We start from the raw sequence: 93,319 nt of genomic DNA on the forward strand, positions 1-93,319 counted from the left end.
TATATAATGCCTTTCGCAGTCGGACGTTTCCGGTACAAGATAAGCGTGTTTTGCCTTTAACCGAAGTCCCAGAAGTACGTTCATGCTTGTGTTAAACCAGCATAAGCTGCTAATTGACGAGCATTGTCGTAATCAGAAACATCACCAATTTCAGCTAATAATATAGAAGCTGTTAAATCGCCAATGCCAGGAATTGAGGTTAACAGCTCGCGCTGTTGTTTTAAATGTGGGTGTTGGTCAAAATGGTCACTAATCAGTTTTTTGATGAGTTGTTGTTGCTGCTGAAGATACTCCCAGTGTTCCAGGGTAAGTGCAGCAACTGTTGGCGTAGCTGTCTCCAAACGGTTGTGTTCACAAGTCATCATTTCTGTGACTGATTCGAGTCGCCGCAGGAGGGCTTGTAATTCTTTGACTTCGGGCGCGGTTGGTGTCCACAGAGACGGTTTCATCGCCGCACAAAAACGAGCAATCAATGCCGCATCTACGGAGTCAGTTTTAGTTCGTAGGAGTTCGCTTTTGGCAAACCCTTTAATACGAGCCGGATTGACGATACTAACCTGAAAGCCAGCCCCATAGATAAATTCGGCTAAAGCTTCACGCCAAAATGCTAGTAGCTTCCATGTGCTCCCATGGAGTTCGACTACACTTTGTTGTTTGAGCCAGTTATGCAAACTCTCAAACCCTTGAATATTGTTAGTAAACTTTTTGGGTTTAGTCGCACGACTTTCCTTCAGTAAGGAGACATGAAAATCTCTTTTACTGATGTCTATACCGTATACTGTTGATGTCATTTTTGGCTCCCGATGTACTTCGATTTATCAAAGAACGTGACAGGCAATTATTAACTAACCTTGTGAATGCAGGCTTTCCCGACAATGCCGAGAGCCGTATATACTGTCCAGCTTGGTGCGCCTGTCATCAGTAATGTCCGCTTATCTACACAACAGACTTGCGAAAGTCTAAGGGGCGGGCCAACTTCACCGATTTCTGATGTTCTTAAGGATCACTTTCGGCTGTTACAGAACCATATGTACGAAACTTTCCTTGTTTCTTTAGATTCACTTTGCTAGCTGTACGATCGTGAAAGTCGGTACGATCGACTGAAAGTCGGTACGATCGCCTGAAAGTCGGTACGATCGCCTGAAAGTCGGTACGATCGACTGAAAGTCGGTACGATCGACTGATTGATGTGGCGATCGCCTGATTGATGTGGCGATCGCCTGATTGATGTGGCGATCGACCGTCCTCACTCTTTTAAGATACAAGGGGCGGGTTCACAGATGAATTTAGTCCCCCACCGATAATCTCGATCAACCCGCCCCCGCCCAACCGATCGCCCCGATCGCCTTTCCTCACCCAACCGTAAAATTAAATAAAATTAAATTATCATTAAAATATGTCAACCCTCATCCTAACGCGCATTTTCATAGCAGCCGCAGCCGTATTCGGAGGTTTGTCAGTTGCGGGCGGGGCTTTTGCCTCCCACGCTTTGAAAAATCAATTGAGCGATCGAGCTTTAGCAATTTTTGAGACCGGCGCCCGCTATCAAATGTACCACGCTCTGGCTTTATTGCTCGTCGCTTTATTCTTAAGCCGCGCCCCAGAGGATCAAACCTTTTTTGCAGTGGCTGGATGGGCTTTTATTGCGGGTACAATCGTCTTTTCAGGTAGTTTGTACGCCCTGAGTTTGACTGACATCAAAGGGCTGGGTGCAATTACGCCGCTGGGCGGAGTTGCTTTTATTGTCGGTTGGGGCTGTTTGGCTGTTGCAGCTTGGAGTTTTAAATAGAGATTGGCAATTACCAATGCCAAATCCCTCCGCGAGAGCTCTGCTTTTCTACCCCATGCCCCATGCCCCATGCCCTATGCCCAATTCCCAATTCCCTAATTTTCAAACACATCGCTGGAAAACATCTCTGTCACGGTACGCAAGTAAGGTAAAAATACCATAACATCGGCCGCCGGCAGGCGATCGGATATTTCCCAAAACAAAATCAGCAGCATATCCTGCACTAACTCCCAACTTACATGAAGTTTTGGGTACAGCATCACGCAAATTGGAAACAATTCTTGCTGTACCGGGCGAATGCTTTGTTCCAAAACGCACCAGCACAAATAACTTTGAAAAATCTCGACATCCCGAATACCAGAAATTTTTACCTGCGGATCTGTCAAATAACCGCTACTGCTGCGGTATCCTTGATGCTGGGAACTAGCTCGTTGGTACACTGCATTAGCAATCTGAGTTGTCTGCTGCAACAAATGCTGAACAGCTAACAGAGGTTTTGAATTCGGCGCATGATCTGCTGCGGCTTCATTAATTTCTCCGTGGGGAATGTGCAGGTAGTCGTCTACAACTTTTAAGTAGGGTGCAAATTCCGATCGCTCTGACTCCGAAAGACATCCTAACAAGATTTTGCTAGTGTATTGAAACTCCAACGTCACAAATCCCAGCACTAACGGATCTGTGTCTGAGTATTTCCGCCTCACCTGGACAATATCTTTTCCCACCAGCACTGACAAGCGGAAAACAGGTTCTCTATCGCCGTAAGCGTCTATTGCTTTCCGATATAAGGTGCAAGTGTCGCGGGCAATTTCTTCTTGATTAATTAAGCTAGGATCGATCGCGTGTCGCTCTATTTGTTCCCCTAAAAGAGCCTCTACTTTACTCCAAGCTATCTCGCTGGCTACTTTCAGAGTATCTGTCAATTTGTCAACTACTTTAGCTCGATTTCCATCAAAATTGCTTGACTCTGGGCTTTCGGAGATTTGCTGATGCGCTTGGTTTTCTCGTGCCGCTACTGTACTGTAATATTTTTTTGCCCAGCTAACTGCTAAGGAAGAAACGCTAACTCCTTTAGCCTCTGGGATGTTGTGAGTGTCCGATTCAGTAATAGCCTGTGACGCAAAACTGTCGCCCTGTTGCAGTTCGTCGGCCATCGATAAAAACTTTGAAGATAGTTGTGAAATACCAGCCATGAGAAACCTCGTTGTTTTATAAAGCCGTACCCGATAGATTCCCCTAATTTTTAAAGTTATTAAATATAATCTTCTGCATTTATACCCTGAGAGTCATCCGCCATTGTGCTTAAAACTATGAGCCATTTGGCTGCACTGCCTCAATCTTATATAACTTGCACGTTAATAACGCTATTTATTGTGCGCTCGATCACAGTCACCCTGTGATAGTCACCGATTTTTTTTCTTTACCTGTAAAGATGGCAAAAATAAATTCAATTTCTCTTAAAAGCTCAGAATTAAAGTCTAGTCTGCCTTGAAAAAATTGCTCCTTGAGATATTTTATCTTTTTTTTGTCGTTTGTGTCGATCGCCCTACGTTCTCAAAGAATCTAGGCTACATCACGATCGGTGACTTTGATTAATTTATTTCCCTAGGTGAAACAATAAATTTATTGTCAGCCCTGCAGTTGTTAGGAAACCTTAACACATTCAACCATCGGCTTTTATAAATAAATAATTAAATTTGAGATGAGACTCAGATTTATTTGATTTTCGTTAATGCCATTGTCAGCGCGGTTTTTGGCGCTCAGTTTTTTTAGATTCCAGATCGCCCGATCGCGCTTCAAAACCGGAATTTCGATCGACTCGTCCGATCGTTCCGGCATGATACCAAATCTGGCTGCTGCGAGTCCTCTGCCGGAGGTGATAGCCTGTGGCAACAACGATAGGATTAGGTTTAAGGGCAAGCGCGCGCGATCGATCCTGAAAAACAGCACGGCCAGTACGTCTTTAAGGATATGGCTTCGGGTAGGATTAGTAGGACGAGAGGAAGTGGATAAAATGAGCGCCAGCAATTCAACAGAAGAAATCAAGTTCGGAACCGATGGGTGGCGGGGACTGATTGCCCATGACTTTACTTTTGCCAACGTGCGAAAAGTCACCCGGGCGATCGCCAGCTACCTCGAAACCGCTTACACGAAAGACCGCCCAGTGCTAGTATCCTACGATACCCGCTTTCTGGCAGACGAATTCGCCCGCACCTCGGCGGAAGTATTGGCAGATTTGGGATGGACGGTGATGGTGGTCGATCGAGATTGTCCGACACCAGTCATCGCCTACAGCGCCAAGCATCTCAACTCCGCAGGAGCTCTGATGTTTACGGCTTCACACAATCCCGCACCTTATTGCGGCATCAAATACATCCCCGACTACGCGGGCCCGGCTACCCCGGAAATTACTGATACGATTGTAGCAAATATTGCTGGTGCTTCTGATGCCCCAGCCATAGGCAGCCACAACGATAAAATCTCCACTTTTGACCCGAAACCCGAATATCTGAAGTTTCTTTATACTTTGATCGATGTGGAGCGGATTCGCTCTGCTAAGTTGAAGGTGAAGTACGACGCTCTTTATTCGACTTCTCGCGGCTATCTCGACGGCGTTTTGGAACACTGCGGCTGCGATGTGGAAAGTTTTCACACTTACCGCGACGTGCTGTTTGGGGGCGGAATGCCTGAACCCAAGGGCGAACAGTTAGTCGAGTTGGTGGAAGCTGTTACAAAGGATGCGGCTGATTTGGGTTTGGCTACGGATGGCGACAGCGATCGCTTTGGTATTGTTGATGAGTTGGGAAATGTCTTGACTCCGAATACCGTGTTGTTGCTGTTGGCGCGTCACTTGGTTAAGAATAAAGGCCTGACTGGGGCGATCGTCCGTACCGTCGCAACTACCCACTTGCTAGATAACATGGCCGCCAAATACGGTTTAACAATCTACGAAACCGCAGTCGGCTTTAAATACATCGGCGAAAAGATGCGGGAAACAGCCGTGCTCATCGGTGGAGAAGAGTCTGGCGGTTTGAGCGTTTTGGGTCACATCCCCGAAAAAGACGGGATTTTGGCTGATATGCTAGTTGCTGAGGCGATCGCCTATGAAGGCAAACCGCTTTCTCAGCTAGTAGAAGAAGCCATCAAAGAAGCCGACGGCCCCCTGTACAACAAACGCTTGGACTTGCACTTAGAAGACGCGCACAAAGCAGCCGTTTTGGACTCTTTCACCAAGAATCCCCCGACAGAAATAGCGGGTATTGGTGTTAAGGAATTGGGGCGCAAAGACGGGATTAAACTGTATCTTGAAGACGGCGGTTGGGTATTGCTGCGGCCTTCGGGAACCGAGCCTTTGATGCGCGTTTACATGGAAACCAACTCTGTGGAAAAGGAAACCAAAGTTGCCGAGTACATGGAAAAGGTAATTGCCAAGTTAGAACCTGCTTAATTTTCAATTTATCGTAATGCGGAGTTTTTCTCCTAAGCGTTGAGATTGTAGGGTGCGCAGTGCGCACCTTACGTATTTTTGATAAATTTAGCAAAGCTTCTGAACATTATATCTCTGGTATTAATTCGTTTTCAATTACTTAAATTATCTGCGTTTATCTGTGTTTATCAGTCTGATATCTGCGGTTTTTGTACCAATCAAAGACTTATGCAATCGCTCTATTAATCATCAATACTTGTCAGCCACCATTGACAAACAAATCAAAATTATCAGTATTCGATCGCACTTTAAAATCTTTCCATCAAATCTTTTTCTTGGGCATAAACATCCCGTAGCTGTTGCAGCCCAGAAGCAGAAATTGCCGATTTAAGTTTAGCTACCAACATTCCCCACTCCAGCAAACTGTCAACTGAAACAGCCTCTTTGAACTTGTGCGTGTAGAATTTAGTCCAAAATCCGGGTGCTTGCTTGCCTTTCCAGCGTTTGTACCATCTGCCAAAATCTTGAGGGGAAGGCGGATTTACTTCTAAGATTGGGGGGAAATCGGCGTAGCTGACAAACCGGCTGATGCCTTTGGCGTGCACATACACCATGTAGCGACAGCATTCGATGCGATAAATCTCGTCTACTGAGATATTGAACAGCAGTGCGACTGTTTCTTCAGTGACGAATCGCGCCAGCGGATGCAGGATGGGAGATTTGTGAATTATTTTGGATTCTGCGATCGTCCGCGATTTTGACTGATTTTCTGATATCATGGCTGGTAGACCTCTGGATATGGTAAATGCACCTGTCGATCGAGAGTAAATCTCTTGAGATTTAGGTAAATCCCTTGATGGTCGGTCTGTAGGACAGAAAAAATCTGTCTAAATTACGTTTTACAGACGATCGCCCTTTAGTTTTCGAGGCCGGGGGGCGATCGGCTTTTTAGATAAAATAATTATAAGGTGTTACAGCACCCATTGTCAAGCATGGGTTTAGTTAGAATTAAAGTCAGAGAACTAGCCGCCGAGAAAGGTTGGACATTCAAGGAAGTTTCAGAACGTTCTGGCGTGGTGTACAACACTGTCAAGCATTATGCTCGTTGTCCAGGGCTGACAACGGTGGACTTTACTTTGTTGCGGAAATTAGCTCGGACTTTTGACGTGATGATTGAAGACTTGGTTGAGGTTTTGGAAGAGTAGGGCGATCGACCTTTAGTTTTCTAGACGGGGGCGATCGCTTTTTCAGATATCTAATATTAAACGACAGCAGATTGTCATTTGTCAAGTAAGTATGAGTAAAGGCTTAGTGAGGTTGCGGATTCGGGAGTTTGCAGACCAGAATGGCTGGACACTTAAGGAAGTTTCAGATCGATCGGGCGTTGGTTACAGTACCATTAGGAACTACGCCCAATGTCAAGGCATGACAACCGTTAACTTTGCCTACCTGCACAGGTTGGCTCGGACTTTTGATGTGATGATTGAGGATTTGGTAGAGATTTTGGAGGAATAGGGCGATCGACCTTGAGTTATTCAAACCGAGAAGCGCTCGCCTTGTTATATGCAATCATAAAACGCAGTTGCATTATTTGTCAAGTATGGGTTTAGTCAGAATCAAAGTTAGAGAACTGGCGGCAGAGAAAGGCTGGACGTTCAAGGAAGTCTCAGAGCGTTCTGGTGTGGTTTACAGTACGATCACAACTTATGCTCGGCGATCGTCGATATCAATGGTTGATTTTACTGCCCTGTACAAGTTAGCGCGGGCGTTTGACGTGATGATTGAGGATTTGGTTGAGATTATTGAGGAATAGGTCGATCGCCGCTAAGTTGTCAAGACCGGGGGCGATCGCCTTTTTGTATTTTTTACACTATAGCATGATTAACTATGATTAGTCAAACATTATCATACTTAATCTGAATTAGGATGCTAACATCAAGAAAAGTTATTAATAGTTGATTATTCTTTGTGGCAAAAACTAATACGGCGATCGCGGTCAGTTCCGTGATTAAGGAAGTCATTCAAAAACAAGCCCAAGCGACCAGACTCACCCAGAAGGAAGTCGTGTATTTGGGAATGCTGGCAATTGATGCACTCGACAAGGAAAGCCGCCAAGAGTTGGCGGATAAGGTGCATCAGATGCAGGTGAATGGGGAGATTTGAGGGGTTGAGGGCGATCGGGCTTTTGGTGAAAAGAGGGGAATGCGATTCAGTCCGCTCCTACAGAATAGTTGTGTCGCTGTCAAGGATTGTAGTCCATTAAGCTCAAATATTTCAAGCCAATCCAATCACCGCGTGCGGTACAGCCAAACTTGTATCCGCATCCTACATCCCAGAAGCAAAACATATATTGTTTTTGGTCTTGCAGGTATTCATGGACTAACTGATTAGTAGGTTCCTCCTCAGAAAAGTCAAGATAATTTATATTGAAATAGTAAATGTCATCCTCCAAAAACTTTCCCACCTTCAGAGCTTTTTTAATTGCTGTAGCTTCCTCAGAAGCTGCTGTGCAAAAAATCTGATGATGGTGGCTGTATTCGTTGTAGTAACCAGTCACTTGAATAGGTTTAAATTTAGCAAGAATTTTACGAATTTTATCATGTAAATCTCGCGTTACAAAGTTTCGTGAGTCACAGCAAGTTAGTGACGCGAAGGCTGGATGATACGAATTAGAGTATCGATTCCAAACGGCATCGGGAACGGTAGGAGCAAGACAAATCCAGTCCGAATCTGGAGTTTGACCCACAATTATATAAATCTTAAATTCGCCCGACCCCCGACGATAGTTGAGGCTACGTTCAATGCTACTCAAACTGTAAACTTTAAGGTTCTGCAAACTCTTTTTTAAGAAGTAGGCTAAGGCATTGTAATACTGGAAATGCTGTGATTGTAAATATGGATTCCAGGATTTATCTTTACGTTTTCGTCGAGGTGGTGCGTATTCATAGCCAGGATATTCCTTGGGGTCAATGGGCAATCCACGTCGCTCTATGAGTTTCCATGCTGTAATGGCTCGATCTATATCTGCAAGCTGAACAAAGCCTTCGGAGACTAACAGATTCCAGGCATTCAGGCTTCCTCTACGCTCTGTATCCCACCAAAATGGGTTCAAACGTTTCGCATAGTTTTTGAACTTGTTGATTAGTTCCTCTGTCTCAGGGTGCATATGACTATGTGAACTACCTAAATCCTCATGTTAAAGATAGAGAATGCGATCGCACTTTTATTCCTGCTTGACAGACTCAGCCAACCGCTTCGCATTCTCCCGCCGATGAACATTAATCGGACTATTGCGAATATCAGCTTCTACCATTGCAATTAGTTCATCTAGTGTTTGAGTCCAAGCTTCCAGCATTCGATTGCTGTCTCGAAGCATGGCGACAGTTTGCTTAACTTTCTCTGGATCGGGAATTTGTCTTTGCTCGTTCATAGTATGTTCCAATCCCTTTTAGCTTCTTGAACACTTGCTGCTGACGCATCAAGCGCAGCTTGTCCTTGCTCAATGCTCCGATATAGTAAATCTAGCATAGCAGAGGAGGCGGGCTGAGCCTCAGCAATCCGCAGTAACAATGTGTAGAGACGAGAGTAAGGCTCTCTTAGCCGTTCAGCAGAATTTTGAAGTTGGTCTAAAACTGTAGCTGTTGCATCTGTCTCCCCAGATTGTTCAAAAATGGCAGATTCTGCTGCTTTGGCTGCATCAATTCCTTCCAACAGCCTCCGCTGTAAATTCAATGCACTTGTGATAGTTTTATCTGGCAACTTAGCCATACAAACTTGCTCCTCTCCTTTACATTAACCAACATATACCAAAAAATCCCCGGCCCGAAGGCAGGGGATTTCATTTAATTACCTAGAAACCAGAGTTCAGAATTACCCGAATTTCCCGGCCGTCGAGGCAATTACAAAGGCCGCGTAAGTGAGGACGTTGCCCACAGTAAAGTGAACTAAGCCAACCAAACGACCTTGGACGATAGACAAAGCAACAGGCTTGTCTTTCCAGCGAACCAAGTTAGCCAAAGGAGTGCGCTCGTGAGCCCAAACCAAAGTCTCGATCAGCTCTTGCCAGTAACCTCTCCAAGAGATCAGGAACATGAAACCAGTTGCCCAAACGAGGTGTCCGAATAAGAACATCCAGGCCCAGACTGACAAGTTGTTAGTACCGTAGGGGTTGTAACCGTTGATCAACTGAGAAGAATACAGCCAGAGGTAATCGCGGAACCAGCCCATCAGGTAGGTAGAAGACTCATTGAACTGAGCCACGTTACCTTGCCAGATGCCTAGGTGCTTCCAGTGCCAGTAGAACGTTACCCAAGCTAGGGTGTTCAACATCCAGAAAACAGACAGGTACATGGCATCCCAAGCAGAGATATCGCAGGTACCGCCGCGGCCGGGGCCGTCGCAAGGGAAAGCATAACCGAAGTCTTTTTTGTCCGGCATCAGCTTAGAACCGCGTGCATCCAGAGCGCCCTTGACCAAGATCAAGGTGGTGGTGTGCAAGCCGAGTGCGATCGCGTGGTGAACCAAGAAATCGCCAGGTCCGATCGCCAAGAACAGAGAATTTGTACTACTGTTGATTCCTTCCAACCAGCCTGGGAGCCATGCGTTGCCGTAGTTTGGCCAAGCAGTCGCCGCAATGCTGTCAGGGTTGGAAAGTAACACGTCCATGCCGTACAGAGCCTTCCCGTGAGCAGCTTGGATGAACTGTGCGAACACTGGTTCAATCAAGATTTGCTTTTCAGGAGTTCCGAAAGCGACTACAACGTCGTTGTGAACATACAAGCCGAGAGTGTGGAAGCCCAAGAACAGCGACACCCAGCTCAAGTGAGAGATAATCGCTTCTTTGTGCTGCAACACGCGATCGAGCACGTTGCCTTTATTAGCTTCAGGATCGTAGTCCCGCACCAAGAAGATAGCTCCGTGGGCGAAAGCACCGACCATGATGAAACCAGCAATGTACTGGTGGTGCGTGTACAACGCAGCCATTGTCGTATGATCCTGCGCTATGAAAGCGTAAGGAGGCATCGCGTACATATGCTGAGCGACCAAGGAGGTGATTACACCTAAAGCAGCGAGGTGAAATGCCAGTTGGAAGTGCAGCGAGTTGTTGTAGGTTTCGTAAAGGCCTTGGTGAGGCAGGTTGAACTGACCTTCACTCTTACCGCCTACCAAACCAGCTTTTGAATCCAACATCTCTTTGATGCTGTGACCGATACCGAAGTTAGTCCGGTACATATGACCGGCAACGATAAACAGAACTGCGATCGCCAAATGGTGATGAGCAATGTCTGTGAGCCACAGGGATTCTGTTTGAGGGTGGAAGCCGCCCAAGAAAGTCAGAATTGCAGTTCCAGCGCCTTCGGCAGTACCGAATACGTGGCTTGCTGCATCTGGGTTCTCGGCGTATACGCCCCAGTTACCAGTGAAGAACGGAGCCAAACCAGCCGGGTGAGGAGGGGTAGACAGGAAGTTTTCCCAACCTACGTGCTGTCCGCGAGATTCGGGGATAGCAACGTGAACCATGTGACCAGTCCAAGCCAAAGAGCTGACACCGAACAAACCAGCCAAGTGGTGGTTGAGGCGAGATTCAGCATTCTTGAACCAAGACAAGCTCGGGCGGTACTTCGGCTGGAGGTGCAACCAACCTGCGAACAGCATGACAGAAGCCAACAGTAGCAAGAAGATAGCTCCTTGATACAAGTCGCCATTTGTCCGAACCCCTTGGGTGTACCACCAGTGGTAAACACCAGAGTAGGAGATGTCCACTGGGTTAGAAGCGCCCGCTTGAGTGAAAGCTTCTACTGCTGGAGCACCGAATTGAGGGTCCCAAATCGCGTGAGCGATCGGGCGGACGTTTAGAGGGTCTTTAATCCACTGTTCAAAGTTACCTTGCCATGCTACGTGGAACAGGCTGCCCGAAGTCCACAAGAAAATGATTGCTAGGTGGCCGAAGTGAGAAGCAAAAATCTTTTGGTAAAGATTTTCTTCGGTCATGCCATCGTGGCTTTCAAAGTCGTGCGCTGTGGCAATCCCGTACCAGATCCGCCGTGTGGTCGGGTCTTGGGCAAGGTCTTGGCTAAATTTTGGAAATTTCGTTGCCATAAGCCTTGATTAATCCTGAATCCTGAACGTTGAAGAGGTTCGGTTCCGAGGTTTGGATTCTGGGTTTGAGATTGCTCCCAAATCCTGAATCCAAAACCTAAAGGTAGTTTACCCTACCGAGATGATTCGCGCTAGGAAAAATGCCCACGTAGTGACAATTCCTCCCAGGAGGTAGTGAGCTACACCCACTGCCCGACCTTGAGTAATGCTCAGAGCGCGAGGCTGAATCGAAGGAGCTACCTTGAGCTTGTTGTGAGCCCAAACAATGGACTCAATCAGTTCTTGCCAGTAGCCGCGGCCGCTGAACAGGAACATCAAGCTAAAGGCGAACACGAAGTGTCCTGCTAGGAACATCAGACCGTAGGCCGACAGTGCCGAACCGTAGGACTGAATTACTTGAGAAGCTTGCGCCCACAAGAAGTCCCGCAGCCAGCCGTTAATCGTGATCGCACTTTGTGCGAAGTTGCCGCCGGTGATGTGAGAAATTGTGCCGTCTGGCGATACTGTTCCCCACACGTCCGACTGCATTTTCCAGCTAAAGTGGAAAATCACGATCGAGATGCAGTTGTACATCCAGAACAAGCCGAGGAACACGTGATCCCAACCGGAGACTTGGCAGGTACCGCCACGGCCTGGGCCGTCGCAAGGGAACCGGAAGCCTAAGCTGCCTTTGTCAGGAACCAAGCGAGAACTGCGTGCGAACAACACGCCTTTCAAAAGAATCAGAACTGTAACGTGAATGGTGAAAGCGTGGATGTGGTGGATCATGAAATCCGCCGTACCCAACTCGATCGGCATCATCGCTACTTTGCCGCCGACTGCTACTGCACCGCCACCAAAAGCGTGGCTGACGATTTCCATAGCATTAGGCGCTGTTGTGCCCGGAGCCAAGGCGTGGATGTTTTGCACCCATTGGGCAAATATCGGACGCAATTGGATCCCGGTATCTGAGAACAAATCTTGAGGACGACCGAAAGCTCGCATTGTATCGTTGTGAACGTACAAACCGAAGCTGTGGAAGCCTAAGAATATGCAAACCCAGTTAAGGTGAGAGATGATTGCATCTCTATGGCGGAGTACGCGGTCGAGCAAGTTATTAACGTGCTGAGCCGGATTGTAATCCCGCACCATGAAAATTGCTGCGTGAGCTGCTGCTCCAACAATCAGGAATCCGCCAATCCACATGTGGTGGGTGAACAGGGATAGCTGAGTTGGGTAGTCAGTCGCGATGTACGGATACGGAGGCATCGCGTACATATGGTGAGCCACGAGGATGCTGATAGAGCCCATCCAGGCCAAGTTCCACGACAGTTGGGCGTGCCAAGACTGCGTGAAGATTTCGTACATCCCCTTGTGGCCTTCGCCAGTGAAGGGGCCTTTGTGAGCTTCCAAAACTTCTTTGAAGCTGTGGCCAATGCCCCAGTTAGTACGGTAGAAGTGTCCGGCGATGATGAACAACACTGCCAACGCTAAGTGATGGTGTGCTGTATCGCTCAGCCACAAACCGCCTGTGGTGGGGTTCAGACCACCTTTGAAAGTCAGGAAGTCGCTGTAGGCGCCCCAGTTGAGGGTGAAGAAGGGCGTTAAACCTTGAGCAAAGCTGGGGTAGATGTCAGCCATCAAGGCTGAGTTGAAAAGCCACTCGTGTGGCAGTGGGATATCGGCAACTGTTTTAATCAGTTTGCCACCTACTGTCAACGGTGAGCCTGCATCGATCGCGTCCATGCAAGCGTTGATCGGCAGAGCAACGTGAATTTGTTGTCCTGCAAAGCCCAAGCATCCGCAGCCTAGCAAACCTGCCAAGTGGTGGTTCATCATCGATTCTACGTTCTGAAACCATTCCAGTTTCGGAGCGCGGACGTGATAGTGGAACCAACCGGCAAATAGCATCAGGGCTGCCATTACCAAGGCGCCGATCGCAGTGCAATATAGCTGGTATGAGTTAGTGATGCCGTTGGCGCGCCACAGTTGGAACAAACCAGAGGTGATCTGAATCCCGTGAAAGCCGCCGCCTACATCTGCATTTAAAATTTCTTGACCAAAAATCGGCCAAACCACTTGAGCGCTGGGCTTGATGGCTGTAGGATCTGTCAGCCAAGCTTCGTAGTTGGAGAATTTAGCGCCGTGGAAATATGCGCCGCTCAACCATACGAAAATTACTGCCAAGTGGCCGAAGTGAGCGCTAAAGATTTTGCGCGAAACGTCTTCTAAATCACTTGTATGACTGTCGAAGTCGTGAGCGTTAGCGTGGAGGTTCCAAATCCAAGTGGTGGTTTTTGGCCCCTTAGCTAGAGTGCGATCGAAATGACCTGGTTTTGACCACTTCTCGAAGGAAGTTGGAACCGGATCTTTATCGACTACTACTCTAACTTTTACCTCTCGCTCTGGAGGACTAATGGTCATGAAGACTCTCCTCTCGATAAGACAAGGAACGAGAACTGAATACTGTATCTGACACTCCCCACGCTTAATTAGGCGGGGGATTCTCGGTTCCCCGAAACAGCTTGCACTTCGCTCTTTCCAGAGTTACACGCAGGTCGATCGTCTCCCCAAGCATTTTGCTTCTTTGTAAAGAAGCCAGTTCCCCAGTGTCGCTAACAATGTCCCTGGGTACTGCCAACTCTTCTCGCCAGAGCTGCCGATCGCCTCCTTGATTCAGGTTTGATGCGGCTGCTCCTTTTGAGGGAGTTTTATGAATTATAAGCCTGCTAGAGAAGTATTAATCGCTTGTTAACAATACTTAAAAAAGCCTCAATTCTTGATGCAATTACCCCCTTTAATTTCCACAGCCCCTCAAAAAAGTCAAGGGGTATTGCCATTAAGTTTACAAAACTCAAAGATAAAGCAATTGAGGAATACTCATTTATAGAGAGATGTTTAAGAAAATGGCTGGGGCAGTTATTAGTGGGATCGGATTGGTTGCCGGCACAGCCTGAATCCGCGACACAGGGGGCCCCCAATTGCCGATCGGCAATTCGGCAATACTAAATTCAGTTTTGGGCTATAGTTCCCTATGAGAAGGCTTCTAGGAGTATAGTTGCGTGATTGGCATCAATTGGCAGAGAACGGTTGCAGGCTGGCTGCTGGCATTGTTTGCAGCAGCAGTATTGATTTTGGGTGTAGCAAGTTGTGGCGCGGGCCATCCCTCCATGCCCAAATCAGGAAACAAGAGCGGCTCAGCTACCGCCGAGGTAAACAGAATCTCAGAGGTTTCTCCCCCAGAAGCCATTCAACAACTGCGTCAGGCTCTAGAAATTTACCAGCCTCAAATAAGTATTTTGAATCCAAAACCTGACGAAGTGCTTCAGGATATAAATGTGTCCGTTAAGTTCCAAGTCAAGGACTTCCCCATTTTCAAAGAAGCAAACTTGGGTTTGGGCCCCCACCTGCAAGTTTTATTAGACAACCAACCTTATGCAGCAGTTTACGACATCAACCAGACTTTAACGCTCTCCGACTTAGAACCCGGAACCCATACCCTGCGTGTATTTGCCGCTCGTCCTTGGGAAGAAAGCTTTAAAAACGAAGGTGCTTTCGCCCAAACCACCTTTCACGTTTTTACCAAAACAGAGAACAACAAGCCCGATCGCACATTGCCCCTACTAACATACAACAGCCCGCAAGGCAGCTACGGGGCAGAACCAATCCTGCTCGATTTTTACTTGACAAATGCGCCTTTGCACCAAGTGGCTCAAGCAAATTCCCAAGATGAAATACTCGATTGGAAAATTCGAGCTACAGTCAACGGGGAAAGTTTCGCGATCGACCAGTGGCAACCTATATATCTTAAAGGATTCAAACCGGGGAAAAACTGGGTGCAGCTAGAATTAATCGACGAAGGGGGAAATACCGTCAAAAACGCCTTTAATAATACAGTTAGACTGATTGATTACGAACCCCAGGCCCAAGACACTCTTTCAAAATTAGTGCGAGGTGAGCTAACAGTAGCAGATACTCGCGGTATAGTCGATCGCACCTACCAAGTACCCAAGCCCGAACCAACACCAACCCCAACCCCAACCCCAACACCCGAACCGACACCGACACCGACACCTACACCCGCATTAGAAAAAACACCAGTAGCCGAACCCTCACCAGCGGCTCCAGAAACCCCAGCTACCGAACCAAGCTTAGAGCCAAAAGTTGCTCCCGTTCAAACAATAGAACCGACACCGACAGCAACCCCCCAACTCGAAGCACCGAAACTTGTAGAACCAGTTAAAGTCATAGAACCGACACCGACAGCAACTCCAGAATTAGAAACCCCCAAAGTTGTGGAACCAGTTCAAGTCATAGAACCAAAACCGACAGCAACTCCAGAGTTAGAAACCCCCAAACTTGTTGTACCAGTTAAAATAATAGAACCGAAACCAACACCATCTCCCCAAACACAGAAACAGGAATATAAAGGATACTACAATCGGTTCCGCAACTTTTTGCGTCAAGAACCCGAACCTGCTACTCCTTCAGAACCCCCTACCCTGCCAGAAATAACAGACAAAGCACCAGTACCAAAAGTAGTCGCTCCTGCCATACCAGAAGCATCTCCCAATCTGGTAGCACCCGCGCCCTCAGTTGCCGCTCCCAAAAGCGCCGAATTAGCCGTTCCCGAAACAACAGTTTCAGAACCCGAAAACCCACCAAAATCAGAACAAAAAGTCGAATTTGAAACCTAGAAAACATTTCTGAATTCATCTGCGTACATCAGCGTAAATCCGCCGACATCTGCGGTCAAAAAACTCAGGAAAATAGAAAATGACCTATCTCGAAACAGCAGCCAAATTCTACAGCGACGTTGCCGAAACCCCCCAAATCGGACTTTGCTGCGTCCAAAGCAGCCCCTTGCAACTGCCAGGATTAAAAATTCCCGAACAAATGCAAGAAATGAACTACGGCTGCGGCACCACCGTTCACGCCGCCGAACTTGTCGGCAATCCAGTCGTGCTTTATGTCGGCGTCGGCGGCGGATTGGAAGCACTGCAATTTGCTTATTTTTCTAGGCACAATGGCTCGGTTATTGCCGTCGATCCGGTTCCAGCAATGCGAGAAGCGGCTGCGCGCAACTTGCAAATTGCAGCCCACGAAAATGAATGGTTTGATGCCAGTTTTGTGGAAATTATAGAAGGCGATGCTTTTGCGTTGCCGGTGCCGGATGCTTCTGTCGATGTTGTCGCACAAAATTGCTTGTTTAATATCTTTGAACCTGCGGATTTAGCTAAGGCATTAAAAGAGACTTATAGGGTTTTGAAGCCAGGGGGCAGGTTGTTGATGAGCGATCCGATCGCAACTCGCCCCATTCCCCAACATTTGAAGGAAGACGAACGCTTGCGGGCCTTGTGTTTGTCGGGGGCTCTAACCTACGCAGAATACGTTCAACACCTTGTAGATGTGGGTTTTGGGCAAGTAGAAGTCCGGGCGCGCCGTCCTTACCGGCTGCTGGACAAACACAATTACAAATTGGATGCGGATTTGCTGTTAGAAAGCCTCGATACAGTGTCTTTTAAAGTGGACATACCCAGCGATGGCGCTTGCATTTTCACTGGCAAGACGGCAATTTATGCCGGGTCTGAAGAGCTGTTTGATGACGGGGCGGGTCACGTTTTGCAGCGGGGAGTTCCGGCGGCGGTGTGCGATAAAACGGCTGGGAAGTTGGGGGGATTGATGCCGGATAAGGTGTTGATTACTGATTCGACTTGGCACTATAACGGCGGCGGTTGCTGTTAGGTGAAAAAACGGCGGTTGAAACTGCCGTTTTCACAAACAAATCTGGGCGGAATATTTGCAAATCGTTAGTATACAAAAGTTTTCAATCACATTAGGTACAATCAGTAAAAATAATCTACTAACTCGTAGTCTTGTAGTTTGTAGTCAAATACGCTAAACTACCTTGTTGGGTCAGATATCCTAACAAGAGGGAGTGAATGAGTAGAAGCATCTCTACAGTAGATTTATTTTGTGGTGCTGGAGGACTAACGCATGGGTTTGAACAAGCAGGTCTTCCAGTCAAAGCTGGATATGATATCGATCCTGCGTGTGAATTTCCATACGAACACAACAACAAAGCAAAATTTATATTACAAGATGTCGCAAATATCAGCAGTTCTGATTTGGCAGAACATTTTTCTAAAGGTAGTATAAATATTTTAGCAGGATGCGCTCCCTGTCAACCATTTTCAAGTTATTCAAGACGCTACAACGATGAACAATTGAAGTGGACACTATGCCGCGATTTTGCTCGTCTCATTGAAGAATGCCAACCGGATATTATTTCAATGGAAAATGTACTTCAGTTAAAACATCATGCGGTTTTTGAAGAATTTATCACCGAGTTAAAAAAGTTAAACTATTACTTTGAATCCTATGAAGTTAACTGTCTAGATTATGGAATTCCTCAATCTCGAAAGCGATTAGTCTTACTTGCTTCAAAATTTGGCAAAATTAATTTAATTCCAGCGACACATCAGCCAGAAGTATACAAAACAGTACGACAAACTATTGAACACCTTGAACCTCTTTCAGCAGGTCAATCTTCTAAAATAGATCAACTACATAGATGTAGTAAACTTTCGGATCTAAATGTGCGCCGTATTCGTGTTTCCAAACCTGGAGGAACTTGGCGAGATTGGCCTCAAGACTTAATTGCAAAATGCCACCTAAAAAAGAGTGGTAAAACCTATCCTGGAGTATATGGTCGAATGGAGTGGGATAAACCTAGCCCAACTATTACTACACAGTGTTTTGGTTTTGGTAATGGTCGATTTGGTCATCCCGAACAAGATAGGGCTATTTCTCTCAGAGAAGCAGCTTTATTACAAACTTTTCCACCAGCATATCAGTTTGTAGCTCACGATCAACCAGTGGGGGTAGATCTAGTAGGGCGATTAATTGGGAATGCTGTGCCTGTTAAGCTAGGGATAGCAATAGCTCGAAGTATTTTAGAACATATCCACCAGGTAAATTAAGGAGATTGTATAGATTTATCTAAATATTCTTGCTTTTCTAAATAGTCTTGAATATTTTGCAATATTTGCTGGAGGTATTCTATTACCTCTTCCTTGACCTTGAGCAAATCCTCAATACTGACCTTTTGTCCAACTTCTGCAAATGATTTATTGCCGTGTGCTAAATCGTTCCGATGATCCATGATATCCTCTAAGTGTTCACCGTGTTTAGTTTTGGAGTAGTCAGTATCAAAAGAAAATCCATAATTTCTAGCTGTTTCTGTAATCACCTTCCGAGTAACATTACCTGAAAATAATTCTCTACTATTGAAGCCAGCAGTAATAATATCAAGAGAAATATCTTTTATCTTAGAATGAACCTTATCGGGTGAGCGGTTCTTGAAGTTATAAATAACTATTTTTTTGATCTCCGTTCTCAAAGAGTTAAAAGAAATTTTTTTACTACTTATTTCAGCAAATATCGCTTCTATGGCATTACGCATAGTTGATTCAACAAGATTGTAGAGGAGTAAAAAAGCATTCGCTTTGAGTATTTTTGCCAGTCTGGAATCGATAGCTGTAATTTTTTGTTCACCATTATCTGCTGACATGGGTGATTTTGTTGTTTCTTGGATAAGCATCTCCATAAATTCAAAATATTGATTAACTTCTTGGACACGGGTGTGAAAATCTAAAAGAACTGTTTGCATAGTTAACTTAAAAGTCGATCGCGAACGTATTGAATACGCTTAATTACTTTAGGCTTAGAATTGCTGGCATCTGATGTAGTATATTCTTTGAATTCTGGTGAGTCAAGCCATGTCATTGACTGTGGAACAAGATCGCTCTTTTCTCTTAAGGCTAGTGCAACACCTACAGAAATTGCCTCAAATCGAATTCTTGGTGTTTTGACATGACCTTTTGATTTGCTAAATCCATTGGAAAAGTATTTTTCAACAAAGTCTAACATTTTGTCAAATTCAGAGCGCATACCATCTTGATTTATTACATAATTGTTATAGTTTTCTAGGTATTCATTAAGAAATTGATTAACTCGTTTGTCAAAGTTTTCATAATTATTTAAGTAGGCAAAAAAACGAAGGACAAATTCTTCTGGTTCCCGTTTGCGGACAAGTGCCTCCGACAAAGGGCATAGTTTAATAAATTTGGGAGTTTTGGCGAGTTCTTCAAGAAGATTGACAAATGGGCCAGGAGATATGCCTCTACGTTTCTCCATATCATTAAGTTGGACGCTACCAGTATTGATGCGTTCAAACATATCGCGTCGGGTTTCTTCATCAGCTTTCTCAGTCAGCACAATCATGCGAATGGTAGCTCGGTTAAATCGTCTCTGTCTTGCCAGGGGTAAATCGTTGAATTTGAAGTTGTTAAGATTTTTTAGTTTTTCTAGTTCAGATAGCTTTAGCTCGTTACTTAGAAATCTGTCTAAAGTACGGATACGTTGGGTTCCATCAACAATTTCTAACCGAGCTAAATCATCTTCATCATCTTCTTGCTTTGGTCGTAAATCGGCAACAAAAATATAGGGTATGGGTAGTCCTAGAAAGATAGATTCAATAAACTTTGACTGCCGAGTTTCTTCCCAAATCAGCTCTCGTTGATAATCTGGTATATACAATTCGCTGATGTCTTCATCTAGCCCATCTCTATATTTCTGGACAAGCACTTCCACTGGATATTCTTTTGTGTCATAGTCAACAGTTTTTTGCTTTTCCCGAATTTCTGCTTCTGCGGCTTCTCTTTGTTCATGTGTAATCTCTGTTTCCAGTGGTATTTTTGGGGATTTTGCCATTTTGCTCTCCTGTTCTGGCAGAATGTGTGTATCAGAAGTACATAAAAATTTAGCATACAACATCAAGTATACATTGATAGCCATCGACTTTGAGTGACTGAGGATGAATCGAATATGAGATATTTTAGGCCTTTCCTGACAGAGCATGAAAGTGGACGAGTTCGCTATCGGGCCTCACCCCCCCTTCCTATGCCACAGCCACCTTCCCTGCCTCCAAAAGCCCAAATTTAACCAGCTTTCCCCCATCCGGCGAAACTTCCCGCTAAATTAAAGAAGTAAAAAAAATATTCAGGCCCTACCAAGGAGATCCCATGCCTCGCGTCAGAGCACCAGAATTCCCCGTAAAGTACCCCTGGCTGAACACCGAAAAACCTTTATCCATTGCATCCTTAAAAGGGCGCGTCGTCATCCTCGACTTCTGGACTTACTGCTGCATCAACTGCTTGCACGTCCTCCCAGACTTAAAATATCTGGAACAAAAATATAAAGATTCCCTGACTGTCATCGGAGTTCACTCGGCTAAGTTTGAAAACGAAAAAGATGTAGAAAATATCCGCCAAGCTATCCTCCGCTACGATATCGAACATCCCGTAATCGTAGACAGCGGAATGAAAGTTTGGCAAAGCTACGCTGTTCGCGCTTGGCCGACTTTAATGGTGATCGATCCAGAAAGTTATGTCGTCGGCTTTGTTTCTGGCGAAGGCCATAGAGAAGCACTAGATCAGTTAGTTGGCAAGTTAATTGCTGAATACAAAGATAAAAATGCGATCGCCTTTAGGGAACTTCGTTTCAGTTTAGAAAAACAGCGCAAACCTGTATCAACCCCGCTGGCTTTTCCTGGTAAAGTGCTGGGATTTGCGATCGCGCCAACGGAGGCAAAAGTGCTTCACCAACATGAGGCGCTGTTGGGCGAAATGACTGAGGACAATGAATCTGTAGATGAAACTGTACTGCCGGGGCCTGCTAATTCAGTTATCCAAAACTTGGTCGGTTCTTGCTTGTTTGTTGCCGATTCGGGACACAATCGAATTGTTGTCAGCAGTACCGAAGGTGAGGTGCTGCACGTCATTGGTACGGGGAAAGCGGGTTTGACTGATGGGAACTTTGAAGAAGCTGAGTTTTTTGACCCTCAAGGTATGGCTTTTGATGCAGAAACTCAAATTCTCTATGTTGCTGATACGGAAAATCACGCTATCAGAACGATCGACTTTACGACTCAACGGGTGAAAACTGTTGCCGGTACTGGCGAACAAAGTCAGGAAATTGGCCCCTGCAGCGGCAAGGGTTTAGAAACGCCATTGAATTCGCCTTGGGATTTAGAAAGGGTGGGAAATAGACTTTTTATCGCCATGGCGGGCTCGCACCAAATTTGGGAGATGCAGTTAGATACTGGTACGATCGCCACTTATGCGGGTATTGGTCGAGAATCCTGTGTGGATGGGAGTCTTGCAGAATCTGCTTTTTCTCAGCCTAGCGGCTTGGCTACGGATCGATCGGAGTTGTTTGTGGCTGACAGCGAAATAAGTTCGATTCGGGCTGTAGGAATCGAAGAATACTCGAATGTTCGCACTGTCTGCGGTAGCGGTGAATTGTTTGGTTTTGGCGATAAAGATGGTCGCGGTGATGAGGTGAGGTTGCAGCACTGTTTGGGTGTTGAATACGCTCAAAATTACCTCTGGGTGGCTGATACTTACAATCACAAAATTAAGCGGATCGACCACCGCAGCGGTTCGTGCATGACGATGATTGGAGATGGTAAAGCTGGTTTGGTTGATGCTAAAGGTATCAATGCTCGATTTTTTGAACCTTCTGGGTTGAGCGCGATCGGGTCTCATTTGTTTGTTGCTGATACGAACAATCACGTGATTCGGCGAGTTGAGTTGGATACTTTGGAAGTTACAACTTTGGATTTTCACGGTTTGTGCGCGCCGGATGTTTGTCTTCCCGATTGATCCAAAAGGTTGGTAGTGAGGACTTCAGTCCTCTTGATTTTTAGAGGACTGAAGTCCTCACTAGGAACTAATTATCAGGTGCTCTACTACTTACGGTGCCTAGGAAATAATTAGGGTTTCCCTCACTCCACATCTAGTCACTCTCAGCAATCAACTTTTGTGCGTATCCATTGTGTTCCCAAGCACCTGTCACAAAACCAACTATTCCTACAACCAAAACACCCAGGACAGGGATTTTTTGTGATTTCTTGAATTCGGTAATTTGATGGCAGCAACAATTCCCGGTCGTTACCAGTCTTGCCCAATGTTCGCAATTGAATCGATAGAGTTCATATTGCCAGCATTCGTGAAATTCTGCCACAGAAATATGCAATGCTTTGTTGATGCGTTCCTTTTGCCGATATGATATCCATTTAGCAGTTTGAAATCTATGCCAATCAATTTGCCAAATTGCTAATCGTCCTGTATCTCTTTGGCGATTGCTATGAATTGGTTCCCATGCGATAGATTCGCAATCGTTGAGTTGTACTGAATAATGCAAGATATTGGACTGGTGAATGTCGCGATGATGGAGTAATTTTCCGTAATCTGGATGATGGAAATTATTGTTAATTAAATCGTGAAAATTAGACATAATTTCATTGAGTGCAGTGTCTCAGGAGCAATTGCTAGAGCTTGTTAATTCGATGGTGAGTCAACCTGCGATCGCCAGTATTCAATAATAATCGCCCAAATCTAAAATTCCGAATTGCTCAGCAGCCGCACTATTTTTTGGGCATCGTTCAATTCGCCGACTATTCGCCGCACGGGTTTGGGCCAGATTTTAATTAAGGTGGGAGTTGCTGAAATCTGATCGGCTTCTGCTTGTTCGGGATGTTTCAACACATCGATTACTTTCAAAGTGTAGGGGCGATCGAGACATTGCTCTAGGAATTGGTATAAAGTTTCGAGGGTGCGTTGGGTGCTGGGGTTGCTACCGGAAACAAACAGCCGCAAAACGTACCCTTGTGTTGGTGGCGGTGGGGTGATTGCTGTTGGTTTGGTTCGCGGCAACAGCGGGGATTGGGGGAAGTGGGAGGGAGGCGCGATCGCAGAATAGTGAGAGTCCGATCGCCCAAGGTCGATCGGGTATCGTACAACTAAGTCGTGATTTTCCCAAAGTTCGGGGAATTGTTCGTGATAAGTGGCGATCGCCATTGGTTCGCAGATTTCGTCGCTGCGGGATTCCCAAACCAAGTCGCCCGTGCCAAAAATCGCATTCAGCAGCGTTTGATGTCGCAGCACCGGGGGGTATGCCTCGGCTGCCACCCGCAACTGTCCATCGGTGCGATCGCGCCAGCAGTCAACAGTTGCCGTGTAGCAGGGTATCAGAAAATGTGGCGGTTCTGACAAACCGAGTATCTGCTGTAGGGCTACGCACAACTGCAAGTGCCACTGAGTTTGCTTGCGGGAGTCTATGCAATAGATTAAGTCTCCCCCTGGTGTAAACAGTGCAATGCCTTTAAAAAATTCTGGTAAAATCGGGCGATCGACTTTCAATTAAGTACACCCATTAAAGTTAACAGTTGACTGTTGACTGTTGACTGTTGACTGTTGACTGTTAACTGTTGACTCAACCTCGGAGCATCTGAGCCATTTCGTTTAAGTACACCCATTAAAGTTAACAGTTGACTGTTGACTGTTGACTGTTGACTGTTAACTGTTGACTCAACCTCGGAGCATCTGAGCCATTTCGTTGGGAGCCGGCGAGTTCTCTACACAAAGTTAACAGTTAACGGTTAACTGTTCACCGTTAACTGTTAACACTCGACCTTTAGACTCGACCTCGGAGCATCTGAGCCATTTCGTTGGGGAACGGCGAGTTTGCTACAGCAAGTTCTTCAGTAATCCGACCTTCTTGATAAAGGCCGTAGAGCGACTTATTCATCGTCGTCATGCCTTCATAAGTATCTTTGATCATAATTTGATTGATTTCCTCATTCTGCCCCTTCAGAATGTATTCCTTAATCACGTCGGTATTGATCAAAACGTCGTGGAAAGCAGCCCGCTTGCCATCAGTGGTTTTGCACAGCAGTTGAGCAATAATCGCGACTAGGGATTCGGAAATAGAAACCCGTATGGCTTCTTGTTCTTCCGCCCCGAACATATCCAGAATCCGGTTCAGGGTTTTAACTGCACTGTTGGTGTGCAGGGTTCCTGCAACTAAGTGACCTGTCTGAGAGGCTTTGAGGGCAATTTCCACGGTTTCTCTGTCCCGAATTTCTCCTACTAGCAGCATATCCGGGTCTTGCCGCAGAGCGCCTTTGAGAGCGCTCATAAACTTGAGGGTGTGTCTGCCGACTTCCCGGTGCTTGATCAAGGATTTTTTGCTTTCGTGTACGAATTCTACCGGGTCTTCGATCGTGATGATGTTGTAGGCTTTATTTTTGTTGATGTAGTCGATCATCGCGGCCAAGGTGGTAGATTTGCCCGAACCTGTGGGGCCCGTCACCAAAATCAGACCTTTGTGGTAGCCGCATATTTTCTTAAAGACTGCTGGTAGGTTTAATTCCTCCAGGGTCATTATTTTGGCAGGAATTAGCCGGAGTACCATCGCCGGGCCTGCCAAGGAGTCCATGCAGCTGATCCGAATGCGGACAAAGCCGAAGTCGAAAGCGCCGTCAAAATCTAGGGTTTTTTGGAAAATTTCAATTTCTTCATCGCTCATGCACTCGCGCAGCCAGCCAAAAAACGTATCTAAATCCGACGGTGGATAGCCGATATCGGCTATCTCGCCCCGGTTTCGGAAGCGCGGGAATTCGTTGACTCCGAGATGAAGATCGGATACTCCTTCTTCTTTGGCTCGCATTACCAGCTCTTTCAAAGTCGGAATTTTGTTGTTGCTGGAATTTTTAGGTGTGGCGAAGGATTGGGGCGCGGGTGCCGGTGGCTGTGTGGCGGCGGGTGGTGGGGGTGCTGGTGCTGGTGGCGGTGCTGGTGGCATTCCTGCTGCTCTGGGAATGCCTGGAGCTGGAGGGCGGGGCAGGCCGGGGGGTGGGGGCGCTCCGGGTAGGGGCGGGCGAGGAGCTGGCGGATGCTGTTGTGTCATATGCGCTACTTTGAATTTGGTGAGAAGGCTGACTCGAACAGTTGACACTCAAGGCGCGTAAACGCACTGAGATTCTTTAGAAGGAGATATCCACCGTTGGACATTGCTCGAACCGCTACTCGTAGAGCCGCTTACTCGAACTCTACCGCAGCGCGACAGGGGGGTGCCAATTCCCACTATTCTCTCCGCTATTTCTAGCATTGAGGCTACTTTGATTTGTTGTGAGTGATTCACTCGCCTCAGAGTCTTTACTTGCAAAGGCTAGAGGTAGGGTATTCTTGGATACCAGTTTAACCATTTCGGTTAAACGTCTTTTAACTACAACGTCCAATTGCTAGGAGTTTCACCTTACTTTAGAGGTCAACGTCTGTGTGTCTATTTTAACACACTTCCCACATATAAAGCCGTTCTGTAAGGCTTGCGCTGAGCTTGCCGAAGGAACGGGGTTTCCACCCACATTTTCTGATGATTTGTGGAAGTTAGACAATGCCGATCGCCCGAAGTGCGTTTCTTGCACAAGAGCTTAACTGTTCAGATCAGTTTATCTCAAGAGGGGGGCGCAGCAAGGAAATATTCTGTTGTTTGCACGCGGGCGATCGCTCTGGGCCTACAATCGAATATGGATTTTCGACATTTTTGAATATTTTTTTAAAGGGAAAGACTTTTTCTCAAAAAACAGTATAAATATATACTTTGCCGAACCATTCAGGACTTACACCTATGAATTCTGTCGATCGGGCTTTTAGTTCAGCCCTGGATTTGGCGAAGTCGATCCGCGATCGGGAAATTTCGCCGCTAGAAATTACCAATGTGTACTTGGAACGGATCGATCGATTAAACCATCAACTTGGTAGTTATTTTACAGTAACTGCCGATCGGGCGATCGAGCTAGCTACAGCGCAAACCGAACACCTAGCAGGCTTAAACAAGTCACAGGAATTGCCGCCTTTTTTCGGAGTGCCAATTGCTATCAAAGACTTGACACCAGTTGCCGGGGTTCCGTGTACCTACGGAGTTCAGGCTTTGCACAGTAACATATCTCCCTACAACGAGTCAGTAGTCTGGCGGATCGAAGCAGCCGGATTTAACATTCTGGGCAAAACAGCAACCTCTCAAATAGGCTCATTGCCTTACACCGAGCCCCCAGGTTTCCGGCCCGCGCGCAATCCCTGGAATTTAGAATACACGCCCGGAGGTTCCAGCGGCGGCTCAGCGGCGGCCGTAGCGGCGGGTTTGTGCGCGATCGCCCAAGGTTCAGACGGCGGCGGTTCGATCCGAGGCCCAGCTTCCGCCTGCGGTTTAGTGGGCATTAAACCCTCGCGCGGGCGAGTTTCCTGGGCACCAGTCGGAGACTACCTCAGCGGCATTTCTGCCAACGGCCCCCTCGCCCGCACTGTGGCTGACGCGGCCGCACTTTTGGACGTGATGTCAGGCTACACAACCGGCGATCCGTACTGGCTACCAGACCCAAATCCCACATTTCTAGAGGCTTCCGGCGAAAAGTTAGGCAAACTGCGAATTGCTTTTTCTACCAGTATTGCCCCCGTGGGCGAGGCAGCGCCTGTGTGTCAGCAAGCGGTACTCGAAACCGTAAAATTACTGACAGATTTGGGTCACGATATCGAACCGGGATGCCCGGATTTTACGGGTTTAATCGAACCGTTTACGACAATTTGGCAGTCTGGGGCGGCTGCAAGCGGCATTCCAGGGAAGGTTTTGGAACCGATGAATCGCTGGTTGTTGGAAAGAACAGTTTCGGCTGGGGAATATTTGCGGGCGGTGAATCAAATGCAGGTGATTTCACGGCGGATTGTGGGATTCTTTGAAAATTTTGATGTGTTAGTTTTGCCGACTTATATGCACTCGCCCATTGGCATCGGCGAGTGGGCAGATTTGAGTTGTGAGGAAACTTTGCAGCGGATTATTAATTGGGTTGCTCCTTGTCCGCCATTTAATGCTAGCGGTTTACCTGCGATCGCACTTCCAGCAATTTTAGATGATAACGGTTTACCCGTGGGAATTCAAATTATCGGGCGGCCGGCGGCGGAAGCAACTTTAATTGCTTTAGCAGCGCAGATAGAAGCGGCGAAACCTTTCCCAGTTTTGGATTTTAAATAGGAAGAAGCAGAATTTTAGGTACGTTGTTGCGCTTTAGCGCTAAAGCGCAACAACGTACCTTTTTTAAGGTGCTAGTTGCGTGCAGGATTACCTAATTCAACGGAATTGTTATGACAAATTCCGCACCTTTTCCCGGTTCCGAAATACACTCGATCGCACCGCCGTGTTTTTCGACTACAATCTGATAGCTAATCGACAATCCCAATCCCGTCCCTTTCCCCTCCGGCTTAGTAGTAAAAAACGGATCGAACAATTTACACCGCGTTGATTCAGGCATCCCCCGCCCATTATCCTTAATCCGAATCACCGCAAAACTCTCACTTTTTTCCCCTCTTACTTCTTCCTTATTCCCAACATCCGTTAAATCCGCTACATCCGTTAAATCCGCTACAAAATCCGCTGCCGAACCTTCCGTTACATCCGTTACATCCGTTACACAATCCGCTGCCGAACCTTCCTTGACTTCGGTGCAAACTGTGATAATATTCGGATGCTTTTCAATTTCAGCGTAAGTGCGTGAAGCGCAGCTATCCCGTAGGGAATCGCAATTCGACTCATCCAAAGCATCGATCGCATTCCCGATCAAATTCATAAACACCTGATTGAGTTGTCCGCTGTAACACTCAACCGCAGGCAAATCGCCGTATTCCTTAATCACTTGAATTGCCGGACGTTCCGCATTAGCTTTCAAACGGTGCTGCAAAATCATCAACGTGCTCTCAATCCCTGCGTGAATGTCGGCCGGTTTTTTCTCGGTACCGTCAACGCGGGAGAAGTTCCGCAACGATTGCATGATATCACGGATGCGATCGGTTCCTAGCTGCATAGAACCCAACATTTTCGGCAAGTCTTCCATCAGATAATCGAGTTCAATATCTTCTGCCACTTCTACAATTTCCGGCACAGGATTTGGATAGTGCTGCTGGTAAAGATTGACAATGCAAATCAAATCTCGTACATAATCATTAGCGTGGTGGAGATTGCCAGAAATAAAGCCAACGGGGTTATTGACTTCGTGAGCAACTCCTGCTACCAACTGCCCCAAACTTGAGATTTTTTCCGTTTGCACCAGTTGAGCTTGAGTTTGCTGCAACTTGTGCAAAGATTGTTCTAGTTGCTGCGACTTTTCTTGTGCTTGTGCGTAGAGTTTAGCATTTTCTAGGGCGATGGCGACTTGAGAAGTCAAGACTTTTAAAACTTGCAATCTTTCGGGAGAAAATGCACCCGCTGCTAAGTTGTTCTCCAGGTACAGAATCCCTGTGAGTTGGCCCTGATAGATGACGGGATTGCAAAGAATTGACTTAGGCTGACTGCTGACAATATACGGATCGGTAGTAAACAAGCCATCTGAACCTGCATTGTTTAAAACCAAGTCTTTTTGAGTTCGAGCAACATAGTTAACAATAGAAACTGGCAAATCTTGACTAATTTCAACGGGAAGGGATTGCAAGACAACGGCTTGATTTTGCTCTGACGTACAAGCTGCTTGGATCAAAAGATTGTCATCTTTGTAGAGCATCAGCACTGCTTTTTGAGCCGCGGCATTTTCTAACAAAATTTTGATTAAACGGGCGAGCAATTTATCCAGCACAATTTCGCTGGTAATAGCTTGAGATGCTTTGACGAATGTGCCGATATCTAAGGATTGGCTAAAATCGCTGTTGGTGGTTGTTGTCGTGGCGGTGACAGTTAAATCGCGGGTTTTGGTTTCTCGGTTGAGGGTTTGGGCGACTAATTGGGGATATCGGGCTTCTAAATCTTTGACTTTTGCGATCGCTCCCCAGTGGATGTAACCGTAGTAAGATTCTGTGAGATAGACTAAAGCGATTTTGTCCTTGTTGCGAGAGAAATAAAACTCCGCTGCAAGTTCGTTAGCGAGGGCTGCTTCTTGGATGTATCCCTGCTCTTTTGCTCCTTGAATAGCTTTGTCATAATAATCTGCTGCTTCCCAATTTTTACCGAATACTCGCGCTTTTTCGGCTTCTACCAAGTCGTACTTGTGCTGATAGTTCATGGGGGCGTGGTGCGCCCAATTGTGCATTTTTTCCTGATTTGCAGCTACTTGCATCAAGTGTTTTTCTTTTTCTGCACCGTCAGCAGTTGGATACACAGCGAGGAGTGCCAGGGAATAGTAAAAATTGTTAGCAGCAATTGACGACCAACCGCCTACCGATTGCACGTATTTTATAGATAATGCAGCGCTGTTAACTGCACTATTAAAGTCTTTAAACAAATAGAAAAGCATGGATTTAATTAGATGGATGCTAAACAGTACCCAGCCATCATTAATCGCTTCCCATTCCGGCAGCATAGTGGATTCATCAAAAGCCTTACCAATCAAACGACACTTATCTGCTGCCAAACCCCGTAAATTTAAACTCATTTGTCTCCATATACTGATGTTAAAAGCAACATAATCATTTTTTACCTCGCGCATCAAGCAAATGTATTCCGCTTGCTTCTGTTCTACAACATCAAGATTTTCTCCTGTAAAAAACATAGAGTTGCAGTAGTTCAAAGCGCAATATCCACCAAAAATCAAATTGCCAGCTTCCAGACCACTTTGAAACCCTTCCTGTAAATCAGCAAAACCTTCTCGCAAGTGTTCTTTCCAGGGTTGAATGCAACCATTAAACATATTGTAAATTTCACATTTCATGGCATTGACGCCGTATTTTTCCAACAACTTCACAGACAGTTGTCCGGCATGATATCCTTTCTCGATTTCTCCCAGGCCACCGCACAAAACTATGCCATAAGAACTGTATGAAAAAGCAGTCAGCGGTGAATAACCTTCTTCCATACACAGCTTAATTTGAGCCAAGATAATAGGCAATAAAATTTCAGGCTTTTGTAACAATGCCGGCGGAATAATTGATACGAGAAGCCGCAGAGTTGCCAGTCGTTTGGGGTCTGTCATTTGTGGCAAATTATTCACTTCTTCCAGCAGTGGCATTTGTACTTCCAGACTGCCGCAATCCAGAATGTCTGATAGAGAGACGCCCATAATTTCCAAAGCTTGCAGTCCCGTATCTATAGCTTTTAAGGACTGACTTTGAGTCATATACATCTGGATTTTCAAGTCGTATGCTTTCACTTGGTCGAGCAGATTTTTAGCTTGTTGTAAGATAATTTCAATTAACTTTTCTGCTCGATCGAAGTTAGTATTCAGAAATTCTGCTTCTGCTGCTTCTGTGTGCAGGTTGAGTGTAAATTCGTAATGCTTCTGCCAGCTATCTGCTCCCAGCAATCCGAAACCGACATTCAAATACCCGACTGCCGAGTGATATGCCATTGCGGACTTTGCTTTTTTACCGGCTATAAAATTGAGTTCGGTTAACTCGTATTTTTCAGTCTCAGATGTTAATAAGTCTATGCCGAAATTCAGTTGGTTTACTAAAGCAAAAATGTTATCTTTACGCTCTTGGGGAGCCATGTTTTGCAGCAGCAATTGACCGATTTTGACGTGAGTCTCTTTTTTATCGCCGCCGGGAATCAGAGAATAAGCTGCTTGCTGCACTCTGTCGTGCAGGAATTTGTAGGCAATCTTGGATTCCCCGTAGGGGCAGTGCCCCCGTGCCTGCCCTTCCCGTGCCCGCCCCAGCAAATTGTCCGCTTCCCAGCCTCCAACCAGGGGAATTTTGTAAGCATTACTCAATGGGAGAACCAATCCAGTTTGCAGGGCAGCCCAGAGTTCGGTAGCTGCTTGCGCCTGGGATTGTTCGTTGACAATTGACAAAACGTCGAGGGTAAATGTGTCGCCAATACAAGCCGCCAATTTTAAGACTCGCTGCGTAGTTTCCGGAAGTTTTTCGATGCGGCTGGCTACCAATTCGACGACGCTTTTGTCCGTAATGCCGATCGCCTGAATCTGCTCTAAACTCCACAGCCAACTACCGCTACTAAATTCAAAGTGTAACAGATTTTCTTGATACAGCGCTTGCAAAAGCTGCGTGATAAAGAAAGGATTGCCGCTCGTTTTGTGGAAAATCAACTCAGCCAGCAATTTCACCTTGTCGTTACCGGTGAGGGTATCGGCGATTAATTCGCGGACATTGCCGAAATCGAGCGGTTGCAATACGATATTATTAACTGGAGTGCCCGTTTTTTCAATTTGCTCGATCGCCTGCCTCAGCGGATGAGTCGGATTAACTTCATTATCCCGATAAGCACCGATCAAAAGCAGATATTGACTTTCCGAATTGCCAACCAACAACTGCATTAAATTCAGCGATGCCGAATCAGCCCACTGCAAATCGTCTAAAAAGATTACCAGCGGATGTTCTGCACGAGTAAAGACGCTGATAAACTCTTGAAAGACTCGATTAAACCGATTTTGAGATTCGGCAGGCCCCAGTTGCGGCACTTCCGGCTGTTTGCCAATAATTAGCTCAATTTCCGGAATCACATCAACAATTACAGCACCGTTTGCACCCAAAGCCGCCACTAATTTCTCTCTCCAAGCTTGCAATTTTTCGGTTTTTTCAGTCAGCAACTGTCCGATTAATGACTGGAAAGCTTGAATCAAAGCTGCATAGGGAATGTTGCGCTTAAATTGGTCAAATTTGCCGTTGATAAAATAGCCGCGCTGTCGCACAATTGGCTTGTGAACTTCATTAACAATGGCGGTTTTGCCAATGCCAGAATAACCGGAAACTAGGATTATTTCGCTTTGTGCGCGACCAACTATATTTTCCGAGTTTTCTGGCGGTTGTGCGCCTGCAAGCCCGCTAACTCGTTCAAAAGCAGCCAGCAGGCGATCGACTTCGGCTTCTCGCCCGTAGAGTTTCTGAGGGATTGACAGTTGTGGCGAGCGATCGAACTTTCCCGGTACAAAATAAGTTATTTCTCCAGTTGTCTGCCAAGAATTCAAACATTTTTCTAAATCTGCTTGAATTCCCTCCGCAGTTTGATACCTATCTTCAGCATTTTTCGCCAACAGCTTCATCACAATATCCGAAACAACTTGCGGAATCTCATCGCTACTTTCTGCATTTTTTCTGCATTCACAAGGCGGTACGGGCTGTTTGGCAATGTGACAGTGTACGAGTTCCAAAATATCGCTGCTTTTAAACGGCAATTCCCCTGTCAGCATTTCGTAAAATGTGACGCCGAGGGAATAGAAATCGCTGCGATAATCTAAGGTGCGGTTCATTCTCCCGGTTTGTTCGGGAGACATATAGGCGACTGTACCTTCAACCAAGTTAGCGCTGTTAATTTGGGGGTTTTCTTTGCTCAGCCGGGAAGCGACGCTGAAGTCGGTGAGTTTGACAGTTCCTGTTTCAATGTTGATGATAATATTGGATGGTTTGATGTCTTTGTGGATGATACAGTTTTTGTGGAGCGAGTTGAGTGCTGATGCTAGTTGAATGCCAATGTTTAAAAAGGCCGTCAAGTCAAGTTTTTTCGAGATAATTTGGCTGAGGGAGCGGCCGCCAAAATCTTCTGAAATCAGGGCGAGACGGTTTTGATAGGTTTCGAGGCTGTAATATTTGACGATGCTGTCTGCGTGTAAATGCTGAGTAATTTTATATTCGTTTTTTAGGCGGGTAATTTGTTCGAGGGTGGGAAATTCTGCCTTGAGGATTTTGATGATGACTGGTTGTTCGTCTGACTCTCTAATGCCGCGGTAAACGCTGGTATTGAAGCCGTCGGAGATGGAGGTGCTGATTTGGTAGCCTGGAAGTGTCAACGTATTCATTGATATCATCCTTATAGCTGAGGTAAATTGATTTTTTTAAAGGTTTGCCCAGACGGTATGATGCGAGCGGGACGATCGCACTGCACTCGAAAAATTATCATTCTGGTGCAAATATCAGGGAGATCGCAGGGTTTTATTTATCATGGTAGTAAACACAAAATATTATGTCAACCGCAATTTTGCTTAGTGTTTTAACCCAAAGGGCCCTGTTTGATTGGCAATTATACTTGGGATCGCGAATTAAATAACTTACAATTTTAATTGTTATTGTGGGATGGGCGTCCCGCCCGTTTTTTTTGGACGGGCGGGACGCCCATCCCACTATCCCACTTTCAAGAGTGGAAGTTATTTAATTCTCATTTCTTAATAATACGATCGCGATTACAGACAAAATCAATATATCCTGAGGCTTGGCCGATCGCATTCCCAGACAATTTATCGACACTTGAGCACAATTTCTCAGTATCTGGGACAATTTTAAGAATATAGTGATATCCCTCTAGTTGAATCAGGTAAAAATGAGCATTAGACCAAATTTCAGATGGTTTTCATCAGTGGCGAGTGTTTGTAGCGCGATCGCGATCGGCACTTTCAGCAGCGTGACATCCCCTGCAAAAGCAGCAGAAACAGTTGTTGTCCGCAAAGGCCCTTTAGAATCGTCTATTTCGGTTGCGGATTTGCGCGAACTCGCAGCAACCGGAAAAGTCCCTGAAAAACTGCAAGCTTACGCCAATCTGCTGTCTGACGCACAGCGCCGTCAAATTTTGGGAGCACTTCAAGCGAAAATCCCTCTCAATGTAGTCGGCTTGAGCAACTTGCTAAATACGCGCATCGGGACTGCGATTTTGACGGATTTGACTACAGTCGTACCCAGGCGCGACGGTGCCGGTGTGGAAGCGCTGCGATCGGCTTTGGTGCTGGGGGCGAACGCGCCGGAAGGCTTATCGGTATTGAGTTTTATTGAATCTTACCCAAGTTCGCGGGTAGTCGTGGATCTCGATCGAGCTTTCGCAGTTTTAAGCAATTTAAACGCAGGTTTTTGGCAAACTCAGAGGTTTATGGCAGCGATCGCACCTCAGTTAGCAGCCGCTAAACCCGCATTTAACCCGCCTTTCGACCCCACACAGCCCGGGCCGAATTCGGTGCGGGTAATGAAGCTAGATTTAAACGATAGCGCCCGCAATCGGCGCATTCCGGTGGATGTCTACTGGTCGAGAGCAGTGACGGCGGACAAACCGACGATCGTCTTTTCTCACGGTTTGGGATCGGTACGCACGGATTTGCGTTATTTAGCAGAGCATTTGGCGTCCTACGGCTATGTGGTAGCTGCTGTAGAACATCCGGGAAGCAACGAAACAAATACCAATGCTGCGATCGCGGGTAAGTCTCGGTTGTTAGCTTCTCAAGAATTTTTAGACCGTCCCAAAGATATCAGTTTTGTGCTGGATGAACTGGCAAAATTGAACCAAACTGATGATAACTTGCAGGGGAAAATTGCGATCGAGCGATCGATGATAATTGGCTATTCCTTCGGCGGCGCCACAGCCTTGTCCGTAGCGGGTGCGGAACTGCAATTGACCGGGCTCAAACAGCGCTGTCAGGGCGATTTAATCGGGTTTAGCTTGGGCGAAGGCATTCAGTGCGCGGCGGCCGGATTGCCCCAAGAACGGTATCAATTGCGGGATGTGAGGATAAAAAGGGCGATCGTCATGAATCCCACAACATCATTACTATTCGGAGAAACTGGCCTAAGTAAAATTAAGATTCCCACATTAATAGTAGCATCTTCAGCCGACAAAACAACACCAGCCTTAGTCGAACAAATTGCCGGCTTCCAAAAGATTACCGCTCCCAAATGGCTAGTCGGCTTTGTAGGAGGAACCCACTTAAGCGTCAAAGATCCGAGTACAACCTTAGACCAAGCTAACAGACCGAGCACAGTAATTACTGGCGACGAAGTTGTCGGCGACCAAGCTGCGAGCATACGCAATTATATTAAAGCTATCAGTCTAGCCACCGCAGCTCAACTAACGGCAGAAGCTGACAAATATGCAGTATTTCTCACCCCAGAATACGCACAATTCGCTTCGACAAATGCAATTCCGGTGCGCCTAGTGACAGAAATTTCCCCAGAAACTAATGCAGTCGTGCAAACTTTTATTCAGCAGAGTCATTAGTCATCAGTCATTAGTCATCAGTCATTAGTTATTAGTCAGCAGCGCGAGCTTAAGAGCTCGCGAACGTCATTAGTCATTCTGCTTGAGGAGGAAGAAAGCTCGAAATCTTGTCCCCCCCTTATTAAGGGGGGTTAGGGGGGATCAAAATATGTGCATCCTCACCAAAAATAATCGTGTTTGTAGTAAGGACTTTAGTCCTCTTCCAAGTCTGAGGACTAAAGTCCTCACTACAAACCTATTTTATAGCTGTAGTTCGAGCAGACACCATATTGTGACTTAGCAGCATTTCCTGTTGTATGGGCGCCCGCTTCGCCCAGCGGTTTATTTTTCTTGAGCGCTGATATTTTTGGTTCGCGCCAGGGCAAAATATAGAAAAGGACTTTTATAAACTCAACTCCCAAACTGCCATGCCAAAAAAAAATATTATCCCGATAGTGCTGCTATTTGTAGCGCTGTTTACCCTTTACGGTGACAGTTTAACTTTTCTCCCCAAACCTGTCAGAGATACCAGCTTGGCTAGTAGAAAGTTCTTCGTCAGTTTGTGGCCCTCATGGGTAAAGCCAAAAGAGGTAAACAAGCAAAGAGAGAAAGATATTGAGGACTTGCAAAAAAAACCTAGTCGATAGTTTTGACAGTTGACAGTTGATGGTTGACAGAAGTCTGATGGAAGTTGGAAGAAAAAGGAAGAACCAATTGACCGATTTTTGTCTGTTCAGTGTTGGTTTTATTTCTGCTGCTTGTCAGGTGCGTCGCTGTGAGATTTTCTGTCTTATTTAGGGATTTATCGCAGGCGACACACCCCACGACTATGGGTAAGGTGCGCACTGCGCACCCTACATAATTCGATTCTGCATCCAGGTCTGTTTTAGATTGGTTTTTCCATCTAAAATCTCAGATATAAAATCGATTATGCCTGCTTTTTCAACCAGCTAAACATAGCGCGCAAATCTTTACCAACTTCTTCAATCGGATGTTCTGCTTCCTGACGGCGCATGGAAGTAAAGCCCGGTTTGCCGGCTTGGTTTTCCAGCACGAATTCGCGCGCAAATTGACCGGATTGAATTTCGCTAAGAATTTTACGCATTTCGGCGCGGGTATCATCGGTGACGATGCGGGGGCCGCGAGTTAAGTCGCCGTATTCTGCGGTATTGGAGATGCTGTCGCGCATTTTGGCGAGGCCTCCTTCTACTACTAAGTCAACGATAAGTTTAACTTCGTGCAAACATTCAAAATAAGCTAATTCCGGTTGATATCCAGCGTTAACTAAGGTTTCAAATCCAGCTTTAATTAAGGCGCTCAAACCGCCGCACAAAACTACTTGTTCGCCAAAAAGGTCGGTTTCTGTTTCTTCGCGGAAAGTGGTTTCAAGGATGCCGGCTCTGGTGCCGCCGATACCTTTAGCATAGGCCATTGCCCGATCGCGCGCTTGGCCCGAAGCATCCTGATATACTGCAAACAAACTCGGAACACCTTCGCCTTGTTCGTAAGTCCGGCGCACCAAGTGTCCGGGGCCTTTGGGGGCTACCATTACTACGTCTACGTCGGCTGGAGGGACAACTTGGCCGAAGTGAATGTTAAAACCGTGAGCAAATGCTAAAACATTTCCTGCTGAAAGGTTAGGTTCGATTTGTTCTTTGTAAATAGTTTTTTGAACTTCATCGGGTAATAAAATCATGATGAAGTCAGCGGCTGCGGCTGCTTTGTCTACCGGGTGAACAGTTAAACCCGCATCGGTTGCTTTGGCGGCAGATTTACTACCGGGATACAAACCGACAATGACATTCATGCCGCTGTCTTTGAGGTTGAGGGCGTGGGCGTGTCCTTGGGAACCGTAGCCAATGATAGCAACTGTTTTGTTGGCTAAGAGGTCTAGGTTGGCGTCTTCGTTGTAATACATACGGGCCATGGTGCTTGTCTCCTGAGATGCAAATGGGGTGAGTGACTGCAAAACTCTCATTTTATCAAAGTGGGGTGCTTTTTTTGCAGAAATTTAGAGATTAAGATTTTATGGTGGGAAAATAAAGGGCGATTCCAGCCGACGATAGCTGCGCCGCGCGTACTGAATTTAGCAGGTTTTGCTGCAAGTCAAATATAATTGTCAATAGCGTGCTGTGCTTTTGAAAAAAACCTCACATCTTGTATCATTCTGAAGAACATGCTCTCCGGCTTGTTCCACAAAGAGTGAATTTTCTTGTGGAACAGGCTCTCCGGCCTGTTCCATAAAACCCAACAGACTAACTTTTTTTAAATGAAAATAAAAGCAATACATCATTTAGCGATTATTTGCTCGGATTACGAAAAGTCAAAGAAATTTTATGTAGAAGTCTTGGGATTTTCCATTATCAAAGAAACTTTCCGAAGCGAGAGGAATTCTTACAAACTAGATTTGCAAGTCGGAAACGGCAGCACAATGATTGAACTGTTCTCATTTCCCCATCCTCCCAAAAGAGTTAACAATCCTGAAGCTTGCGGCTTGAGACATTTAGCTTTTGCAGTTGAGGACATAGAAGCATCCGTTGCTTACTTAAAATCCCAACAAGTAGAAGTAGAAGAAATTCGCCTTGACGAAATTACAGAAAAACGGTTTACATTTTTCAGAGATCCAGATAATTTACCCTTAGAAATTTATGAAATTTAGTTAACAGGACTTACAGCATATTCGGGTTTGGTACGGACACGGAATTGCCCAAGGAGTGTCAACTTAACGTCAAACCCTGAGTCCGGCAGTCCGGCAGGGGTTAAAACCCTAGTGGGCTTTCGGGTTAAGTTGACACTAATGGGATCTTGGAGTGTCCCTACGGAGGATATAGCTGGCCGGAAAGCCTGTTATTGATGATTTGACAGTGCCATGAAAGTAATCTAAAATCATCTGATTTTTATTCGATCTAATTCTGCTGCTAAATTTTCCACTAAATTATTTACTAACTGTAACTGGTACTGTTGAACATTCATATTTAGCGGCTCTTTGCTATCTTGAAAACAGATAACTTTGGCGGCGATTTCCTTGTAGTGTTGCAGCATTAAAAAAGTATCGATGCTGAAACCAATCAGATAGTTTTTAGCAGCCTCGCTGCAAATTTCCGTTACTTGATTGAGATAAGCTTCTGACGATTCAGGCGGCTTTTCATAGCCAGTTCTTTTCTTCAAAATGTAGCTGGCACCGCCGACTACTGCTGCTCCCATCGGGCCGCCCAACAGCCAACCTAAGCCAGTCGCGATCGCCACTGGAGTCACTTCGCTGTCGATCGATTTTTTGGCCGGAGCTGGCGGCGGCTCTGGTAAAGCGATTTGCGGGGATGGGGGAAAGGAGGTCAAAAGGGCGATCGGCTGTTCTCGATCGAAGAACTCGCAAGCTTTATTTACCCATTCTGCGATGGTTTCCTGCTGCTTCAGCACATCTCGCTCAAATTTTGTCTTCCACGCATCAAAAGTTCCTTGCTGAAGCGACAGCGCCATTTCCGATTGATAGAGCCGCAAAAGTGTGGGCTGGTAAAGCCAAATTTCAAAATCGGAAACGCTGGCTTGAAAGCCTTTTAAAATTAGTTTTTCAGCTTTTTGTTTAATTTCAATTCGGTCTTTTTGCTTTTGTTGAGCTGCCGCTATTTCGGCGGCGACAGTTTCCGATTTGGCTCGCAGAGATTGGCAAATCTTAGTAGCTATGGCTTCAATTCTGGGCAACTTTACTGCTAGTTGTTCCTGTTGACTTGCGACAATACTTTGCAAAGCCGATTCAAACGCGGCAATTCCAGTAGTTTGTGCCGCAGCCACATCTCCTTTCAGCCTCGCCCGCAAAGCGGGTAAAGCATCGACGCGGTAGATATTGCTGATGTTGTTCGGCAAGTTGGAGCGAAAACTTTCGGCAACAAACAACAACCGATTGTATACTTGTTTTTGGTCGTCTGGTTCGAGTAGATTGAGAAAGTTGGCAACAAAGACAACTGTGTTAATTTGGCGATCGCTCAACCAATCTCTCAGGTGCTCCCGTTCGCCCAGAGTCATCAATTTGCGAGCGTCTAAAACCTGCACCACTAAATCAGCCGAGAGCAATTTATCCCGAACTAAGTTATCCTGTTCTTGGCGATCGTTAGTTCCGGGCAAATCCAGCAATTCCACGCCGGTTTTCAGGAATGGGTGAGGACAGTAAACATTCACGGCTGCGACATCATCGCGCATCTGTCGGTTGTCGTCGAGGATGGCGTAGCGTTTCAACACGTCAGTCCCGGCTTCGCTGACTTCTGTGCCGTCTTTGAGGGTGATTTTTGCGTGCAATTCGTCGCCGTAGTTGACATAAATGGCAGCACCTGTAGTGGGCACAAGGTCGATCGGCAAAGCACGATTTCCAAGCAAAGCATTCAACAAAGTTGACTTACCGTAATTAAACGGGCCGAAGACAGCGATTTGAAAAGTTGGTTTCGCAAGATAGTCGCAAATTGAAGTTGTATCTCGGTAAAGTTGGGAGTTTTTATCTAGTTCGAGGATGCCCAGTGCTGATTTGAGATGGTTAGTTAGATTTTGATAAGTTTCGGGTTGTTGCATATTTAAGATTATCTCATTGTTGGGAAGTAGGGTGCGCAATGCGCACCGGTGCGCAATGCGCACCCTACATAATTAGGTTTTGCATCCAGGATTTAAGTGCTTGAGATTATCTATCAGGTTTTGATAAGTTTCTGTTTGTTGCATATTTAAAATTACCTCATTCTTGAGAAGTAGGGTGCGCAATGCACACCCTACATAATTAGGTTTTGCATCCAGGATTTAAGTGCTTGAGATTATCTATCAGTTGAGAAGTAGAGAAGTAGGGTGCGCAATGCGCACTTTTCCAAATCCTAGGTACGTAGTTGCGCTTCAGCGCTCTTTGTTATATATATAAAGAGCGCTGAAGCGCAACTACGTACCTTAGAGCTTCATTTAGCGGATGCTAAGAAACCTTGATATACTGATTCTATACTCTGCGCCTGAGCAGAAACATCAGCCTCCAACTTTTCCAAGCGCTGCGATTCAGCCTGACAATTGATCTCCCGAGATTGCTTTTGTTCCAACAAATTATCCAACTCAGCTTTCCGAGACTTAATATCATCATTCATGCGATCGCCCACTTCGCGCCCGTAAACATCAAAACACTCTTTCACAGCATCGTGAATCGGCTGCCACTGCTCCTGAGCCACCTGCGGCAGATACTTCACCAACTCTTTTTTCGCCGCTTTCACCAACTGTTTGTGAGCTCCGTCTGCTTGCAAAACCCCAACACCCATCCCCAACAAAGCCAAGTACAGCGGCCCCAAAACAATCCCCGTAAAACTCGCAAAAATCGTACTGACGCCCAATACAGTAATTAAATTGAGCAGGATATTTTTCCAGTCAAAACCCGCTCCCGCCATTGCTACACCTGCCAGGTTTCCTGTTGTTAGCGAAAACAATCCCATCGCCCATTTTGCCCAAGCAGGCGAGTTATCTTCGTTTGAGTTGCTGACTGCGTGCGGGATTGTTTTCCCGGTCAATTTTTCAGTAATTTTTTCCGTCACTTTTGTGTAAGATGCTCCGTAATTGGCTGCACTTTGCGACAACTGCGAAAATGCTGAATTCATCTCTTGTTCGGCCGTGAGAGTCCAAGCTGCTAGTTTGTCGTTGATGTACTGCTCGAAGGCTCGTCTGAGCGATGCTTCAAAGGCTTCTCGCTTGTCTTGGCTGAAGAAATCCAGAAATCTCAGTTCGGGTTGATACCGCAAAAAGTCTGTTTCAAAGGTATTTTCTAAGTTGAGAACGTAGGCGCGGAACGAATCTGCGATCGCCCGCGATTTACTATCTCTAACTCGGGTAATTTCTCGTTGAAATTCATCGCGAATCTGACTCAGTTTATTAAACTCCGGCTCAACTGAATTAATCTTGTCCTTCAACTCATTGACATCGCGATCGAGCAATGGTAGACGGCGGCCGACAGCTTCGCGGACGCGAGCAGAAATTTGACGCGCCAAAGTCCTCGCCGGACGCAATTGGGAAATCGCTCTTTCCTGGGTCAAAAACGTATTCAGTGACGCCATAAACTCAGGAAAACCAGTTCCGGCTAAATCTGCATCGGGGTTTTTTACCCGCAATCTGAGTGCCTTAATTGAGGTAATTGCAAATACCCGCTCGTCGTAAATGTCGTGTCCTTCTGTTAAACAATATTCAGCCAAATTAGCTTTGAAAACCCGCCCCAATTTCTCTTCTGCTTCTGCCATTTCTTCAGGATCGTCCGGGTCAATCAAACTTTCCCGCACTTGATCCCAAGCATTGATCAGAAAGAAAATGCTTAATCCGCGACCTTTGATATAATTTTCTAGATAACGTCTTTCACCCATTGTACAAGGCTGAGTTGCCCTGAGTACAAACAAAATAGCGTGACAGTTGTTGATGTAACCGAGAGATAATTCGTTGCGCGATTCTGTATCGTTGAGTCCGGGACTGTCTACTATTTCTATGCCTTTTTCTAGCAAAGGTAAGGGATATTCTACTACGGCGCAGTCGATATCTGGAAATGCTGGTTTCTGTTCTGATTCTAGGCGTTTTGCTTCAGCGGGGTCGATTGTGTAGTCTTGTTTGAAACTTTTAAAATCGAGTTGTTTGGGGCTTTTGCCGTCGTTGAAATATACGGTGACTTTTTTTTCGGGGCCGTAGCGCAAAATTGTCAGCAAAGCAGTACAGGGATTGACATCGCTGGGAAGCAAGTTTTCGCCGATTAAGGCATTTAGAAAAGTGCTTTTGCCACGTTTCATGTCGCCTAATACGAGGAGCCGAAATACTCCTTGGCGCAAGTTTTTGCTGGCGAGATTGATGTCGGCGCTGTCTGTTTCTAAACCGAGTTTTCCTGATGCTTCGATTCCGGCTAATTCCGATCGCTCTATGGCTGTGACGATGTTGCTCAGGCGATCGGCAATTTCTCGGCGCACGGCGGATACTCGCTCTAAATCGTTGAGAAAGCTGCTAGTTTCTACTTTGAGGTTCATGGTTGTTTTCTGATTGTTTACTACTGGGGTATTTCAAAACAAAATAATTTCGTCATGGTGTTTGTGCAAAAAGTTATTTATTCGCTATTCCTCGCGAACAATGTGCAGTACAGACCTGAAATGACTACAATAGCCTGTTAGTTAATTCTTGGGATTCTTATCTTGAAAAAGTATTTTGTAACCAATGAAAGCAATTGCTCCCACCATCACCGCAGTTCCTAGCCAAGATGCAACACGCAGGGCAACCAGCGCTACAATTGCCAGACCTGTAAATTGACTGATTGCTATGATTTTTCGGCGCCATAGTTGCAGTTTGCTTTGAGTATTGTTGTCTGGTTCTTCGTACTTTCTCGTTATATTCTCTGGTACCGATCGTTCGATTTCCGATTCTAGTTCGCGGAGTCGAAGTTCTTGTTCTCGCTTCCGAAGTTGTTGTTCTTTATGTCGGAGTTCTCTGGCTTTTTCATCGGGATCGTTCATAGGTTTGACCTTTTTTTATGTGGAAATATGTGTTGTTTATTGTCAATATTGCACAGTCATAAGTTCTCTACGACTGTAACTCACATTGTCAGCGGTGTCGAGAAATGTTAAGAAATGTCAAAAAGGGCGATCGCCTTTTTCGACCGATCGCCCAAACGCAGTGCTGCGAAATCAATATCCTTCCGGGCCGATGGTAGTGCGATCGCACTCCGCGTCGGACAAATCAACCAAACGCGCCCGAAATAAGTTGCAGCCAGCTAATTGAGCTTTGGTTAACTTTGCTTTCTCCAAATTAGTCCGGCTCAAATCAGCATATCTCAAATCGGCATTGCTCAAATCTGCATTGTACAAATCCGCACCTTGTAAATTAGCTTTCCGCAAATTAGCACCTTGCAAATTGGCGTGGCGCAAATTGGCTCTAGATAAATTAGCTTTCTCCAAATTAGCTTCCGACAAGTTGGCTTGATAAAGTTGAATGTCGCCCAATTCAGCATCTTGTAACTGTGTTTTGTAAAGATTGGCTTGAGTCAGATTTCCGTAGGGCAAATAAGCTCGCGTCAGCACGCTACCAGAAAGGTTTATTTCTGGCAAATCTGCTTGAAACAAGTTATCTCCACTTAAGTCAACGGCGTTAAAGTTTCGCTGGCCTTCAGAATACTGAGCGAGCAATTCCTCAGCGCTTAGCTTTTGCATTTTCACCCCTTAATGACGACAGCTTTTGCAGCCAATCCATAACGATAATTGATGGTTATTATTCTGCGTATTTATACCTAGGCATTCTCTTATGTTAAGCTTGTGTAACAACGATCGTATTTTTTCTAAGATTTTTTTTATATTTGTAAATTTCTGCCTTCCTCGACCATGCTTGCCGTCAGTAATGTCAAGATCGATAAACAAACCAAAGCTGATCCTCTACTGAAATATGCCAGAACTTCCTCCCTCCATTGCACAGCACTACCACGAACGGACGAAATACGATCCCGAAACCCTTGCGGCCAAAAGCAGACAGCTAGATTGGACAGAGCAACCAGTTCCGTTCAAAGAATATAAAATTGGCGCGTATTTTGACCTCAAGCCTTATCTAAAAGACCCCTCAGACGATCCAAATGCCTCGGATGATGCCGGTTGGTGGCACCGCTTGTCTAGCTTGTTGCTGTGTAGCTACGGGCTGACGGCAAAGGTGCAGACGGTAGATGACAGCTACCTGTATTTGCGATCGGCACCGTCGGCGGGCGGGCTCTACCCTGCTGAGGTTTATTTAATCTCTCGCGGTACGCCGCATTTGCCTGCCGGACTCTACAACTATCAGTGCAGAAGTCATTCGCTGGTTCATTTTTGGGACAGCGAAGTTTGGCCTGCGCTGCAAGCGGCTTGTTTCGGATCGCCGGTGTTAGAAAATACCCAATTGGCGATCGCCGTTACGACTGTTTTCTTCCGTTCTTCTTGGCGTTACGAAGACCGAGCTTATCGGCGAATCTTCCTAGATACTGGTCATTTATTGAGCAATATCGAGTTAGCTTGCGCCGTCAACGATTACCGACCTCACCTGATTGGAGGATTCGCAGACGAAGCTATCAATCAATTACTGTACATCGACTCAGAGCAAGAAGGAGCGATCTGTTTAATAGGTTTAGCCGACTTGCTAGACATCGACCAAAATTTGCCAAAGTTTAAAACAGCTTTGCCCGGAAAAACGACGACAGATTACCCGAAGATTTCCGAAGGTCAACTTTTAGAATACCTCCACAAAGCGACACAGTTAGAATCAGATACCACTGGAGCAGATAGCTGGAAACTTGATGAAAGTGAAGGAGATTTAGAGGACAAATATAACTTTCCATTTTGCACTAAAGTTTCGACTGTCACGCCTTCGATTCCTTGGGGAGTGAATCTGGAAGATTTAGAAAATACGATGCTCAAGAGGCGTTCTACCCGTGCTTATACAGGTGCTTCTTTGAGCTTGGGGGAACTGCTAGCGATGCTCGACTTTACTTATCAGTCGCAGCACTATATCGACCAAGGATTAGACGGTTATCCAGACTATTTCGATCTGAGTTCGATCGAGACTTTTATTGCGGTTTCGGGAGTGAATGGGTTAGAAGAAGGTTGTTATTATTACGCTCCGAAAGCTCAAGAATTGCGGCAAATTCGGTTCAAAAATTTCCGCAGGGAGCTGCACTATTTGTGTTTGGGGCAAGATTTGGGCAGAGATGCGGGGGCGCTGCTGTTTCACACGGCGGATTTGAATAGGGCTGTAGCTAAATATGGCGATCGCGCTTACCGATATTTGCACATGGATGCGGGTCATTTGGGCCAGAGGTTGAATTTAGCAGCGATTCAACTGCGTTTGGGTGTCAGCGGTATTGCGGGCTTTTTTGACGATCGCGTGAATGATGTCCTCGGTATTCCTGCGAGTGAGGCTGTGCTTTATATTACAACACTGGGCAGACCGCGATCGTGAGGATCAGTTAGTAGTTATTTGTTAGTTGTTAGTAGTATTGCTTAACTAAGCCCGGGCGCATCTAAATTTTACAGTCAAGTTTGATGAAATTCTTGTGGGGTGGGCCTAAAAGCCCGCCCGAAAAATACAACTTAGATTCGGGAAATCTTACCTACTTAATTTACTGTTTTACCATTTAGGATTAAGACCAAAAATTGTTTGATGTACTATTTACACTGGTAAGGTGCGCACTGCGCACCCTACAGAAGCTATTCATTACTCCAATCCTCGGACTTTTAGGTAGAAGTCGCTCTTAAACTGTCAATTATCAACTGTTGAACATCCCTATTTTCCAATACAAAACCTGCTAAATATTCTATCCAGCACTGATTCCGTCACTTCTTCGCCCGTAACTTCCCCCAATGCTTGAATTGCGCCGCGCAAATCTATTGTCCAAAAATCTAAAGGCAATTTGTTACTAATAGTTTCTGTGCATTGTTCTAGAGAAATTTTGCCTCTGGTTAAGGCTGCTGCTTGCCGCTGATTGATTGCTAAGTCTGAGTCTGCTGCTTGCAAATTTCCGCCGCTGACGGCATCTAAAATTGCTGTTTCTAAGTCTTCTATGCCTCGCTCTAGGGCTGCGGCTGCGGTGACTATTGGGTGATTTTCAGAGGTAAAAGGTAATTCGGGGATTGTTTTTACTAGGTCGATTTTGTTGATAATTATAATTAGCTGGCGGTGTTTTACTTGTTCGTAAATTTCCCAGTCGCCTGCTGTCCAACCAGATTCTGCGTCAATTGTCAACAAGACTAAATCGGCTTGTTTGGCTGCGGCGCGCGATCGCTCTACGCCGATTTTTTCTACCTTGTCTTCCGTTTCCCGAATGCCGGCTGTATCGAGTACCTGCACCGGAATGCCGCCCACAACTAGCTGCGACTCTACCACATCCCGCGTCGTTCCGGGCAAATCTGTGACGATCGCCCGATCGCTCTTACTCCACGCATTCAACAAACTCGACTTTCCCACATTCGGGCGTCCGACAATTGCCACTTTCAAACCGCTTCTCAACAATTCACCGCGATCGGCCGTTGCTAAGATTGTTGACAATTCGTCTAAAATATGGTTTATTTCCAAACAAATTTTAGCTTCATCTAAAGGCGGCAAATCTTCCTCAAAATCAATTCTCGCCTCAATTTCTGCCAACACATCCAAACAAATTGCTCTTAATTTGCGAATCGGCTGGGCTAATTTTCCCTGCAAACCGGCCAAAGCACTTTGCGCGGCTGCGGGGGATTGAGCTCCCACCAAATCTGCAATGCTTTCAGCTTGAGTTAAATCGAGTCTCCCGTTCAAAAAAGCCCTGAGCGAAAACTCTCCCGGCTGCGCCAATCTCGCCCCATTTTCCAAACATAACTGCAACACTTGCTGCACCGCCATAATGCCGCCGTGACAGTGAAATTCCACCACATCTTCGCGGGTGAAAGAACGGGGCGCTTTCATGATTAACAGCAAAGCTTCATCGACTAATTCTTGAGTTTTGGGGCGGCGGATGTGGCCGTAAATAATGCGGTGAGATTCCCAAATTTGCCCTCCTGGAGCGCGAAACAGGGTTTCGGCAATTTTTAAGGCTGCGGCACCGGAAACTCGCACAATGCCGACGCTGCCTTGTTGGGGAACGATCGCAGTGGCGATCGCTGCGATCGTTCCTCCTTTTGTTAGTGATTCAGACATTTTTATGATTCACACATTCAAAAGTTATACGGATTTGATGGACAAAATAAACAATTTCAGCGAGTTTTTGCCAATATATTAAAAGATAGCGGTGGGCGCCGGAGCTGCGATCGCCAATCCGTTAGCGTTAGCTTTCGCGATCGGTACGGAAAGCTTGCAGCTATTCGATCGCCCCTTTGACCCATTCACGACGCGATCGAACTTAAAAAATTAGTCTGCCAAATCTTTTGGCTATCATGATTGTATGCGATAATCGAACATTAACAGGGTAGAGGGCAGAGCATGATTGGTCAACTTCTCGACAGACGTTACCGCATCATTAAAGTCACAGACTCAAGTGAAGTGGGAAAAACTTATATAGCAGCAGATACTCACCGTCCTGGCTATCCCCAATGCACGGTTAGAGAAATGCGGCTCCTCGGCACCAGTTCGCAAACTCCAGAATTAGTCAAAATTATATTTCAAAGAAATGCAGAAATAATAGAAAAATTGGGTAAACACGACAAAATCCCCGAATTATTGGCGTATTTTGAGGAAAACCAAAGTTTATACTTAATAGAAGAATTTATTGCCGGTCAACCTTTAAGCCAAGAACTCATACCGGGCGAACCTTGGGTTCAAGACCAAGTAATTGCTTTGCTATCATCCATATTAGAAGTTTTGGTGTTTATACACTCCAACGGTTTCATTCACCGCAGAATTCAACCAGACAGAGTGATCCGGCGCGAGTCAGACGGCTTATTTGTGTTGATTGACTTTAGCTTAGACAAAGAAATTAACCCGGAACTGGCTAATTGTGATTTGTTGGCGCAAACCTCCCCGAACTCTGTTAAATCGCCTTTGGGAAAAAAACCGGAGTTGGCGGCACAGGAATTATACGTGCCGATCGAGCAATCCATCGGCAACCCCCGCTACAATAGCGACATTTACGCTCTAGGTACGATCGCCCAGCTTGCGGTAACGGGACTATCGCCCGAGAAACTGAGTGCGTTACAAAACAAAGGCGACATTTCCTGGCGCGATCGGGCGACTTGTTCGGCAGGCCTAGCAGATATTATCGATGGAATGGTGCGCTCCGACTGCGAGGAACGCTATCAGGAAGCCGCCGAAGTTTTGGCAGACCTCCAAAAAATCGCTGTAAAATGGGAGGCTGGGCGATCGCCAGCCACCATCATAACCGACACGATAAGTCAATTGCAGCCGAAACAGCGCCCAACCAGACTGTTGCTGTTCGCTGCGATAGCCGCAGCTTCGATCTTGACAGCACTGATAATTTATTTTTGGCACAGTCAAAGTCCGGCGAGAGCAAAAGAATTGTTCGCCCGCGGTGTTGTGAAGGCGCAGCAAGGTGACAAAACAGGCGCGATCGCCGATTATACCCAAGCGATCGCCCTGAATGCCAGCGATGCCGAAACTTTCTACAAGCGGGCTAACGCTCGCTACGACATGGGAGCCACCGAGCAAGCAATTGCCGATTACACCCAAGCACTTAAAGTCAATCCCAGCCACGCCAAAGCCATCTACAATCGAGCTCTGGCCCGCCGCGACACCGGCGACAAGCGGGGGGCTGTGGAAGATTTTACCCAAGTATTGCGGCTCAATCCTAACAACGGTGACATATATTATCAGCGGGGTTTAGCCTATTACGATTTGGCCGACTACCGCGCGGCAATTGAAGACTACACTCAAGCAATTCGGCTCAATCCCAACGATGCTACAGCATACAGCAATCGGGGTTTAGCTCGATCGGCCAACGGCGACAAAACTGGAGCAATGGCAGATTTTACCCAAGCGATTCAAATTAGCCCCAAGGAAGCTGGAGTTTACTACAGTCGCGGTCGATCGCGCTTCAATCTAGCAGATTATCAAGGAGCTATGGAAGATTACAGTAGGGCGATCGAATTGGAACCGAACCAAGCTGATGCTTATACCAATCGGTGCAGCGCTTACTTAAATTTAGCAACCTACGACAAAGCCATTGAAGATTGCAGCCGAGCAATTCGCCTCGATCCCAAAGATGAAGCAGCTTACAACAACCGCTGCATTGCTCATCTGAATTTAAAGCAATTTCAAAAAGCCAGCGAAGATTGCAGTTTGACGATCGGACTAAACAGCAACAATCCCAAAGCATACAGCAATCGAGGATTAGCTCGATCGGCTTCAGGAGACAAGCAGGGGGCTGTCGAAGATTTCACTCAAGCAATTAAGCTCAATCCCAGCGATGCAGTAGCTTACAGCAATCGCGGTACTATTTACTCAGAACTAAAAAATTACCCTTTAGCGGTTGAGGATTTCGCTCAGTCGCTACGGCTCAACCCCAACAATGCTAGCGCTTTTTACAGCCGAGGTCTCGTCCGCCGCCAACTTAAAGATCGGGCTGGGGCGATCGAGGATTTTCAGAAAGCTGCAACACTGTTTCTAGAACAAGGAAGAGCCGATGGTTTTCAAAACGCACAAGCACAGATCAAAGATTCTAAATAAACTATTAGTCATTAGTCATTAGTCAGTAGTCATTAGTCAGTAGTCATTAGTCAGTAGTCATTATTAGTGATTAGGGCTGATTCATTCTCTCAAAGCCCCAGTCCGACAGTCCGACAGTCCTAAGCGAGGTTGAAACCCCTGTCTCAAAGCTAAAATCCTCTTGCAGGGGACTATAAATGACTCTTTCAGTCGTCTTCAGACGACTTGTGCTATGAGACAGGGACTTTAGTCCCTGGCGGACTGTCGGGAGAATGAAACAGCCCTGATTAGTGATTAGTAGTAATTGCCAACTATCAACTATCAACTATCAACTATCAACTATCAACTATCAACTATCAACTATCAACTATCAACTATCAACTATCAACTATCAACTGCCAACTGCCAACTGCCAACTATCAACTATCAACTATCAACTATCAACTGCCAACTGCCAACTGCCAACTGCCAACTGCCATTAGCAAAAATGAAAAATCAAGAAGGAAAAAGGAAACAGCCAAAATCACAAATCACAAATTACCCATTACCAACTCCCCCTTCCCAGTTACCAATTCGCAATAACCAATTACCCATTACCCATTACCACTTCTCAAATTCCAATATGAACATGGTTGGTCAACTTTTAGACAGGCGTTATCGCGTAGTGCAAATCCTCAGCTCGGGAGCCTTCGGACAAACTTATTTAGCAGTCGATACTCGCCGCCCCGGCCACCCTCAATGTGTAGTCAAACAACTGCGCCCTCCCAGCAACACTTCCACAGTTCTCAAAACAGCTTACAGATTATTTAAACAAGAAGCAGAAATATTAGAAAAACTGGGAAAACACGATCAAATTCCATTTTTACTCGCTTATTTTGAAGAAAGCAATCAATTCTACCTCGTCGAAGAATTTGTCCCAGGCCACGCCCTCAATCGGGAAATTGTGGCCGGTCAACCTTGGCGCGAAGAAAGAGTGCTGGATCTGTTGGAAGAAGTGTTAAAAGTTCTCGCCTTCGTACACTCTCAGGGAGTGATTCACCGCGATGTTAATCCCTCCAACTTAATCCGCCGCAAACCAGACGGCAAATTAGTTTTAATTGACTTCGGCTCGGTTAAAGAAGTTACCAATCACGTCAGCGAGTACGATACAGAATTTCCGCGCACCATTGCGACGGGAACTCCGGCTTATATGCCGATCGAACAATTTCAAGGCAACCCGCAATTTAGCAGCGATCTATATGCAGTGGGGATGATGGCCATCCAAGCTATCACTGGTTTGCCCGGTACGGATTTGCCAAAATTGCAAGATCCGAGTCCTTCTCACACCGGGGAAATTGTTTGGCGAAACCGAGCTCAATGTTCTCCAACACTGGCAAATATAATTGACAAAATGGTCTGCCACCAATTTAGCAAACGCTATCCATCGGCTGAGGAAGTTTTGGCCGCTCTCAGCAAGCTGAGACACCGCCAAGATCATGGAAATACGGCTCAAAATAAAAATATTTCTCCGGCGAGCTTACTGTCTTCTGATACTTTTTCTTCACGTTTGGGAAATCGGTTTTGGTGGCTGATATTCGCTGGATGCGGGGCAATTGCTATGGTATTTCTGTTTAATTATTGCAGCCGCCCGAATCCGATCAAAGCCAAGGAATATTACGAAAAGGGAGTAGCAAAGTCTCGCGATCGAGATGCGGCAGCAGCTTTGCAGGCTTTCGATAAATCAATTCAATTAAATCCTAACAATGGTGAGAGTTTTTATCAGCGGGGTAATGCTAATTATGATTTAAAAAAATATCAAGAAGCAATGGCCGATTATTCTCAGGCGATCGATCTCAATCCTCAATATTTTAAGGCTTATTTTAACCGGGGGCTGGCCCGTCGCGATTTCAACGACAAGCGCGGAGCAATTGAGGATTTCACTCAGGTTTTGAAGCTCCAGCCCAACGATGTTAATGCCTATTATGAAAGAGGAGTTACTTATTTAGAAATGCAAGATTACAAGACGGCAATTGGGGACTTTAATGAAGTAATTCGATTGCAGCCGGACATGGTTAAAGCTTATCATTCGCGGGGGGTTGCTCGCGCTGGAAGTAGCGATTTGCAGGGGGCGATTGGAGATTATACTGAGGCAATTAAGTTCGATGCTCAGAATGTGGATGCTTTCTACAGTCGGGGGAGAGCTCGCTTTCACCTAGGAGATTATCAGGGAGCATTGGCGGATTATACTCAGGTAATTGCGATCGATCCCAAGAGTGGAGATGCTTACGCGAATCGTTGCAGCACGCAGTTGAATTTAGGAGCTCATCAAGCCGCAATTGACGATTGCACTCAGGCAATTGCCCTCAGCGATGAAGATGGGGTTCCCTATAACAATCGCTGTATTGCTTATTTAAATTTGAAGGATTACCCGAAAGCAATTGCCGATTGCACTCAAGCGACAACACTAAATCCCAAGGATTATAATGCTTTCAGCAATCGCGGTTTAGCTCGCAACGCAGGGGGGGATACACAGGGGGCGATCGCCGATTTTACCGCCGCAATCGGGCTCAATCCCAACGATGCGGAAGCTTACGCCAATCGAGCCAAGGTTTACCAGCAGTTAAATAATTCCAATAGTGCGATCGCCGATTACGTACAAGCCCTTCGCATCAATCCGAATTATGCTGGTGCGTACTACGGTAGAGGCATGGTTAGGCGCTCCTTAGGAGACAAAGCAGGAGCAATTAGCGACTTAGAAAAAGCGGGAAAAATCTTTCTCGATCAAGGACTTACCGGCGGTTACAAAGACGCACAATTTGAGATTGACAAACTCAAATAATTATTCGTAGGGTGCGCACTGCGCACCTTACAAAATTACTATTCGTAGGGTGCGCACTGCGCACCTTACAAAATTACTATTCGTAGGGTGCGCACTGCGCACCTTACAAAATTACCATTAAGAGTCTTGAATTCGCTCAACCAAATCATAAAAAGGCTGCCAATTATCCTCAAGGGCGATCGGTTCCCAAACAGCCTCAATCGTCGGCCTCAACAGAGATTGTTCGGGATTGTGCTGGCGCAACCTCTGGGCCATCTTATCCATATCATCCACCGACAAACTTTGCAAAACGTGACAATAAAACTCGCGCCAAGGTGCTAACAACTCCGCAGGTTCCGCCTCGCTAAAAATTTGATTGACATCATCTCGCCAAGTGCGATTAAACTGTCTTCGCAATTGAAAAAAGAAATCATGATAATCAACTTGAGACTCCGCCAGCATCTTAATTGTCAGCTTCAAAAGCTCATCACCATCAGCCTCAGGCAAATCCTCAAATCCCAATCTCTTCAGCATCAACTGTCGGTAAGCAGTATTATAATACTCACCAAACTTAGCCAAAGCAGCATCCATATCAGCTTGAGGAATAGCCGCTGCTAGCGGTTGCTGAAGCTTCTCCAAATTCCCGTGACAAATAAACGGTTGATTGCCGTAAGCATAAAGACCATAATAGTCAAAATAAGCCGCTGTGAATTTCGGATTATAAGTTGGAATAAAAGCAAAAGGCCCGTAATCAAAACTTTCACCAGTAATCGACATATTATCAGTATTCAGCACCGCGTGGCAAAAACCTGCCGCCATCCACTGAGCCACCAATTCAGCTACACGCTTGACTAAATCTGCATAAAACAGCGCATATTTTTCTTCCGGTGAAACACCTGAACTGCTAGCTTCCAGATGAATTTCAGGATAGTAATATTCAATGACAAAATCTAAAAGTTTTTTAATTAAGTCCGGGCGGCGGATATAATTTAGCCTTTCAAAAGTGCCAAAGCGGATGTGAGAATGGCTAAAACGCACCATTACAGACGATCGCGTCGGAGAAGGTTCATCGCCCCGCCACAAACCCTCGCCCGTTTCCACTAAACTAAAACAGCGGGAAGTATTCACCCCCAATCGGTGCAAAGCTTCGGCGGCCAAAACTTCGCGGACTCCACCTTTGAGAGTGAGTCTACCATCAGCGCTGCGCGAGTAGGGAGTGCGGCCGGAACCTTTAGTGCCGAAGTCGTAAAGTCTGCCATCAGTACCGCGAACTTGGCCGTACAAAAAGCCTCTACCGTCGCCTAAATTCGGGTTGTATTCGTTGAATTGATAGCCGTGGTAGCGGAGTGCGAGAAAGGGACGCACGCAGTGAAATTTACCGAAGGCTTGAATGAAATCTTCGTCGGTTACTTGGGCGGGATCTAAGCCCAATGTCGGCAATAATCGATCGTTGCGGAAGCGGAGGATGTGCTGCGGAAAATCGGCCGCCGGGACTTCATCGAAGTAGTCGCCGCCGAGGGATTCGAGGGCGGGTTCGTAGTTGAGGGAAAGCAAGGGGTTTGACATTTGTCTATTTTATGTTGAAATTGGCGATCGATCTAAATATTTTAAATGGTTTTGGTTATATATATGCGTAAGGTGCGCATTGCGCACCCTACAGTTTATCATTTCCAGGCTCTGCCTCCTATTTACACTGCAACCAAAGTAGGCTCTAAAGTTGCCACTAATTTCAGATTGTACTCATCCTCAAAACACGGCTTTTTATAATCTAAACTCCACAGTTCCAAAGCACAATCGTCACCGGGATTGAGCGGTTGCAGCCGCAAGTGAAACTCTCTAACTTCCGGGCGGTGTTCGCATTTTAAATCAGCAATCGCGCCAATCTGCCGCCTGTCCAAAGCCACAGCCAGCCGCAGAAATGGATGCAATTTACTAACAATTTCCCGGTATTTTTTCGGAAGAATTAGAAAATTGTCGTGTTTCTTTTTCGGAGGATTCTTCCGGTGATAGCGAGCTAAATTAGCAATTACTTCAATCTCAGTTTCAGTGTATCCCAATAACTCACCATTGCGAATTAAATAGTAAGAATGCTTGTGGTGCGCCGAATGGCTGACGTACAAACCGCTGTTGTGCAGAATCGATGCCGCCCACAACAACTCGCGTTCTTCGCTGCCCCAATTGTGCAGAATTCCTTGGGTTTGGTCGAACAAATTTAGCGCAAATTCTGCGGTTCTTTCGCTTTGTTCTAAGTTTACTTGATATTTTTCTGCCATGTGCAGAACGCTGCGCTGGCGGATTGAACCTTGATAGCGCAAGCGGTTTTCAATCAAACCCCGACTTAGCATCCAGTCAACAATGACGCCTTCTCTTAAAGATCGATCGCACACCGTGAGGGATTCCATTCCTAATAGTGCCATCGCTTCCTGCAAAATCAACGCCCCGGGGAGAATAATTTCCGCCCGCTTGTCCGACATTCCCGGGATAGCCAATCTTTCGGCATAGGAAAGTTTGCGAAAACGATTGACTAAATCGCGCAAATCTTTTAAACTTAGCTGATATCCAGCCAGCGGACTGGGAACTGTTCCCAACTTTTCGCGAGCGTTGATTGCAGCCAGTGTTTCGATGGTTCCCGCAGTGCCGATCAAGCGCAGGTGTTCGCCTATCTTGAATTGCGATCGCAATTCGTCGATCGGTCTTTCCAGCGCAATCCGAATATAAGCTTGCAAATAGGCAAACTCCTCCCGGCTAATCGGGTCAGTTTTGACAAATTCTCCTGTTAAGCGCACAGCACCAATTTTGGTACTGGTGAGACAGCGCGGTTCAGAACTATCTCCTAAAATTAACTCAGTAGAACCGCCGCCAATATCAATAATCACCTGGGATTGATTGTTGAATTCCATTCCCGAAAGTACGCCGAGATAAATCCTCCGCGCTTCTTCTTGTCCGGAAATTAAGCTAACATTCAGGTCTAATTCGTCAGCAACTTGTTTGAGAAAATCCCGCCCGTTAGGCGCTTCTCGAACCGCACTGGTAGCTACAGCGATAACTTGTTCTGCATTGAAAGTTTTAGCAATATCTTGAAAACGGCGCAAAGTGGCGATCGCCCTTTGCATAACCTCAGACTTCAAACACCCTGTCTTAGCCTCGCAATCGCCCAACCTAACCGTATCTTTTTCTCTAGCAATAATCGCAAACGCAGGCAATTTCGGATCGATCCGCGCCACCACCATGTGAAACGAGTTAGTACCCATATCAATAGCAGCAATAATGCGATTTGACTCCGCAGCAGCAAGTGAATTAACCATTGGAGTGTATCGGGGTTGACAGATATTTATGATTATTTCACGAATCCAGTGAGGCATCCTATTAAATTAGCAAAAATCGGGAATTAGTTACTGGACAAGACTTTTACCTGTTTTCAATTCCGGCCCAAGTGCGATCGATCGCAGAAATAGTAGGTGATTTTGCCTAAAATTTGATATAATTTGATGCTAAAAATCTAAAATCTAAAATTGAAATGCTTACCGAGCCCGATCGCCCAACCGAATCCACATTGCTAACCGTCGTCAGGCTTTTGAGATGGGACAAACCAGCAGGGCGACTAATTTTAATGCTTCCAGCCCTGTGGGCCGTGTTTTTAGCAGCAGACGGGAAGCCTCCCGCAGCATTGGTGGGCGTGATAGTGTTGGGCACCCTAGCCACGAGTGCGGCGGGATGCGTCATCAACGACTTGTGGGATCGGGATATCGATCCGGAAGTAGAAAGAACGCGATCGCGCCCCCTAGCATCCCGCGCCCTGAAAGTACAAACTGGAATAGGAGTTGCCTTAATTTCCTTTGCTTGCGCCGCAATTCTCGCTTTTTATCTCAATCCTTTAAGTTTCTGGCTGTGTGTCGCCGCCGTACCAGTAATTATCTGCTATCCCCTAGCAAAAAGATTCTTTCCAGTGCCGCAATTAGTGTTATCAATAGCCTGGGGCTTTGCAGTTTTAATTAGTTGGAGCGCCGCCGTTAACGAATTAGAATTAGCAACTTGGTTGCTGTGGGGTGCGGTAGTGTTGTGGACGATGGGATTTGATACAGTTTATGCGATGAGCGACAGAGAAGATGACTTGCGTTTGGGCGTGAATTCCAGCGCCATCTTTTTCGGGGATAACGTAACTAATGCTGTGGGTTTTTTCTTTGTTGGTACTGTTGGTTTGTTAGCAGCAATGGGAATTAATCTGCACTTGCACATAGGTTTTTGGATTGCAATTTGTGCGGCGGCAATTTTGTGGTTTTTGCAGTACAGTCAACTGCGGAAAGCGGATATTCCCAAGCCTGTTTACGGTCAAATCTTTCGCCAAAATGTTTGGGTGGGATTTGTGATATTGGCGGGGATGATTGTTGGGGAGATTTTTTAGTTTAGAATTTACGTAATGCGATCGAAGAAACCGGGTTTTTTACCGACTCTGCGGGCTATAACGAACTATTTTCGTAAAAACCCGGTTTCTGGGCCCCATGCTAAGTCCGAACAGTGCCATCTGCTACGGGCGATCGCACCTTCTATGTAAAGTTATATTACACAAACAGAAACTTCGCATAAAAACTCCGACGCACCTCTGATAGATAAGTAGCGGCGGAAGTTCAGCGAGTTTAACCCACCCTCTATGTAAAGTTATATTACACAAACAGAAACTTCGCATAAAAACTCCGACGCACCTCTGATAGATAAGTAGCGGCGGAAGTTCAGCGAGTTTGACCCACCCTCTGTGTAAAGTTATATTACACAAACAGAAACTTCGCATAAAAACTCCGACGCACCTCTGATAGATAAATGTCAGCCCAAATTATTGGATTAATCAAGGTGCACCATGTCTAATATATCGATCGGCAATCTGAACGACAACTATATCTCGATCGACTTTGCGGGTAAAACAGACCCCATCGATACCTATCGTTTTAATCGGCTGAATCCGGGTAGCTTTCGAGTTACGGCGGTCGGATTTAGTTCCATTGTTGGGATGCAGCTTCTCGACACTCAGGGAAAAGTCGTCAAAGATATCGAAACCAACGGCACAAATTCCGGCACTTTTAGCATCGATAATTTGGGCGCAACAAATTATGCACTAAAAATCTCTGCACCTTCGCGCGATACAAATTATCAAGTTACTTTAACCCCAGACGGAAAAGTCGATCCGCTGACAGGCTTAGGCGTTACCTCCGGTTTCTTCACTCCCGATTCAACTGGTCAAGTTGGTTTTGACTGGCTACATGACGGCGGCAATTATAAAGGTGAAGTTGCCATTTTTAGCGTACAAGGTATGGAGAACTTCGATCCTAATTCTGAGGAATTTATCAAAGAATCAGCAAGACGAGCTCTGACAAATTCTACCTTTGGTCACGTCGTAATTTCTGACTCCATAGAAGGTGCAAATCCGCTATTTAACGGCGGTTTAGGAGAGGAAAACTATAACGAGGGACAGTACAGTGGCGCGAAAAAATTTGGGATGAAACCGGGAGATGCTTTTGCGGTGATGTTAGTACCAAATGGTACTGTGCGAGATATCTTTAACAATCCGGGTGCGGACGGTGACAAACGTCCGTTATTATCTTTATCTAGCCTGAATCCAGATGATGCTTTTTTGTTTGGTCAAATAGCAGATGTGACTGGCACCGGCAAGGCATTTGCGATGGAAGATCAGCGAGTCGATCGGGGTTCTGATAAAGATTACAACGATTTAGTTTTCAAGTTGACTGGTGCGACTGGTAAGGCTGTGTCGATCGACAAAGTGATCGATAAGAGCAAAGATTGGACTAAACTCGATGGCGGCAAGAAATTGATCGAGTATGTCACTCCAACACCGCCTGTAGCGACAACGCCACCAGTTGTTGTACCGCCGACAACTCCGCCAGTTGTTGTACCGCCGACAACTCCGCCTGTAGCGACAACGCCACCAGTTGTTGTACCGCCGACAACACCTCCAGTTGTTGTACCGCCGACAATGCCGCCAGTTGCGACAACACCGCCTGCTGTTGTACCGCCAGTTGCGACAACACCGCCTGCTGTTGTACCGCCGACAACGCCACCAGTTGAGACAACACCGCCTGCTGTTGTACCGCCGACAACACCGCCAGTTGCGACAACACCGCCAGTTGCGACAACACCGCCTGCTGTTGTACCGCCGACAACACCGCCAGTTGTGACAACGCCACCAGTTGCGACAACACCGCCTGCTGTTGTACCGCCGACAACACCGCCAGTTGCGACAACACCGCCTGCTGTTGTACCGCCAGTTGCGACAACGCCACCTGCTGTTGTACCGCCAGTTGAGACAACACCGCCAGTTGCGACAACACCGCCTGCTGTTGTACCGCCAGTTGCGATCGCACCGCCTGTAAGAGTAAAACCTCCGATCGCCCCCCCAACTCCTTCACAACCACCTAAGATCGACCCAAAACTGCCTGTAATTGAACAACCGATCGACACTGAAGCGCCTATCCCTATCAGTGTGGCGCCAACGGTCGATCGCACTTTTGTAGGCATCATCGATACTGGGTTTGCTGCGAAGAATCCCGATTTGGATTATTCTAAAGTGACCTTGGGGCGCGATCGCATCGACAAAGACAGCAACCCGTTGTTAAATGCTGGAGAAGGGAACGAACACGGCACGTTTAGCTGGGGTTTAGTAAGTGCAATTCAAGGGAATGATATCGGGATTGATGGCTATAACGATGGGGCGAATGTTTACCTAAGTCGGGCAATTGGTTCGGGGGAATGGGATTTAGCTTTAACTGATTTTGTAAGTGAAGCGAAGGGACAAAAGAAGAAGAATGCGATCGCCCTTCTTCCCCTCGATTTAACTCAAAAGAATGCTGATGGAACCATTACCACTCGTTACGAGTTTACCAACCGAGAACGTGCAGCTTTGGAAAATGCACGTCAAAATGGGGTGCTGTTAGTTGTAGCGGCTGGTAATGACGGCGGTGTGATGTCGGTTTTGGGTCAATCTTCTCAGGAGTTTGACAATATTATCACGGTTGGTTCGTCGGATGGTTTTGGGCGATCGGATTATTCGAGTTACGGCTACGGTTTGGATATTTTAGTGCCCGGTGGTTCGATCGACAATCCTACATTATCGACGGTTGGTGATGATGTCGGTCAAATGTCGGGAACTTCGGCATCCGCAGCTAAGGCGGCTGGGATGGCGTCTAAGGTTTGGGATAGCAATCCTGCTTTGAGTGTGACTCAGGTTATCGATATTTTGACTGGAAGTGCGATCGATTTAAAGGCGCCCGGATGGGATCAGGAAACGGGTTTTGGGGTGGTGAATTTCAATAAAGCTGTGGAAGTGGCGAAGGAAACAAAGCCGCAAAGTTACACGCCTAGTCCTTTCTTGAGTCCGACTACTTGGGGTTTGGAAGGAAAAGTTACGCCTTGGGAAAGGGCGACTTATGACATCAAGATCGGAAATTTCACATCGATTATTTGGTCAAGCAATGGTGTGAATCTTCGTACTGGCACTAATTTGAGCGATCGCAGCGATGTGAATGTGGGATACAAAGGTCAAACTTTCACTTTCGATGCTTGGACTTACGGGGAAGCTGTCCCGGATCTCACCACACAAAAGCCAGATGCTTTGTGGTTTCGGACAAATTACAACGGCAAATCTTACTGGGTACCGAGTGCATACACGAATGGCTACCCGCCTGGAGATCCACCCTTGCTACCTCCAGCCACTCCGAATCCCGTACAGCCAAATCCGAATCCCGTACAACCAAATCCGAATCCCGTACAACCAAATCCGAATCCCGTACAGCCAAATCCTAATCCCGTACAACCGAATCCGAATCCTGTACAACCGCCTACTTCAATTAACCTCAACGGATACAATGTTGGTGGCAATTTCTATCCAGTTTTCCAGAATTCTCAAAGTACGCTGGGCAATCCGATTTCAGGTGTCATCAACTATAATGGTGCCAGCTATCAGCTATTTGATAAAGGGTCAATTATTAGCAGTAAAAATGGAACTTTCCCGCTTTATGGTGCTATCCGTCAGGAATTCTTGAAAACAGGTGGATTGGATGGCTGGTTGGGTGCTCCGAAGAGTGCGGAAAAGGGGTTGGGGAATGGGAATATCATCCAATACTTTGATAAGGGCTACATCTACTGGAATGGTGGTAAGGCGACGGCTTATGAAACTTCAACTGTTACTCCTAAGATAACACCCCCACCTTCTACGCCTAAACCTATCAATGGTTTACCAACTAGCCCACAACAAGCAGAGCCTTTCTTTAAGATTGAGTACGCAGGAAAGTATAATTCAGGCCCTTATAAACCTTCTGGTTGGGCTAACTGTGGCCCTGCAAGTTTGGCTATGGTATTGGCAACACTGGGACTAGAACCAAGTGGAATTAGCACTGAAACAAGTATCGATAGGGCACGCTACCTGATGCTCAAGGACGATCCTAATTTTCCTAAAACACAGCGTGAAGGTGTTACGGTGGTTGATGCTGACTGGAAAATAACTACCTGGCCAGAACTTCAAAAAGGTATATTCAATTCAGGTGCAACACCTGAAGATGTCGAAACGTGGGAGGGTCTGGATCAAAAAATTGCTCAAGGCAAACCAGTTATTACAAATGGATGGTATGGCCCAAATTGGCGTCAACAGTTTCCTTCTTATGGACTAACTGCTGGTACAGTAGATCCAGCCGGTGTTTGGCATATTAATGCAATTCTCGGAAAAACATCAGATGGTAAGTACATTGTTGCTGACCCTCAGTACGATGGAGGGCCTGTCGCAATGACCAAGCAGCAGCTTGCTGTCTACTTCATAAAAGATGGCGGAAATCCTGTGGGTCTTGCGTTTGCAAAGAGCTAGGAAAAAACATCATTCATCAAACGAATGATCGCCCTTTCTCACCCTGATTCAGAAGGGCGATCGCCCATAATTCATCAAACGAGCGAGATCCCTTCTGACATCCGCGTTAATCTGCGTCCATCTGCGGTAAAAAAAGAGCGATCGCCCTTTCTAATAATTCAGAAAGGCGATCGCCCTTATTTTGCATTCAACTAACAAAAAATTGTCAGTTCAGCCAATAATTGCTAAAATGACCGCAAAATACTATTCTGATTAGCCAATGAGCAACATCTCTATCAGCTTGCCAGATGAATTACTCACATACGTCAATCAAAAAGCGCCAAACCCCAGTGCTTTGATAGAAGCTCTCTTAAAACAATGGCGAAAAGAACAAGAAAACCAAGCTTTAGCAGAAGCTTGCAAGCTAATTGACGAACTAGATTTAGGATGGGATGAGGAATGGCAAGCTCAAGCGATTACCGACTGGGAAGTATCTGGATAGCTAGATTCGATCCGTCAGTAGGAACAGAAATACGCAAAACGCGGCCTGCGTTAGTCATTTCTGGTACGCTGTTCAACGAGCGGCGCAGCAAAGTGACTGTTTTGCCATTTACCTCAGCTCGTCCTCACGATCCTCGGATTTCTGCTGCTGTGATATTTGTACCTGCATCCCCACAAAATGGTTTAAACGCAGACAGTTTGCTAGTCTGTGTTGACCCAATGACTTTCGACAAAACTAGATTAGTACAACAAGTCGGTCAACTCGAATCAGAACTGCTTTCCCAAGCTCAAGAGATTTTGCAGCGCTATCTGGAATTATAGCGATCGCCCGACGCTAACTCTCACCAAAAATAAAAGCGAGATCCATTTTGGATAGTTCCAAAATGGATCTCGCCTCTACTTGTAGGATGGAATAACCGCTTCCATCTCCCAATTTCCATGACCACCCCCATCCAGCAAGAAGCCCGCCAAATTCTCGATAATCTCGCCTTTACCCCCTTCGATAGATGCAATCCCCTCAGCCGCGACTTCGACACCATTCCTGCTAAAGTTGGTTTGTACGCCTTTCGACATCGCACCGAAGGATTGCTCTACATCGGCAAAGCCAAGAACCTCCGCGATCGACTGCGAGGCGGTCACAAAGCCTTTCTCTGGGGCTGGCTCGATCGCTACGATCCAGATGATGTGAGGATCGCCTTCGTTACCCTCAACCAATGGCAAAAACCAGGGTTATTATATGAATTAGAAACCCTCATCCTGCAAGCTACAAATCCTCCCTATAACGTTAAAATTCCCATAGAACAATGACTCAGACCCTCAACATCCAACACTTGCCACCAGAAGCTATTCATTCGCTGATGACCCATTTGCCTGACTATGTGAAAGTCGCTCTGATGGCAAAAGCTACGCAACTAGAATGCTCTCTCGAAGCTGCGATCGAAATGGCGATCGCAAGTTTTCTAGACTCAGAAGCTTTCAGCTTTGAAGATTGCCTATTATCACAACGTCTTCAGGAATCAGAACTGGTAGAATCTCCGCAAAGTAAATAGAATGCGCCCTTTTGGAATTATCCGCAAAGTGCGATCGCTTATCGATCTAATATAAAAAATACTTGATTAAGTAAATTACCTTTAGCGTAAAATCTATAGCGTACATCTCACACAAGTAAACATGGCAAAACTGCCTGTAGAAGTTGCCGAAACCATCTGGAACCTAAAACGGCAATTATTGGATATTATCGATGATGCTACAGCAGCAGAATATACTCTCTTTGAGCAATTCGGAGAAACCGACAGAACAATGGACTATTTAGAGCAGCTAAAAAACGTAGCACAGCAAGCCGATGAGCGATTTTCCCAGTTTTCCCTATTGCAACGACGCTTAGCTAATGCACAACCCACAGCAACTTCTGATATGCTAAGATTAGTCACAGAAGTAATTGCTTATACCCAAGCCAGACTTCCCGCATGGGAACGCAGCATTGAAGAAATTAAGATTGAGTGGAGATTATGATGAACGAACCAGGATATATACCGCCCCCAGATGTCGATCGGCGACTCCTTGCCAACTTGCGTCGAAGTCGCTTGGAAATGGAAGAATTAGGTTGGAAATTAGAAGAAGTTATTGCCAAATTAGACGAAGAACACCGCCAAATTCAACAGAAACGGTTACAAACACTTCTCAACAGTCAGTAGTTATGATATGTTGACTTAATAAAGGCGAGGACTTTTTATTTGCAATGAATTCGCGATCGCCTTTTTTGGGACAAGAAAAAGGATCTCGCTTAATTATTACCTATAATTCTGATTAACCTATCCCTGAGACATTAGACATCCAAATGTTGAAGCCTTCGCAGTTTTTTGATAATCAGTTTCTTATCAAGAGTCGTAAAACTATAACTCGTCATACTCAGCATCCTCTGGGTTATCCCAAATTTTAGCAAAAGCTGCTTCCGAGAGTTTAGTCGCACTATAAGTTAGAAAACTATCTTCACTTCGAGTTAATAGGAAGTCGAGGAAATCTTCTAATACCGTAATTTTATCGGGCGGTAAGCTACGAATTTTTTCTATCAGCTTGGTTTCGGGACTTTTAGCGATACTCATGTTCTCTAACCTTTTTATTGAAAAAACAACACACATTCTTCTAAACCTAATTCTGCCAATTCCTGTAACTCTGTATCTTCTGCATAAACTTCCGCATAAAGCATCGCCGATTCTTCCAACTGCTGGGCTTCTAGCGCTAACTGCAACCGTTGAATCGCTATTCTCACCAATTCACTAGGATCTTTAAATCCATAGTTTTGACAGAGTTCTAAAAAACTTATCTGAGATTCATCTAGTGTAAATGTTTGCTCTTTCATGTTAAAAATACTAGGAACCTTACTTTAGTTGTTTAAAAAGCTTTGTTTAGGATGCAACTATTTTTATGATAACATACCTTCGCAGCTCCTGCAAAAAAACTAGGAAATATCAATAACACCCTATTACCAGAAACTATGAGAAAAACCATCATTGGCATCATCGGCCCCGGCGATAGTGCCACATCAAAAGACTTAGAAAATGCCTATCAACTCGGACAACTCATCGCCGAAGCAGGATGGATATTGCTAACTGGCGGCAGAAATGTCGGCGTGATGGATGCCGCCAACAAAGGCGCAAAATCAGCTAACGGTTTAACAATCGGTATTCTTCCGGGGAACGACACTCGCGGCATTTCCGAAGCTGTAGATATTGCCATTGTTACCGATATGGGAAATGCCAGAAATAACATTAACATTCTGTCTTCAGATGTCATAATTGCCTGCGGTATGGGCACCGGCACTGCTTCGGAAATTGCCCTCGCCCTCAAAGCTCACAAGCAAGTTATCTTGTTAAATGACAGCGCCGAAAGTCAAGTTTTCTTTAAAAGCTTGGGCAATTTTAACATTTTTGTGGTAAACAATGCTGTAGAGGCTATGAATCAAGCTCGCGAAATCCTAGCAAATCCCAGATGAAATCCCAGATGAGACTAAGCAAATTCAACTTTTGTGCGATCGCAATTTTTCTAACTTTGGGGATATTCGGCAGTACCAAAGCAGACGGAGGAATTGCACAGTTCAATTTCAGCAACAAATCCACTCAAACTTTAGCACAAACCCTCCCTCCTCCTCCGCCTCCTGCTCCTGCCAAATTGCCTGTCACCGAACAAGAAGGCCCGCCGATTACTAGCGAATCAGTGCCGGATCAAATAGCTTTAGCAGCCCATTTGCAGACTATCAAAGCTAGAATGTTCGGTGCTTACTGGTGTCCTCACTGTCACGCGCAACAAGAACTTTTCGGCCAACCAGCATTTACCGCGATTACTTACATCGAGTGCGATCCTAGAGGTAAAGATGCTCAACCAGATTTGTGCAGAGCAGCCAAGATTCAAGCTTATCCCACTTGGGAAATTCGCGGTAAATATTACACCGGTAGGCTATCTTTGGAAAAAATTGCTATCTTATCGGGTTATAAAGGCAGCAGGAATTTTCTGCCACAAGTTCCCTCTCCTTAAATATATCTAAATTAGTTGGCGATCGCACTCACAGACTAATAAACCAGGTTTTGGAAGTGAGATTGACAGTTTTGGGCAATTTTTTAGTTAAAAAACCTGGTTTCTGGCCACCCGTGCGTCTAGGAGTATAAATGTAATGTCCTGAGGAGACACCTAAATTTATGACTTTACGGTAGCATTAGCAGCGACTCTGGCGGTAGGTTTTTGGTTTGTAGTGAGGACTTTAGTCCTCTCTTGGATGCGGACTAAAGTCCTCACTACAAACCTGCGGTAGCTTTTTGGTTTGTAGTGAGGACTTTAGTCCTCTGATTTATGCGGACTAAAGTCCTCACTACAAACCTATTTTGGGATTAGTTTTTAGTCCTAAAAATAATCTTGAACTATTTTCAAAATCCGGGAGGCGGCTAAACCGTCGCCAAAGGGATTAATTGCCATTGCCATCGCGTCGTAAGCTTTAGAATCACTCAGCAATTCTGCGGCTTTTGCTGTAATTGTATCAGAATTTGTACCGACAAGTTTAGCAGTGCCTGCCGAAACTGCTTCTGGTCTTTCTGTGGTTTCTCGCAATACTAAAACTGGCTTGCCCAAACTAGGTGCTTCTTCTTGCAATCCGCCGGAATCTGTCAGGATTAAATGACTTCTTTGCATCGCTCCTACTAACTCTGCGTAGTCCAATGGTTCTGTTAAAAAAATTCTGGGATGGTCTCCTAAAAGTGCTTTTAATGGTTCCCGAACTGTGGGATTTCGGTGTAGTGGTAAGAGCAAGGCTGTGTCGGGAAATTTATCTAAAATTTGGATGAATGCCTTGGCAATTCCTGCTAATGGTTTGCCCCAATTTTCGCGGCGGTGTACTGTTGCTAAAATGGTGCGATGTTGGCTCCAATCTAAGTTGGGAATGTTGCATTCTGGTTCGCGTTTGGCGACAGATAGCAAGGCGTCGATGACTGTGTTGCCTGTACGGTGAATTTCTCCTAAAACGCCCGATCGCCCTAAATTCTCCGCAGCCAGCTCTGTTGGGGCAAAATGCAGCCTTGTAAGCTGCGAAATCAACCGCCGGTTAGCCTCTTCGGGATAGGGATTGAACACGTCGTCAGTCCGCAAACCGGCTTCTACGTGACCTACGGGTATTTTCTGGTAAAATGCAGCCAAGGCAGCGGCAAAGGCTGTCGTTGTATCTCCTTGAACTAAGACGATTTCTGGCTGCAATTCTTTAAACAACGCTTCCAAACCCTGCAAACTCCGGGAAGTGATATCCGTCAAGCTTTGCTGGTGCTGCATGATTGCTAAATCTCGATCGGCTTTGAGGTCGAACATCTGCATCACTTGCTCGACCATTTCCCGGTGCTGACCGGTTAAAATTACTTGGGTGTCAAAGTTGGGGGAATTTTTGAATAGTTGAATTACTGGGGCTAGTTTAATCGCTTCCGGGCGAGTTCCTAGGACGATGCAAACGCGGTGTGTGGCTTCGGGCATGGTAAAGTTGGGTAGTTGAGATTTGCGAGGCTCTTAAAGGCTGAAGATTTTATAGCTGGGTTGAATCGTTGGTTAATAAGATTTATTTTTTTTTATGAACCGCAGAGGGCGCAGAGGGCGCAGAGAATGGAGAAAAGAGTGAGAGAAAGTGGTTTGCCATTGGGTGGGGGCGGTTTTTTGAGATTGTGAGTTTTAGGCAATTATTGTTGGTGAAACCCGCCCTACAAATTTCTTGACCTTAGTAAATTTTTAATCGTTAATTGGTCATGCCTTATCGATACATTTTATTTTACAAACCTTACGATGTTTTAACTCAGTTCACTGACAATTCAGGGGAAACTAAACGCCGCACTCTTAAAGATTTTATTCCGATTCCTGATGTTTATGCGGTGGGAAGGCTCGATCGCGATAGCGAAGGTTTGCTACTGTTAACCGATGACGGACAAATGCAGCACCGCCTCAGCGATCCGAAATTCGCTCATCCCCGCACTTACTTGGTGCAGGTAGAAGGGATTCCAGATGCAGGTGCGATCGCCCTTTTGCAGACAGGTGTCACAATTCAAGATTATCGGACTCGATCGGCAAAAGTGCAATTATTGTCCGCAGAACCTCAATTACCGCCCCGGGAACCCCCGATTCGATTTCGCAAACACATTCCCACAGCTTGGCTGGAAATGACCCTCACCGAAGGCCGCAACCGCCAAGTGCGCCGGATGACCGCAGCAGTAGGGTTTCCGACGCTGCGGCTGGTGAGGAGCGCGATCGGGCATTTGCGTCTCGAAGGCCTCAAACCCGGTGAATGGCGCGAAATAACTCCAACAGAAATCAAACTATTTTAAGACTTGCACGCAACAGCATCAGGAGCGCCCCCCACCCTAATTTCTGGGTGGTAAACTAAAACTTTCCTTTCCATCCCGATCTTTCTGCACCCGAGCTCCCAACTTTACCAGAGCTTGTTTTGCCCTTTGACGAACCAACTTATCAGTTGTTTGATAATAAACCGCGCTCCAAGCATTAAACCGCACCGGCACGCTATCTGGATCTCGGCGCAAAAAATCAGCAGTTGCTCGAAACATCGGCGCCAATTTCTCCCCATCCGGGGTTTTTTCCACCCAATCAGCAGCCATTTCGTGAGAGCGAATTGACTCGGGAATGTCTCCCAACAGCAGTAACTCATCCAAACCTTTTGTTCGCCACACTATCCACGCTTGGGGATGAATTTGCGGCGACAAGGCGTTAGTACCCCGCTCGATGAACTTAACAGCAGTTTCAGGCTTTCCCTGATAAAAAGAAACGGCTGTGGACAGAAACAGGTAGATGTCAGCCCACTTGGGGTCGCGCTGGGTAATTATGTCAAAATAATCTTGGCCCAGATTGTAGCCAGTCACATTTCGTGCTTCGTCATCGCCAAAATACTGCAAAAATTTGAGAAATGTCCAATCTGCAATTAAATTGTCAAACCCAAAACTAGGGAGATTTTTGAGCATTTTCAGCCGCAGGGCTTCTTGCTGGGTTTCTTGCTGGGCGGCTTGCTTGAAACTGGCAGCAGACATGGCAGAGAGCGGATTTTGCCCCTCAGCGCCAACCGGGGTCATTGGGCCTAATTGCCCGATCGACTGCATGGTAATGACTCCAGCCAGTGCTGCTGCACCGATAACTCCATTAACGAGCAGGCTCAACCACTTACGCGAAAAATTTTCGACTTTAGCTTCCACGGCACATTTAAATCCAAGTTTTAAATTAAGTTTATTAAAATACAGTAATGATTGGTGGGCGATCGACTATTAATCTCGTTACACTGTCCAGAGGGATGCTATGGCCTCCACAACATAGTTTAAATGGTAGTTTGAGATTTTTTAGCAATTTTAAATCTCAAATCAAAAATCTACAATCGAATTGAGCCAAAATTCAATGAATCAAGCCCGCAGACGCTTTTCTAAGTTACAGGCAGCCCTGTTCACTGGGGCGATGGCAACAACCGCTTCGATATCTTTACTCGTTCCCAGTCTGAGTCAGTCAGTCCGCGCCGAACTTCAAGATAGCCCCAAAGCTGTCTTAGACGAAGCTTGGCAAATTGTGAACCGAGATTATGTCGATCCAACCTTTAACAAGACTGACTGGCAAGTCACCCGCCAAGAATTGCTCAGCAAAAATTATACTTCTCGCGAAGCTGCCTACACTGCCCTCCGCAATGCCCTAGAGAAACTAAAAGACCCCTACACGCGCTTCATGGATCCGAAGCAGTACGAAGCCCTGAAGAGTCAAATCTCTGGAGAACTGACAGGGGTGGGGATGAGGCTCGAAGAAGACGAGAAAACGAAAGCGATCGCGGTAGTTGAGCCGATGGAAAATTCCCCTGCTATGAAGGCAGGGATTCAAGCTGGCGATCGGATTTTGGTGATTGACGGCAAACCTACCAAAGGTATGACTGTCGCGGATGCGGCTCAAATAATTCGGGGCGCCGAAGGCACGAAAGTCACCCTGCGGATTGCTCGTCAGGGCAAAAGCGAGTTTGATATCACTCTGACTAGGGCGAAAATTGAGGTAGCAGCGGTTCGCTACAGCCTCAAGAAGGAAGCTAACAAGAATGTCGGTTATATCCGCTTGCAAGAGTTTAGCTCCCACGCCGGCGAACAAATGCAGCGGGCGATTAAAAATCTCTCCGAGCAGAAAGCTGACGCTTTTGTGTTGGATTTGCGGGGTAATCCCGGCGGGTTGCTGTCGGTAAGCATTGATATCGCCCAGATGTGGATGGATTCGGGGGCGATCGTCCGTACAGTCTATCGCGCGGGAGATTCTCAGGAAATGCGGGCAAACCGCACTGCGATCACTGACAAGCCTTTGGTAGTGCTGGTGGACAACAACTCGGCCAGCGCCAGCGAGATTTTGGCCGGTGCGCTGAAGGACAACAAGCGCGCCACTGTGATGGGCGGCCAAACTTTTGGCAAAGCTTTGGTGCAGTCTACGCATCCTTTGTCTGACGGTTCGGGATTGGCGGTGACGATCGCCCACTACTATACTCCCAACGGTACGGATATCAGCCACAAGGGGGTTACTCCCGATGTCAAGGTGGAAGTCACCGACGAACAAAAGCTGAAATTAGCTAACAAGCCGACGTTGGTTGCGACTAAGGACGATCCTTGCTACGCGCAGGCGATCGCACTTTTGAAAACTAATGCGGCATCGGCACGTCCCGCTGCTGGTAAAGAGGCTCTTGCTCCTAAAAAGTAGTTGAACACCGTCAGACAATAACAATTAGCTTTAAGATAAAACCCGCACCGGCGGGTTTTGTTTTTGTAGTTTGATTTAGCCTTTAATATCATGTCTGGTCGATTACCATAACAACAACGGTTCGTAGTGCGGACTTTAGTCCGCAGCTTGAGAGCGGACTGAAGTCCGCACTACGAACCTTGCTTATTGCGGTCAATCGACCGGACACGATTTAATTGCTAGAAAATGGTTTGTAATAACAGCAAACTATTTAATCCTACTATAATACTAGCCACTAACCAAGCTACCCCTTTCAGCCAAAATGGATTCACAAACTCTCCCATTAAGCGGCGGTTAGAGGTAAACATAGCTAGGAACAGCCCAGAGAAAGACCTACAGACTATAAAGAGCAGAAAAAATACTATTCAGGCAAGCAAAAAAGACCTACCTTAAAAAATCAAATAGTTGTAATGCCGAATGGTCAAGAAATTGTTGATATAGTAGTTGGAGAAACTGGAGCAACGGCAGACCTAAAAATTTGGCGTTCCCGGCGATAAGAATGGAATAAAGAGCAAGAATTTCAAGGGGACAAAGCTTATGTAGGGGAACAATTAATTGACGTTCATCAAAAAAGAATCGAAGTAAAGATATTACAGATGCTCAAAAAAAGCAAACAAACAGAAGGCTAGAAAAAGAATAGTAGTAGAGCCTAGGATTAGATTGGTGAATTTTTTTAGAGTGGCAGCAGAGAGATTTCGCTTAAAATCTGGTAATTGCGAGCCAGTAATTATGGTCGTATGTGGATTAATAAGATGGCGGATTGGTGCAATAGTTATATGTCAATAAAACTTGATATAAATCGAAAAAAATAGTAAAAATTATGTCATAAAAATTGGTAGTTATGATTAATATAGTCTTCAAACACTTATTTAAGTGTTAGTTTCTTGTCCGAAGCTCGAAGCTGGCTTCGGACAAGAAACCAAGCGGGGAAAAGGTTTGGCAGTTATTGGAGATGTCTAATTGAGCGACTGGTATCAAACATCTAAGCTACTAATTCACTATCTCAAATTTGATGGCGTTCCCATTCCCCATTCAATCAATCATGTGGATCGAGCCGTATTCACCGCACTCGAACGCTAAATCTTACCTCAATTCAGTAACGCCACAATCTCCATTTAGTATAAAATCAATCTTAAATTCATCTGAAATTTAAAGAATCATGTCTTCTCACCTTCATTGGCAACCTCAAGCAATTCACAACGACGTATCGAGTCGAGTCGCAGTCTTGCCGTCATCGCTAATCTGGCATCAGACCAACTTTACTGGAATCTGGTTTGGTTGCTTTGAGTCCGACGATAACGTTCAAGATCATCCTGTCACCATGCTGACTCGCTTCGATTCGGGTGGCTTTTTCCCGCTACACGGACACCCCGGTGGAGAAGAAATTTTGGTACTCCAGGGCAACTTCGCTGATGAAACCGGTGTGTATCCTCCAGGATCTTATATGCTCAATCCGGAAGGGTTTATCCATCGTCCTTATAGCGAGGAAGGTTGCCTGACATTTGTTAAATTACGGCAACATGGTGGAACCACTCGCCAGCAGGTGAAAACGAATATTTACGAGTCCTCCTGGGATCCCGGTACTATTCCCCAAATTGAGGTGAAGCTCCTTTATGAGCAAGAGAGTTTTCCTGAAAAAGTTTGGGTGGAACGCTGGCAACCCGGTACAGCCTTGTCGAACGTAGTTGAATCTGAGGTGAAAGAAATCTTTGTCATCGAAGGCACTTGGAGTGATGAGTTAGGAGATTACCCAAGGGGCTGTTGGCTGCGGTATTCACCCGATTTTCCCTATAGTCCGTCGTCGGGAACCGGTTGTCTGGTTTATGTTAAGACTTATCCTCTCGATGCAACGCGATTTATTGTTGAAAAAGACTTCCGACAGCCTTTTGAGACAACTCACTACTGACCCCATCAGTCATTAGACCTCTCCAGAAAAGCAAGTCTTGAAGAGGCATGATGCCAGTTCCACAATAATTATTGGAGAGGTCTATTCATCCGCCGGATAAACTCTAAAGGCAAACCATCAGTATCGGCAATAAAAGCTACTTCATAAACATTTTGCCCGATCGCCTGTTGAGTCGGTTCCAATAAAACTTTCAAAGCTTGAAACTGGTTTGGTTCCTCAGAAGCTGCGGCCTCAAACCGCTGTTTCACAGACTGCAACCAACTCGGCAAATCAGTTGTCGCCTCCGTTAAATCGAAAGATAAATGATAATATCCAACATAATGCTCGTCACCGAAAGCATCCGGTGCGGGTTTTGGTTCCGGGATTTGGATGAGTTCGATGCGTCCGTTGAGACCTTCCATCCAACAGGCTAGGGTGTAACCTGTGGTAAAGCGATCGCTCACAGTAAATCCCAACTGTTCGTAAAAGGCGATCGCCCGGTGAATGTTAGCAGTGCGAATCGAGGCGTGGTGCATTCGATTTTAGATTTTAGATTTTAGATTTTAGATTGGGGAATTGGGAATTGGGAATTGGGCATCGGCCAAACAGGGCATCGGGCATCGGCCAAACAGGGCATTCCTAATTGGTAACTGGAACCAACAAATAACCAATGACTAATGACTAATGACTAATAACAAATCACCAATGATTATTCAAACAACCGAAAATAGGGATATCTAATTGGAACTCCCGGCTCTTTTTCCAAATCAAAATTAATCACTTCCCAACAAGGTTCTTCTTGAGGATCGGGGCTAAAATCCACAGGTAAACCGTACAGCCGGGGGCGCGGCGAGTCCGGCTGGCCCCGCCAAGGGGTGCTGCGTTCCAAATAAGCGCTGATTAAGTCTCGATAGCGTTGGGCAACGATGACGCGAGTTGCTCGATAGCCTTGAGTATAAAGTCGATCGAGCGCTTCGTGAATTTCAAACCTAATTCCGTCCGGGTGAGTGTGCTGGCGATACCATTCATCCTCCCAGCGGCGCCAGTGCCGCCCAGACTGAAGGTGAACGAGTTCCCCCGTTTTTGGATCTGCCTCAAATGCCCCGTGACGCGGACACAAATAGGTATCCGTGAGTGTTAAAGCCGGAATTGTTTGGCGACAGTGGGGACACTGAATTTCCGGGCCAAACATCGGGTATTGCAAGGCAACTTCAATCATTTATTGCGTCCCAACATATTTATCTGAAAAAGTGGCAAATAGTCTTATTATATCCCGTATCAACAACCAGCTAATCTGCTAGAAGTATCACGATCGACCAAAAAGATGAGCAATCTCAACCAACCTCTGCCTGAACTTCCTGCCTATTGGCCATTGCCGGATCTCTCCGAAGCTGCTTTTGTCGCTGAGGGCGCTGTTGTCATTGGCAGGGTAGAGGTGGCTGCGGGCGCTAGTATCTGGTACGGGGCGGTGGTGCGGGGGGATGTAGAACGAATTGCGATCGGCAAAAGTACCAATATCCAAGATGGAGCAATTCTACACGGCGATCCGGGTAAACCGACTGTTTTAGAAGATTTCGTGACAGTGGGACACCGAGCGGTGATTCATTCAGCTTACATTGAACGGGGCTGTTTGATCGGGATTGGCGCGATCGTCCTGGACGGAGTGAGAGTGGGCACAGGCTCGATCGTCGGTGCAGGGGCGGTTGTGACGAAGGACGTTCCCCCTCACACGCTGGTTGCGGGAGTGCCTGCCAAGCGGCTGCGAGACTTGTCTGAAGAGGAATCTGAGGAGCTGGTGGAACACGCCAAGCGTTACGAAAAGTTGGCTTTGGTTCATGGGGGGAAAGGTTCTGATTTGGGATTTGTAGAAGTGAGGGAATAAGGTTTTTAGGTATGACTCATACAAAAGTTAAAGCTCGTATTCAAAAATCAAATCAACGTTGTTCTTGAAAATTGGATAAAGCGTAAGCAATTCTGATGTTATATGAAAATAATAGTTGTCTAAAGGCAAAATAATAATTTCTGCTTCTACTAAAATCGCCAAAAAATACTGTAAGAGGGAGATACTTCTGGGAATTTGCTTGCTGGGAGTTGAATTAATTTTTTTTGTAATACACTTAATAACCTCTTGAACTTTATCCACTTTTCCAGCCCTGACAATAATACCATATAAATTATCGCAAAAACGGGTCATATCTTTGGGCTTAAGTTCTTCGGGAATTTTTTCTCGCTGGAATAGCTCTTGAGTAGCAATAGCTAGTTGACGCTTTTTTTTGGTTTCAGGATCCTCACTTTCTTGTATAGCAGGAGATATTTGTTCAAATGCCAGAATCATTGTATCTAGCTGTTCAACAATCGCTTTTATTTGTGCAGCTAAACGGAGTTTCTTCCAGTCAATTTCCGAACTTTTATAAACTAGATCGTGGGTTGAAACTGCCCATGCGTGTTCAAAAGCACTTTTTATTTGAATTTCAAATATGACATTAAAAATACTCGATAAATTATCGATATTTGTATCCTCTACACTTTTTAATCGAGCATAAATTCTAGTTGAATCAAATTTAAAAGTATCTGGAGATTTTTTGTTCTGTCCTCTTTTTAAAATTTTTGTAACCTGAAAAGTATCTTGGCAAAATTTAATGATGTCTTGTTCTTGTGATAAATTTGGGATAATTACGGTACAACCAAATAAGTCATCTAGTTCTGACCATTTCTTAAATCTGCCCGTCTCAATTTTTTCTGCTAAAGATTCAATATTTTTAACTCTAGAAGTAAGTGCATATCCCTTCTTGTCACAAAAATTAAGCAGTGTTTCTTTGACTCGCTTTGCAACCTCTTCAACCAACGGAAGATATTGTTCATACTGGCGGTCTAAAATAGAAGGATAGATCATAACATAAATTAAATAATTTAGGGATTGATTACGAATTAGTATGGCCTAACATAACTGCTTTGAAGATATTAATTCGAGTTTTAGTTTTTTCAATTCCTGATGAACCCAATGAAGTTGTGATTGCCTCATAATAAGCTTGAGCTTCTTGAGTTTTCATTGCTAATTCAGGAGATTTTACTAATTCCATCAATTCGTAAATTCTCTGACAGACATCGGCTGTTATATTTAATGATTTTTCACGCTTTAATTCTGCGATCGCGCCAAAAAATGAATAAAAGTCAGCTTGATTTTTTAGTTTTGTTTTGCATAAATTTATATCTTTAGGCGAAACATCTAACAAGTCTTTTATTAATTCTATAACTTGTTTAAATTCAGATGCTATTTCATCTTGCTCCTCCCAAGCTAAATCTCGATCGTTAAAAGCTTTATCCAAATCATCCTGACGATAAGACTTAACTCCTTCTTCTAGAAACAATAAAAGTAGAGTCACAAACTCTACATCTTTCATTTGTTTTCTGTCTTTTGCAGGAATCAAGGGAAAGTTGACTGGCAGAATTGAAGCCATCCAGTCAGTTAAATCTTCGACATTAGTGATAAATCCGCCATTGAACTTTGCATGACGCAGTTCTTGACGTGTTAACTTGCTCACATTACGGTTGATCCGGTTAAATATATCATTGATGATTCGTTCATCGTCGGACGGGACATATTCAACAGCAAACTGATATTTCCAAAAATTTTGCTTGACTTCATTTTCTAAGTCTTTGAAAGATTTACCTGTCAGTCTTGTCAAAGTTGCTGTTTCACTCACCGGAAATTTATTCTCAGCAAACTCAAATAAAGTAGATAACCTTTGTTTGCCATCAACAACACTATACTTAGATATACCTTCAGATGTGATTTCTTGATACAAAAAGATAGCTGGGGCGGGATATCCATTAAGTACAGTGTCAACGAAAAAGTCTTTATATTCTTGATTCCAAACACTGCGTCTTTGATAAGGTGGCTCAAGTTCTAGCAGATTCCTTGTATAGAGATCCCAAAACCACGAAACTGTTTGAAAATTAATGGCTCTACTCATTTGGCTTTTTCCGTAATAGAGTGAACTGGTAATTTCAATTATACACTATACTGATTGGGGCATATGAGCAAATTTGGCTGAAAAGCTAAATTTATTAACAATCAGGATTGTTAAGCCCGATCGCGCGCTAAGATTAATCCCATGAATAACGATCGCACATTTAACCCAAACATCCCCCCGCACACCTGGAAACGTCCCATCGGCCTCGGTTGGGACAATCCCTATACAGTCCGCTACGCAAGCAATCTCGACGACGGGCCCTGGCACGGAATGCCTCTGGGCGGGTTCGGTGCCGGCTGCATCGGGCGATCGCCCCGCGGCGACTTCAACCTCTGGCATATCGACGGTGGCGAGCACATTTTTCGCAGTTTGCCTGCTTGTCAGTTCAGCGTTTTTGAAGAAACAAAAGGCAAAAAACAAGCCTATGCACTGTCCACTGAACAGCCAACAGATGGCAGTTTATCTAGTTGGCAATGGTACCCAGGGGAAGCAAGTTCGGCAGCGGATTATGTAACGGATGTAACGGATGTAACGGATGAAAAGAACAAGGAACAATTTCAATCTTCGGGGACTTATCATGCTTTATATCCGCGCAGTTGGTATGTTTACGAAAATGTATTTGAGGCTCAATTAAGCTGCGAGCAATTTTCGCCAATTATCCCGAACAATTATCAAGAAAGCAGTTACCCAGTCGCCATGTTTGAATGGGTAGCGCACAATCCGACAGATGCGCCGATTACTCTCAGCATCATGCTAACTTGGGAGAATATTGTCGGCTGGTTTACCAATGCCAACAAGTCGCCGGAAGTCAAGGTGCGAGATGATGGCAGTCCATTTTATGACTATAAATCCCGGTGGGGAGAAAGTGGCGGAAATATGAATTTGTTGGTGGAAGATTTTCACCGTTTTGGTTGCGTGATGACGCGGTTGACTGCTGACGATCGACCACAAGAAGGTGATGGACAGTGGGCGATCGCAACTATTACCAATCCGGCGGTAGAAGTATTCTATCAAACTCGCTGGAACCCGGCGGGAAACGGCGAGGATATTTGGCGGCACTTTTCTAGTCAAGGTTTCTTGTTGGATGACAGAGATGAGACAGCCGCCGCCCCAGGGGAACAGTTAGCTTGTGCGATCGCAGTTCGGTTTACTATTCGACCGGGAAAAACTCGCAAAATCCCCTTTATCATAGCTTGGGATTTGCCCGTTACTGAGTTTGCATCGGGAGTTTCTTACTACCGCCGTTATACCGATTTCTTCGGGCGCAATGGCAAAAATGTCTGGCCGATTATTCGCACGGCGATGAAACATTCCGATACTTGGCGCGAAAATATTGAAGCTTGGCAAAAACCGATTTTAGAACGGACTGATTTGTCAGATAGTTTTAAAATGGCGCTGTTTAATGAGTTGTACATTTTAACTCAGGGCGGTAGTCTCTGGAGTGCAGCGGATGAACGCGATCCGAAAGGTCAATTTGGGGTTTTGGAGTGTATTGATTACCGCTGGTACGAAAGTTTGGACGTGCGGCTTTACGGTTCTTTTGCTTTATTGATGCTGTGGCCGGAATTAGAAAAGTCGGTCATTATTGCCTTTGCCAGGGCAATTTCGGCTGGTGACGATACGCCCAGAGTTATTGGCTGGAATCAAGCTGCGGCTATTAGAAAATCTGTCGGTGCAACGCCGCACGATTTGGGTGCTCCGAACGAACATCCTTGGGAGAAAACGAATTATACTAGCTATCAAGATTGCAATTTGTGGAAGGATTTACCTTGCGATTTTGTGTTGCAGGTTTATCGGGATTTCCTGTTGACTGGCGGCACAGATTGTGAGTTTTTGCAAGAGTGTTGGCCGGCAATTGTTGAGGCTTTGGCTTATCTGAAAACTTTTGATGAGGATGGAGACGGCATTCCTGAGAATTCTGGTGCGCCGGATCAGACGTTTGATGATTGGCAAATGCGGGGGATTAGTGCGTATTGCGGCGGTTTGTGGTTGGCGGCGCTGGAAAGTGCGATCGCGATCGGCTCCATCTTAGAAGACGCAGCACCCGAAATACTTCCGAATCCGCAAGGAAAGATTGCATTATATCACAGTTGGCTCTTACAAGCAAGACCTAGCTATCAAGAAAAACTGTGGAACGGTCAATATTACCGTTTGGACAGCGAGAGTAATTCGGAAGTGGTGATGGCCGACCAATTGTGCGGTCAATTCTACGCAAAACTGTTGGGATTGCCGGATATTGTGCCGCCAGAATGTGCTGTCAGCGCTTTAGAAACTGTGTATGAATCTTGTTTTTTAAAGTTCAATGATGGCGAGTTCGGCGCGGCGAATGGGGTGATGCTGAACGGTTCACCGGAAAATCCGAATGCGACTCATCCTTTGGAAGTTTGGACGGGCATTAATTTTGGGTTGGCGGCTTTTTTGGTACAGATGGGAATGGAGGAGAAGGCGTTTAAGTTGACTGATGCGGTGGTGAGGCAAATTTATGAGAATGGGTTGCAGTTTCGGACGCCGGAAGCGATTACGGCTGGGGGGACTTTTCGGGCGAGTCACTATTTGCGGGCGATGGCGATTTGGGCAATTTATGGGGTGTTGACTAATTTTAAATAGGGCATTGGTTTGATCGTTCGGACTTCAGTCCGCTCTTGAATTAAGAAGGACTAAAGTCCTCACTACGAACCTGTTAAGTTAAGAAGGACTAAAGTCCTCATTACGAACCTGTTAGTTGGTTTGTAGTACGGACTTCAGTCCGTTCTTGAGTTATCCTAAGAAGGACTAAAGTCCTCATTACGAACCTGTTAGTTGGTTTGTAGTACGGACTTCAGTCCGTTCTTGAGTTATCCTAAGAAGGACTAAAGTCCTCACTACGAACCTGTTATGCTAAGAAGGACTAAAGTCCTTACTACGAACCTGTTAGTTGGTTTGTAGTACGGACTTCAGTCCGTTCTTGAGTTATCCTAAGAAGGACTAAAGTCCTCACTACGAACCTTTTGGATAAATCTGTTTGCATATCAATTCTTTAAATTATTTTGAAAATTTTATAAGTCTTTAAACTTGCATAAAAAATCATCACGCCCGAATGACTGTAATTTCTCGCCCCAATGGACTAGCATGAATTTCTGTTTTCAGCCTTTCTTCCAATTCCAGTGCATTATCTCTTTTATCAAAAATTACCAACCAACCCGAATCTTGTCCCAATCTCGCTAAATATCCATCCAACTGTTCCAATCCTTTAGTCAAAGGATCGACTTTCCTATTCCGCCACACCTTCAGTTCAATTCCCAATGTGACTTCACCGTAGCGCAAACACAGATCCATGCGATCGCGCCCAATGGCATATTCCCTCTCCAACGTTCCCCCACCATTAATCACCCGATGCAGAAACGCCATCAACACCAAATGCGGCGCAATTTCGGGATAAGATGCACTCTTGAGCAACGGTTCGCCATGTTGCAGCCAAAAGGCGAGAAAGGCATCGAGAAGGGCATCTGTGTTTAATTCTCCGTTGGCGGTTAACCAACTGGGACTGATCATCGGTAAACTATCTTGGGGGCCTTGGGCTAAAACTCGCGGCAGAACTTCTCGATAAATCGGATTGGCGATGACTAGCCCCCCAGCCGGATCGCGCCTGAGTAAACCCAAGTCTACCAAATATTGGCGATCGTCATTGGAAGATTCGGGCAATTCTCGTCCGGCTAAAATCGGTTCGATAATGGCTTTGACTCGGTTTTCTCTGAGTTTTTCTGCTAAACTATCTAAATGCGTATCTTGTCGTTTAATCAGAATCTCTTTAGCGGTTAAAATATGCTCTGCTGTAATGGCTATTGATTCATCAGTGACTAACTCTTCTACGATTTCTTTAGCTAACGCATTGACTAACCAAGGTTGTCCCTGAGTTAGTTCAAAAGCTAACGCTGAGGCTTCTGGAGTAAAAACTTGTCCGGTATCTTCAGTATGTTGGTTGTAGAGTTCGACCACTTCAGCAGCATTGAAATTCCGCATAGTGAGGGAACGAACTTTAATATTAAACGGACTAGAAGTATTGAGCCTGTCACTGCCACCAGCCGCCACTTTATAATCTCTCACATCTCGCAAACCGATTAAGCCGACTGATTGAGGAAAAGCGTTTGGACGATTGGGATAACCATCGCGCAATTGACGTAAAATTGAAATTAAAGCTTGGTCTTGTAAGGCATCAATTTCGTCGATTAAAATAACTAGAGGACGAGGGGAAGATTCAGCCCAAAGACTGAGTGCATCGCCGATGCGGTGTCCGGCTTCCAAGAAAGACCAAGCTAGAGGTTGTAAATCTTGGGGCAATCTGATAGAAATTGCTCGCCGCCAAGCACTCAAAATCGCCTTTTCCGCACCAGCAATATCTTGACTGAAAGGTGCGCCCACTTCAACTGACAGCATGACGGCGGTGTATTCTCCGCTGTCGGTGAGTTGTTTGGCTAAAGACAACATGGCGGTGGTTTTGCCGATTTGTCGGGGTGCGTGGATGACGAAATAGTTGCGTTGGGCAATTAATCGCTCCAAATCTGGTAAGCGGAGTGTTGGCGACAGGGTATAATGAATGTCTTCCTGGCAGGGGCCAGCGGTATTGAACCATCTAGGCATAGGTAAATTGGGGTGTAAGGAACGGTTGCTTTTAGTTTAGCTTGCGGTTGTCAGAATGCCGATCGCACCCCAGCGTTACCAAATTCGATTTTGCACCCACCCTCGAAGCGCTTTCAACCGCTATCTTAAATCTACAAACCAAACTCAATTACTCTAAAATCCTGTTGGGTGATGAAATCAGCTTGCACGCCGTTGAGAGTAGCTAATATTTGATCTGTGTTGGCAATTTTGATTAAAGTTGCACCGCCATCTTGAACTATGCTGAGTCGATCGCCCTTTAACCCTCCCATCAAAATAAATACATCCTCACCGGGCGTAAAATCAGCAATGACATCGCCACCATCCCCCGCAGCGAAGCAAAAGTAATCGCGCCCGCTTCCCCCAATCAAAGTATCATTACCCTTGCCGCCGTAAAGAGTATCGCTACCATCGCCGCCGCACAATTTATCGGCATCTTCATTGCCCAAAATTAAATCGTTGCCGCTACCGCCGCACAAATAATCTTTTTGGCTGCTACCATCCGTCGGAATATTGTCAATATCTCCGAAAATTGTATCGTCGCCGTCGCCGCCGCAGATGGTGTCACTTCCCAAATCTCCTAACAGCAAATCCTTGCCAGATTCGCCGCAAATTAAATCGTTATCTTTGCCGCCGCGGATGCTGTCATTGCCCTCGCCACCAGCCAGAGTATCTGCGCTTTCTTGCCCGTATAAAAGGTCGTTGCCCTTATCCCCAAAAAGCAAATCTTTTCCCGTTAAATCGCCGTCAAACGAGTTAGAAGTGCCACCAAATAAACGATCGCCACCTTCATCTCCAATCAAGGTGTCGTTGCCTTTGTCGCCCCAAACTATGTCATCATCTTTGCCTGCGATCGCCCGATCGTCATTTTTACCCGCATAAATAACATCATTCCCAGCGTGCCCGACGATGTAGTCGTTATCTTCGTTGCCAAATATCGTGTCGCTATCTGCATCCGCGCCCACAGCAACCGGGCTAGCAAAGCCGCCGTAAATATTGTCGCTGCCCAATAAGCCAATTAGCAAGTCGCTGCCGTTAAAACCGTTGATGCTGTCATTAATATTGCTGCCGGTGAGAGTATCTTTACCGTTTGTACCGGTGAGGGTGTTTGCAGCGATGTTGGGGCCGGGAATCGAAGCGCGATCGGGTAAATTGATGCGATGATCGCACATACAGTCTTCAACAGCAGCAGGAATTAGCGCAGGTGTTGGGGTTTCGCTTGGTAGAGGTGCGGTTGGGGCGATCGGCATTTCCCCAGATTTAACCGTCGGAATTGTCATCGGAATTGAAGTTTCCCCAGATTTAACCGTCGGAGTTTCCGCAGGCGTTGGAGTCGGAATCGGAGTTTCCGCAGGCGTTGGAGTTGGAGTTGGAGTTTCCGCAGGCGTTGGAGTTGGAGTTGGAGTTTCCGCAGGCGTTGGAGTCGGAGTCGGAGTTTCCGCAGGCGTTGGAGTCGGAATCGGAGTTTCCGCAGGCGTTGGAGTTGGAGTTTCCGCAGGCGTTGGAGTCGGAATCGGAGTTTCCGCAGGCGTTGGAGTTGGAGTTTCCGCAGGCGTTGGAGTTGGAATCGGAGTTTCCGCAGGAGTTGGAGTCGGAGTTTCCGCAGGAGTTGGAGTTGGAGTTTCCGCAGGCGTTGGAGTCGGAATCGGAGTTTCCGCAGGAGTCGGAATCGGAGTTTCCGCAGGAGTTGGAGTTGGAGTTGGAGTTTCCGCAGGCGTTGGAGTTGGAATCGGAGTTTCCGCAGGCGTTGGAGTCGGAATCGGAGTTTCCGCAGGCGTTGGAGTTGGAGTTTCCGCAGGCGTTGGAGTTGGAGTCGGAGTTTCCGCAGGCGTTGGAGTCGGAGTTGGAGTTGGAGTTGGAGTTGGAGTTGGAATTGGAGTCGGAGTTGGAGTTGGAGTTGGAGTTGGAGTTGGAGTTGGAATTGGAGTTGGAGTTGGAGTTGGAGTTGGAGTTGGAGTTGGAATTGGAGTTGGAGTTGGAGTCGGAGTTGGAATTGGAGTTGGAGTTGGAGTTGGAGTTGGAGTTGGAGTTGGAATTGGAGTTGGAATTGGAGTTGGAGTTGGAGTTGGAGTTGGAATTGGAGTTGGAATTGGAGTTGGAGTTGGAGTTGGAGTTGTATCTACAATAGTCAAAACAGCACTAGAAACTGCTCCTAAATCTGCTTCATTAGTGGGATTATTTAGAATTAAATTGACAGTTTCACCCTCTTCTATTTCCGAATCGTCTAGAATTGCAACCGTAAAAAATTGAACAGTTTCACCAATTCCAAAATTTAATACTCCCGATGTCTGATTGTAGTCAATTCCAGGACTCGCAGTCCCATTATTTGTACTATAACTGACAGCAGCAGCCACATTATTACCATCAGTCCGAGTAACCGTAATTGTCGCAAAGTTACTATCTTCATTAACACTGTAGCTGGCGTTACTGAAGTTAAATGTGCCGGGATTAGTCAGGTTGATAGTGAAAGTTTGGTTGGGGGAAGTATCGACACCGCCGTTATCTGTGCCACCATTATCTTTCAGGTTTAACGTGATATTAGCACTGCCGATCGCCCCTACGGCCGGTGTAAATGTTAGCGTGCCCGCCGAGTCGATCGCAGGTGGTACGCTAAACAAAGCAGCATTGTCATTCCCCGTAACTTGAAACGCGAGAGTTTGTCCCGACTCGTTGGCGGGGCCCCGAGAAATCGCCGTCGCCCAGCCGGGGATGGTTTGCGCGCTGGAGTTACTCTTGAGAGTGCGATCGCCCCCTTTGACAAACGAAGGTGCATCGTTAACTGGATTGACTGGAAGCCTGTAGGTAATGGAATTCGTGCTAAATGCCGTCGTTCCCCCGGTAGATGAAGCATTGACGCCCGCAGTACCGTTACCGACTCCATTCGTTCCATCCCAAGCCCGAAACGTAATTGTCGGTTCGCTGCCAGCGGTACTGTAATAGTCTGGGTTGGGTACAAAGCGGACTTTCGCAGGCGTTTGCAGGGAAACCCGCGTCAAGTTGATGTTAGCTTGGGCCGAGGTTGTGTCGTCGCCCAGAAATAGAAAGTTAGGAGTTTCGTAAGGGTCGATCGCCCCACTAAATGCAGAATAATCTCGCAGCGGGCCGGTTAGTATAATATCGCCACCCTCAGAAAGAAAGTAATTATCGCCTTGAACTCTGAGAGTGTAGTCAAAAGCATTATTGGTATTGTAAGCAACGTTTTCGGCGGCCAGAAATAAGCCGTTGATTTGCCCGCCCGGATTGGGAGTAATGCCGTCTCCTTGGGCAAAGATATTGCCCGTAGTTGCAGATAGCTGCTGGAAACCGATTTCAATTGCTTTGCGATCGCTCGTAACGGCAACAATGCTAAAACCCGCTCGATTTGAATTAGTGCGAGCTTCTGATATAATTTGGAGATTAAAATCCAAGCTAAATCCCGAAGTGCGATCGAGCGGTGGAAATAACGGATTTGCCGGATTGTTCGTATAGCCGGCATAAATGCTGTTGGCAGCAGTGCTGTTTAAATTAACTCCATTACCGCTATATATTTCTGAAGCAACAATTGTCGGAGAAATTAGATTTAAATTAGTCAAAGAAAGCCAATTTTGAGCGCTGGGAGTATTGCCGTTCGCTCCCTTATACAGAGGATTGCGACCGAGGACTGTTGCTGAAGTTTCCGACACTGTGCCAAAATCTTTCCAAGTAGTACCGTTAGTTGAAAATTGCCAGTTACCGTTAGTATTGTCTGCTTCCGTGACTGCGACACCCAACAGATCGTCACCAGCATTGGCATCACTACCTAACTCGCTAGTGGTTGCAAAAATACTAAATCCAGGGTTAGCTGCGCTGGCTGTGTCTTCATCAATTGCGGGCGCACTATTAAAATTAGAATTTCCTAAAGTTGGAGCGCTGTTAACTTGGGGGTTGCGGAGCTTGTTAATATAAATACTGTTAATTCCGCCGTTGGGCAAACCTAGAGAACCGGAAGTATTAACAGCATAATTAAGAGTTTTATTTACACCACCAACAGCGCTAAAAAACTCGATATTACGCCCTATATTTGGGGCTGAAACTTGCACTTTAGCTGCACTAGCAAAGGCTCCGTGTGTTCCCGATGTCCTCCAGGCGATCGAATCTACTGTATCGAAATTTGTAGTGCTAGTATTGTCAACATAAACAACGTCTGACTCCGCTAAATTCCCATCAAAATTTCCCACGGGCAGCAGCTTTGTCAAAAATCCACCTGTGGGACTCAATCTAATGTTCCAATCATTATTTGTTCCCAAAGGTATGGGGTTATAGGTAATCTCTTGATTGACAATTGCTCCACCGATCGCAATTATAGTTCCTGCTTTAAACACAGGAGCAATACTTGCCATATTAGTAAATTTATAAGCCGAATATTTAGCTGTTGTTGGCTCAGTTGAGTCGCCAACAAAATAGCTCTGAAGCTGAGTTGCACTTACATCTTCTGTCAGCAGTAACTCTACATACTCGTTGCCTGTCCAGTCTCCAGTATCGCGGCGGAATTCATTAATAATTATCTGTCCCATTTGGATGCACCTGATATTTAATATAACAATCCGATCGAATGTGGCAAGCACATTCAACTGCGTGAAAAATTTAAGCAGGAGAGTATTTTGTTCTCTACCGATAACCTGCCTTTTAGTTCAGTCGTAGGGCGCGTCGGATAATTTGCTTGACACATCGCATAAAATGTGAAAAACTGACGCACCCTACCAGATAACTACTGAATGATTTATATGAATCAATCAACCTAAAATAATTATTAATAAATTAACCGAATTAACCTTATAATGTCAAGCATTAAATAATTTCAATAAACACTGCACATAAAAATATGTTTATCGGGCAATGACTCGCAAATTTAGATTAAAAATAACCAACCAATCATGTCACATCCCATCGATGTTTGATTGGCAAAACCTTAGTCAAACTCAAAGGTTATGAAAATCAAGATCGTATTCCCATTGGTAATTAATTAAAACACTTCGTCTTCGATTCCCACCCACCATTCGCCCAGATTCATTAAATCTTGGTGAAGATCGGTAAGTTCTTTGAGATATTCTTCAGTAGAAATCTCCGATCGCCTTTCTTGCAATTTTTTCATCCGCAGTTGCACCAACAGCCACGGTTTAGAAATCCCATCGGTTGCTTCGATATATTTGGCTAAGTCTTTGCTGTTCATGATTATTTTTTAGATGGGAATGATTTAACCGCAGAGAGCGCAGAGAACGCAGAGAAAAAAATAATTATGATGCCAACTGATTTAACATTATACCACTTTGAAACTAATTTAAAAGCTCTCATTTTCCCCAGTCGGTTTCAACCGACTGTCTTCTTTGAGCCAGGGGTTTAAACCCCTGGCGGACTTGCGGACTCGCCGCCAAACATCCTTTACCTGTAATCCGAAGTCTGAATGTTTTTCAACTTCGCCGCATATTTCATGCCGTATTCCGGGCGGCAAAAGCGATCGATCTGAGACTCAAAAAACGCCCGATTTGCCTTCAAATGCTTCGGATTTGGGTCATCCAAAGGATACAGCAGCGCCGTTCGCAATGCTTGAATTACCGCCGAAGTAACGCAGTACATCGATCGCTGAAACGTCACCCCAATCTGATTGAGGATATCATCTTCGCCGCGGCACCGCTGTTTGTAGAAATCCATCAAATAAGGCGGCAGGAAGTGCAGCATATCTTGGGCTAGCAACGTCGGCGGGATGCCGGCAGTTCCTACCGGGAATTTGTCTGCATACAAAACTCCGTAGTGGAAGTCTTTTTGATCGTCTGGAACTTCCCTGGCTTGCGCGTTGTAAGATTTGGTTCCCCGGAACGGTGAAGTGCGGTAAAATACAGCTTCCACATAAGGTAACGCTGCTTCGTAAAGCCAAGTGAAACCTTTTGATTTCGGGATAATTTCATAGGTTTCGCCGTCGATGAGAACGTGGTGGTAAATCGGACGACCTGCGATCGCAAATATACCATTTACCAGGAAATCCATCGCCTGGGGTACTGTGGTAACTTTCCCTTCGTCGTACAAGTCGGAAACTTCAAAAAACACCGGTGCCATTACTTCCCAGAATAAACCGAGATTGCTGTAATAAGACATTTGGCGGCACTGTTCCAAAAACATTTCGGGAAATGCTTTGTGCAGGGCCAGCATGAACGGGTCTTTTTTGAAGTAAGCTTTAATGGCGCGATCGGCATTAGCTTTGTATTCGTCGCTGTCGAGATAGGGATCGAATTGATTCGTCGGCACGTACAAGCCCCGGTGCCAAAGCATTCCTCTCATGCACTCTTCGGCAAATTCCATGTTAATGCGATCGTGCCACAAATGGTGAAACAGTCGCGGCTTTTTGCCAGTTTCCCCATTTTCCATGAACTCCAAAAGTTCGGGGTGGGCGCTTCCCGTTCCCCGCCACACCCGCAAATCTGCACCGTCACCTGAATAGTGATTTTGCAAATCTAAATACTCCTGGGGTAAGAAGTATTTAAAGAAGGGAAGAGGGTTTAAAAATACCCGTTCCGCGATGTAAAGTAAATCCCGCCAATAGAAATCCATCGGTACCGCGTAGGCCTTCCAAATCGCGATGATTTGCATCAGATTTTCCGGCGTATCGGGAATCATCGCGCCGCCAGCTTCCAGTCTGTGAATTACTTCTGCAAATTCGTGCTTAGAAGGAGGCAGTTTAGTTGCTGGTTTCGTAGGAGTTTGTACCATTGTTTTTTCCTTGGTTTGAATGAATCTCAATATTTAGAAATATTCGCTTGCGTCGGCTGCAGCGCAATGCTTGGAAGTTGCTAGTAGGGAAATTGCTGTAAGTGCACCTGAATTTAGAATTGTTTGCGCTATTCCAAACTTTTACACAGTTATGGTGGTAGTAGACTGGTTGTTTTTATTTTACCATATTTACAATCCGAATTCATATCATGTCTTGTCCATTACCATCACAAAAACGGTTTGTAGTGCGGACTTCAGTCCGCTCCGGCTGCGGACTGAAGTCCGCACTACAAACGAATCTGATTGTGGTCACTCCACCGGAGATGATATCGTTTGCCAACGGATTGTATAGCGGATTTAACCGATTCAATGGATGGATGTTGAGGGAAGAAGGAAGAAGGAAGAAGGAAGTTCGGCAACGGATTGTGTAACGGATGTAACGGATGTAACGGATGTAAAGGATGGAAGTCCGATGTCCGTCGGAAGAAGTCCGATGTCCGTCGGAAGAAGGAAGAAAGAAGAAGGAAGAAGGAAGAAGGAAGAAGGAAGAAGGAAGAAAGAAGATTTTTCTGATCTCCCCCGATCCCCATCGGACACTCTCCCCCTCTCCCATTCTATTTGTCCTGCTGATAGCTGACAGCTACTTGAGAATATCTGCCCGTTGACAGGGTTACTGCCATCGCATTTGTAGTAGATTCGCTCCACTTCAGCAGCCACACCGGTTGCACTCCCAAGAAGAAAATGATACCCGCTAAAACTAGGGCTGGCATATTTTCGGCAAACTTAACTGCTGGGTAATAAGCCGTGGCATTGTCCAATTTGCCAAAACAGGTGCGGTTGAGCAGAATTACAAAGTAAACTGCTGTTAAGCCGGAGGCTAAAATGCACAGTAAAGTCGGAATTGGAAATGCTGAGAAACTGCCTTGAAATACTAAAAATTCGGCGATAAAACCGACTAAACCGGGAATGCCGGCGCTTGCCATGCCGCCCAAAACTAACAGCGAACTTGCCGTGGGTAAGCCGCGCATCGGATTCATCAAGCCGTTGAGCACGTCCAAATCCCGCGTGCCTGCTTTGGTTTCGATGATGCCTACGAGATAAAACAGCAAGGCTAAAATCAAGCCGTGGCTTACCATTTGCCCGACGGCGCCGATTAAGGCGAGTTTGGTGCCGGCGGCGCAGGCGACGAGGATGTAGCCCATATGCCCGATCGAACTATAGGCTACCATGCGCTTGATATCTTTTTGGGCGATCGCGGTCAAAGCACCGTACATCACGCTCACTGTACCAATTATCGCTAAACCAGGAGCGACAATCGACCAAGTTTCGGGGAACATCTGCAAACCAAACCGCACTAAGCCGTAAGTTCCCAACTTCGCCAAAACCCCTCCCAACAGAATTGCTGTTGCTGGCGAAGCTTCCACGTAGGCATCCGGCAGCCAAGTGTGCAGGGGCACTAAAGGAATTTTAATTGCCAACCCAACTAGGACAATTGTTAGCAAGATTAATTGCGTGTTTAAGGGCAAATCTTGAGTAGTAATTGCACTATAATCGAAGTTTAAAGAGCCGCTCAGCCAAGCTACACCCAAAAATCCTGCTAAAACTAAAAGTCCCGAAACTGCCGTGTAAATCAGAAACTTCATAGCGGCGTATTCGCGCTGCTTGCCGCCCCAAATCGCAATTAACAGGTAAAACGGAATTAATTCTAGCTCGTAAAACAAAACGAACAGCAGCAAGTTTTGAGACATCAAAGCTCCCGCCACCCCCGCATTGATCAGCAAAATCAAAGCGTAGTAAAGCTGGGGGCGAGCTATGCCTTCACCAGTACCGTAAATTACCAATAGCGTTAGCAATCCGGTTAAAACTAGCAGTGGCAAAGATAAGCCATCAATTCCCAAGTTGTAGCTCAAACCCAATTGTGGAATCCAAGGCAAATATTCGTGAAATTGTAGCCCTGAATTTGTCGTGTCAAATTGAGTTAGCAGCCAGAGATTCAACAGGAAAACGGCAGCAGCGAAGACGGAAGCGACGGAGCGCACCCGCATCGCATTCATTTTTCCGGGCAAGAACCCGACTACCGCAGCGCCCAACGCGGGCAACCAGAGCAACGCACTAAGCATAATGTGTGAAGAGTGAAGAGTAAAAAATCATTTCAGTTGACAGTTGAAAGTTGAGAGTTGACAGTTACGAAACATTTGACAGTGGGCTTGGGACGGACTGACGGCGGACAATCGCGCTTAATTTGTTGACTGTCAAGTGTTTAAAACCTTGCCCTCCACTGTCAACTGTCAACTGTTTACGACTCAATCAAAATATTGACTGCACCCGTGTCTAAATCGTAATATCCACCAACAACCTTCAGCTTATTCTCTTGAATTAACTTTGAGATAACTGGAGATGCTTTCAGCCTTTTAGCTTGCAGCACCACATTGGCTTTGCAGGCATTTTCTAAACGATCGCCTGCTTGGCCTTTCGAGCTTTCTACAGCAGGCCTAATTGCGTCGAGCAAACTGCCAATTTGACCGGGAACTTGAGCGCCTTTGATGGTTGCATCTACCGCACCGCAACGTTTGTGGCCGATTACTACCAGCACTTTTGCTCCCAGCACCAGCGTGCCAAATTCCAGGCTGCCAATTTCTTCTGGAGTAGCTACATTTCCGGCTACCCGACAGACAAATAAATCGCCCAATCCCTGATCGAAGATAATCTCAGAAGGAAAGCGGGAATCAGCACAGCCCAGAATAGCAGCGAATGGTTTTTGAGCTTTGGCAACTTCGGCAAGGCGGGGTAAGTCTTGGTTGGGACTTTGGCGTTTTCTGTCAACAAATCGCTTGTTCCCCTCCATTAATTTTGCCAACGCTGCATCGGGACTCATGTCATTTTGAGCAATTGCTGGTTCCGGTGCAGCTACATCAGCACCTACTCGTGCTGCGAGTATTCCTGTACCTATTGCTCCTGCGACAAATTTGAGGGAGTTGCGCCGGGAAAGATTTACTTGTCTGTGATGGTCTTTCATGTATCCTGCCTTGTTGGATCGAGTTTGAAATCTTTATTCAAGACTTCATTTGTTTAAGATTTTAGGTTGAAAGTGTCACCTAAAATCTGCAACGTTATATCTCTTTACCCGCCGACAATCAGGGACAGGCGAGCCAACAGAGGCCAGCTTACTAGCAGTCCTAAAAGTGCAACTCCGAACAGAATTGTCAGGGCATAAAACTGAGTTTGACCGCTAACGTTGTATTTGAGGCTCTGCCCGCCGAAAACTGTGGCAAAACCGATTAAGTTCGCAAATCCGTCAACAATATTGCGATCGAACCAGGATATGATTTGGGAAACCAGACCGACGGCAAAGATGATGGTCACGCGGTAAAGTTGGGCGGTGTAAAAGTCGTAGGCAAAGAAGTCTTGCACGGCTTGAGAACCAATTCGCACTGGTTTTTCCCACTTTTCGTTGAGGTAAATAAATGCTCCGGCACCGATGCCGATCGCACTTGACAAAGCTAACAGCCCGGCCGCAGTATAATTCAAAGTTGCCCAAGGCAAAATTTGCCACGCTGCGAGCAACTGCGGGACGTGCAAAGTAAATCCCATTAACACTGTCATCGGCAAGACAAAAGGCCAGGCAACTTCGGGCGAACGTTCGGTCATTTGCTTGGGTTTGCCGCCGAAAACTAAACCGAAAACGCGCACTAAGCCAAAAGCAGTGACGCCGTTGACAAACAGCACTACTACTAACAGTGAAGGATGAGTTTTAGCCAGCCCGCCTGCTAATTCTGATAAAGCCCAGAAGCAGCCGAAGGGGGGCAGTCCCATCACTCCAGCGGCGCCGACAAGAAACGATATTCCCGATATCGGGCGCTTCGCCCACAAACCGCCGAGATATCGGACATCCTGAGTGATGCTGTTCCAAACTACCGAACCGATGCTCATCACCAACAAACCCATTGCCAAGCTGTAGGCAAAGATCAATGTCAAAGCTGTTTGGGTTTGTCCGGTACCGACGGCGATAAATACTAAGCCCATGTAAGAGCTAACTATATAGGAAAGGGTGCGCTTGATGTCGATTTGGGCGATCGCAATTAAAGACGCACCCACAGCCGTTGCAGCACCCACAATAATAGTTGTCTTCAGCCCCACGGGCGACAAAGCAATCACCGGCTGCAATTTAATCAAAATCCAGGCGCCGGTTTCCACAACCACCGTGTTCCGCAAAATCGTTGCCGGCAAAGGGCCTTCCATCGCCTCATCCAGCCACAGGTGCAGGGGAAACTGGGCGCATTTGCCCATCGGGCCGGCAATCAAAGCCAAACTCAACAGCGTCGCCACTGTGGGGTCAATGTTTGCAGTCTTAGCCCACACGGCCAACTCGTCAAAATTCCAAGTTCCAGCCAGCGGCAGAATTGCAACTACTCCCATCAGCAGGAATAAGTCTCCTACCCGCTTTGTCAAGAAAGCGTCGCGGGCGCCCGTCACCACCAAAGACTGATTGAACCACAGCCCGATTAGCAGGTAAGTTCCCAGAGTCAGAACTTCCAGAATCATGTAGCTGAAAAACAGAGAGTTGGACAATACCAAGCCGCACATCCCCGCTTCAAACAGCCCCATCAGGGAAAAGAACCTAGCCCAGCCCCAGTCCATCTCCATGTAACCGACTGCATAAATCTGCGCCAGAAGGTTCAGTCCGGTAATCAAAACTGTCGCCCCGACTGTGACAGCAGAGATGTCTACGGGAATGGTTAAGTCTAAACCTGCCACATTCAGCCAGGGAATCAACTGGTGTTGTGCCGGTTGGTTCCAGATAGCTGTCAGGGCGATGACGCCGTGAAGGAAAGCGAAGAAAGTTAAGATGGCGTTTACGTAACCGGAGGGTCTAGGCCCCGTGCGGCGAGTTACTGCTGGAAACCACAGTATCGACAGAAATGCGCCGATAAGTGGATAGCAAGGTATAAACCAAACGGTCTGGAGTAGGATTTGAGCCATTGGCACTACCTGTAAATGTTACAAAAATTTAAAAATCTGAGAATAATCTCGATCGCCATTCGGCTGAGGTCCTTCGCCAGAAGTAAAGAAATTTTGGGGTAAATGCGAGTTTCTTGTCGTTTTGAAACTGCGCGCTTCAAAATAGACTCATTAATTTTATATTAAGGATTGCCTGAAATTTTCATATTTCCCAATTCAGCATACTTATATACAGATAAACTGTGCTTATCGGATGTAAAGATCAGACGGCGGTTGAAACCGCGCCTACACAAACGATGTCCGGATGGTGCGCGGACTCAAGAGAGAATAACATAGGATAGGTCTTCAACCCGCGCACCATCCGGGTTTTGCCTGTATAGACGCGGTTTCAACCGCCCAGTCTTCTTCTAAGGATTAAAGTCGCTCAATTTCCCGAGCTAGTTCTGGGAGTTTGGCTTGTCGCTGTCCGATCGCCCTTGCTCTCACATTCAAAAGACCGATCGGCGTATTCAACAAATCTACCAGATCGGCGCGGGCGATCGCGCACTTAGCAGCAGCAACCGGCAATTCCTTTAACAGCCACCTAGCCAGCCGGTAAAAATATTCCCTGATTTTAAATTCCCGCATCAAATCGACGCCGTGGAGTTCGTGCAAATATTTATTCGACTCGCCGTAGCGATGCCATTGACTTTGCAACTGTTTTATTGTAGAACGGTGGCGGTGTCGGGCGATCGCACTTTCGGCAAAATAGATTTTATAGGATGTTTCCCGCAAAATCCGCCAGCACAAATCCGCATCGCCACCGCTCGTAAGGTAGGGGCGAAACAAACCGACTCGTGCTAAAATCTGCCTGCGTACAGCCAAGTTAGCCGTTTGACCGTAGGGACAAAAAGGGTGAGCGAGAGTATGTTTTTGAGATAAAGTATTTTCGCGGGCGGCGTGTTTTTCTAAGAGAGTGTTACCGGGGAGGGCGAGGATTTCACCGCAGGTAATTCCGATGTCTAAGTTAGCGAATGGTTGGACTAAATTTTGCAACCATTGAGGTTCGGGGCGACAGTCTGCGTCGGTAAAGGCGATGATTTCACCTGTTGAGGCGCGAATTCCTTTGTTTCTGGCGGCGTAGGAACTTTGAATGGTATTTTCGCTGAGATTGCGAAGGGTTATTTGATTGAATCCCTCTTGGTTGGGGGATTTGGCTGCTGCTTGAAGGATGGTTGAAGTGTAATCGCGACTTTTGTTGTCTACTAAGAGATATTCTACTCTGTTTGTTGGATAAGTTTGCGATCGCAGACACTCGATTAAATCCGGCAAATCCTTCTCGCCGTTATAAACAGGTACTACAACCGAAACAAGGGGTAAAAACTCCGCACTGTTCATTAATCCTCTCTGCGGGTTGCTGAGTCAATCAGGACTGAAGTCCTTATTACAAATCGGTTCGTAGTAAGGACTTCAGTCCTCTCTTAAAGTTTGTAGTAAGGACTTCAGTCCTCTCTTAAAGTTTGTAGTAAGGACTTCAGTCCTCTCTTAAAGTTTGTA

Annotated in this window: 75 protein-coding genes and 2 pseudogenes; 36 read left to right on the forward strand and 41 right to left on the reverse strand. The window is 45.9% G+C overall.

Annotated features, from left to right (window positions below; all coding sequences use genetic code 11):
- From JGK39_RS33510 to JGK39_RS00730, 3 genes and pseudogenes are all read right to left on the reverse strand, one after another.
- A pseudogene (locus tag JGK39_RS33510) lies at window positions 1–49 on the reverse strand (hypothetical protein); the annotation flags it as partial.
- Between the two features lie 31 nt (window positions 50–80).
- The gene (locus tag JGK39_RS00725) at window positions 81–791 is read right to left on the reverse strand and encodes a transposase (RefSeq protein ID WP_293262951.1); all 711 of its coding nucleotides are present in this window, start codon (window positions 789–791) and stop codon (window positions 81–83) included.
- Window positions 792–1,058: 267 nt separating this feature from the next.
- Window positions 1,059–1,265 (reverse strand): hypothetical protein, encoded by a 207-nt coding sequence (locus tag JGK39_RS00730; protein WP_293321939.1) that lies wholly within the window; start codon window positions 1,263–1,265, stop codon window positions 1,059–1,061.
- 131 nt (window positions 1,266–1,396) lie between these two features.
- Here JGK39_RS00730 and JGK39_RS00735 point away from each other — a divergent pair, with 131 nt between their 5' ends.
- Window positions 1,397–1,789: a DUF423 domain-containing protein gene (locus JGK39_RS00735; protein WP_293261639.1), complete on the forward strand. Its 393-nt coding sequence runs from the start codon at window positions 1,397–1,399 to the stop codon at window positions 1,787–1,789.
- A 95-nt stretch (window positions 1,790–1,884) separates the two neighbouring features.
- Here JGK39_RS00735 and JGK39_RS00740 read toward each other — a convergent pair whose 3' ends face one another.
- Entirely contained in the window at window positions 1,885–2,979 is a 1,095-nt protein-coding gene (locus tag JGK39_RS00740) for a hypothetical protein (RefSeq protein WP_293261636.1), read from the reverse strand.
- 484 nt (window positions 2,980–3,463) lie between these two features.
- A complete protein-coding gene (locus tag JGK39_RS00745) occupies window positions 3,464–3,736 on the reverse strand; it encodes a hypothetical protein (protein WP_293261633.1) in 273 nt (90 codons plus the stop codon).
- 64 nt (window positions 3,737–3,800) lie between these two features.
- On the opposite strand from JGK39_RS00745, the gene JGK39_RS00750 reads away from it, so the two are divergent.
- On the forward strand, window positions 3,801–5,234 hold the full coding sequence (locus JGK39_RS00750) for a phosphoglucomutase/phosphomannomutase family protein (RefSeq protein ID WP_293261630.1): 1,434 nt from the start codon (window positions 3,801–3,803) through the stop codon (window positions 5,232–5,234).
- A gap of 287 nt (window positions 5,235–5,521) precedes the next feature.
- Here JGK39_RS00750 and JGK39_RS00755 read toward each other — a convergent pair whose 3' ends face one another.
- On the reverse strand, window positions 5,522–5,992 hold the full coding sequence (locus JGK39_RS00755) for a hypothetical protein (RefSeq protein WP_293261627.1): 471 nt from the start codon (window positions 5,990–5,992) through the stop codon (window positions 5,522–5,524).
- A gap of 213 nt (window positions 5,993–6,205) precedes the next feature.
- On the opposite strand from JGK39_RS00755, the gene JGK39_RS00760 reads away from it, so the two are divergent.
- From JGK39_RS00760 to JGK39_RS00775, 4 genes are all read left to right on the forward strand, one after another.
- Window positions 6,206–6,418, forward strand: coding sequence for a helix-turn-helix transcriptional regulator (locus tag JGK39_RS00760; protein ID WP_106332166.1), 213 nt, complete (start codon window positions 6,206–6,208; stop codon window positions 6,416–6,418).
- A 91-nt stretch (window positions 6,419–6,509) separates the two neighbouring features.
- A complete protein-coding gene (locus JGK39_RS00765) occupies window positions 6,510–6,728 on the forward strand; it encodes a helix-turn-helix transcriptional regulator (RefSeq protein WP_293190082.1) in 219 nt (72 codons plus the stop codon).
- An 85-nt stretch (window positions 6,729–6,813) separates the two neighbouring features.
- Window positions 6,814–7,026 (forward strand): helix-turn-helix transcriptional regulator, encoded by a 213-nt coding sequence (locus JGK39_RS00770; RefSeq protein ID WP_293261620.1) that lies wholly within the window; start codon window positions 6,814–6,816, stop codon window positions 7,024–7,026.
- A 155-nt stretch (window positions 7,027–7,181) separates the two neighbouring features.
- Window positions 7,182–7,376: a hypothetical protein gene (locus JGK39_RS00775; RefSeq protein WP_236506337.1), complete on the forward strand. Its 195-nt coding sequence runs from the start codon at window positions 7,182–7,184 to the stop codon at window positions 7,374–7,376.
- A 79-nt stretch (window positions 7,377–7,455) separates the two neighbouring features.
- On the opposite strand, the gene JGK39_RS00780 is transcribed toward JGK39_RS00775, so the two are convergent.
- The 5 genes from JGK39_RS00780 to psaA all read right to left on the reverse strand — a co-directional run bounded on the left by JGK39_RS00780 (window position 7,456) and on the right by psaA (window position 13,715).
- Window positions 7,456–8,379, reverse strand: coding sequence for a nuclease A inhibitor family protein (locus JGK39_RS00780; RefSeq protein ID WP_293295461.1), 924 nt, complete (start codon window positions 8,377–8,379; stop codon window positions 7,456–7,458).
- A 57-nt stretch (window positions 8,380–8,436) separates the two neighbouring features.
- Complete coding sequence (locus JGK39_RS00785; RefSeq protein WP_293295459.1) at window positions 8,437–8,643, reverse strand: hypothetical protein; 207 nt, start codon at window positions 8,641–8,643, stop codon at window positions 8,437–8,439.
- Entirely contained in the window at window positions 8,640–8,981 is a 342-nt protein-coding gene (locus tag JGK39_RS00790) for a hypothetical protein (RefSeq protein ID WP_293295457.1), read from the reverse strand. The genes JGK39_RS00785 and JGK39_RS00790 overlap by 4 nt, the downstream gene beginning before the upstream one ends.
- 102 nt (window positions 8,982–9,083) lie before the next feature.
- Complete coding sequence (gene psaB / locus JGK39_RS00795; protein ID WP_293295455.1) at window positions 9,084–11,312, reverse strand: photosystem I core protein PsaB; 2,229 nt, start codon at window positions 11,310–11,312, stop codon at window positions 9,084–9,086.
- A 108-nt stretch (window positions 11,313–11,420) separates the two neighbouring features.
- Complete coding sequence (gene psaA, locus JGK39_RS00800; protein WP_293295453.1) at window positions 11,421–13,715, reverse strand: photosystem I core protein PsaA; 2,295 nt, start codon at window positions 13,713–13,715, stop codon at window positions 11,421–11,423.
- A gap of 638 nt (window positions 13,716–14,353) precedes the next feature.
- On the opposite strand from psaA, the gene JGK39_RS00805 reads away from it, so the two are divergent.
- The 3 genes from JGK39_RS00805 (at window position 14,354) to JGK39_RS00815 (ending at window position 18,274) form a co-directional block, all read left to right on the forward strand.
- A complete protein-coding gene (locus tag JGK39_RS00805; RefSeq protein WP_293256649.1) occupies window positions 14,354–15,988 on the forward strand; it encodes a hypothetical protein in 1,635 nt (544 codons plus the stop codon).
- A 79-nt stretch (window positions 15,989–16,067) separates the two neighbouring features.
- Entirely contained in the window at window positions 16,068–17,036 is a 969-nt protein-coding gene (arsM, locus tag JGK39_RS00810) for an arsenosugar biosynthesis arsenite methyltransferase ArsM (RefSeq protein WP_293256646.1), read from the forward strand.
- Between the two features lie 197 nt (window positions 17,037–17,233).
- Window positions 17,234–18,274, forward strand: coding sequence for a DNA cytosine methyltransferase (locus tag JGK39_RS00815; protein WP_293256643.1), 1,041 nt, complete (start codon window positions 17,234–17,236; stop codon window positions 18,272–18,274).
- On the opposite strand, the gene JGK39_RS00820 is transcribed toward JGK39_RS00815, so the two are convergent.
- Both JGK39_RS00820 and JGK39_RS00825 read right to left on the reverse strand, forming a co-directional pair.
- The gene (locus tag JGK39_RS00820; protein WP_293256639.1) at window positions 18,271–18,963 is read right to left on the reverse strand and encodes an MAE_28990/MAE_18760 family HEPN-like nuclease; all 693 of its coding nucleotides are present in this window, start codon (window positions 18,961–18,963) and stop codon (window positions 18,271–18,273) included. The two genes, JGK39_RS00815 and JGK39_RS00820, sit on opposite strands and share 4 nt — an antisense overlap.
- Before the next feature lie 2 nt (window positions 18,964–18,965).
- Window positions 18,966–20,150 (reverse strand): DUF262 domain-containing protein, encoded by a 1,185-nt coding sequence (locus tag JGK39_RS00825; RefSeq protein WP_293256636.1) that lies wholly within the window; start codon window positions 20,148–20,150, stop codon window positions 18,966–18,968.
- A gap of 227 nt (window positions 20,151–20,377) precedes the next feature.
- Here JGK39_RS00825 and JGK39_RS00830 point away from each other — a divergent pair, with 227 nt between their 5' ends.
- Complete coding sequence (locus JGK39_RS00830; RefSeq protein WP_293256634.1) at window positions 20,378–22,018, forward strand: thioredoxin-like domain-containing protein; 1,641 nt, start codon at window positions 20,378–20,380, stop codon at window positions 22,016–22,018.
- 133 nt (window positions 22,019–22,151) lie between these two features.
- On the opposite strand, the gene JGK39_RS00835 is transcribed toward JGK39_RS00830, so the two are convergent.
- From JGK39_RS00835 to JGK39_RS00845, 3 genes are all read right to left on the reverse strand, one after another.
- Window positions 22,152–22,652, reverse strand: a complete 501-nt coding sequence (locus tag JGK39_RS00835; RefSeq protein WP_293256631.1) for a hypothetical protein — start codon at window positions 22,650–22,652, stop codon at window positions 22,152–22,154.
- Window positions 22,653–22,753: 101 nt separating this feature from the next.
- Entirely contained in the window at window positions 22,754–23,557 is an 804-nt protein-coding gene (locus JGK39_RS00840; RefSeq protein ID WP_293256628.1) for a circadian clock KaiB family protein, read from the reverse strand.
- A gap of 274 nt (window positions 23,558–23,831) precedes the next feature.
- Window positions 23,832–24,866: a type IV pilus twitching motility protein PilT gene (locus JGK39_RS00845; RefSeq protein ID WP_293256625.1), complete on the reverse strand. Its 1,035-nt coding sequence runs from the start codon at window positions 24,864–24,866 to the stop codon at window positions 23,832–23,834.
- On the opposite strand from JGK39_RS00845, the gene JGK39_RS00850 reads away from it, so the two are divergent.
- Window positions 24,856–25,167 (forward strand): hypothetical protein, encoded by a 312-nt coding sequence (locus JGK39_RS00850; RefSeq protein ID WP_293256622.1) that lies wholly within the window; start codon window positions 24,856–24,858, stop codon window positions 25,165–25,167. The genes JGK39_RS00845 and JGK39_RS00850 overlap by 11 nt on opposite strands.
- Window positions 25,168–25,826: 659 nt before the next feature.
- On the forward strand, window positions 25,827–27,224 hold the full coding sequence (locus JGK39_RS00855; protein ID WP_293256619.1) for an amidase: 1,398 nt from the start codon (window positions 25,827–25,829) through the stop codon (window positions 27,222–27,224).
- 91 nt (window positions 27,225–27,315) lie between these two features.
- Here the strand turns inward: JGK39_RS00855 and JGK39_RS00860 are convergent, their stop codons facing one another.
- On the reverse strand, window positions 27,316–32,925 hold the full coding sequence (locus tag JGK39_RS00860) for an ATP-binding sensor histidine kinase (protein WP_293256616.1): 5,610 nt from the start codon (window positions 32,923–32,925) through the stop codon (window positions 27,316–27,318).
- Window positions 32,926–33,443: 518 nt separating this feature from the next.
- Between JGK39_RS00860 and JGK39_RS00865 the strand changes: the two genes are divergently transcribed.
- Both JGK39_RS00865 and JGK39_RS00870 read left to right on the forward strand, forming a co-directional pair.
- Window positions 33,444–35,102: an alpha/beta hydrolase gene (locus JGK39_RS00865; protein ID WP_293256613.1), complete on the forward strand. Its 1,659-nt coding sequence runs from the start codon at window positions 33,444–33,446 to the stop codon at window positions 35,100–35,102.
- Window positions 35,103–35,509: 407 nt separating this feature from the next.
- Window positions 35,510–35,728: a hypothetical protein gene (locus JGK39_RS00870; RefSeq protein ID WP_293256610.1), complete on the forward strand. Its 219-nt coding sequence runs from the start codon at window positions 35,510–35,512 to the stop codon at window positions 35,726–35,728.
- A gap of 281 nt (window positions 35,729–36,009) precedes the next feature.
- Here the strand turns inward: JGK39_RS00870 and ilvC are convergent, their stop codons facing one another.
- Window positions 36,010–37,008, reverse strand: coding sequence for a ketol-acid reductoisomerase (gene ilvC, locus JGK39_RS00875; protein WP_293178718.1), 999 nt, complete (start codon window positions 37,006–37,008; stop codon window positions 36,010–36,012).
- 342 nt (window positions 37,009–37,350) lie between these two features.
- Here ilvC and JGK39_RS00880 point away from each other — a divergent pair, with 342 nt between their 5' ends.
- A complete protein-coding gene (locus tag JGK39_RS00880; RefSeq protein WP_293258905.1) occupies window positions 37,351–37,740 on the forward strand; it encodes a VOC family protein in 390 nt (129 codons plus the stop codon).
- A 227-nt stretch (window positions 37,741–37,967) separates the two neighbouring features.
- Here JGK39_RS00880 and JGK39_RS00885 read toward each other — a convergent pair whose 3' ends face one another.
- From JGK39_RS00885 to JGK39_RS00900, 4 genes are all read right to left on the reverse strand, one after another.
- On the reverse strand, window positions 37,968–39,638 hold the full coding sequence (locus tag JGK39_RS00885) for a dynamin family protein (RefSeq protein ID WP_293258907.1): 1,671 nt from the start codon (window positions 39,636–39,638) through the stop codon (window positions 37,968–37,970).
- 368 nt (window positions 39,639–40,006) lie between these two features.
- Window positions 40,007–42,085, reverse strand: coding sequence for a dynamin family protein (locus JGK39_RS00890; RefSeq protein ID WP_293258909.1), 2,079 nt, complete (start codon window positions 42,083–42,085; stop codon window positions 40,007–40,009).
- Window positions 42,086–42,226: 141 nt separating this feature from the next.
- On the reverse strand, window positions 42,227–42,565 hold the full coding sequence (locus JGK39_RS00895; protein WP_293178711.1) for a hypothetical protein: 339 nt from the start codon (window positions 42,563–42,565) through the stop codon (window positions 42,227–42,229).
- 171 nt (window positions 42,566–42,736) lie between these two features.
- Window positions 42,737–43,258, reverse strand: coding sequence for a pentapeptide repeat-containing protein (locus tag JGK39_RS00900; protein WP_293258911.1), 522 nt, complete (start codon window positions 43,256–43,258; stop codon window positions 42,737–42,739).
- Window positions 43,259–43,487: 229 nt separating this feature from the next.
- Between JGK39_RS00900 and JGK39_RS00905 the strand changes: the two genes are divergently transcribed.
- Window positions 43,488–45,026 (forward strand): SagB/ThcOx family dehydrogenase, encoded by a 1,539-nt coding sequence (locus JGK39_RS00905; protein ID WP_293258913.1) that lies wholly within the window; start codon window positions 43,488–43,490, stop codon window positions 45,024–45,026.
- A 324-nt stretch (window positions 45,027–45,350) separates the two neighbouring features.
- On the opposite strand, the gene mnmE is transcribed toward JGK39_RS00905, so the two are convergent.
- A complete protein-coding gene (mnmE, locus tag JGK39_RS00910) occupies window positions 45,351–46,736 on the reverse strand; it encodes a tRNA uridine-5-carboxymethylaminomethyl(34) synthesis GTPase MnmE (protein ID WP_293258915.1) in 1,386 nt (461 codons plus the stop codon).
- Window positions 46,737–46,827: 91 nt separating this feature from the next.
- Between mnmE and JGK39_RS00915 the strand changes: the two genes are divergently transcribed.
- The 3 genes from JGK39_RS00915 to JGK39_RS00925 all read left to right on the forward strand — a co-directional run bounded on the left by JGK39_RS00915 (window position 46,828) and on the right by JGK39_RS00925 (window position 52,014).
- Window positions 46,828–46,950, forward strand: coding sequence for a hypothetical protein (locus JGK39_RS00915; protein ID WP_293258917.1), 123 nt, complete (start codon window positions 46,828–46,830; stop codon window positions 46,948–46,950).
- A 68-nt stretch (window positions 46,951–47,018) separates the two neighbouring features.
- The gene (locus tag JGK39_RS00920; protein WP_293258919.1) at window positions 47,019–49,217 is read left to right on the forward strand and encodes a tetratricopeptide repeat protein; all 2,199 of its coding nucleotides are present in this window, start codon (window positions 47,019–47,021) and stop codon (window positions 49,215–49,217) included.
- Window positions 49,218–49,824: 607 nt separating this feature from the next.
- The gene (locus tag JGK39_RS00925; RefSeq protein ID WP_293258931.1) at window positions 49,825–52,014 is read left to right on the forward strand and encodes a serine/threonine-protein kinase; all 2,190 of its coding nucleotides are present in this window, start codon (window positions 49,825–49,827) and stop codon (window positions 52,012–52,014) included.
- Between the two features lie 117 nt (window positions 52,015–52,131).
- Here the strand turns inward: JGK39_RS00925 and JGK39_RS00930 are convergent, their stop codons facing one another.
- Both JGK39_RS00930 and JGK39_RS00935 read right to left on the reverse strand, forming a co-directional pair.
- Complete coding sequence (locus tag JGK39_RS00930) at window positions 52,132–53,559, reverse strand: YdiU family protein (protein WP_293258921.1); 1,428 nt, start codon at window positions 53,557–53,559, stop codon at window positions 52,132–52,134.
- Window positions 53,560–53,681: 122 nt separating this feature from the next.
- A complete protein-coding gene (locus JGK39_RS00935; protein ID WP_293258923.1) occupies window positions 53,682–55,298 on the reverse strand; it encodes a Ppx/GppA phosphatase family protein in 1,617 nt (538 codons plus the stop codon).
- Between the two features lie 212 nt (window positions 55,299–55,510).
- Between JGK39_RS00935 and JGK39_RS00940 the strand changes: the two genes are divergently transcribed.
- From JGK39_RS00940 to JGK39_RS00980, 9 genes are all read left to right on the forward strand, one after another.
- The gene (locus JGK39_RS00940) at window positions 55,511–56,395 is read left to right on the forward strand and encodes a 4-hydroxybenzoate solanesyltransferase (RefSeq protein WP_293258925.1); all 885 of its coding nucleotides are present in this window, start codon (window positions 55,511–55,513) and stop codon (window positions 56,393–56,395) included.
- 450 nt (window positions 56,396–56,845) lie between these two features.
- Complete coding sequence (locus tag JGK39_RS00945) at window positions 56,846–60,856, forward strand: S8 family serine peptidase (protein WP_293295450.1); 4,011 nt, start codon at window positions 56,846–56,848, stop codon at window positions 60,854–60,856.
- Between the two features lie 24 nt (window positions 60,857–60,880).
- Window positions 60,881–61,051 carry a hypothetical protein gene (locus JGK39_RS00950; protein ID WP_293295448.1) on the forward strand — a complete coding sequence of 57 codons (171 nt, stop codon included), beginning with the start codon at window positions 60,881–60,883 and terminating at the stop codon, window positions 61,049–61,051.
- A 64-nt stretch (window positions 61,052–61,115) separates the two neighbouring features.
- Window positions 61,116–61,337 (forward strand): hypothetical protein, encoded by a 222-nt coding sequence (locus JGK39_RS00955; RefSeq protein WP_293295446.1) that lies wholly within the window; start codon window positions 61,116–61,118, stop codon window positions 61,335–61,337.
- Complete coding sequence (locus JGK39_RS00960) at window positions 61,295–61,657, forward strand: type II toxin-antitoxin system PemK/MazF family toxin (protein ID WP_293295444.1); 363 nt, start codon at window positions 61,295–61,297, stop codon at window positions 61,655–61,657. The genes JGK39_RS00955 and JGK39_RS00960 overlap by 43 nt, the downstream gene beginning before the upstream one ends.
- Window positions 61,658–61,774: 117 nt before the next feature.
- Window positions 61,775–62,143: a GIY-YIG nuclease family protein gene (locus JGK39_RS00965; RefSeq protein ID WP_293295442.1), complete on the forward strand. Its 369-nt coding sequence runs from the start codon at window positions 61,775–61,777 to the stop codon at window positions 62,141–62,143.
- Window positions 62,140–62,385 (forward strand): hypothetical protein, encoded by a 246-nt coding sequence (locus tag JGK39_RS00970; protein WP_293254672.1) that lies wholly within the window; start codon window positions 62,140–62,142, stop codon window positions 62,383–62,385. Before JGK39_RS00965 ends, JGK39_RS00970 begins: the two co-directional genes overlap by 4 nt.
- 121 nt (window positions 62,386–62,506) lie before the next feature.
- Window positions 62,507–62,848: a hypothetical protein gene (locus JGK39_RS00975; protein WP_293254669.1), complete on the forward strand. Its 342-nt coding sequence runs from the start codon at window positions 62,507–62,509 to the stop codon at window positions 62,846–62,848.
- Window positions 62,845–63,030, forward strand: coding sequence for a hypothetical protein (locus JGK39_RS00980; protein WP_293254666.1), 186 nt, complete (start codon window positions 62,845–62,847; stop codon window positions 63,028–63,030). The genes JGK39_RS00975 and JGK39_RS00980 overlap by 4 nt, the downstream gene beginning before the upstream one ends.
- 198 nt (window positions 63,031–63,228) lie before the next feature.
- Here JGK39_RS00980 and JGK39_RS00985 read toward each other — a convergent pair whose 3' ends face one another.
- Window positions 63,229–63,438, reverse strand: a complete 210-nt coding sequence (locus JGK39_RS00985; protein WP_293254663.1) for a toxin-antitoxin system, antitoxin component, Xre family protein — start codon at window positions 63,436–63,438, stop codon at window positions 63,229–63,231.
- 14 nt (window positions 63,439–63,452) lie between these two features.
- Entirely contained in the window at window positions 63,453–63,695 is a 243-nt protein-coding gene (locus tag JGK39_RS00990) for a hypothetical protein (protein WP_293254660.1), read from the reverse strand.
- Between the two features lie 135 nt (window positions 63,696–63,830).
- On the opposite strand from JGK39_RS00990, the gene JGK39_RS00995 reads away from it, so the two are divergent.
- The gene (locus JGK39_RS00995; RefSeq protein WP_293254657.1) at window positions 63,831–64,328 is read left to right on the forward strand and encodes a TIGR00725 family protein; all 498 of its coding nucleotides are present in this window, start codon (window positions 63,831–63,833) and stop codon (window positions 64,326–64,328) included.
- Between the two features lie 8 nt (window positions 64,329–64,336).
- The gene (locus tag JGK39_RS01000) at window positions 64,337–64,867 is read left to right on the forward strand and encodes a hypothetical protein (RefSeq protein WP_293254654.1); all 531 of its coding nucleotides are present in this window, start codon (window positions 64,337–64,339) and stop codon (window positions 64,865–64,867) included.
- Between the two features lie 363 nt (window positions 64,868–65,230).
- Here the strand turns inward: JGK39_RS01000 and wecB are convergent, their stop codons facing one another.
- Complete coding sequence (wecB, locus tag JGK39_RS01005; protein WP_293254651.1) at window positions 65,231–66,340, reverse strand: UDP-N-acetylglucosamine 2-epimerase (non-hydrolyzing); 1,110 nt, start codon at window positions 66,338–66,340, stop codon at window positions 65,231–65,233.
- Between the two features lie 266 nt (window positions 66,341–66,606).
- Between wecB and JGK39_RS01010 the strand changes: the two genes are divergently transcribed.
- Window positions 66,607–67,179: a pseudouridine synthase gene (locus tag JGK39_RS01010; protein ID WP_293254648.1), complete on the forward strand. Its 573-nt coding sequence runs from the start codon at window positions 66,607–66,609 to the stop codon at window positions 67,177–67,179.
- A gap of 36 nt (window positions 67,180–67,215) precedes the next feature.
- On the opposite strand, the gene JGK39_RS01015 is transcribed toward JGK39_RS01010, so the two are convergent.
- Window positions 67,216–68,055, reverse strand: a complete 840-nt coding sequence (locus JGK39_RS01015) for a hypothetical protein (protein ID WP_293254645.1) — start codon at window positions 68,053–68,055, stop codon at window positions 67,216–67,218.
- A 196-nt stretch (window positions 68,056–68,251) separates the two neighbouring features.
- Between JGK39_RS01015 and ctpB the strand changes: the two genes are divergently transcribed.
- The 3 genes and pseudogenes from ctpB (at window position 68,252) to JGK39_RS01025 (ending at window position 71,516) form a co-directional block, all read left to right on the forward strand.
- Window positions 68,252–69,571, forward strand: a complete 1,320-nt coding sequence (gene ctpB / locus JGK39_RS01020) for a carboxyl-terminal processing protease CtpB (protein WP_293254642.1) — start codon at window positions 68,252–68,254, stop codon at window positions 69,569–69,571.
- 416 nt (window positions 69,572–69,987) lie between these two features.
- Window positions 69,988–70,107, forward strand: a pseudogene (locus JGK39_RS33515) (IS5/IS1182 family transposase); the annotation flags it as partial.
- 662 nt (window positions 70,108–70,769) lie between these two features.
- A complete protein-coding gene (locus JGK39_RS01025) occupies window positions 70,770–71,516 on the forward strand; it encodes a cupin domain-containing protein (RefSeq protein WP_293254639.1) in 747 nt (248 codons plus the stop codon).
- A 68-nt stretch (window positions 71,517–71,584) separates the two neighbouring features.
- Here the strand turns inward: JGK39_RS01025 and JGK39_RS01030 are convergent, their stop codons facing one another.
- Window positions 71,585–72,031: a VOC family protein gene (locus tag JGK39_RS01030; protein ID WP_293254636.1), complete on the reverse strand. Its 447-nt coding sequence runs from the start codon at window positions 72,029–72,031 to the stop codon at window positions 71,585–71,587.
- Between the two features lie 173 nt (window positions 72,032–72,204).
- Window positions 72,205–72,714, reverse strand: a complete 510-nt coding sequence (locus JGK39_RS01035) for a TIGR02652 family protein (RefSeq protein WP_293178626.1) — start codon at window positions 72,712–72,714, stop codon at window positions 72,205–72,207.
- Window positions 72,715–72,819: 105 nt separating this feature from the next.
- On the opposite strand from JGK39_RS01035, the gene JGK39_RS01040 reads away from it, so the two are divergent.
- Window positions 72,820–73,377 (forward strand): gamma carbonic anhydrase family protein, encoded by a 558-nt coding sequence (locus JGK39_RS01040; protein ID WP_293254633.1) that lies wholly within the window; start codon window positions 72,820–72,822, stop codon window positions 73,375–73,377.
- 27 nt (window positions 73,378–73,404) lie between these two features.
- Here the strand turns inward: JGK39_RS01040 and JGK39_RS01045 are convergent, their stop codons facing one another.
- Together JGK39_RS01045 and JGK39_RS01050 are read right to left on the reverse strand one after the other, a co-directional pair.
- Window positions 73,405–74,388, reverse strand: a complete 984-nt coding sequence (locus tag JGK39_RS01045) for a hypothetical protein (RefSeq protein ID WP_293254630.1) — start codon at window positions 74,386–74,388, stop codon at window positions 73,405–73,407.
- A gap of 28 nt (window positions 74,389–74,416) precedes the next feature.
- Complete coding sequence (locus JGK39_RS01050; RefSeq protein WP_293254627.1) at window positions 74,417–75,469, reverse strand: DUF262 domain-containing protein; 1,053 nt, start codon at window positions 75,467–75,469, stop codon at window positions 74,417–74,419.
- A gap of 141 nt (window positions 75,470–75,610) precedes the next feature.
- Here JGK39_RS01050 and JGK39_RS01055 point away from each other — a divergent pair, with 141 nt between their 5' ends.
- Complete coding sequence (locus tag JGK39_RS01055; RefSeq protein WP_293254624.1) at window positions 75,611–78,076, forward strand: GH116 family glycosyl hydrolase; 2,466 nt, start codon at window positions 75,611–75,613, stop codon at window positions 78,074–78,076.
- A gap of 459 nt (window positions 78,077–78,535) precedes the next feature.
- Here JGK39_RS01055 and JGK39_RS01060 read toward each other — a convergent pair whose 3' ends face one another.
- The 8 genes from JGK39_RS01060 to JGK39_RS01095 form a co-directional block, all read right to left on the reverse strand.
- Window positions 78,536–80,086, reverse strand: a complete 1,551-nt coding sequence (locus tag JGK39_RS01060) for an AAA-like domain-containing protein (protein ID WP_293254621.1) — start codon at window positions 80,084–80,086, stop codon at window positions 78,536–78,538.
- Window positions 80,087–80,217: 131 nt separating this feature from the next.
- Window positions 80,218–84,636 carry a Calx-beta domain-containing protein gene (locus JGK39_RS01065; RefSeq protein WP_293295439.1) on the reverse strand — a complete coding sequence of 1,473 codons (4,419 nt, stop codon included), beginning with the start codon at window positions 84,634–84,636 and terminating at the stop codon, window positions 80,218–80,220.
- 449 nt (window positions 84,637–85,085) lie between these two features.
- Entirely contained in the window at window positions 85,086–85,292 is a 207-nt protein-coding gene (locus JGK39_RS01070; RefSeq protein WP_293254615.1) for a hypothetical protein, read from the reverse strand.
- 209 nt (window positions 85,293–85,501) lie between these two features.
- A complete protein-coding gene (locus tag JGK39_RS01075; RefSeq protein ID WP_293254612.1) occupies window positions 85,502–86,824 on the reverse strand; it encodes a CO2 hydration protein in 1,323 nt (440 codons plus the stop codon).
- 614 nt (window positions 86,825–87,438) lie between these two features.
- Window positions 87,439–88,944: an NADH-quinone oxidoreductase subunit M gene (locus JGK39_RS01080; RefSeq protein ID WP_293254606.1), complete on the reverse strand. Its 1,506-nt coding sequence runs from the start codon at window positions 88,942–88,944 to the stop codon at window positions 87,439–87,441.
- Window positions 88,945–89,120: 176 nt separating this feature from the next.
- Window positions 89,121–89,840: a carbonic anhydrase gene (locus JGK39_RS01085; RefSeq protein WP_293254603.1), complete on the reverse strand. Its 720-nt coding sequence runs from the start codon at window positions 89,838–89,840 to the stop codon at window positions 89,121–89,123.
- Window positions 89,841–89,944: 104 nt separating this feature from the next.
- On the reverse strand, window positions 89,945–91,804 hold the full coding sequence (locus JGK39_RS01090; RefSeq protein ID WP_293254600.1) for an NAD(P)H-quinone oxidoreductase subunit F: 1,860 nt from the start codon (window positions 91,802–91,804) through the stop codon (window positions 89,945–89,947).
- Between the two features lie 393 nt (window positions 91,805–92,197).
- The gene (locus tag JGK39_RS01095; RefSeq protein WP_293254598.1) at window positions 92,198–93,160 is read right to left on the reverse strand and encodes a glycosyltransferase; all 963 of its coding nucleotides are present in this window, start codon (window positions 93,158–93,160) and stop codon (window positions 92,198–92,200) included.
- Window positions 93,161–93,319 lie beyond the last annotated feature (159 nt).

The organism is Microcoleus sp. PH2017_12_PCY_D_A, assembly GCF_020738565.1.
Taxonomy (GTDB): domain Bacteria; phylum Cyanobacteriota; class Cyanobacteriia; order Cyanobacteriales; family Microcoleaceae; genus Microcoleus.

What these genes read in the sequence shown, in the direction of transcription:
- JGK39_RS01080 (WP_293254606.1), bottom strand. Translation starts at nt 88,944, where the DNA reads ATGCTTAGTGCGTTGCTCTGGTTGCCCGCGTTGGGCGCTGCGGTAGTC.
- JGK39_RS00760 (WP_106332166.1), top strand. Translation starts at nt 6,206, where the DNA reads ATGGGTTTAGTTAGAATTAAAGTCAGAGAACTAGCCGCCGAGAAAGGT.
- JGK39_RS01070 (WP_293254615.1), bottom strand. Translation starts at nt 85,292, where the DNA reads ATGAACAGCAAAGACTTAGCCAAATATATCGAAGCAACCGATGGGATT.
- JGK39_RS01010 (WP_293254648.1), top strand. Translation starts at nt 66,607, where the DNA reads ATGCCTTATCGATACATTTTATTTTACAAACCTTACGATGTTTTAACT.
- JGK39_RS00895 (WP_293178711.1), bottom strand. Translation starts at nt 42,565, where the DNA reads ATGAACGATCCCGATGAAAAAGCCAGAGAACTCCGACATAAAGAACAA.
- JGK39_RS00830 (WP_293256634.1), top strand. Translation starts at nt 20,378, where the DNA reads ATGCCTCGCGTCAGAGCACCAGAATTCCCCGTAAAGTACCCCTGGCTG.
- JGK39_RS00860 (WP_293256616.1), bottom strand. Translation starts at nt 32,925, where the DNA reads ATGAATACGTTGACACTTCCAGGCTACCAAATCAGCACCTCCATCTCC.
- JGK39_RS01030 (WP_293254636.1), bottom strand. Translation starts at nt 72,031, where the DNA reads ATGCACCACGCCTCGATTCGCACTGCTAACATTCACCGGGCGATCGCC.
- JGK39_RS01095 (WP_293254598.1), bottom strand. Translation starts at nt 93,160, where the DNA reads ATGAACAGTGCGGAGTTTTTACCCCTTGTTTCGGTTGTAGTACCTGTT.
- JGK39_RS00945 (WP_293295450.1), top strand. Translation starts at nt 56,846, where the DNA reads ATGTCTAATATATCGATCGGCAATCTGAACGACAACTATATCTCGATC.
- JGK39_RS00975 (WP_293254669.1), top strand. Translation starts at nt 62,507, where the DNA reads ATGGCAAAACTGCCTGTAGAAGTTGCCGAAACCATCTGGAACCTAAAA.
- JGK39_RS01085 (WP_293254603.1), bottom strand. Translation starts at nt 89,840, where the DNA reads ATGAAAGACCATCACAGACAAGTAAATCTTTCCCGGCGCAACTCCCTC.
- ctpB (WP_293254642.1), top strand. Translation starts at nt 68,252, where the DNA reads ATGAATCAAGCCCGCAGACGCTTTTCTAAGTTACAGGCAGCCCTGTTC.
- mnmE (WP_293258915.1), bottom strand. Translation starts at nt 46,736, where the DNA reads ATGTCTGAATCACTAACAAAAGGAGGAACGATCGCAGCGATCGCCACT.
- JGK39_RS00785 (WP_293295459.1), bottom strand. Translation starts at nt 8,643, where the DNA reads ATGAACGAGCAAAGACAAATTCCCGATCCAGAGAAAGTTAAGCAAACT.
- JGK39_RS00970 (WP_293254672.1), top strand. Translation starts at nt 62,140, where the DNA reads ATGACTCAGACCCTCAACATCCAACACTTGCCACCAGAAGCTATTCAT.
- JGK39_RS00925 (WP_293258931.1), top strand. Translation starts at nt 49,825, where the DNA reads ATGGTTGGTCAACTTTTAGACAGGCGTTATCGCGTAGTGCAAATCCTC.
- JGK39_RS01060 (WP_293254621.1), bottom strand. Translation starts at nt 80,086, where the DNA reads ATGCCTAGATGGTTCAATACCGCTGGCCCCTGCCAGGAAGACATTCAT.
- JGK39_RS00835 (WP_293256631.1), bottom strand. Translation starts at nt 22,652, where the DNA reads ATGTCTAATTTTCACGATTTAATTAACAATAATTTCCATCATCCAGAT.
- JGK39_RS01035 (WP_293178626.1), bottom strand. Translation starts at nt 72,714, where the DNA reads ATGATTGAAGTTGCCTTGCAATACCCGATGTTTGGCCCGGAAATTCAG.
- JGK39_RS01025 (WP_293254639.1), top strand. Translation starts at nt 70,770, where the DNA reads ATGTCTTCTCACCTTCATTGGCAACCTCAAGCAATTCACAACGACGTA.
- JGK39_RS00865 (WP_293256613.1), top strand. Translation starts at nt 33,444, where the DNA reads ATGAGCATTAGACCAAATTTCAGATGGTTTTCATCAGTGGCGAGTGTT.
- JGK39_RS01055 (WP_293254624.1), top strand. Translation starts at nt 75,611, where the DNA reads ATGAATAACGATCGCACATTTAACCCAAACATCCCCCCGCACACCTGG.
- JGK39_RS00770 (WP_293261620.1), top strand. Translation starts at nt 6,814, where the DNA reads ATGGGTTTAGTCAGAATCAAAGTTAGAGAACTGGCGGCAGAGAAAGGC.
- ilvC (WP_293178718.1), bottom strand. Translation starts at nt 37,008, where the DNA reads ATGGCCCGTATGTATTACAACGAAGACGCCAACCTAGACCTCTTAGCC.
- JGK39_RS01000 (WP_293254654.1), top strand. Translation starts at nt 64,337, where the DNA reads ATGAGACTAAGCAAATTCAACTTTTGTGCGATCGCAATTTTTCTAACT.
- JGK39_RS00940 (WP_293258925.1), top strand. Translation starts at nt 55,511, where the DNA reads ATGCTTACCGAGCCCGATCGCCCAACCGAATCCACATTGCTAACCGTC.
- JGK39_RS00750 (WP_293261630.1), top strand. Translation starts at nt 3,801, where the DNA reads ATGAGCGCCAGCAATTCAACAGAAGAAATCAAGTTCGGAACCGATGGG.
- JGK39_RS00740 (WP_293261636.1), bottom strand. Translation starts at nt 2,979, where the DNA reads ATGGCTGGTATTTCACAACTATCTTCAAAGTTTTTATCGATGGCCGAC.
- JGK39_RS00755 (WP_293261627.1), bottom strand. Translation starts at nt 5,992, where the DNA reads ATGATATCAGAAAATCAGTCAAAATCGCGGACGATCGCAGAATCCAAA.
- wecB (WP_293254651.1), bottom strand. Translation starts at nt 66,340, where the DNA reads ATGCCCGAAGCCACACACCGCGTTTGCATCGTCCTAGGAACTCGCCCG.
- JGK39_RS00930 (WP_293258921.1), bottom strand. Translation starts at nt 53,559, where the DNA reads ATGTCAAACCCCTTGCTTTCCCTCAACTACGAACCCGCCCTCGAATCC.
- JGK39_RS00890 (WP_293258909.1), bottom strand. Translation starts at nt 42,085, where the DNA reads ATGAACCTCAAAGTAGAAACTAGCAGCTTTCTCAACGATTTAGAGCGA.
- JGK39_RS00880 (WP_293258905.1), top strand. Translation starts at nt 37,351, where the DNA reads ATGAAAATAAAAGCAATACATCATTTAGCGATTATTTGCTCGGATTAC.
- JGK39_RS00990 (WP_293254660.1), bottom strand. Translation starts at nt 63,695, where the DNA reads ATGAAAGAGCAAACATTTACACTAGATGAATCTCAGATAAGTTTTTTA.
- JGK39_RS01065 (WP_293295439.1), bottom strand. Translation starts at nt 84,636, where the DNA reads ATGGGACAGATAATTATTAATGAATTCCGCCGCGATACTGGAGACTGG.
- JGK39_RS01090 (WP_293254600.1), bottom strand. Translation starts at nt 91,804, where the DNA reads ATGGCTCAAATCCTACTCCAGACCGTTTGGTTTATACCTTGCTATCCA.
- arsM (WP_293256646.1), top strand. Translation starts at nt 16,068, where the DNA reads ATGACCTATCTCGAAACAGCAGCCAAATTCTACAGCGACGTTGCCGAA.
- JGK39_RS00825 (WP_293256636.1), bottom strand. Translation starts at nt 20,150, where the DNA reads ATGGCTATCAATGTATACTTGATGTTGTATGCTAAATTTTTATGTACT.
- JGK39_RS00780 (WP_293295461.1), bottom strand. Translation starts at nt 8,379, where the DNA reads ATGCACCCTGAGACAGAGGAACTAATCAACAAGTTCAAAAACTATGCG.
- JGK39_RS00820 (WP_293256639.1), bottom strand. Translation starts at nt 18,963, where the DNA reads ATGCAAACAGTTCTTTTAGATTTTCACACCCGTGTCCAAGAAGTTAAT.
- JGK39_RS00965 (WP_293295442.1), top strand. Translation starts at nt 61,775, where the DNA reads ATGACCACCCCCATCCAGCAAGAAGCCCGCCAAATTCTCGATAATCTC.
- JGK39_RS01045 (WP_293254630.1), bottom strand. Translation starts at nt 74,388, where the DNA reads ATGATCTATCCTTCTATTTTAGACCGCCAGTATGAACAATATCTTCCG.
- JGK39_RS01050 (WP_293254627.1), bottom strand. Translation starts at nt 75,469, where the DNA reads ATGAGTAGAGCCATTAATTTTCAAACAGTTTCGTGGTTTTGGGATCTC.
- JGK39_RS00985 (WP_293254663.1), bottom strand. Translation starts at nt 63,438, where the DNA reads ATGAGTATCGCTAAAAGTCCCGAAACCAAGCTGATAGAAAAAATTCGT.
- JGK39_RS00815 (WP_293256643.1), top strand. Translation starts at nt 17,234, where the DNA reads ATGAGTAGAAGCATCTCTACAGTAGATTTATTTTGTGGTGCTGGAGGA.
- psaA (WP_293295453.1), bottom strand. Translation starts at nt 13,715, where the DNA reads ATGACCATTAGTCCTCCAGAGCGAGAGGTAAAAGTTAGAGTAGTAGTC.
- JGK39_RS01040 (WP_293254633.1), top strand. Translation starts at nt 72,820, where the DNA reads ATGAGCAATCTCAACCAACCTCTGCCTGAACTTCCTGCCTATTGGCCA.
- JGK39_RS01075 (WP_293254612.1), bottom strand. Translation starts at nt 86,824, where the DNA reads ATGGTACAAACTCCTACGAAACCAGCAACTAAACTGCCTCCTTCTAAG.
- JGK39_RS00765 (WP_293190082.1), top strand. Translation starts at nt 6,510, where the DNA reads ATGAGTAAAGGCTTAGTGAGGTTGCGGATTCGGGAGTTTGCAGACCAG.
- JGK39_RS00845 (WP_293256625.1), bottom strand. Translation starts at nt 24,866, where the DNA reads ATGCGAGCCAAAGAAGAAGGAGTATCCGATCTTCATCTCGGAGTCAAC.
- JGK39_RS00870 (WP_293256610.1), top strand. Translation starts at nt 35,510, where the DNA reads ATGCCAAAAAAAAATATTATCCCGATAGTGCTGCTATTTGTAGCGCTG.
- JGK39_RS00885 (WP_293258907.1), bottom strand. Translation starts at nt 39,638, where the DNA reads ATGCAACAACCCGAAACTTATCAAAATCTAACTAACCATCTCAAATCA.
- JGK39_RS00995 (WP_293254657.1), top strand. Translation starts at nt 63,831, where the DNA reads ATGAGAAAAACCATCATTGGCATCATCGGCCCCGGCGATAGTGCCACA.
- JGK39_RS00980 (WP_293254666.1), top strand. Translation starts at nt 62,845, where the DNA reads ATGATGAACGAACCAGGATATATACCGCCCCCAGATGTCGATCGGCGA.
- psaB (WP_293295455.1), bottom strand. Translation starts at nt 11,312, where the DNA reads ATGGCAACGAAATTTCCAAAATTTAGCCAAGACCTTGCCCAAGACCCG.
- JGK39_RS00950 (WP_293295448.1), top strand. Translation starts at nt 60,881, where the DNA reads ATGATCGCCCTTTCTCACCCTGATTCAGAAGGGCGATCGCCCATAATT.
- JGK39_RS00960 (WP_293295444.1), top strand. Translation starts at nt 61,295, where the DNA reads ATGGCAAGCTCAAGCGATTACCGACTGGGAAGTATCTGGATAGCTAGA.
- JGK39_RS00955 (WP_293295446.1), top strand. Translation starts at nt 61,116, where the DNA reads ATGAGCAACATCTCTATCAGCTTGCCAGATGAATTACTCACATACGTC.
- JGK39_RS00900 (WP_293258911.1), bottom strand. Translation starts at nt 43,258, where the DNA reads ATGCAAAAGCTAAGCGCTGAGGAATTGCTCGCTCAGTATTCTGAAGGC.
- JGK39_RS00920 (WP_293258919.1), top strand. Translation starts at nt 47,019, where the DNA reads ATGATTGGTCAACTTCTCGACAGACGTTACCGCATCATTAAAGTCACA.
- JGK39_RS00725 (WP_293262951.1), bottom strand. Translation starts at nt 791, where the DNA reads ATGACATCAACAGTATACGGTATAGACATCAGTAAAAGAGATTTTCAT.
- JGK39_RS00790 (WP_293295457.1), bottom strand. Translation starts at nt 8,981, where the DNA reads ATGGCTAAGTTGCCAGATAAAACTATCACAAGTGCATTGAATTTACAG.
- JGK39_RS00735 (WP_293261639.1), top strand. Translation starts at nt 1,397, where the DNA reads ATGTCAACCCTCATCCTAACGCGCATTTTCATAGCAGCCGCAGCCGTA.
- JGK39_RS00905 (WP_293258913.1), top strand. Translation starts at nt 43,488, where the DNA reads ATGCCAGAACTTCCTCCCTCCATTGCACAGCACTACCACGAACGGACG.
- JGK39_RS00855 (WP_293256619.1), top strand. Translation starts at nt 25,827, where the DNA reads ATGAATTCTGTCGATCGGGCTTTTAGTTCAGCCCTGGATTTGGCGAAG.
- JGK39_RS00935 (WP_293258923.1), bottom strand. Translation starts at nt 55,298, where the DNA reads ATGGTTAATTCACTTGCTGCTGCGGAGTCAAATCGCATTATTGCTGCT.